The 115,343-nt window shown below is 70.4% G+C and carries 105 protein-coding genes, 1 rRNA gene and 1 riboswitch (1 of these 107 running past the window's edge); of the genes, 77 read left to right on the plus strand and 29 right to left on the minus strand.

Annotation, left to right across the window (positions count from 1 at the left end; all coding sequences use genetic code 11):
* The 7 genes from rrf to AB0259_RS00035 form a co-directional block, all read left to right on the plus strand.
* A 5S ribosomal RNA gene (gene rrf / locus AB0259_RS00005) occupies positions 1-87 on the plus strand; the annotation flags it as partial.
* A gap of 127 nt (positions 88-214) precedes the next feature.
* On the plus strand, positions 215-1,903 hold the full coding sequence (locus AB0259_RS00010; RefSeq protein WP_366221381.1) for an ATP-binding cassette domain-containing protein: 1,689 nt from the start codon (positions 215-217) through the stop codon (positions 1,901-1,903).
* Between the two features lie 48 nt (positions 1,904-1,951).
* Positions 1,952-3,073 carry a GuaB3 family IMP dehydrogenase-related protein gene (locus AB0259_RS00015; protein ID WP_251583230.1) on the plus strand — a complete coding sequence of 374 codons (1,122 nt, stop codon included), beginning with the start codon at positions 1,952-1,954 and terminating at the stop codon, positions 3,071-3,073.
* Complete coding sequence (locus tag AB0259_RS00020) at positions 3,073-3,930, plus strand: SURF1 family cytochrome oxidase biogenesis protein (RefSeq protein ID WP_366221379.1); 858 nt, start codon at positions 3,073-3,075, stop codon at positions 3,928-3,930. The genes AB0259_RS00015 and AB0259_RS00020 overlap by 1 nt, the downstream gene beginning before the upstream one ends.
* A gap of 10 nt (positions 3,931-3,940) precedes the next feature.
* The gene (locus AB0259_RS00025) at positions 3,941-4,459 is read left to right on the plus strand and encodes a DUF3817 domain-containing protein (protein WP_366221374.1); all 519 of its coding nucleotides are present in this window, start codon (positions 3,941-3,943) and stop codon (positions 4,457-4,459) included.
* Complete coding sequence (gene guaA / locus AB0259_RS00030) at positions 4,456-6,036, plus strand: glutamine-hydrolyzing GMP synthase (RefSeq protein WP_251582766.1); 1,581 nt, start codon at positions 4,456-4,458, stop codon at positions 6,034-6,036. The genes AB0259_RS00025 and guaA overlap by 4 nt, the downstream gene beginning before the upstream one ends.
* A gap of 124 nt (positions 6,037-6,160) precedes the next feature.
* Positions 6,161-7,753: a PAS domain-containing sensor histidine kinase gene (locus AB0259_RS00035; protein WP_251582768.1), complete on the plus strand. Its 1,593-nt coding sequence runs from the start codon at positions 6,161-6,163 to the stop codon at positions 7,751-7,753.
* Positions 7,754-7,817: 64 nt separating this feature from the next.
* Here AB0259_RS00035 and AB0259_RS00040 read toward each other — a convergent pair whose 3' ends face one another.
* On the minus strand, positions 7,818-8,726 hold the full coding sequence (locus tag AB0259_RS00040; protein ID WP_366221432.1) for a Bax inhibitor-1/YccA family protein: 909 nt from the start codon (positions 8,724-8,726) through the stop codon (positions 7,818-7,820).
* A gap of 161 nt (positions 8,727-8,887) precedes the next feature.
* Between AB0259_RS00040 and AB0259_RS00045 the strand changes: the two genes are divergently transcribed.
* The 5 genes from AB0259_RS00045 (at position 8,888) to AB0259_RS00065 (ending at position 16,524) form a co-directional block, all read left to right on the plus strand.
* The gene (locus tag AB0259_RS00045; RefSeq protein ID WP_366221371.1) at positions 8,888-9,880 is read left to right on the plus strand and encodes a glycerophosphodiester phosphodiesterase family protein; all 993 of its coding nucleotides are present in this window, start codon (positions 8,888-8,890) and stop codon (positions 9,878-9,880) included.
* Between the two features lie 93 nt (positions 9,881-9,973).
* Entirely contained in the window at positions 9,974-11,245 is a 1,272-nt protein-coding gene (locus AB0259_RS00050) for an MFS transporter (protein WP_366221370.1), read from the plus strand.
* 10 nt (positions 11,246-11,255) lie between these two features.
* A complete protein-coding gene (locus tag AB0259_RS00055) occupies positions 11,256-12,188 on the plus strand; it encodes an ABC transporter ATP-binding protein (protein WP_366221368.1) in 933 nt (310 codons plus the stop codon).
* On the plus strand, positions 12,185-13,258 hold the full coding sequence (locus tag AB0259_RS00060; RefSeq protein ID WP_366221367.1) for an ABC transporter permease: 1,074 nt from the start codon (positions 12,185-12,187) through the stop codon (positions 13,256-13,258). Before AB0259_RS00055 ends, AB0259_RS00060 begins: the two co-directional genes overlap by 4 nt.
* Positions 13,259-13,410: 152 nt before the next feature.
* On the plus strand, positions 13,411-16,524 hold the full coding sequence (locus AB0259_RS00065) for a S8 family serine peptidase (protein WP_366221366.1): 3,114 nt from the start codon (positions 13,411-13,413) through the stop codon (positions 16,522-16,524).
* 91 nt (positions 16,525-16,615) lie between these two features.
* Here AB0259_RS00065 and AB0259_RS00070 read toward each other — a convergent pair whose 3' ends face one another.
* Positions 16,616-16,831 (minus strand): hypothetical protein, encoded by a 216-nt coding sequence (locus AB0259_RS00070; protein ID WP_251582780.1) that lies wholly within the window; start codon positions 16,829-16,831, stop codon positions 16,616-16,618.
* Positions 16,832-17,108: 277 nt separating this feature from the next.
* Between AB0259_RS00070 and AB0259_RS00075 the strand changes: the two genes are divergently transcribed.
* Positions 17,109-17,738: a DUF1684 domain-containing protein gene (locus tag AB0259_RS00075; protein WP_366221365.1), complete on the plus strand. Its 630-nt coding sequence runs from the start codon at positions 17,109-17,111 to the stop codon at positions 17,736-17,738.
* Between the two features lie 101 nt (positions 17,739-17,839).
* The gene (locus tag AB0259_RS00080; protein WP_366221364.1) at positions 17,840-18,838 is read left to right on the plus strand and encodes an aldo/keto reductase; all 999 of its coding nucleotides are present in this window, start codon (positions 17,840-17,842) and stop codon (positions 18,836-18,838) included.
* A gap of 175 nt (positions 18,839-19,013) precedes the next feature.
* On the opposite strand, the gene AB0259_RS00085 is transcribed toward AB0259_RS00080, so the two are convergent.
* Entirely contained in the window at positions 19,014-20,516 is a 1,503-nt protein-coding gene (locus AB0259_RS00085) for a protein kinase (RefSeq protein WP_366221362.1), read from the minus strand.
* Positions 20,517-21,002: 486 nt separating this feature from the next.
* Between AB0259_RS00085 and AB0259_RS00090 the strand changes: the two genes are divergently transcribed.
* From AB0259_RS00090 to ligD, 9 genes are all read left to right on the plus strand, one after another.
* On the plus strand, positions 21,003-22,544 hold the full coding sequence (locus AB0259_RS00090) for a glycosyltransferase family 2 protein (RefSeq protein WP_366221361.1): 1,542 nt from the start codon (positions 21,003-21,005) through the stop codon (positions 22,542-22,544).
* Between the two features lie 71 nt (positions 22,545-22,615).
* Complete coding sequence (locus AB0259_RS00095) at positions 22,616-23,719, plus strand: FUSC family protein (protein WP_366221360.1); 1,104 nt, start codon at positions 22,616-22,618, stop codon at positions 23,717-23,719.
* 42 nt (positions 23,720-23,761) lie between these two features.
* Positions 23,762-24,937 carry a GAF domain-containing SpoIIE family protein phosphatase gene (locus AB0259_RS00100; protein ID WP_366221359.1) on the plus strand — a complete coding sequence of 392 codons (1,176 nt, stop codon included), beginning with the start codon at positions 23,762-23,764 and terminating at the stop codon, positions 24,935-24,937.
* A complete protein-coding gene (locus AB0259_RS00105) occupies positions 24,934-26,931 on the plus strand; it encodes a glycosyltransferase family 2 protein (RefSeq protein ID WP_366221357.1) in 1,998 nt (665 codons plus the stop codon). The genes AB0259_RS00100 and AB0259_RS00105 overlap by 4 nt, the downstream gene beginning before the upstream one ends.
* Positions 26,916-27,248 carry an STAS domain-containing protein gene (locus AB0259_RS00110; RefSeq protein WP_251582798.1) on the plus strand — a complete coding sequence of 111 codons (333 nt, stop codon included), beginning with the start codon at positions 26,916-26,918 and terminating at the stop codon, positions 27,246-27,248. The genes AB0259_RS00105 and AB0259_RS00110 overlap by 16 nt, the downstream gene beginning before the upstream one ends.
* Positions 27,238-27,663 (plus strand): ATP-binding protein, encoded by a 426-nt coding sequence (locus AB0259_RS00115; protein ID WP_251582800.1) that lies wholly within the window; start codon positions 27,238-27,240, stop codon positions 27,661-27,663. The genes AB0259_RS00110 and AB0259_RS00115 overlap by 11 nt, the downstream gene beginning before the upstream one ends.
* A 41-nt stretch (positions 27,664-27,704) precedes the next feature.
* Positions 27,705-30,149 carry a UvrD-helicase domain-containing protein gene (locus AB0259_RS00120; protein ID WP_366221356.1) on the plus strand — a complete coding sequence of 815 codons (2,445 nt, stop codon included), beginning with the start codon at positions 27,705-27,707 and terminating at the stop codon, positions 30,147-30,149.
* A 39-nt stretch (positions 30,150-30,188) separates the two neighbouring features.
* The gene (locus tag AB0259_RS00125; protein ID WP_366221355.1) at positions 30,189-31,265 is read left to right on the plus strand and encodes an SseB family protein; all 1,077 of its coding nucleotides are present in this window, start codon (positions 30,189-30,191) and stop codon (positions 31,263-31,265) included.
* A 43-nt stretch (positions 31,266-31,308) separates the two neighbouring features.
* Complete coding sequence (gene ligD, locus AB0259_RS00130) at positions 31,309-32,322, plus strand: non-homologous end-joining DNA ligase (protein ID WP_366221354.1); 1,014 nt, start codon at positions 31,309-31,311, stop codon at positions 32,320-32,322.
* 3 nt (positions 32,323-32,325) lie between these two features.
* Here ligD and AB0259_RS00135 read toward each other — a convergent pair whose 3' ends face one another.
* The 4 genes from AB0259_RS00135 to AB0259_RS00150 all read right to left on the minus strand — a co-directional run bounded on the left by AB0259_RS00135 (position 32,326) and on the right by AB0259_RS00150 (position 36,604).
* Positions 32,326-33,522, minus strand: a complete 1,197-nt coding sequence (locus AB0259_RS00135) for an AI-2E family transporter (RefSeq protein WP_366221353.1) — start codon at positions 33,520-33,522, stop codon at positions 32,326-32,328.
* 44 nt (positions 33,523-33,566) lie between these two features.
* Positions 33,567-34,607: an ATP-dependent DNA ligase gene (locus AB0259_RS00140; protein ID WP_366221351.1), complete on the minus strand. Its 1,041-nt coding sequence runs from the start codon at positions 34,605-34,607 to the stop codon at positions 33,567-33,569.
* Positions 34,608-34,646: 39 nt separating this feature from the next.
* Positions 34,647-35,873 (minus strand): acyl-CoA dehydrogenase family protein, encoded by a 1,227-nt coding sequence (locus tag AB0259_RS00145; RefSeq protein ID WP_366221350.1) that lies wholly within the window; start codon positions 35,871-35,873, stop codon positions 34,647-34,649.
* A gap of 68 nt (positions 35,874-35,941) precedes the next feature.
* Complete coding sequence (locus AB0259_RS00150) at positions 35,942-36,604, minus strand: TetR/AcrR family transcriptional regulator (RefSeq protein ID WP_251582828.1); 663 nt, start codon at positions 36,602-36,604, stop codon at positions 35,942-35,944.
* Positions 36,605-36,677: 73 nt separating this feature from the next.
* On the opposite strand from AB0259_RS00150, the gene AB0259_RS00155 reads away from it, so the two are divergent.
* Positions 36,678-38,192, plus strand: a complete 1,515-nt coding sequence (locus AB0259_RS00155; RefSeq protein ID WP_366221348.1) for an FAD-dependent oxidoreductase — start codon at positions 36,678-36,680, stop codon at positions 38,190-38,192.
* Between the two features lies 1 nt (position 38,193).
* On the opposite strand, the gene AB0259_RS00160 is transcribed toward AB0259_RS00155, so the two are convergent.
* Complete coding sequence (locus AB0259_RS00160) at positions 38,194-38,694, minus strand: small multidrug efflux protein (RefSeq protein WP_251582832.1); 501 nt, start codon at positions 38,692-38,694, stop codon at positions 38,194-38,196.
* Positions 38,695-38,846: 152 nt separating this feature from the next.
* Here AB0259_RS00160 and AB0259_RS00165 point away from each other — a divergent pair, with 152 nt between their 5' ends.
* The 5 genes from AB0259_RS00165 to sucD all read left to right on the plus strand — a co-directional run bounded on the left by AB0259_RS00165 (position 38,847) and on the right by sucD (position 43,638).
* A complete protein-coding gene (locus AB0259_RS00165) occupies positions 38,847-40,043 on the plus strand; it encodes a histidine kinase (RefSeq protein WP_366221347.1) in 1,197 nt (398 codons plus the stop codon).
* Positions 40,040-40,642 (plus strand): response regulator transcription factor, encoded by a 603-nt coding sequence (locus AB0259_RS00170; protein WP_366221345.1) that lies wholly within the window; start codon positions 40,040-40,042, stop codon positions 40,640-40,642. Before AB0259_RS00165 ends, AB0259_RS00170 begins: the two co-directional genes overlap by 4 nt.
* Positions 40,643-40,645: 3 nt before the next feature.
* The gene (locus AB0259_RS00175) at positions 40,646-41,398 is read left to right on the plus strand and encodes a phosphotransferase (protein WP_366221344.1); all 753 of its coding nucleotides are present in this window, start codon (positions 40,646-40,648) and stop codon (positions 41,396-41,398) included.
* 133 nt (positions 41,399-41,531) lie between these two features.
* Positions 41,532-42,698: an ADP-forming succinate--CoA ligase subunit beta gene (gene sucC, locus AB0259_RS00180; RefSeq protein ID WP_366221343.1), complete on the plus strand. Its 1,167-nt coding sequence runs from the start codon at positions 41,532-41,534 to the stop codon at positions 42,696-42,698.
* Positions 42,699-42,735: 37 nt separating this feature from the next.
* Positions 42,736-43,638, plus strand: coding sequence for a succinate--CoA ligase subunit alpha (gene sucD / locus AB0259_RS00185; RefSeq protein WP_251582840.1), 903 nt, complete (start codon positions 42,736-42,738; stop codon positions 43,636-43,638).
* Between the two features lie 54 nt (positions 43,639-43,692).
* Here sucD and AB0259_RS00190 read toward each other — a convergent pair whose 3' ends face one another.
* Complete coding sequence (locus AB0259_RS00190) at positions 43,693-45,108, minus strand: NCS2 family permease (RefSeq protein ID WP_366221342.1); 1,416 nt, start codon at positions 45,106-45,108, stop codon at positions 43,693-43,695.
* Between the two features lie 100 nt (positions 45,109-45,208).
* Here AB0259_RS00190 and AB0259_RS00195 point away from each other — a divergent pair, with 100 nt between their 5' ends.
* From AB0259_RS00195 to AB0259_RS00295, 21 genes are all read left to right on the plus strand, one after another.
* Positions 45,209-46,534: a DUF6350 family protein gene (locus AB0259_RS00195; protein WP_366221341.1), complete on the plus strand. Its 1,326-nt coding sequence runs from the start codon at positions 45,209-45,211 to the stop codon at positions 46,532-46,534.
* 4 nt (positions 46,535-46,538) lie between these two features.
* Positions 46,539-47,120 (plus strand): phosphoribosylglycinamide formyltransferase, encoded by a 582-nt coding sequence (gene purN, locus AB0259_RS00200; protein ID WP_251582888.1) that lies wholly within the window; start codon positions 46,539-46,541, stop codon positions 47,118-47,120.
* A 37-nt stretch (positions 47,121-47,157) separates the two neighbouring features.
* Entirely contained in the window at positions 47,158-48,765 is a 1,608-nt protein-coding gene (gene purH / locus AB0259_RS00205) for a bifunctional phosphoribosylaminoimidazolecarboxamide formyltransferase/IMP cyclohydrolase (RefSeq protein WP_366221340.1), read from the plus strand.
* Positions 48,766-48,894: 129 nt separating this feature from the next.
* Positions 48,895-50,214: an RDD family protein gene (locus AB0259_RS00210; protein WP_366221339.1), complete on the plus strand. Its 1,320-nt coding sequence runs from the start codon at positions 48,895-48,897 to the stop codon at positions 50,212-50,214.
* Between the two features lie 24 nt (positions 50,215-50,238).
* Complete coding sequence (locus tag AB0259_RS00215) at positions 50,239-54,768, plus strand: FtsK/SpoIIIE domain-containing protein (RefSeq protein WP_366221337.1); 4,530 nt, start codon at positions 50,239-50,241, stop codon at positions 54,766-54,768.
* Between the two features lie 128 nt (positions 54,769-54,896).
* Positions 54,897-55,184, plus strand: coding sequence for a WXG100 family type VII secretion target (locus AB0259_RS00220; RefSeq protein ID WP_251582933.1), 288 nt, complete (start codon positions 54,897-54,899; stop codon positions 55,182-55,184).
* Between the two features lie 83 nt (positions 55,185-55,267).
* Positions 55,268-55,576 (plus strand): hypothetical protein, encoded by a 309-nt coding sequence (locus tag AB0259_RS00225; RefSeq protein WP_251582910.1) that lies wholly within the window; start codon positions 55,268-55,270, stop codon positions 55,574-55,576.
* Positions 55,577-55,578: 2 nt separating this feature from the next.
* A complete protein-coding gene (locus tag AB0259_RS00230) occupies positions 55,579-56,805 on the plus strand; it encodes a hypothetical protein (RefSeq protein WP_251582925.1) in 1,227 nt (408 codons plus the stop codon).
* Positions 56,806-56,833: 28 nt separating this feature from the next.
* Complete coding sequence (locus AB0259_RS00235; protein WP_366221335.1) at positions 56,834-57,451, plus strand: hypothetical protein; 618 nt, start codon at positions 56,834-56,836, stop codon at positions 57,449-57,451.
* 5 nt (positions 57,452-57,456) lie between these two features.
* Positions 57,457-58,062, plus strand: coding sequence for a hypothetical protein (locus tag AB0259_RS00240; RefSeq protein ID WP_366221334.1), 606 nt, complete (start codon positions 57,457-57,459; stop codon positions 58,060-58,062).
* Positions 58,050-58,862, plus strand: a complete 813-nt coding sequence (locus AB0259_RS00245) for a hypothetical protein (RefSeq protein ID WP_366221333.1) — start codon at positions 58,050-58,052, stop codon at positions 58,860-58,862. Before AB0259_RS00240 ends, AB0259_RS00245 begins: the two co-directional genes overlap by 13 nt.
* 128 nt (positions 58,863-58,990) lie before the next feature.
* Entirely contained in the window at positions 58,991-59,278 is a 288-nt protein-coding gene (locus tag AB0259_RS00250) for a WXG100 family type VII secretion target (RefSeq protein ID WP_251582933.1), read from the plus strand.
* Positions 59,279-59,485: 207 nt separating this feature from the next.
* The gene (locus AB0259_RS00255; RefSeq protein WP_251582935.1) at positions 59,486-59,824 is read left to right on the plus strand and encodes a hypothetical protein; all 339 of its coding nucleotides are present in this window, start codon (positions 59,486-59,488) and stop codon (positions 59,822-59,824) included.
* Between the two features lie 15 nt (positions 59,825-59,839).
* Positions 59,840-61,063: a hypothetical protein gene (locus AB0259_RS00260; protein ID WP_366221331.1), complete on the plus strand. Its 1,224-nt coding sequence runs from the start codon at positions 59,840-59,842 to the stop codon at positions 61,061-61,063.
* Positions 61,060-61,731: a hypothetical protein gene (locus AB0259_RS00265; protein ID WP_366221330.1), complete on the plus strand. Its 672-nt coding sequence runs from the start codon at positions 61,060-61,062 to the stop codon at positions 61,729-61,731. Before AB0259_RS00260 ends, AB0259_RS00265 begins: the two co-directional genes overlap by 4 nt.
* A complete protein-coding gene (locus tag AB0259_RS00270; protein WP_366221328.1) occupies positions 61,728-62,540 on the plus strand; it encodes a hypothetical protein in 813 nt (270 codons plus the stop codon). Before AB0259_RS00265 ends, AB0259_RS00270 begins: the two co-directional genes overlap by 4 nt.
* Positions 62,537-63,196: a hypothetical protein gene (locus tag AB0259_RS00275; protein ID WP_366221327.1), complete on the plus strand. Its 660-nt coding sequence runs from the start codon at positions 62,537-62,539 to the stop codon at positions 63,194-63,196. Before AB0259_RS00270 ends, AB0259_RS00275 begins: the two co-directional genes overlap by 4 nt.
* Positions 63,197-63,292: 96 nt before the next feature.
* Positions 63,293-64,801, plus strand: coding sequence for an AlkA N-terminal domain-containing protein (locus tag AB0259_RS00280; RefSeq protein ID WP_251582952.1), 1,509 nt, complete (start codon positions 63,293-63,295; stop codon positions 64,799-64,801).
* Positions 64,798-65,289, plus strand: a complete 492-nt coding sequence (locus tag AB0259_RS00285) for a methylated-DNA--[protein]-cysteine S-methyltransferase (RefSeq protein WP_366221326.1) — start codon at positions 64,798-64,800, stop codon at positions 65,287-65,289. The genes AB0259_RS00280 and AB0259_RS00285 overlap by 4 nt, the downstream gene beginning before the upstream one ends.
* Before the next feature lie 314 nt (positions 65,290-65,603).
* Positions 65,604-67,424 (plus strand): ABC transporter ATP-binding protein, encoded by a 1,821-nt coding sequence (locus AB0259_RS00290; protein ID WP_366221324.1) that lies wholly within the window; start codon positions 65,604-65,606, stop codon positions 67,422-67,424.
* On the plus strand, positions 67,421-69,232 hold the full coding sequence (locus AB0259_RS00295) for an ABC transporter ATP-binding protein (RefSeq protein ID WP_251582958.1): 1,812 nt from the start codon (positions 67,421-67,423) through the stop codon (positions 69,230-69,232). Before AB0259_RS00290 ends, AB0259_RS00295 begins: the two co-directional genes overlap by 4 nt.
* Positions 69,233-69,359: 127 nt before the next feature.
* Here the strand turns inward: AB0259_RS00295 and AB0259_RS00300 are convergent, their stop codons facing one another.
* Entirely contained in the window at positions 69,360-70,265 is a 906-nt protein-coding gene (locus AB0259_RS00300; RefSeq protein ID WP_366221322.1) for a BadF/BadG/BcrA/BcrD ATPase family protein, read from the minus strand.
* Positions 70,262-71,239, minus strand: a complete 978-nt coding sequence (locus AB0259_RS00305; RefSeq protein ID WP_366221320.1) for an acetylxylan esterase — start codon at positions 71,237-71,239, stop codon at positions 70,262-70,264. Before AB0259_RS00305 ends, AB0259_RS00300 begins: the two co-directional genes overlap by 4 nt.
* A 137-nt stretch (positions 71,240-71,376) precedes the next feature.
* On the opposite strand from AB0259_RS00305, the gene AB0259_RS00310 reads away from it, so the two are divergent.
* Complete coding sequence (locus AB0259_RS00310) at positions 71,377-73,593, plus strand: NADP-dependent isocitrate dehydrogenase (protein ID WP_366221318.1); 2,217 nt, start codon at positions 71,377-71,379, stop codon at positions 73,591-73,593.
* Between the two features lie 63 nt (positions 73,594-73,656).
* Here AB0259_RS00310 and AB0259_RS00315 read toward each other — a convergent pair whose 3' ends face one another.
* The 3 genes from AB0259_RS00315 to AB0259_RS00325 all read right to left on the minus strand — a co-directional run bounded on the left by AB0259_RS00315 (position 73,657) and on the right by AB0259_RS00325 (position 76,144).
* Complete coding sequence (locus AB0259_RS00315; RefSeq protein WP_366221316.1) at positions 73,657-74,109, minus strand: GNAT family N-acetyltransferase; 453 nt, start codon at positions 74,107-74,109, stop codon at positions 73,657-73,659.
* Positions 74,110-74,176: 67 nt separating this feature from the next.
* Positions 74,177-75,601: a L,D-transpeptidase family protein gene (locus tag AB0259_RS00320; protein ID WP_366221315.1), complete on the minus strand. Its 1,425-nt coding sequence runs from the start codon at positions 75,599-75,601 to the stop codon at positions 74,177-74,179.
* 111 nt (positions 75,602-75,712) lie between these two features.
* Positions 75,713-76,144 carry a hypothetical protein gene (locus AB0259_RS00325; RefSeq protein ID WP_366221313.1) on the minus strand — a complete coding sequence of 144 codons (432 nt, stop codon included), beginning with the start codon at positions 76,142-76,144 and terminating at the stop codon, positions 75,713-75,715.
* 116 nt (positions 76,145-76,260) lie between these two features.
* On the opposite strand from AB0259_RS00325, the gene AB0259_RS00330 reads away from it, so the two are divergent.
* Complete coding sequence (locus AB0259_RS00330) at positions 76,261-76,884, plus strand: hypothetical protein (RefSeq protein ID WP_366221311.1); 624 nt, start codon at positions 76,261-76,263, stop codon at positions 76,882-76,884.
* On the opposite strand, the gene AB0259_RS00335 is transcribed toward AB0259_RS00330, so the two are convergent.
* On the minus strand, positions 76,875-78,242 hold the full coding sequence (locus tag AB0259_RS00335; RefSeq protein ID WP_366221309.1) for an FAD-linked oxidase C-terminal domain-containing protein: 1,368 nt from the start codon (positions 78,240-78,242) through the stop codon (positions 76,875-76,877). The two genes, AB0259_RS00330 and AB0259_RS00335, sit on opposite strands and share 10 nt — an antisense overlap.
* Positions 78,239-78,637, minus strand: coding sequence for a YrdB family protein (locus AB0259_RS00340; protein ID WP_251582982.1), 399 nt, complete (start codon positions 78,635-78,637; stop codon positions 78,239-78,241). Before AB0259_RS00340 ends, AB0259_RS00335 begins: the two co-directional genes overlap by 4 nt.
* A gap of 105 nt (positions 78,638-78,742) precedes the next feature.
* Here AB0259_RS00340 and AB0259_RS00345 point away from each other — a divergent pair, with 105 nt between their 5' ends.
* The 5 genes from AB0259_RS00345 to AB0259_RS00365 all read left to right on the plus strand — a co-directional run bounded on the left by AB0259_RS00345 (position 78,743) and on the right by AB0259_RS00365 (position 84,094).
* Positions 78,743-79,879, plus strand: a complete 1,137-nt coding sequence (locus AB0259_RS00345; protein WP_366221307.1) for an ROK family transcriptional regulator — start codon at positions 78,743-78,745, stop codon at positions 79,877-79,879.
* Positions 79,880-79,947: 68 nt separating this feature from the next.
* The gene (locus AB0259_RS00350; RefSeq protein ID WP_366221305.1) at positions 79,948-81,210 is read left to right on the plus strand and encodes an extracellular solute-binding protein; all 1,263 of its coding nucleotides are present in this window, start codon (positions 79,948-79,950) and stop codon (positions 81,208-81,210) included.
* Positions 81,211-81,265: 55 nt separating this feature from the next.
* The gene (locus AB0259_RS00355; protein ID WP_366221304.1) at positions 81,266-82,237 is read left to right on the plus strand and encodes a sugar ABC transporter permease; all 972 of its coding nucleotides are present in this window, start codon (positions 81,266-81,268) and stop codon (positions 82,235-82,237) included.
* Complete coding sequence (locus AB0259_RS00360; protein WP_366221302.1) at positions 82,234-83,196, plus strand: carbohydrate ABC transporter permease; 963 nt, start codon at positions 82,234-82,236, stop codon at positions 83,194-83,196. Before AB0259_RS00355 ends, AB0259_RS00360 begins: the two co-directional genes overlap by 4 nt.
* Position 83,197: 1 nt before the next feature.
* Positions 83,198-84,094 carry an ROK family protein gene (locus AB0259_RS00365; RefSeq protein WP_366221300.1) on the plus strand — a complete coding sequence of 299 codons (897 nt, stop codon included), beginning with the start codon at positions 83,198-83,200 and terminating at the stop codon, positions 84,092-84,094.
* A gap of 137 nt (positions 84,095-84,231) precedes the next feature.
* Here the strand turns inward: AB0259_RS00365 and nagA are convergent, their stop codons facing one another.
* Together nagA and AB0259_RS00375 are read right to left on the minus strand one after the other, a co-directional pair.
* Positions 84,232-85,380 carry an N-acetylglucosamine-6-phosphate deacetylase gene (gene nagA / locus AB0259_RS00370; RefSeq protein WP_366221298.1) on the minus strand — a complete coding sequence of 383 codons (1,149 nt, stop codon included), beginning with the start codon at positions 85,378-85,380 and terminating at the stop codon, positions 84,232-84,234.
* Positions 85,368-86,822: a family 20 glycosylhydrolase gene (locus AB0259_RS00375; protein ID WP_366221296.1), complete on the minus strand. Its 1,455-nt coding sequence runs from the start codon at positions 86,820-86,822 to the stop codon at positions 85,368-85,370. Before AB0259_RS00375 ends, nagA begins: the two co-directional genes overlap by 13 nt.
* Positions 86,823-86,914: 92 nt before the next feature.
* Positions 86,915-86,998, plus strand: a riboswitch (ZMP/ZTP riboswitch).
* A 37-nt stretch (positions 86,999-87,035) separates the two neighbouring features.
* On the opposite strand from AB0259_RS00375, the gene glyA reads away from it, so the two are divergent.
* Together glyA and AB0259_RS00385 are read left to right on the plus strand one after the other, a co-directional pair.
* On the plus strand, positions 87,036-88,310 hold the full coding sequence (glyA, locus tag AB0259_RS00380; protein WP_366221294.1) for a serine hydroxymethyltransferase: 1,275 nt from the start codon (positions 87,036-87,038) through the stop codon (positions 88,308-88,310).
* 124 nt (positions 88,311-88,434) lie between these two features.
* Positions 88,435-89,325 (plus strand): bifunctional methylenetetrahydrofolate dehydrogenase/methenyltetrahydrofolate cyclohydrolase, encoded by an 891-nt coding sequence (locus AB0259_RS00385; RefSeq protein ID WP_366221292.1) that lies wholly within the window; start codon positions 88,435-88,437, stop codon positions 89,323-89,325.
* Between the two features lie 141 nt (positions 89,326-89,466).
* On the opposite strand, the gene AB0259_RS00390 is transcribed toward AB0259_RS00385, so the two are convergent.
* The 3 genes from AB0259_RS00390 to AB0259_RS00400 are packed head-to-tail and all read right to left on the minus strand — an operon-like array spanning position 89,467 to position 91,924.
* Entirely contained in the window at positions 89,467-90,201 is a 735-nt protein-coding gene (locus AB0259_RS00390) for an amino acid ABC transporter ATP-binding protein (protein ID WP_251583017.1), read from the minus strand.
* The gene (locus tag AB0259_RS00395; protein WP_366221290.1) at positions 90,198-91,043 is read right to left on the minus strand and encodes an amino acid ABC transporter permease; all 846 of its coding nucleotides are present in this window, start codon (positions 91,041-91,043) and stop codon (positions 90,198-90,200) included. Before AB0259_RS00395 ends, AB0259_RS00390 begins: the two co-directional genes overlap by 4 nt.
* 20 nt (positions 91,044-91,063) lie before the next feature.
* Positions 91,064-91,924 (minus strand): ABC transporter substrate-binding protein, encoded by an 861-nt coding sequence (locus AB0259_RS00400; RefSeq protein WP_251583021.1) that lies wholly within the window; start codon positions 91,922-91,924, stop codon positions 91,064-91,066.
* Positions 91,925-92,093: 169 nt separating this feature from the next.
* On the opposite strand from AB0259_RS00400, the gene AB0259_RS00405 reads away from it, so the two are divergent.
* The 3 genes from AB0259_RS00405 to AB0259_RS00415 are packed head-to-tail and all read left to right on the plus strand — an operon-like array spanning position 92,094 to position 94,167.
* A complete protein-coding gene (locus AB0259_RS00405; RefSeq protein ID WP_366221285.1) occupies positions 92,094-92,894 on the plus strand; it encodes an NAD(P)H-binding protein in 801 nt (266 codons plus the stop codon).
* A gap of 38 nt (positions 92,895-92,932) precedes the next feature.
* Positions 92,933-93,901, plus strand: coding sequence for a squalene cyclase (locus AB0259_RS00410; RefSeq protein ID WP_366221284.1), 969 nt, complete (start codon positions 92,933-92,935; stop codon positions 93,899-93,901).
* 23 nt (positions 93,902-93,924) lie between these two features.
* Positions 93,925-94,167, plus strand: a complete 243-nt coding sequence (locus AB0259_RS00415; RefSeq protein ID WP_251583027.1) for a PLDc N-terminal domain-containing protein — start codon at positions 93,925-93,927, stop codon at positions 94,165-94,167.
* A gap of 13 nt (positions 94,168-94,180) precedes the next feature.
* On the opposite strand, the gene AB0259_RS00420 is transcribed toward AB0259_RS00415, so the two are convergent.
* Positions 94,181-95,839, minus strand: a complete 1,659-nt coding sequence (locus tag AB0259_RS00420) for a thiamine pyrophosphate-binding protein (RefSeq protein WP_366221281.1) — start codon at positions 95,837-95,839, stop codon at positions 94,181-94,183.
* Between the two features lie 169 nt (positions 95,840-96,008).
* Between AB0259_RS00420 and AB0259_RS00425 the strand changes: the two genes are divergently transcribed.
* From AB0259_RS00425 to AB0259_RS00475, 11 genes are all read left to right on the plus strand, one after another.
* A complete protein-coding gene (locus AB0259_RS00425; protein WP_251583031.1) occupies positions 96,009-96,350 on the plus strand; it encodes a DUF6054 family protein in 342 nt (113 codons plus the stop codon).
* A gap of 7 nt (positions 96,351-96,357) precedes the next feature.
* Positions 96,358-97,407, plus strand: coding sequence for a winged helix DNA-binding domain-containing protein (locus tag AB0259_RS00430; protein WP_366221280.1), 1,050 nt, complete (start codon positions 96,358-96,360; stop codon positions 97,405-97,407).
* A gap of 104 nt (positions 97,408-97,511) precedes the next feature.
* Positions 97,512-98,063 carry an RNA polymerase sigma factor gene (locus AB0259_RS00435; protein ID WP_366221278.1) on the plus strand — a complete coding sequence of 184 codons (552 nt, stop codon included), beginning with the start codon at positions 97,512-97,514 and terminating at the stop codon, positions 98,061-98,063.
* The gene (locus AB0259_RS00440; RefSeq protein ID WP_366221277.1) at positions 98,060-98,641 is read left to right on the plus strand and encodes an Asp23/Gls24 family envelope stress response protein; all 582 of its coding nucleotides are present in this window, start codon (positions 98,060-98,062) and stop codon (positions 98,639-98,641) included. The genes AB0259_RS00435 and AB0259_RS00440 overlap by 4 nt, the downstream gene beginning before the upstream one ends.
* 2 nt (positions 98,642-98,643) lie before the next feature.
* Positions 98,644-98,958 (plus strand): hypothetical protein, encoded by a 315-nt coding sequence (locus AB0259_RS00445; RefSeq protein ID WP_251583060.1) that lies wholly within the window; start codon positions 98,644-98,646, stop codon positions 98,956-98,958.
* A gap of 139 nt (positions 98,959-99,097) precedes the next feature.
* Positions 99,098-99,571: an Asp23/Gls24 family envelope stress response protein gene (locus tag AB0259_RS00450; RefSeq protein WP_366221276.1), complete on the plus strand. Its 474-nt coding sequence runs from the start codon at positions 99,098-99,100 to the stop codon at positions 99,569-99,571.
* The gene (locus AB0259_RS00455) at positions 99,568-99,756 is read left to right on the plus strand and encodes a DUF2273 domain-containing protein (RefSeq protein ID WP_366221275.1); all 189 of its coding nucleotides are present in this window, start codon (positions 99,568-99,570) and stop codon (positions 99,754-99,756) included. The genes AB0259_RS00450 and AB0259_RS00455 overlap by 4 nt, the downstream gene beginning before the upstream one ends.
* The gene (locus AB0259_RS00460; RefSeq protein ID WP_366221274.1) at positions 99,756-100,151 is read left to right on the plus strand and encodes a hypothetical protein; all 396 of its coding nucleotides are present in this window, start codon (positions 99,756-99,758) and stop codon (positions 100,149-100,151) included. The genes AB0259_RS00455 and AB0259_RS00460 overlap by 1 nt, the downstream gene beginning before the upstream one ends.
* Positions 100,148-100,732, plus strand: coding sequence for a DUF6286 domain-containing protein (locus AB0259_RS00465; protein ID WP_366221272.1), 585 nt, complete (start codon positions 100,148-100,150; stop codon positions 100,730-100,732). The genes AB0259_RS00460 and AB0259_RS00465 overlap by 4 nt, the downstream gene beginning before the upstream one ends.
* On the plus strand, positions 100,729-101,343 hold the full coding sequence (locus AB0259_RS00470) for a hypothetical protein (RefSeq protein ID WP_366221271.1): 615 nt from the start codon (positions 100,729-100,731) through the stop codon (positions 101,341-101,343). The genes AB0259_RS00465 and AB0259_RS00470 overlap by 4 nt, the downstream gene beginning before the upstream one ends.
* A 58-nt stretch (positions 101,344-101,401) precedes the next feature.
* Positions 101,402-101,578, plus strand: a complete 177-nt coding sequence (locus AB0259_RS00475) for a CsbD family protein (protein WP_018188814.1) — start codon at positions 101,402-101,404, stop codon at positions 101,576-101,578.
* Positions 101,579-101,675: 97 nt separating this feature from the next.
* Here the strand turns inward: AB0259_RS00475 and efeB are convergent, their stop codons facing one another.
* From efeB to AB0259_RS00495, 4 genes are all read right to left on the minus strand, one after another.
* The gene (gene efeB, locus AB0259_RS00480) at positions 101,676-102,971 is read right to left on the minus strand and encodes an iron uptake transporter deferrochelatase/peroxidase subunit (protein WP_366221269.1); all 1,296 of its coding nucleotides are present in this window, start codon (positions 102,969-102,971) and stop codon (positions 101,676-101,678) included.
* Positions 102,968-104,197: an iron uptake system protein EfeO gene (gene efeO, locus AB0259_RS00485; protein WP_366221267.1), complete on the minus strand. Its 1,230-nt coding sequence runs from the start codon at positions 104,195-104,197 to the stop codon at positions 102,968-102,970. Before efeO ends, efeB begins: the two co-directional genes overlap by 4 nt.
* Positions 104,194-105,126, minus strand: coding sequence for an iron uptake transporter permease EfeU (gene efeU / locus AB0259_RS00490; RefSeq protein WP_366221265.1), 933 nt, complete (start codon positions 105,124-105,126; stop codon positions 104,194-104,196). The genes efeO and efeU overlap by 4 nt, the downstream gene beginning before the upstream one ends.
* 150 nt (positions 105,127-105,276) lie before the next feature.
* Positions 105,277-106,710, minus strand: a complete 1,434-nt coding sequence (locus AB0259_RS00495; RefSeq protein ID WP_366221263.1) for a helix-turn-helix domain-containing protein — start codon at positions 106,708-106,710, stop codon at positions 105,277-105,279.
* Between the two features lie 109 nt (positions 106,711-106,819).
* Between AB0259_RS00495 and AB0259_RS00500 the strand changes: the two genes are divergently transcribed.
* Positions 106,820-108,721, plus strand: a complete 1,902-nt coding sequence (locus AB0259_RS00500) for a phosphoenolpyruvate carboxykinase (GTP) (RefSeq protein ID WP_366221261.1) — start codon at positions 106,820-106,822, stop codon at positions 108,719-108,721.
* A gap of 74 nt (positions 108,722-108,795) precedes the next feature.
* On the opposite strand, the gene AB0259_RS00505 is transcribed toward AB0259_RS00500, so the two are convergent.
* Positions 108,796-110,676 (minus strand): ABC transporter ATP-binding protein, encoded by a 1,881-nt coding sequence (locus AB0259_RS00505; RefSeq protein ID WP_366221259.1) that lies wholly within the window; start codon positions 110,674-110,676, stop codon positions 108,796-108,798.
* A 59-nt stretch (positions 110,677-110,735) separates the two neighbouring features.
* On the opposite strand from AB0259_RS00505, the gene AB0259_RS00510 reads away from it, so the two are divergent.
* The 3 genes from AB0259_RS00510 to AB0259_RS00520 are packed head-to-tail and all read left to right on the plus strand — an operon-like array spanning position 110,736 to position 113,373.
* Positions 110,736-111,677 (plus strand): ABC transporter ATP-binding protein, encoded by a 942-nt coding sequence (locus AB0259_RS00510; RefSeq protein WP_251583100.1) that lies wholly within the window; start codon positions 110,736-110,738, stop codon positions 111,675-111,677.
* Positions 111,674-112,555 carry an ABC transporter permease gene (locus tag AB0259_RS00515; protein ID WP_366221257.1) on the plus strand — a complete coding sequence of 294 codons (882 nt, stop codon included), beginning with the start codon at positions 111,674-111,676 and terminating at the stop codon, positions 112,553-112,555. Before AB0259_RS00510 ends, AB0259_RS00515 begins: the two co-directional genes overlap by 4 nt.
* Positions 112,552-113,373 (plus strand): ABC transporter permease, encoded by an 822-nt coding sequence (locus tag AB0259_RS00520; protein ID WP_366221255.1) that lies wholly within the window; start codon positions 112,552-112,554, stop codon positions 113,371-113,373. The genes AB0259_RS00515 and AB0259_RS00520 overlap by 4 nt, the downstream gene beginning before the upstream one ends.
* A gap of 2 nt (positions 113,374-113,375) precedes the next feature.
* Here AB0259_RS00520 and AB0259_RS00525 read toward each other — a convergent pair whose 3' ends face one another.
* Together AB0259_RS00525 and AB0259_RS00530 are read right to left on the minus strand one after the other, a co-directional pair.
* A complete protein-coding gene (locus AB0259_RS00525; protein ID WP_366221254.1) occupies positions 113,376-114,368 on the minus strand; it encodes an NADP-dependent oxidoreductase in 993 nt (330 codons plus the stop codon).
* Positions 114,369-114,493: 125 nt separating this feature from the next.
* Positions 114,494-115,343, minus strand: the 3' portion of a protein-coding gene (locus tag AB0259_RS00530) for an MFS transporter (protein WP_251583109.1). 599 nt of this gene lie beyond the right edge of the window; the window shows 850 of its 1,449 coding nt (coding positions 600-1,449); its start codon lies beyond the right edge, outside the window; the stop codon is at positions 114,494-114,496.

Genomic DNA, 115,343 nt, shown 5'->3' on the forward strand with positions numbered 1-115,343 from the left:
GGTCACATTCCGAACCCGGAAGCTAAGCCTCACAGCGCCGATGGTACTGCAGGGGGGACCCTGTGGGAGAGTAGGACACCGCCGGACTTCTTTCGATCGAAAGCCCCGACCAATGCTGGTCGGGGCTTTCGTGGTTTATGCGCGCGATCGTCGATCGCGGCCCCTCTCCGATAGACTGGTCGGCTCCGCTCTCGGAGCGGAAGGACCGGTCATCGTGGCCCACATCGACGTGCAGAGCGTTTCTTTCACGCTCCCTGACGGGAGCCCCCTTCTCGACGAGGTCGGGTTCCGTGTCCCATCGGGATCGACGACCGCACTCATCGGGCAGAACGGCGCCGGCAAGACGACGCTGCTCCGCATCATTCGCAGCGAGTTGCGCCCGCGCAGCGGGGCGGTCACGATCGACGGGTCGCTCGGCGTGATGGATCAGTTCGTTGGGCACGGTGAGCCTGGCCAGACTGTGCACGACCTCCTCATCAGCGTCGCGCCGCGGCGAATCAGCAGCGCAGCACGAGAGCTCGAGGACGCCGAGAACGCCCTCATCGAGGCGGACGACCTCGATGCTCAGATGCGGTACGCGGCGGCGATCGCGGATTACGCGGATGCCGGCGGATACGAATACGAGACCGTGTGGGACACCTGCACGGTCCAGGCCCTCGGCATCCCCTTCGAACGTGCTCGATACCGGGAGCTGATCACACTGTCCGGCGGTGAGCAGAAGCGGCTCGCCCTCGAAGCGCTGCTGCGCGGGACGGACGACGTCCTGCTGCTCGACGAGCCCGACAACTATCTCGACGTCCCCGGCAAGCGATGGCTCGAGGCGCGACTGCAAGAGACTGCAAAGACCGTGCTGCTCATCTCGCACGATCGGGAGCTGCTGGCACGCGCAGCCGACCGCATCGTGACCCTCGAGGCCGGCGCCGCCGGCAGCACCGCGTGGGTCCATGGCGGCGGGTTCGCGACCTATCACCGAGCGCGCGAAGACCGGATGTCCCGCCTGGACGAGCTCCGCCGACGGTGGGACGAGGAGCACGTGAAGCTGAAGAAGTTCGTCGCCGACATGAAGGCGAAGGCGGCGGCCAGCGACGAGTTCGCGTCACGATACCGCGCCGCGCAGACCCGACTCCGTCGGTTCGAGGAAGCGGGTCCGCCGGAGGAGCGTCCCGCCGAACAGAAGCTCGACCTGCGGTTGCGGGGCGCGCGAACCGGAAAGCGGGCCGTCGTCGCCGACGCACTCGAGCTGACGGGGCTCATGCGGCCCTTCGACCTCGAGGTCTGGTTCGGTGACCGCGTCGCCGTCCTCGGTTCGAACGGCTCGGGCAAGTCGCACTTCCTGCGCCTGCTCGCTGCGGGCGGTTCGGATCCTGACGCGCTTCTCGGTCACGTGACCTCCGCAGGTGCGGCGCTCGAGCACGTCGCGCACGCCGGCGTCGTCACTCTCGGGGCGCGCGTGGTGCCCGGGTGGTTCGCGCAGACCCATCAGCACCCGGAGTTCGCCGGACGCTCACTGCTCGACATCCTGCACCGTGGTGATGACAGGCGTCACGGGATGCCGCGGGATGCCGCCAGTTCGGCGCTCGACCGCTACGGACTCGTCGGCCAGGCCGAGCAGGACTTCGGGAGTCTTTCCGGAGGTCAGCAGGCCCGGTTCCAGATCCTGCTGCTGGAGCTCTCGGGCGCCACCCTGTTGCTGCTCGACGAGCCGACCGACAACCTCGACCTCGTCTCGGCGGAGGCACTCGAGAGGGCACTGGCAGCGTTCTCCGGGACGGTCCTCGCCGTCACGCACGATCGCTGGTTCGCGCGGTCGTTCGACCGATTCCTCGTGTTCGGCGAGGACGGGAACGTCTACGAGTCCGATGACCCCGTGTGGGATGAGCAGCGTGTCGTCCGCACCCGGTGAGCAGGCGGGGCAGTGATCAGGCCCCGACGGTAGGCTGGGACGGTGACCATGGAAATCGAGCTCGGCCGCGCCAAGCGCGCACGCCGGGCGTACGCCTTCGACGACATCGCCGTCGTGCCCTCGCGGCGCACGCGCAACCCGGAGGACGTCTCGACCGCCTGGTCGATCGATGCCTACAGCTTCGGCATCCCCGTCCTCGGCGCGCCGATGGACTCCGTCATGAGCCCGCGCACGGCGATCATGCTCGGCCAGCTGGGCGGCCTCGGGGTCCTCGACCTCGAAGGCCTGTGGACCCGGTACGACGACCCCGAGCCGCTCCTCGCCGAGATCGCCGCGCTCCCCTCCGACGGGGCCACGCGTCGCATGCAGGAGTTGTACTCCGCGCCCATCAAGCCCGAGCTCGTGCGCGATCGGCTCGCGGAGATCCGCGCGGCGGGTGTCACCGTTGCCGGAGCCCTCACGCCGCAGCGCACGCAGGACCTGTACGAGACCGTCGTCGCCGCCGGCGTCGACCTGTTCGTCATCCGCGGCACGACCGTTTCGGCCGAGCACGTGTCGAGCGTTGACGAGCCGCTGAACCTCAAGAAGTTCATCTACGACCTCGATGTCCCCGTCATCGTCGGGGGCGCGGCGACCTACACGGCCGCCCTCCACCTCATGCGCACGGGGGCTGCCGGCGTCCTCGTCGGTTTCGGCGGGGGTGCAGCCTCCACCACCCGTGCCACGCTCGGTCTCCACGCACCGATGGCGACCGCCGTCGCCGACGTCGCCGGCGCCCGCCGCGACTACCTCGACGAGTCGGGCGGCCGCTATGTCCACGTCATCGCCGACGGCGGCGTCGGCACGTCGGGCGACATCGTCAAGGCGCTCGCGATGGGTGCCGACGCCGTCATGCTCGGCGTCGCGCTCGCTCGGGCGACCGACGCCCCCGGGCGAGGCTTCCACTGGGGTCCCGAGGCGCACCACGCCAAGCTGCCGCGCGGCACCCGCGTCGAGGTGGGTCAGGTCTCGCCGCTCGAGGAGATCCTCTACGGTCCCGCGCCTGTCGCGGACGGTACGGCGAACCTCATCGGCGCGCTGCGCAAGTCCATGGCTACCACCGGGTACTCGGATCTCAAGGAGTTCCAGCGCGTCGAGGTCGTCGTCGCGCCCTACGCCTCGTCGCACTGATGACCTCCACCCCCGCCGTCGACGACCTCCCCGACGTCTTCCCGCCGACGCTGCGGGAGGTCATGACGCGCCCCTTCTGGATCGGGATGCTGGGCCTCGCCCTGCTGGTGGCGGGGGTCTTCGCCTGGCTCGGCCAGTGGCAGCTGGGAAACGCGATCGACACCGACCCGCCGCCCGCCGGGATGACGGAAGAGGTGCGCCCGCTGGGTGATGTCGTGGCACCGGGCGCCTATCTCGCCGAACCGCTCGTCGGCCAGCGCGTCGACGTGAGCGGCTCCTTCGTGGCGGGGGACTTCCGTGTCGTCACCTCCCGCTACGACGACGGCACCCCCGGATACTGGGTGGCCGGGCAGTTCCGCGTCGACTCGACGACCACCGGGGTCGACGGCCCGACCTCGCTCGCGGTGGCCGTCGGGTTCACGCCGGATCGGGATGCGGCGGATGCCGCGGCATCCGCGCTGAGCGACGCACCACCCCAGGATGTGACGCTCACCGGTCGCCTCATCTCCGACGAGGGTGCGAAGGAACCGCCCCGCGATGCCGACCCGTTCGAGATCGCCGCCATGTCGCCTGCGGCGCTCCTCTCGCAGTGGAGCGACATCGAGGGCCTCGACGTCTACCGCCCGTACCTCGTCTCCGCCGACCCGTTCGGCGGCCTGCAGCGGATCCACGCACCCGCGCCCACCGAGCTCTCCTCGGTCAACTGGCTCAACATCTTCTACGCCATCGAGTGGGCGGTGTTCGCCGGCTTCGCCTTCTACATGTGGTACCGACTCGCGCGGGACGCGTGGGAGAAGGAAGTCGAGGCCCTCACCGAGGACCCCGACGGCGCAGAGCAGCCCCCGGCGCGCCCGTAGACTGGAAGCCATGCCCGTTCAGCCCAAACTCGCCTCTTTCCCGGCGATCCGCGGCGCCCTGCGGTTCTATCAGATCGCGTCGATCATCACGGGTGTCGGCCTGCTCCTGCTGGTCGCCGAGATGGTCCTGAAGTACACGCCCATCCACGTCGAGCTCTTCGCCGGTGGGTCCGGCGGGCTGCTCTGGTTCGCGACCGCGATCCCGAGCCCCGACTGCCAGTGGTATTCGCTGTTCGTTCCGATGACCAACGAGTGCGACATCGTGTCGACCGGCGACGGCGTCAACATCTCACTGGCGATCCTCGTCGTGCACGGCTGGTTCTACGTCGTGTACCTCTTCGCATGCTTCCGCGTCTGGAGCCTCATGCGCTGGCGCTTCCCGCGTTTCATCGTGCTGGCCCTCGGCGGCATCGTGCCCCTCCTGTCCTTTTTCATGGAGGCGAAGGTCGCTCGCGAGGTCAGGCAGTACCTGGCCGCGCGAGAAGCCGCCGCATCCGCCCCCCTCGAAACCCCCTCGGAGACCCGGTGACAGAGCAGACCGAAACCTCCCAGCGCCCTGTGCTGGTCGTCGACTTCGGCGCCCAGTACGCGCAGCTGATCGCCCGCCGCGTCCGCGAGGCCGGCGTCTACAGCGAGCTGGTGCCGCACACCGCCACCGCCGCGGAGATCGCCGAGAAGAATCCGGTGGGGATCATCCTCTCCGGCGGGCCGTCCTCGGTCTACGAGGAGGGCGCCCCGCAGCTGGACTCCGCCGTCTTCGACCTCGGGGTCCCGACCCTCGGCATCTGCTACGGCTTCCAGGTCATGGCGAAGACCCTCGGCGGCGAGGTCGCGAACACCGGCCTCCGGGAGTACGGCGCAACGGATGCCACGATCGTCACCGAGAACGTCCTGCTCGACGGGCAGCCCGTCGATCAGAACGTCTGGATGAGCCACGGCGACCAGGTCAGCGCCGCTCCCGATGGCTTCGAGGTCCTCGCCCGCACCGCGGCGACCCCTGTCGCGGCCTTCGCGAACGACGCACGCAAGCTGTACGGCGTGCAATGGCACCCCGAGGTGAAGCACTCCGACCACGGCCAGCGCGTGCTGGAGAACTTCCTCCACAAGGCGGCAGGGCTGCCCGCGGACTGGAACAGCGACAACGTCATCGCCGAGCAGGTCGAGAAGATCCGGGCGCAGGTGGGTTCCGGTCGCGTCATCTCCGCGCTCTCCGGCGGGGTCGACTCCGCCGTCTCCACGGCCCTCGTCCACAAGGCGGTCGGTGACCAGCTGACCGCCGTCTTCATCGATCACGGACTGCTCCGCAAGGGCGAGCGCGAGCAGGTCGAGAACGACTATGTCGCGTCGACCGGCGTGCGCCTGATCACCGTGGACGCGCGCGAGACCTTCCTCGACGCCCTCGCCGGTGTCAGTGACCCCGAGCAGAAGCGCAAGATCATCGGCCGCGAGTTCATCCGCGCCTTCGAGAAGGTGCAGTCGGATCTCATCGCCGAGGCAGCGGCCGACGGCGACCCGATCGGGTTCCTCGTGCAGGGGACGCTGTACCCCGACGTCGTCGAGTCCGGCGGTGGTGCCGGCACGGCGAACATCAAGAGCCACCACAACGTCGGAGGACTCCCCGAAGACCTGCAGTTCGAGCTCGTCGAGCCGCTGCGCACCTTGTTCAAAGACGAGGTCCGCGCGATCGGCCGTGAGCTCGGGCTCCCGGAAGCCATCGTCGGACGGCAGCCCTTTCCGGGGCCCGGCCTCGGCATCCGCATCGTGGGTGAGGTCACCGCTGATCGCCTCGAGATCCTGCGTGACGCCGACGCCATCGCCCGCGCGGAGCTGACGAAGGCGGGGCTCGACGGCGAGATCTGGCAGTGCCCCGTCGTGCTCCTCGCTGATGTCCGCTCGGTCGGTGTCCAGGGAGACGGGCGGACCTACGGGCATCCGATCGTCCTCCGACCCGTCTCGAGCGAGGACGCCATGACGGCGGACTGGACCCGTCTGCCGTACGACGTGCTCTCGAAGATCAGCAACCGCATCACGAACGAGGTGCGCGAGGTCAACCGGGTGGTGCTCGACGTCACGTCGAAGCCCCCGGGGACCATCGAATGGGAGTGAGTCACGGGGGACATCCCCGTGACCGGGTGCGGAGCCAGCTCTTGACACAGCGGCTCCGCCGCGTCCAGAGTGAGGCCGGGCCTCTGCCCCTTACTGCACCGCCGTTTGAGGAGGGGGTGAGGCGTTGATCGAGCGTCCGCGTACACAGCCGTACGCGCAGTTCGTGCTGGCCGTCTCGGCCCTGATCGTCGTGCTCATCCTGGGCACGATCGACAGCAGCCGCATCACGCCCCTTCTCCTCACCGGCTTCGGGGTGATCGTCCTCAGCACCGCAGCGATGACGGCGGTCTGGCTCGTTCAGCCGACGCGCCACACCGCGTGGCTGGCCGCCATCCCTCTTGCCCAGATCCTCGCCTGCGTCCCGCTGCGCGACGCCGGCGTGGAGACCCTCCCCGCGGCGGGCCTCCTGGTGATCTTCCCCCTCGGCTGGCTCGCGTTCGCGTTCCCGCCGGCGACGGTCGTCGCCGGCGTCGTCCTGACCGCTCTCGGGCCACTGATACAGGTGATCAGGGACGGTGGATTCCGGGACGCGGCCGACATCGTGTCGGTGATCGCGCTCCCGATCATCGCGGGGCTCATCGCCGCGACCGTCAGCTTCATCGCGCGCGACCTCGCGAGGATGCGAGCGCACACGGATGCCGTGTCGGATGAACTCGACCACGCGCTGCGCCTGTCGGGCCGCGACACCGCCATGCTCCGCGCCACCCTCGACGCCACCGACAACGCCGTCGCGGTCTTCGGTCCCGACGGGCGTCCGATCCTGCTGAACGCCGTCGCCGCCGAGATCAGCGGGCGCTCCGGCATCGAGGAGGTCGATCGCGACGGCTTCCTCTCGGTCATCTGGCGCGCCGATGCATCGATGCCCGCCGAAGCCACCTCGGCCGATTTCGTCGAGCGCGTCCGCTCGGGGGATTTCGCCGCCCCGCGGACCGTCGAGTTCGGCGGTGATCCCCGCCGCGTCCTGCAGGTCATCGTGCGCCCGGTCGTGGCGGGTGGTGAGGAAGTCGGCATCGTCATCGTCGGTCAGGACGTCACCGAGCTCGTGAACGCGGTCGAGGTCCGCGATCGGTTCCTCAGCACCGTCGGTCACGAGTTCCGCACCCCGCTCACGGTGATCCTCGGCCACACCGACATCGCCCTCATGAACGGATCGGCGGAGACGGAACGCTGGGAGGCGGTCGAGCGGTCCGCCGAGCGCTTGTTGCGGCTCGTCGAACGCCTCATCGCCGCCGGTCAGACGACGCGCGATGTGGAGGCGCGTTCCGGGGCCTCGCACGTCGGCCCGGTCGTCAAACACGCGATCTCGGAGGTCGCCGCCCGTGCGCGTGACCGCCGCATCCACATCCAGCTCGGCCCGATGCCGGAGCGCGCGGCGCGCATCGCCGTCCGCGACCTCGCCTCGATCCTGGAGGAGCTGCTGCGCAACGCAGTCGAGTTCACCCCTACGGGCGGTGGCGCTGTCGTCGTCTCCGCCTACGAAGAGGGGCGCGAGATCGTCGTGACGATCGCGGACGAGGGGGTAGGGATGACGGAGCAGGAGCGCGCACACGCGTTCGATCGCTTCTACCGGGCGCCCTACGCGCACGACGCGGCGATCCCCGGGACCGGCATCGGGCTGTCCAACGCCGCATCGCTGGCGGAGGCCTACGGTGCCACTGTCTCCCTCGAGGCTCACGCTCCACGCGGCACGGTCGCCGTCCTCCGCCTGCCGTCCTGACGCTCCGCCGCCACAACGACGAAGGCCGCCCGGTCTCCCGGACGGCCTTCGTGTCGCGTGCGTGTCAGTCGTTGCCGCGCAGGATCGCGATGATGCGCAGGATCTCGACGTAGAGCCAGACGACGGTGACCATGATGCCGAAGGCGCCGATCCAGCCGAACTCACGGGGGGCACCGTTGCGGGCGCCCTGCTGCACGAGGTCGAAGTCCTGCACCAGCGAGTACGACGCCATGAGCACGACCAGCAGGCCGATGATGAGGCCGAGGGGGATGCCGAAGATCTCCTGGCTGTAGAGACCGAAGGTCCCCTGCGTGACGCCCGTCCACATCAGGACGAGGTTGACCAGGCCGAACACCAGGTAGCTGACCATCGCGATCATGAAGATCTTGTTGGCCTTCTTGCTCACGCGGACCTTGCCGCTCGCGAAGAGTGCGAGGGTCACACCGACGACGACGAGGGTCGCGATGGTCGCCTGCAGGACGACACCCGGCCAGATGAACTCGAAGTAGGCGGAGATGCCACCCACGAACAGACCCTCGGCGGCCGCGTACGCCCAGATGAGGGCCGGGCGGACCTTCTTCCGGGACGTGAAGGTGATGACCATGGCCAGGACGAACCCGACCAGCGCGCCGATGATCCACGGCATGATCGTGAGGTCGGCGGGTTCCACCTGGGTGGGCATGAGCGAACCGCCGAGGGTCCAGAACCAGCCCACCAGAGCGGTGACGAGGAGGATGCCGAAGAGGCCGGCCGTCTTGACGACGGTGTCCTCGACCGTCATCCGGCCGGTGTCGGCGGACGAGGCGGTGGGAGCCGCGTACATGCCCTCGAGCTGAGCGCTCGCGGCGAGATCGGCAGCCTGGTGCGAGGCGGCCGAGTAGTTCGTCGGGGCGGCAGGGGGAGTCAGGCCGGGACGGCGCTGATCCTCCTGGAACACCGGATTGTTGAAGGCGAAATTGCCGGACGCTGCCATTGTGTGTCTCACTCCAAAAGTCGACTCACAGCGCTGTGCTGTCGATCCAGCGTATCGGACCGTGTTTCCGCGGGTGCGGGCATCCGCTGTGAGAGGACTATGAGGCCCCTGCCGCGGCTCATCCGGCCGATCGCGTCACGCTCGCTGGGTACCCTGACCCCATGCGCTCGAACCGTCCGCTCGTCATCGGTCACCGCGGAGCGCCGGGACACTTCCCCGAGCACTCTCGTGCGTCCTACGAGTTCGCGCTCGCTGCCGGTGTCGACGCCGTCGAACCCGACGTGGTGTTCACCGCCGACCGCATCGCGGTGATCCGGCACGAGAACGAGATCGGGTCGACCACCGACGTGGCCGACCATCCCGAATTCAGCGAACGTCGCACCACGAAGCTCGTCGACGGCTCCCCTCTGACCGGGTGGTTCACCGAGGATTTCACCTGGGCGGAACTCGCGACGCTGCGGTGTCGTGAACGGCTGCCGGGGCTCCGGCCGGCGAGCGCGGAGCACGACGATGCGCAGCCGATCCTGCGTCTGAGGGACCTTCTCGACCTCGTCGCCACCTCCGAGTCGAGCCGGGCCGGCATCGTCCTCGAAGTGAAGCACGCGACGTACTTCGCGTCCATCGGCTACGACGTGGCCGACCTCCTGACTGCTGAGCTGAAAAGCGCGGGATGGGATGCGGGTGCGCGGCCGCTCGTCGTCGAGTCCTTCGAGCAGCGCATCCTGCAGGATCTGCGGGACCGCGGCATCCGGGCCCGATACGTCTATCTGCTCGAGGCGGAGGGCAGCCCCTTCGACCTGGCCGCCCTCGACGGTGAGAACGCGCTCACCTACGCGGAGCAGCTCCGTCCCGCTGGGCTCGACAGACTCGCACGTGAGGTCGCCGGGATCAGCCTGGACAAGCGGATCGTCCTCGACGATCCGGCGGTCGTGGCAGATGCGCACCGGAGAGGGCTCGAGGTCTACGTCTGGACCTGCCGGCCGGAGAACCTGTTCCTCGACCCGGCGTTCCGCAGCGCGGGCGAGGACGCCGCCTTCGGCGATTGGGCAGGGGAGTGGCGGCGGATCGCGGACACCGGCGTCGACGGCGTCTTCGTCGACCACCCCGACCTCGGCGTGCCCTTCTTCTCCGGGCTCCCAGATGCCCCGCGGTAGAATGGATGCCGGTGCGTCAGCACCCCGTGTAACTACCTGATCCGTGGAGAGTCAAGGCGGCACGACGCCTCGTCTGCACGGAGGTCCTCACACATGCCCCTCACCGACTCGACGCCGGTGCGACCGGCCACGTCCGACAGCCCGATCCGCACCCTCGCGGCCACCGTCGGCATCGGCTACTTCGCGATCGCCCTGATCGCCCGACTGCCGTACGCGATGATCGTGGTCGGCGTCCTCACGATGGTCGTCGACGCCCGGGGATCCCTCGCCGTCGGAGGCCTCACCTCGGCCATGGTGGGTCTGGGGACGATCGCGACGGGCCCGCTCATCGGGGCGGCCGCAGACCGGTACGGTCAGCGACCCGTCCTCCTGCTCGCAACGCTCGTCCAGAGCGCCGTGCTCATCTCCCTCGTCGCGGTCGCGTACGGCGGCACCGCCGACGGCATGCTGCTCGCGGTCTCGGCGCTCGCCGGCGCGACCGCGCCGCAGGTCTCACCCATGTCGCGCGCCCGCCTGGTCGGTGCGATCGATCGGATGCGGCTCGAGGCGGGTGCTCGCGGCCGCCTCCAGGAATCGACGATGGGGTACGAGTCGGCCGTCGACGAGACCGTCTTCGTCTTCGGCCCGGTCCTCGTCGGCGTCATCGCCATCGCCGCGACCCCCGCCGCACCCGTCCTCGCCGCAGCCGGACTGACTCTCGTGTTCGTGACCGCATTCGCGTTGCACCCCACGGCGCGCACGGCCGGTCTCGCCGGCCACGTCGCCGAGCGGGAGCCCGCGCGGGCGGTCGCGCGGCCGGGCATCCTCGTCGCCGCGGCGGGTACGTTCGCGACGGGGCTGTTCTTCGGAGCCATGCTCACCTCGCTCACCGCCTTCGCGGAGGAGAGCGGGTTCCCGGAGCAGACCGGCATCCTCTACGGGATCATGGGCATCGGGTCGGCGCTCCTCGCGCTGGGGGTGGGCCTGCTGCCGCGACGATTCGCCCTGCCCTGGCGCTGGATCGGATTCACCACCGTGGTCCTGGCCGGCGCGATCCTCGCCGTGGGCGCGACGGGGGCGGTGTCGATGGGCTGGGCCCTCGCGCTCGCGGGCTGCGGTATCGGTCCGACGCTCGCGACGATCTACGCCCTCGCTGCCGCGCGGTCGCCTCGCGGCCGGGAGGCCACGGTCATGGCGGTGCTCGGCTCAGCCGTCGTCGTCGGTCAGGCGTTGGCGAGCATGGTGGTCGGTGCGCTCGCCGAGTCCGCCGGTGCCGCCGTGGCGTTGTGGGCGCCGATCGCGGCCGTCGTGCTCCTGCTGACCTTCGGCCTGCTCAACGTCCGGGTCGGTCGACGGGTTCCTCGGGAGGACACCTCGGCCCCCTAAGGTGAGCGGTATGACTGATGCCGGCATCGTCGCCGAGGGGGTGCGACGGTCCTTCGGGGACGTCCACGCTGTCCGCGGCGTCACCTTCCGCGCGCCCGAGGGTGCGGTCACGGGTCTCGTGGGGCCGAACGGCGCAGGCAAGACGACGCTGCTGCTGATGCTCGCCTCTCTCCTGGCGCCCGACGCCGGCACCATCCGGATCGCCGGGATCGACCCCGTGGTCGACCCCGGCGCGGCGCGCGCCAAGCTGGGGTGGATGCCCGACAGTCTCGGAGCGTGGCCGTCGCTGTCCGCCCGCGAGACGATCACGGTCACCGGCCGGCTCTCCGGTCTCGACCGGGCAGCCGCCGCCACGCGGGCATCGGAACTGCTCACCACGGTCGGTCTCGAGACTCTCGGCGACGCCCCCGCGAGGGTGCTCTCACGCGGGCAGAAGCAACGGCTCGGGCTCGCCCGAGCCCTGGTGCACGACCCCCGGGTGCTCCTGCTCGACGAGCCGGCCTCCGGTCTCGACCCGCAGGCCCGCATCGATCTGCGTCTGCTCCTGCGCTCGCTCGCCTCCGAAGGCCGCACCGTGCTCGTCTCGAGTCACATCCTCTCGGAGCTGGAGGAGGTGGTCGACGACGCCGTCTTCATGATGCGGGGCGAGACGGTCAGCTCCGAGCGCGTCGCCGCGGCCGCCGGTCGCGCCAGGACGTGGCGCATACGCCTCGCGGATCGGGATGCGACGTCCGCTGCGCTGCCCGTCGCACAGGCCCTCGGGCTCGACGTCGCGACCCTCCCGATAGACCGACGCGACCTCCTCGTGAGCTTCGCCGGCGATGCGGCGGCGGCCGAGGGGCTCGCAGCGCTCGTGTCCGCCGGCCTTCCGGTCGCGGAGTTCTCGGCGGCCAGCGGCATCCTGGAACACACCTTCCTCGACCTCGAAGGAGGTGCGCGGTGAGCCTCTCGCGCTTGTGGACCATCGCCCGCCTCGACCTGACCCAGCGGGTACGGACGATCTCCTGGTACGTCCTCCTCGGCGTCTTCGCGCTCCTCCTGGTCGGGACGACGGCGCTCGCGTTCCTCTCGTTCTCGGGTCAGGAGGATTCCGGCCCGGGCGTCTACTCGGTCGTCGTCTTCGTGACACTCCTCCTGGTCGTCCTCGTGTCACCGACCCTCAGCGGCAACTCCATCAACGGTGATCGGGATGCCGCGACCCTCGCCCCGTTGCAGGTCACCCAGGCGACGACCCGGGAGATCGTCCTCGGCAAGTTCCTCGCCGCATGGCTCACGGGACTCGCCTTCGCGGTCGTGGCCGTCCCCTTCCTCGTCATCGCGACCTTCGGCGGCGGCATCAACCCCCTCGCCGTCCTCGTCTCCGCCGCCGTACTCGTGGTGGAGGCGGGGGTCGTGGCGGCGCTCGGCACCGCGTTCAGCGGCATCCTCGCCCGGCCGCTCTTCTCCGTCGCGACGACCTATCTCGTGGTGGCTGCGCTGACGATCGGGACCCTCATCGCCTTCGGACTGCTCGGGTCGAGCGTCCGGACGGAGCGGGAGGACCGTTACCAGTCGGCTCAGTACGACGAGACCGGAGCGCCTCTCTGCGAGGACGGGTCCTCGACCTGCGCGAACGACCCCGAGGAGTGGGTCTGCGGCGATTGGGAGTCCACCTTCTCGGAGCAGCCGCGCTTCGACTACTTCTGGTGGATCCTGGCGGCGAACCCCTTCGTCATCCTCGCCGACGCGACGCCGACGACCTTCGATCGCTATGGAAACCCGGACGACCTCTTCGGGTGGACGAAGTACACGGTCCGCCAGGCGCAGACAACCCCCGAGCCCGTCAGCTCCTACAGCGACTGCGTCGTGCAGGACGACGCCCCGAATCCCGAAGAGATCATCGCATCGACCGTGCCGAGCTGGTTCGTGGGGCTCGGTGTTCAAGTCCTCGCCGCAGGCCTCCTGCTGTGGTGGGGCGGCGTCCGGACCCGTACACCGGCCCGCCGGCTTCCCGCGGGAACCCGGGTCGCCTGAGCCGCCGCAGGTGAGGATCCTCTCATCTGCGCATCTTCCTCTTGGGGAACCGTCAGGGGGTGCATAGCCTCCTATCAGCCTCGGCTGCGGCATCCGATCGGGTTCCGCCCAAGCCAGCCGAGCGCTCTTCCCAGAAGGAAAGGCGGTCCCCCTTGCACCGACGCATCCTGGCGGTTGCGGGCGTCCTCGCGCTCTCGCTGCCCACGACCGCGGCTCTCGCCGCCGCGCCGGACGGCGATCCTGCTGCGCGATTCGAGCGCAGCACGTCGACCGGTGCTCTCGACAGCGCCATCTCGGCGGCATCGATCGACCCCGACCGGCAGGTCTCGGTCGTCATCGAGATGGAGGGCGACCCCGTCGCCGTCGTCGAGGCCGAGGAAGGACGTTCGCTCAGCAAGTCCGAACGAACCGGGGTCAAGAAGGACCTGAAGGCGGCACAGGACGCGATCCGCGGCGGCATCACCCAGCGCGGCGGAAAGATCCGCGCGCAGATGCAGTCCGCATACAACGGCATCCAGGCCACGGTGCCGGCCGGGCAGCTCGACGACGTCGCGGCACTCCCGGGCGTCGTCGCAGTCCACCCCGTGGTGACCCACGAGCTCGACAACTCCGTCTCGGTGCCCTTCCTCGGCGTGCCGTCGGTGTGGCAGAGCACCGGGTACACCGGCGAGAACGTCAAGGTCGCGATCATCGACACGGGTATCGACTACACCCACGCCGGCTTCGGCGGCCCCGGAACGGTCGAGGCCTACGAGAAGGCGGCGGCGACATCCGCTCAGCCCGCCGACCCGAAGCTCTTCGGGCCGAACGCTCCGCGCGTCAAGGGCGGCATCGACCTCGTCGGTGACGCGTACGACGCGGGCGGCACCGGCGATGCGCTGATCCCGAAGCCCGATGCGAACCCCCTCGACTGCGAGGGTCACGGATCCCACGTCGCCGGGACGACCGGCGGGTCGGGTGTGACCGCGGACGGCAAGACCTACACCGGGCCGTACGACGAGACGACGCCGTCCGCCGACTTCCGCGTCGGGCCGGGTGTCGCCCCGGAGGCGGACCTGTACGCCGTGCGCGTGTTCGGCTGCGACGGCTCGACGGACGTGACCATCCAGGCCATCGACTGGGCCGTGGACAACGGCATGGACGTCATCAACATGTCGCTCGGCTCCTCCTTCGGTCGCGGTGACGACCCGAGCGCCGTCGCCGCGGCCAACGCCGTCGGCGCGGGCGTCGTCGTCGTGGCGTCGGCCGGCAACTCCGGGCCGAGCCCCTACCTGACCGGCTCGCCGGGCAGCGGTGACGGGGTGATCGCGGTCTCGGCCGTCGACAGCACCGCGTCCTTCCCCGGCGCCAACCTCACGGTCGGGGGCAAGAAGGTCGAAGCGATCAACGCCAACGGCGCCGCCCTCGACGACGTCGGCGAGCTGACCGCCGTACGGCTGACCGACGACCCCGCCACGACCGCCAACGAGGCGCTTGGATGCGCGGCATCCGATTACACCCGCGTCGGCATCACCGAGGGCGGCGGGCAGATCGCCGTCGTCCAGCGCGGCACGTGCGCGCGGGCGGCGAAGCCGATCTTCGGCCAGCAGGCCGGCGCCGCGGCGGTCGTCATGGTGAACTCCACGAACGACCTGCCCCCGTACGAGGGCGTCATCACGGAGAACCCCGATGACGGCACGCCGTTCGAGGTGACCATCCCGTTCTTCGGGGTCCGCCTCTCGGACGGCGCAGCCTTCACGAACGGCGCCCCCGTCACCGTGCAGGCAGCCGAGATCGCCAACCCGGCGTTCCGCGACTACGCCTCGTTCAGCTCGTCGGGTCCGCGCAGCGGCGACAGCTCGATCAGCCCCGACGTCGCGGCGCCTGGCGTGTCCATCTCGTCGGTCGCGGTCGGTACCGGCAGTGACTCGTCGGTGCTCTCGGGAACCTCGATGGCCGCTCCGCACGTCGCCGGCGTGGCCGCGCTGACCGTGCAGGCGCACCCCACCTGGGACACCGAGAGGATCGCCGCGGCGATCGTGTCCACCGCCGATCCGGACGGTCTCGCCGACGTCGACCCGACCCGTGGCGGTGTGGGACTCGTCGACACCGCACAGGCGGTGAACACGACGGTGACCGCCACCGGCGACAGCTTCCGCACCGACAGCGGTCGCGTGCGTGAAGCGGCGCTGAGCTTCGGATTCGACGAGTCGACGAAATCCCTCGGCGGCAAGAAGAAGGTCACGGTCCGCAACGACGGCAAGAAGAGCGTCACCTTCACGGTTTCCACGCAGGCGTCGTCGCAGTCGCTGAAGGCGAAGGTGACGACGGACACGAAGAAGGTGACGGTCCGCCCGGGTCGCACCGCGAGCGTCTGGGTCTCGATCTCGGCTCCCGCGTCGTCGGTACCGGGGTCGCTCAGCGCGGACGACCAGTTCTCGTTCTCCGAGATCTCGGGTGACGTCGTCTTCACCGCGCCCGGGTCGACGCTGCGGGTGCCGTACCTGCTCGTCCCGCGCTCCAACAGCGACGTCACTGCGAAGGGCAAGCTCACCACGCGTGGCCGTGTCGTCGACGCTGAGCACACGCTGGAGCTGCGCAACCGGAAGGGCGCTCTGGATGCCGCGGCCGATGTGTACACCTGGGGGCTGACGGACAAGAAGGATGCCCCCAAGGCCATCGCCGACACCGGGTACGACCTGCGTGCTGCGGGTGTGCAGTCGTTCGCGACCGCGAATGGCGGCAAGCTGGCGGTCTTCGCCGTCAACACGCATTCCCGGTGGTCCAACGCCGCCAGCAACGAGTTCGACGTCGTCATCGACTCGAACCGTGACGGCACGCCGGACTGGGTGGTGTTCTCGTATGACTCCGGCGCCATCAGGACCGGCTCGGTCGACGGTGTCGCCGAGGTGTTCGTGCAGAACGTGAAGACCGGCGCGCTCGCGCCGAGCGGGTACCTCGCGCAGGCTCCCACCGACAGCAGCACCATTCTGCTGCCGGTGAACCTCGCCGATCTGAAGATCACCGGGCCGTTCGACTACACGGTGCAGTCATTCAGCCTCACGACCGACGGCAGCGACGCGTTCACGGGGACGGCGACGTACAACCCGAACGATCCTGCGATCACCAACGGGCAGTACGAGATCGTGCCCAAGGGCGGTGACGCCTCCGTGACCGTCCGGACCGATGCCTCCGCGTACGCATCTCAGGAGCCGCTGGGTGCGATGGTGGTGGTCGTCGACAACGAGTCGGGCGCCGACGAGGCGCTGCTCGTCCCTGTGAAGTAGAACGAGTCAGGGAAGGAGGACCGGGGAAAGAGAACCGGTCAGGCGGAGGGGCGGTGCGTCAGCGGACGCGCCGCCCCTTCGGCATCCGCCGTCAGCGTTCGCAGAGGCGGGGTTCGTCGCCCGTCCCGAAGCGGTAATCGAAGGTCCGGCCGTCAGCCCGGACGATGACGCGGTAGCCGTCGACGACCGCCTGCGTGTAGGACATGCCCGGTGCGGGACAGCCCAGGGATCCGTCGGAGAACTCGACCCGCTCCGACGACACGAGGGTCGGGTCCCCGTCGACGCCGCGACCGGTCAGATCGGCCATGATCGCCGCCCACTTCGCGGGTGGAAGCTCGGCGGGAGAACCGGTCGGGCCGAGTGGTGCGGGACTCGCCGTCCGGAAGGGGGGACGGAGGGACGATGTGCTGTCTCCCGGGGACGCGGGCATGGACGTTCCTTCCGTCGCGCAGGCTGTGAGCGTGAGCGCCGCGAGCAGTGTCGCAGCGACGAGAACGGGGCGTGGTGCGCGCATGAGGCCTCCTGCCTGCGACGTTACGCCGATCGAGGGCCCCGGGGGAGGCCCGGACGCATAGCCTGAAGCCATGAGCGTCACCCCTGGCCGCACCGCCCTGGAGGTCGCCGACTGGCGCCGCCGGGTCTTCGCCCTCTACGCCGCTGTTCGTGCCGACGAGGATCCTCGGGATGCCCATGCGCAGTGGCGAGCGGCGCGCGACGACCTCTTCGCGCGGCATGCCGCCAGTCCGTTGCTGCCCGAGGATCGCGAGGCCTTCGCGGGGTTGCCCGTCGCGCCGTACGACCCGGACTGGCGCTTCGAGGTGCCGCTCCGAGAGGCCGAGCCGGGCGGCTTCGAATTCCCGACGGGAACGGACGGCGTCGTTCCCTTCGAGCGCATCGCGGTCGTCGACCTGCCGGATGTCGGCACCCTCGACGTCTGGCGGCTCACGACCTACGGCGGGGGAGTCTTCATCCCGCTCCGTGACGCGCTCGCCGGCTCGCCCGGAGGGACCTACGGGGGCGGTCGCTACCTGATCGACACGATCAAGGGCGCCGATCTGGGGACGGATGCCGTGGCAGGCACGATAGTGCTCGATCTCAACTTCGCCTACAACCCGTCGTGCGCGTACGACCCCGCGTGGGCATGCCCGCTCGCGCAGCCAGGGAATGTGCTCGCCGTCGAGGTCCCCGTCGGCGAGCGTTACACGGGTGGGTGACTGCGCATGTCCGCAGCAAACGCCGGTGAGGTTCTCCGATACGTTGGGGGAGCCGGCTGCACGCCGCCCCGCCCCCTCCCATGGAAGAACCGGTGACGCCGATGACCGCCTCTGAACTCGCCACTGCATCCATTCGAGGCGCAGTCACCGTGAGCGATGTCGGCTTCGGCGCGGCTCAGCTGGGCAATCTCAACCGCACGACGACGGACGAGGAGTCGACCTCCGCGGTCCGTGCCGCGTTGGCGGCAGGGGTGTCGTATTTCGACACCGCCCCGCACTACGGGCTCGGGCTCTCCGAACGGCGACTGGGACGAGCACTGACGGGCGTCACGCGGGACGACATCGTGCTGTCGACGAAGGTCGGTCGCCTGCTCGTCGACAGCCCTGAGACGGCGGGTCGTCAGGATGACCAGGGCTTCATCGTGCCGGCATCCGTTCGCCGCGAGTGGGACTTCTCGGCCGACGGCGTGAAGCGTTCCATCGAGGAAAGCCTCAACCGTCTGGGCACCGACCGTATCGACATCGTCTATCTGCACGATCCCGATGATCACGAGGACCAGGCCATTCGCGAGGCGCTCCCCGCCCTCATCGACCTGCGCGAGCAGGGCGTGGTGCGCGCGATCGGCGCGGGGATGAACCAGTCGGCCATGCCGGCCCGCTTCATCGACGCGCACGACCTCGACGTCGTGATGCTCGCGGGTCGTCTGACCCTGTTGGACCAGTCGGGACTGGTCGACCTGCTCCCGGTCGCGCTCGAACGCGGCGTCGCCATCGTGGCCGCGGGCGTCTACAACTCCGGGCTCCTCAGCTCGTCGGAGATCCGGGCCGATGCCCACTTCGACTACGCGCCCGCGTCGGCGGGCATCCTCGCCCGCGCGCAGCGACTCGCTGAGATCTGCCGTGGCCACGGCGTCGACCTGCCCGCTGCCGCGGTCCAGTATCCCCTGCGGCATCCCGCTGTCGTCTCCGCCGTCATCGGCATGCGCAGCGTCGCCCACGTGGACAGCAGCATCGAACGGCGGACGGCGGAGATCCCGGACGACTTCTGGGCAGAGCTCGACGCGGAGGGCATCGCTCCGGACCTCGTCCGGGCAGGCTGATTCATCTTCATCGAGCGTCTCGACGCGACGGCGGGAGTCGAACCCGCTGCACATCCGGTATGACCCGGTGCCCGGGACCACCCGGACCGCCGCGATGCGCCCACGCTAACCCGGAGTTCCGACCTTCGGTCGACCGATGACCCGGGATGACGACCTGTGTCATCCTGTGACGCGCTCAGCCCTTGGCGGTCTTGTCCTTTCCGCTCTTGGCCGAGTTGCCGTTGCTGTTGCCCTTGCCGGACTTCTTCTTCTCGCCGGAGACGGCGGAGTTGTCGGGGGCATGCCCCTTGGCGTTCTGATTCGCGTTCGATCGGGCCTTCTGACCGGGGTCGTCATCGCTCGCGGACGTGTCGCCTGCGCTGTCGTCGGATGCGGGTGCCGCGGGTTCCGAGGGTTCCGCTGGAGCATCGACATCGGCAGAGGTGTCCGCGTCAGACGTGCCCTCTGCCGGCTGATCGACCGTCACGACGGCAGGGGCGGGGTCCTCATCGGCGACGAGGTCCGCGGGAGCGGGCGTCGTGGGGCCGGTCAACGTCTCCGCCGGCGCTGGGCCGGTGCCCGGTGCGCCGCCGGCCCACAGCGCCCCCACGAGGATGAGGCCGACGGCGACCACGCTCGCCGCGCCGGTCAGGATCCACACCCGCGCGCGCCGCAGGCGCCGCCCCGAGCGCAACCCCCTGCGCGACCGGACGAGATCGTGCTGCGGGACCGTCATGTCGGTGTCGGTGTCGGCGTCAGGGACGGACGAGATCGGCTCGATCGAGGCGGCGGCGGGGACGTCGAGCGCCTGCGTCTCCTGATCGAGGGTTGCGGCGGCGGGCCGTTCGGGACGGACGATGTCGCGCGGGAGCGACCGCGCGCGTGCTGCCACCTCCGCCGCGGTGGGGCGATCAGCGGGGTCGCGCGCGATCATCGACGAGAGGAGCTCCGACCAATCGGGACCGAGCCACGCCGGGATCTCGGGCGTCTCCACGAGCCGCGCCATGACGCGACCGATTCCCGACGCCTCAGGGAAGGCGCGGTCGCCCGTGATCGTCTCAAGCAGCAGCAGACCGAGCGCGTAGACATCCGCGGCAGGCCCCGCGGGCTCGCCTCGCACCTGCTCGGGAGCGAGGTAGGCGGCCGTACCGATGACCGTGCCCGGGCTCGTGTGCCTCGTGCTGTCGGCCAGGTAGGCGACGCCGAAGTCCGCGAGCTTGGGCCAGTACCGGCGTCCCGGCGTCGTGGCGGCGGCCAGAAGCACGTTCGACGGTTTCACGTCGCGGTGGACGATCCCGGCGCGGTGGACGGTGTCGAGTCCCGCAGCGAGTTCGATCGCGATGCCGGCCGTCTCGGCGGCATCCAACGGTCCGTCGTACAGCGCAACGGCCAGGGACTGCCCCTCGACGAACTCCATGACGAGGTACTCCGGCTGGCCCGGCACGATCTTCGCGTCGAACAGCGTCACGAGCGACGGGTGATTCAGGGAGGCCAGCAGCGACATCTCCGTGCGCGCGCGGGGCGGGATGGCGGGATGCTCCGCTTCGGTACGCATGATCTTGATCGCCACCGTGCGTCCCAGGATGACGTCGTCCGCACGGTAGACCCGCGCCATGCCGCCCTGACCGACGCACGCACCGAGAACGTAACGCCCGTCGAGCATGCCCGCGGTGACCGGTTCGACGGGCGGTTCGGTCACGGCCACTCCTGCGGGATGCTTCGGGCTGCGGCGGGCCCGTCGGGATGTCGCCTGCGGTGCGACAGTCCGACCGTAAGACCTCGAACGAATCAGGTCTGGCGGCTTGACTCCGGTGCTGATTGGTGCATGCGGCGCGCTGAGCGATTACGACCACGCCGCCCCGAGCGCAAGGGGTGCGTTCGGTCAGCGTGGGCGCGGTTACGGTGCCGCCATGCCATCCTTCGCGCCGCTGCGCCCCGCGGCCCAGGCCCCGCCCCGTCTCCGCCGTGCGAGCGGGGACATCTCCAGGGCACGACGGCTGATCCGCGCGTCCCGCCGTCGGCGCGGCGGTCGCGTGGCTCGTGGGTGTGCACCCGACCGTGGCCGAAGACGCGGTGGCCTGGATCTCGGTCACGACGGCCGGGCCGGCGTCTCGTCGGATCTGCGGAAGGTGCAGTCGTCGTCTCGACTCGTGCTGACGGCGAGGGCGTCCGAGCGGCGTCTCTCGTGAGTTTCCGGACGGCACATGCCTCGACGGTGCTCGTGGTCGCCTTGTGGGCCGCCCTCGTCGTCCCGCTCATCACCTGGGCCGCTGCGCTCGGATCACCGCTCGCGATCGCGTTCGCCGCGGCGAGCGCGCTCACGTGGGTTGCGGGCGGGAGGGCCCTTGCGCTGTGGTTGCGTGCCTCGGCGCCGCAGCGGGTTGCGCCGGTCGGACACGGCGCGCAGCCCTACCGCATCGCGCTGCTGGTCTGCGTCTGCGACGACCTGGACACCTCGGCAGTGGTCCACAGCGCCCAGCAGGACATCCCGGTCGATGTCGTGCTGCTCGACGACTCCCGCGACCCGGATAGGGCGGCTCGGGTCGACGCGCTGGCAGCTGCGCGAGGGTGGGTCGTCCTCCGGCGGGCCGAACGATCCGGCTTCAAGGCGGGCAACCTTAACGCGGGGATCGCGGCGTTGCGCGGACGCTACGACGCGTACCTCATCTGCGACAGCGACGTCGTCCTGGAGGCGAGTGTTGCGCGGGTGTGCAGCGCGGCGTTGGCGGACCCGGCAGTGGCCGTCGCGCAGGCCTCGCCGGCGGCATCCCCCGGAAGCAGTCCATTCGCCCGCTATTTCGGTCCGCTGCTCGCCACGCATCTCGGCGTCACACGTCGCGGACGCGGTGCGCACGGGGTGACCGCTTTCCTCGGCCGCGGTGCGCTCGTACGAGCCGCCGCGATTGCCGACGTGGGCGGCTTCCCCGAGGCTGTCGCTGAGGATCTTGCGATGACCGTCCAGCTTCGTCGTCGGGGCTGGCGGATCGTCGACGCCGATGTCGCCTTCGCGGAGGACTACCCGATCGACTATGCGGCGTTCCGTGTGCAGCTGCGGAAGACGGCCGAAGGTGCCGTCGAGTTCCTGCGGCATCCCGGACGGATGCGAGGGCTTCGACTGCGGGAGGCCATCGACCTGTCACTCGAGACGGCGCTCGTTCCGGTGACCGCGCTGGCCGGCGCGGTGATACTGCTCACCGGCGCGGCTCTCGTCGGGCTCGACACGCCTCCGCCGGTGTGGGGGATCTTCGTTTCCGCCGTCGCCGCCGCGATGCCTCTGCTGCCAGAGGCGCTGCGTCGCGCGCGCACCCAGCGCATCGCGGCCGGAGCGGTCTTCGGTCTCGCCGCCGGTCTGCTCTACGCCTCGACGACGTTCGTCGTGCTCGCCGCCGTGATCCGGACGGGCCTCGGACGACGGGCGACCTTCTGGGTGACACCCAAAACACCGTCGCGCCGAGGAGTGAGCACGGTGCTGCGAGATGAGCTCGTGCTCGTCCCGCTTCTCGTCCTGGGCGCCGTCGCTGCCTCCGGTTCGGCCCTGTCGGCCGCGGGGCCGGTCATGCCCGCGGTCGTGGCCGCGGTGTTCGCTTCGGGGATGATCAGCGGCCGGGTGCCCGCCCGCATCGAGGCGCCCCTCGCTCCGCGCCGTCCCCGAGGGCGGGGCGACGCGCGGCGGCGCAGCACCGAGGCCGCAGCCACCCTCGGTCCTCCGCGGACGCTCACGCGATAGACGGATACGACGACGCGCACGCGGGCGCAAGGGGGGCATCGCAGCGGCGCCCGCGCGGTTACGGTGCCCGCATGCCCTCGTCCCTCCCTCGTCGGACCGCGGCCCAGATCGCGCTCCGCGTGCGTCGCGCCGGCGGTGACGTCTTCACGGCGCGACGGCTGATCCTCGCGCTCAAGACTGCCGTCGCGGCGGCGGTCGCCTGGTTCTTCGCGCCGCTCGTCCCGTTCGCCGACGCGGACTACTCCTATTACGCGCCCCTCGGCGTCCTCGTCAGCATGTATCCGACCGTCGCCGACTCGGCGCGAGCCGGCATCCAGTCGCTCATCGGTCTGGCGTGCGGCATCGCGGTGGGCTTCGGCGGTCTTGCGATCGTGGCCTCGGGGGCGCCGGGAGTCGTCGCCGTCGGGGTTGTGGTGCTTGCCGGTGTGGCGGTCGGCGGTATCCGCGCCCTCGGGGTGGGGCGCGACTGGGTCGCTTTGGCGGGGCTGTTCGTGCTGCTGCTGAGCAAGAACGACCCCGACGGGTTCTCGTCGTCCTATCTGGCGACGATGGCGTTCGGCGTCCTGGTGGGTGTCGTCGCGAACTACGTCCTCGTGCCGCCGCTGTACCTCCAATCCGCGCGGGACCGGCTGTCGGAGCTCCGGGCCGCGGTGGTCACGGCCCTCGATCGGGCGGCGGATGCGGTGGCGAAGGGTGAGCCCGACAGAGGCGCCCTGATCGAGGACGGCGAGGCGCTCGCCGAACTGTCCATAGAGGTGTCCGCCGATGTCGACGAGGCGTCGCGTTCCGAGCGGGCGAACATCCGCGCGCGTGGCGTCGGCGGCGTGCACGACGAGAACTCCCATCGATGGTGGGGACTCGAACGAGCGACGTATCTCGCCCGCGACATGCTCGACGTCCTCGGGCAGCAGGACTGTCTCGACGAGCGGCACGGCGACCCGGAGCTGCTCGCCGCGGCGATGAGGTCCGTCGCCGAGCAGCTCGCGACACCCCCGGGCGATGCCGAGACCACGGCGAGGACTGATGCCGCTTGGCGCGCCATCGATGAGTACGCGGCGTCTCTCCCCGCAGCGCACGAGGCCGCCGACGAGCACGATCAGCCGGGATTGTGGCTCGCGGCCACGCTCGGACGCATGACCGACGTCTCGCGGCGGGTCTCGGCCGCGCTGGTCTGAGCGAGGTTGCGATGCACAGGAGACTCATATGAGAGTAGGGGCATGACCATGGTGGAGGGGGACGCGGCCGCGCGCGAGGCGGCGCGACAGCGTGCGCTCGAGGAACTCGACATCCTCGACCAGCCGACGGACGAGCGGGTCGATCGGGTGACCAGGCTTGCCCGCGAGGTGTTCGGTGTGCCGATGGTCAGTGTCACCCTCCTGGACGACGACCGGCAGTGGCGCCTGTCGGAGCAGGGCTTCGGCGGCGAGCGCGAGGCGCCCCGAGAGGGGTCCTTCTGCGGTGCGACCGTCGAGCGCGGATCGCTGCTCGTCGTCGAGGATGCGGCATCCGACGAGTCCTTCCGGACCAGCCCGTTCGTCGTCGGTGATCCCCACCTGCGCTTCTACGCAGGGCAGCCGCTGGAAGCCCCGGGCGGCGAGCACATCGGAACTCTGTGCATCCTCGACACGAAGCCGCGCACACTCACTGAGCCGCAACGCGAGCTGCTGCGCGAGATGGCGCTGTGGGTGCAGTCCGAGATCGCGCGGGAGCACGAGTTCGATCGGGCGGGTGAGGTCCAGCGCGCACTCCTGCCCAAGCGGACCCCCGAGCTGGCAGGATTCACCCTCGCGGCTGACGCCGTCGCGTCGGGCTCGGTGATGGGCGACCTTTACGACTGGTACCTGCACCAGGGCCGTCTGCGCCTCACGCTGGCCGACGTGATGGGCAAGGGGATCGGTGCCGGCCTGATCGCCGCGGGTGTGCGCGCGTCCTTGCGCACGGCGCGCGACCGTCCGCTCGTCAGTGCGGTCGAAGACCTCGACCGCCAGGTCTCGGAGGACCTCGCGGACCTCCACATGTTCGTGACCGCGGTGGTGGCCGACGTCGACGGTGAGACCGGTGACGTCGAGCTCGTCGATGCCGGGCACTCGCTGTCGTTCGTCGTCCGCGCCGACGACACGTGGGAGCCGGTGCGGTCGACGGGGCTGCCGCTGGGTATGGGCATCGATGACTCCCGCGCGTCCGCTCGGCTGCGGCTGGAGCCAGGGGATGCGCTGCTGTGCTGCAGCGACGGTGTCCTCGACATCCTCGACGTCGACGACCCCTTCGGTCAGGTGCTGCGCGCCCTCCGTGAGCGCGGTCCGGCGGGCGCCGTTGCGGAGGGGATCGCCCTGGCTCGGGAGCGGAAAGCGCCGGACGATGTGACCCTGATGATCGTACGGAGGGATGCGTGACCGGACGCTTCCTCGCCATCCGCATCCTGGCGCTGCTCTCGGTCCTGCTCGGACTCAACTACGTCGTCTGGCGGTGGCTGGCCTCCGTCAACTGGGACGCGTGGTGGATCGCCGTGCCACTGGTCGTCGCGGAGACCTACAGTCTCGTCGACACGGTTCTGTTCGCCGCGACCATGTGGCGGGCGAAGGAGCGCCCGCGGCCCAGCTCGCCGCCGCAGGGGACGGTCGACGTCTTCATCACGACCTACAACGAGCCGATAGAGATGGTGATGGCCACGGCCCTCGCCGCGAAGCGCATCACCTACCCGCACCACACCTGGATCCTCGACGACGGCGCGCGCGACGAGCTTGCTCGCGCCGCGGAGGCGGCCGGCATCGGGTACCTCACCCGATCGGCGGATTGGGCGGACAAGCCCCGGCACGCGAAGGCCGGCAACCTGAACAACGCCCTCCTGCAGACCGACGGCGAGTTCCTCCTCATCCTCGATGCGGACCAGGTCCCGGATCCGCTCATCCTCGAGAACACCCTCGGATACTTCGCCGACGATCCGCAGGTCGCCCTCGTGCAGACCCCGCAGTGGTTCGTCAACGTCGGCGAGGCCGACCCGCTCGGAAGTCAGGCGCCCCTGTTCTACGGGCCCATCCAGCAGGGGAAGGACGGCTGGAACGCGGCCTTCTTCTGCGGTTCCAACGCGATCCTCCGACGCGATGCGCTCATGCAGCTCGGCATCGTCGGCTACGTGCGTGACCTCGAGGACTCGGTCTCGACGGCGCTGAAGACCTCCCAGCGGATGCTGCGACGCGCCGCATCCGATCGGTCGCTCACCCCCGACGTCGCCGCCGAGGTCGGCCGCCTGGGCGAGGCGGTGCAGCGGGCGCGCGCCGAGCTCGCGCTCGGTGCTCCCATCGCGGAGATCACCGCGGCGGTGCACGGGGAGATACAGGAGGCATCCGGTCGCCTCGTCGAGACGGATCTCGCCGGCATCCGGGCCGATGTCGCAGAACTGGCCTCCCTCGCCGTGCAGCGCGACGCCGAGCTCGACGCGTTCGTCGTGGACGACCGTGCCCTCGAGTCGCTGTCGGTGCGGGAGCTCTCTCCGCTCGGGACGATCGCCGCCGTCGACGCGCTCGTCGAAGCGGTCCGGGTGGACCGGCCGGGCGAGGCGCAGCCCATCCAGCCGCTCGCGACGATCTCGGTCACGGAGGACATGGCCACGGCGATGCAGCTTCACGCGCTGGGGTGGAAGAGCGTCTACCACCACGAGATCCTCGCGCACGGCCTCGCACCCGAGGATCTGCGCACGATGCTGAAGCAGCGACTGCGGTGGGCGCAGGGCACGATGCAGGTCCTGCTGCGCGACAACCCACTGCGCAAGAAAGGCCTCTCGGTCGGCCAGAGGCTCATGTACTTCGGCACGATGTGGAGCTACCTGAGCGGGTTCGCCGCGGTCATCTACCTCGCCGCGCCCATCATCTACCTGCTGCTGGGGGTCCTGCCCGTGACGGCATGGTCCGTCGACTTCTTCGCGCGCTTCCTGCCCTACTTCATCGTCAACCAGATCCTCTTCGTGGTGGTCGCCAAGGGGATCAAGACGTGGCGCGGTCAGCAGTACTCGCTCGCGCTGTTCCCCGTGTGGATCGCGGCGTGCGTCACGGCGTTCGCCAATGTCGTCCTCGGCAAATCGCTCGACTTCGTCGTCACGCGCAAAGACGGGCGCGCCGCGGGCGGACCTCCCTGGCGCCAGATCTGGCCGCAGCTGACGGCCATGGTGCTGCTCGCCATCGCCGTCGTGGTCGGGATCGGCCGCGTCATCGTCGGCACCGCGGACGGCACCGGCACCCTCGTCAACACACTCTGGGTCGGGTACGACCTCGTCGTGCTCAGCGTCATCATCCAGGCCGCGCGTTATCGGGGGTTCCAGGAGCACGACCCGCCCCTCGCCGCATCCACCCCATCCGCCGATCAGAAGGAGCCCCCGTGGACCTCACCGTGACACCTGCGACCGGATACGCGGTCGTCGCCGTCGCCGGACGACTCACCGCCCCGGGCGTCGCGCGCTTCCGCGCCGCCGTGGATGACGCGATCGCCGCCGCCGGCGCGCGCGTCGTCGTCGACCTCTCCGGCACCGCGTTCATCGACTCGTCGGGGATCGGCGCGCTGATCGGCGGGTTGAAGGCGGCGCGGCTCGCGGACGGGGACCTGCGCATCGCGGCCGTCCCCGAGGCGGTCGCGCGCGTCCTGACCCTCACGAATCTCGACCGCGTCCTGCGGGCGTACCCGGACGCGGAAGCCGCGTTCGATGGGCGCTGAGACGGTCGTCCGCGAGGTGTCCGGGCCCGCCGACCTGTCGCTCGTCGATGCCGTGCACGAGGCGCTCGACGACATGTGGGAAGCGGTGCCCGACGTCTCGGACGAGGATCGGATGCTGTTCGCTCTCGCCGTCAGCGAGATCGCCACGAACGTCGTCGAGCACGCGACCGGCGAGCAGGAGGCGACCGTCTCGATCCGGCTCTCCGTTGCTGCGGACGAACTCGTCGCCGTCATGTCCGACGACGCCGACCCCGCGCTGATCCGGCTCGACCGGGTGAGCATGCCGGACGCGGATGCCGAGTCCGGACGGGGGCTGGCGCTCGCGCTCGCCGCGCTCGACGAGCTGCGCCACGAGGCCGACGACGGCAATGTCTGGGTCCTCCGGCGGGAGAGGCGCTCGCCCGGCGCCGACTGAGCGGGATGGATGTCCGTGGGCGAACGTAGACTCGAAGGGACATGAGCGACTCCATCAAGCCCGTGATCGTCGGCGCCGGAGCGTCCCGTCCCGCCGGCGATTCCCGACCCGACGAAGACCTGCTGGCGGGTCTCAACCCGCCGCAGCGCGAGGCCGTCACCCATCGGGGCTCCGCCCTGCTGATCATCGCCGGCGCGGGTTCGGGCAAGACGAGTGTGCTCACCCGGCGCATCGCCTCGCTGCTGCGTACCCGTGAGGCGTACCCGAGTCAGATCCTCGCCATCACCTTCACGAACAAGGCTGCGGGCGAGATGCGCGAGCGGGTGCGGCAGCTCGTCGGAGAGAGCGCGCAGGGCATGTGGATCTCGACCTTCCACTCGGCCTGCGTGCGCATCCTGCGGCGCGAGGCCGACCAATTCGGCTTCACCAAGAGCTTCACGATCTATGACTCCGGCGACTCGCGGGCTCTCATCAAGCGCCTCGTCAAGGAGCACGAGGGCGACTCGTTCGGGTTCACCCCGGCCGCCGTCCAGGGGCGCATCTCGAAGCTCAAGAACGAACTGGCGGATGCCGAGTCCTACGCCCGCCAGGCGAACATGAGCGATCCCGCCGAACGGGTCTTCGTCGACATCTTCGCCGACTACCAGCGGTCGCTGCAGCGGGCGAACGCGTTCGACTTCGACGACCTCATCGCGCAGACCGTCTACCTGTTTCGTGCGTTCCCGCACGTCGCCGACGTCTATCGCAAGCGGTTCCGCCACATCCTGGTGGACGAGTACCAGGACACCAACCACGCCCAGTACGCGCTCATCCACGAGCTGACCCGGCCCGTCGTCGGCAAGGCCGGTGACGCGTTCTCCAGCGGCGGCATGATGATCTTCGAGCCCGACGAGGCGCCCGAGATCGAGGGTGCATCGCTCACCGTCGTCGGCGACTCCGACCAGTCGATCTACGCCTTCCGCGGCGCAGACATCCGCAACATCAGCGAGTTCGAGCGCGACTTCCCGGGCGCGAAGGTCGTGCTGCTCGAGCAGAACTACCGGTCGACGCAGAACATCCTGTCGGCCGCCAACGCGGTCATCGGCCACAACTTCGACCGCAAGGACAAGAAGCTGTGGACCGACGTCGGCGACGGCGATCCCATCGTCGGCTTCACCGGGTACTCGCAGCACGACGAGGCGCAGTTCGTCGCGGACGAGATCGAGGCCCTGCACCGCAAGGGCGTCGACTACGCGCAGATGGCGGTCTTCTACCGCACCAACTCGCAGTCCCGTGCGCTCGAGGAGATCTTCATCCGCTCGGCCGTGCCCTACAAGATCATGGGCGGCACCAAGTTCTACGAGCGCGCGGAGATCAAGGACGCCCTCGCCTACCTCGTCTCGGTCGCGAACCCCGCCGACGAGATGGCGGTGCGCCGCATCCTGAACAAACCCCGCCGCGGCATCGGCGACGTCACCGAGACCGCGATCGCCCGCTATGCGGCATCGGAGGGGATCACCTTCCGCGACGCGCTCGCGAACTCTTCAGCTCTCGGCGTCGGCGCCAAGGTGCAGAAGGCCATCGCCGAGCTCGACGCCGTGCTGGCCGAGGCGTCCGAGATCATGCTGCCGAGCTCCGGAGAAATCGCGCCGTCCACCTCGGTGACCGAGGGCTTGCGCGTCCTGCTGAACAGGTCGGGGTACTACGACGCGCTCCGCATGTCGAAGGACCCGCAGGACGAGGCGCGCGTCGAGAACCTCGACGAGCTCGTCGCGGTCACGCGGGAGTTCGCCCGCAACAACCCCGACGGCACACTCCTGGACTTCCTCACCGAGGTGACGCTGGTGTCGGATGCCGACGACCTCGACGACGCGAGCGGTTCTGTCTCGCTCATGACGATGCACACCGCGAAGGGCCTCGAGTTCGACGCCGTGTTCGTCACCGGTGTCGAGGAGGACCTCATCCCGCACCGCATCTCGGCGGGGGAGCCGGGCGGACCGCAGGAGGAGCGGCGGCTCTTCTATGTCGCGCTCACCCGCGCCCGCAAACGGCTGCACCTGTCGCTCGCGATGACCCGTGCCCAGTTCGGCGAGGTGTCTGCAGCGATGCCGAGCCGTTTCCTGCAGGAGATCCCGCACGAGCTCATCGACTGGCGACAGTCCCCGGGTGACGTCAACTCCCGCGGTGGCACGCAGTCGCGCGCCCTCAACGGTCGCTCCGGCTCGCGATTCGGCGGCTCGAACCGCTACGGCGACGACCTCGTACCGCTGCCGCCCCGCGAGAAGTCGGACTCGCTCGCGAAGTTCGCGAACCGCATCCCGGCGAAGATCCGCGACAACGGCGACATGGAGCTCTCGGCGGGCGACCGCATCCGTCACGATGACTTCGGCGAGGGAAAGGTCGACATGGTGACCGGCGAGGGAGCGAAGCGCGTCGCACACGTGCGGTTCGACAGCGCCGGTCCGAAGAAGCTCCTCATCAAGGTCGCGCCCATCACCAAGCTGTGAGGCGCGACCCGCGACCTGCATCCCGCGTACCCTGAAGCAATGGCTCTGTTCTCCCGCCGCCCGAAGAAGGACTCCGACCCCCAGGGGGAGGTTCCCGTCGACGCGCAGGCCGACGTCGACGAGGTCCAGCAGGACGTGAGTGCGGCGGTCGCTGCCGAGCAGGCCGATGAGGCGGATGCCGAGCCCGTACCGCACGTGCCCATCTCGGTCTCGACCTACGGGAAGCCGGTTCCGCGACCCGCCCCCGAGCCTCAGCCTCTGCCGAAGACCCCCGAGACGGCGCCCGCTGCGAGCGAGAGCCGTCCGGGCATGCCCGACAACACGCTGCTCGCCGCTGTGCTGTCGGAGGTCCCCGAGGAGGTCGACAACGCCGCGATCCTCTCCGTCATGCGGCAGGCCCTGCAGGGCACCCTGTACCTGCGCATCCTCGGCGACGCCCGCGCGCAAGCGGCCGCCGGCGAGCCGCTGCGACTGGCGATCTCCATCGTGGGTGACAAGAAGTTCCTCCTCGCCTACACCGGTGCGGCCGCGCTGCAGGCCGGTCTCGGCGATGAGGCCCAGAGCACCTCGATCCTGGGCCAGCCCGCACAGCGTGTGCTGCGCAACGTCATCGACGCGGGCTACGACGGCATCGTCTTCGACCACGCAGGACCCGGTCGCCGCATCGTCCTGCCGACGGGCCTCATCCAGCGCAGCCTCGACCAGGGCGACCCGGAGTTCACGATCAAGAACCTGCTCGCCGGACCGCGGACCGCGGACACCGCCCGGGCCGTCGTCGACGCGCTGGTCGCGCGGGGCGCCTGGATCGCGGCAGGACCCAGGCCGGACGGTCAGGGCATGGGCGTCGCCGAGGCGCGCTCGGCCGAGGGCGGGCGCTACCTGCAGGTCTTCTCGCACCCGCTCGAAGTGCTGACGCTGCGTCGTGAGGACCAGCCCATGCCGCTCACGGCGGCGCAGCTGGGTGCCGCGCTCAAGAGCGAGCCCGGCCTCGACGGCTTCCTCATCGATCCCGCGGGACCGTGGATCCGGATCGAACGCTCCGAGCTCGACGTGCTCATCACGATCGCCGACGCGGCCGAGACCGTCGACGCCGCGGCTGACACCGACCAGGACTAGCAAGCCCCTGTCCCCACCCGGAGTCCGCGCCTAGGGTGGGCGCATGGCGTCGGAGCGGATCACCCTGCAGCTGCCCGGAGGCAGGGAGCTCTCGCTCTCCAGCCCGAACCGGATCGTCTTCCCCGAACCGGGGATCACGAAGCACGAGCTGGTCGAGTACGTCCTGGCTGTCGAGGCGCCGTTCCTGCGCGCGAACGGGCACCGCCCGGTCTCGCTGGAGCGGTTCCCCGACACCGTCGACGGCGACAGCTTCTTCTCGAAGAACCCGCCCAAGGGCACGCCCGACTACGTCGATCAGGTGATGTGCACCTACAACAGCGGGCGTCGGCATCCGCAGGTCGTTGTCGGCGAGATCGCCGCGGCCGTGTGGGCGGTGCAGATGAACACGGTCGTCTTCCATCCCTGGGCCTCGCTCGCCGCCGACACGGACAATCCCGTCGAGCTGCGCATCGACCTCGACCCGCAGCCCGGAACGGACTTCTCGGATGCCGCGGCGGTCGCGCCGGTGCTGCGCGAGGTGCTTCGCGAGGCCGGGCTCGAGCCGTGGCTCAAGACGAGCGGCAACCGCGGCATCCACGTCTTCTGTCCCATTGAACCGACGCACGAGTTCCTCGACGTGCGCCATGCGGTGATCGCAGCGGGGCGCGAACTCGAACGGCGGATGCCGGATCGTGTCACGACCAACTGGTGGAAGGAGGAGCGCGGAGAGCGCATCTTCGTCGACTTCAACCAAGCGAACCGCGATCGCACGATGGCGGGGGCGTACAGCCCGCGCGCCCTGCCGGGGGCGACCGTGGCGACACCGATCACGTGGGAGGAGCTCGCCGACGGTGTGGATCCCGCGGCGTTCACCGTGCGGACCGTGCCCGACCGTCTGGCCGCGACCGGTGACCCCTGGGAGGGGTTGCAGGACGCGCCCGGCCGGATCGACACGCTGCTCGAATGGTGGCAGCGCGATCTCGAGGCGGGTCTCGGCGAACTGCCCTTCCCGCCCGAGTTCCCCAAGATGCCGGGGGAGCCGCCGCGCGTGCAGCCGTCCCGCGCGAAGAAGGACTGACGCTCAGCCTGCGGTGCGCGGCGTGCCCGCCGTGACCGTGTCAGCCTTCTCCTCTATGGGCTGCTTCCGTCGCGCCCACCGGGCGGGCGTGTTCGGCCCGTCCCAGACCTGGATGATGCCCCACGCGGCAGCGGTGAGCGGAACCGCGAGGATCGCGCCCACGATGCCGCCGAGCACGGTGCCGATGGTGAGGGCGATGAGGACCGCGAAAGCGTGGAGCTTCATCGATCGGCCCATGAGGAACGGCTGCAGGAAGTTGCCTTCGAGCTGGTTCACCGCCACGACGATGACGACGACCCAGATCGCTGCGACGAGGCCGTTCGTCACGAGGGCGACCAGCGCCGCCAGGATCCCGGCGACCGTCGCTCCGACGATGGGAATGAACGCGAGGACGAACACGAGTGCGCCGAGCGGGAGGGCGAGCGGGATCTGCAGGACCAGGAGACCGATCGTGATGCCGATCGCGTCCACCGCCGCAACGGCCGCCGTTCCCCGGAGGTAGGCGCCGAAGGTCTGCACGGCCTTGTGGCCGACTCGTACGGCGCGCTGGTAGTCCGATCCGCGGAAGGGGCGGATGAGGAACTCCCAGAGCTGCGGGCCGTCCTTCAGGAAGAAGAACAGCGTCACGATCATCAGGACGAGCCCGGTGAGGAAGTTGGCGACCGCGCTGACGCCGGCGAGAGCTCCGGAGCCGAACTGCGCGCTCGTGAGGAAGTCGGTGGCCGTGCCGACCCATTCGTCGATCTGCTTCTGGTCGATGTCGAACGGCAGCGTCTCGGCCCAGGCGAGGACGCTCTGGAATCCGTCCTGCGCTTTGCTCGACAATTCATCGAACTGGTGGCGGACGGCATCGACCACGAGCCAGCCGATTCCTCCGAGAACGACGACGAACGCCAGCAGCGTCAGGATGGTCGCGAACACCGAGGGGATGCCGTGCCGTCGCAGCCACCCCATGAGGGGCGCGGCTGCCGAGGCGATGATCAGTGCCAGGAGCACCGGGATGACCACCACGGTGAGCTGCAGCATCCCGAGGATGAGCGCCGTCGCGATCACGCCGACGATGATCACCTGCAGCGACCGGGTCGCGAGGGTGCCGAAGCCGTCGGACCACATGCTGCCGGGCTTGCCGGCTGAGGTCACCAGCAACGGCTTGTTCTCATCGGGTCGCACCGTGCGGGAGGAGGAGAAGAACAGGCCCATGCAGCGACCCTATCGACCCGCTGTCTCCGGTGAGGGCCCTTGACTCAGCTGAGGACGTCGGCCAGGTCGTACGCGGTCACGGTCTCGAGCTGGTCGAACGTGCACGAGCGGGAGTCGCGGTCGGGACGCCACCGCTGGAACTGCACGGTGTGGCGGAAGCGGTCGCCCTCGAGCTGGTCGTAGGCCACTTCGAGCACCCGCTCGGGTCGCAGACGCACGAATGAGGTGTCCTTCGAGGCGGTCAAGCGGGATCGGTCGGACTGGCCGGTCACCGCGTCACCGGCCTCGTCGCGGACGACCAGCGGTGCGAGCTCGTCGATCAGTTCGAGCCTGCGGGCGTTGCTCCACGCCGCCACGCCACCCACCTGATGCAGGTGCCCGTCGCCGTCATAGAGCCCGACGAGCAGCGAGCCCACTCCCTGACCGCTCTTGTGGATGCGGTAGCCCACCGCGACGACGTCGGCCGTCCGGGCGTGCTTGATCTTGAACATCGTGCGCTTGCCGGGTGCGTAGGGAAGGGCGAGAGGTTTCGCGACGACGCCGTCGAGACCCGCGCCCTCGAACTCGGCGAGCCAGCGTTCGGCGAGCGACGCGTCGGTGGTCGTCCGGGTGAGGTGGATCGGATGCGGCACACCGCCCAGCAGGTCTTCGAGCTGTGCGCGGCGCTCGGAGAACGGTGCGTCCCGCAGGTCGCGGTCGCCGCGGGCGAGCAGGTCGAACGCGACGAACATGGCGGGGGTGGTCTCGCTGAGCATCGCGACGCGGGAGGCGGCGGGGTGGATGCGCTGCGACAGCTGCTCCCACTGCAGTCGCTGCGAACCCCGCTCGCCGTCGGCGACGACGATCTCGCCGTCGAGCAGGCATGGCTGCGGCACGAGACGCGAGACGGCGTCGACCAGCTCGGGGAAGTAGCGCGTCAGCGGCTTCGACCCGCGCGAGCCGATCTCGACCTCGGACCCGTCCCAGCCGATGAGGGCCCGGAACCCGTCCCACTTCGGCTCGTAAAGCAGGCCCCCGGCGGTCTTCGCCGGGTCGGGGATGCCGGGGACGGACTTCGCGAGCATCGGCGCGGGGATCTCGTACATCCCCTCATCCTGCCCGCCCTCCTGGCTGGGGGGAACGGGTCAGGCGAACGCGCTCACGCCGGTGATGTCACGACCCAGCAGGAGCGCCTGCACCGACTCGGTGCCCTCGTACGTGTGGATCGCCTCGATGTCGGCCATGTGCTGCATCACGCCGTTCTCGAGCAGGATGCCGTTGCCGCCCAGCAGGTCCCGAGCGGTCGCGGCGACCCGGCGTGCGGCACGCGTGTTGTGGAACTTCGCGAGGGACGCCTGCGTGGGCCGGAGGCCGCCCGCGGTCTCGAGTTCCGCGAGGCGTCGACAGTAGAGCTGCATCGCCGTGAGGTCTTCCAGCATGTGGGTGAGGCGCTCCTGCACCATCTGGAAGCGGGCGAGCGGCTTGCCGAACTGCACACGCTGCTGGGCGTACTGAAGTGCGATCTCGTAGCAGGCAGTGGCGTGGCCGAGAGCCGACCAGGCGACGCCCGAGCGGGTCGCGTACAGGACCGTCGACGCATCTTTGAAGGTCCGCGTCCCGGGTAGGACCGCGTCGACGGGCACCCGCACGTCATCGAGAGCGATGAGGGCCTGGTGGATGCCGCGCAGCGACGCTTTGCCGGGAATGACGGTGCCGGTGTAGCCGACGCGGTCCTGCTCGACGAGGAAGCAACGGACGGCCCCGTGGTGCTCGTCGCCCTCGGCGTCGACGCGGGCCCAGACGAAGGTGACCCCGCCCGACGCGCCATTGCCGATCCACTTCTTCGCGCCGCGGATCACCCACTCGTCGCCCTCCCGCCGCGCTGTCGTCTCGAGCGACACCGAATCGGATCCGTGATCGGGTTCGGTGAGGGCGAAGGCAGCGGGCACTTCGAAACGCGCGATCGCCGTCAGCCAGCGCTCCTGCTGGGCCTCGCTGCCGAACAGGGTCAGCGTCCGAAGGGCGAGTCCACCCTGCACGGCGAGCACGGTGCCCAGCGATCCGTCGCCGCGCGAGACCTCCATGTTCACGAGCCCCGCGGCCAGTGGCGAGAAGCGCGCGAGCCGAGGGTGGTCGATGCCGTCGTTGAGCAGATCGAGCTCACCGAAGCGCCGGGCGACGTCGAGTGGGTACTCGGCGGTGTCCCAGGCCTCCCGCATCCGGTCGCCGATCTCGTCGACGAAGCGCTGCGCCCGCTGCCAGACCTCACGGTCGGCGGCCGGGATGTCGGCGAAGACGGCGTAGTAGTCCGTGTCGAGACGGCCGAGCACGTCGTACCGGCCGGAGGCGCCACCGGGCAGGGGAGTGGTCATCGCGCCAGGATACGCCCGGTTGAGATTCAGTTCCACTTGAAGTGGAACGGCGTTTCAGTGGCACGGAGTCAGCGCAGAGACCCCAGCCGTCTGGCCACCTCGGCAGGGGGCATCCGTCGGGGGAACGTCGCCACGACGATGTCGTCGCCGGACGGCGGTTCGGGGTCCGGGTGGACGCCGAACCGGCGCAGCAGCTCGTCGTACGCGGACTCGAGGACCGCGGCGGGCACGTGCGTCGAGCCGCGGAGCAAGCGCCGCAGGACGTGGTTGTGCACCGCCGTCACCGCAGCGGCGAACGCCACCGCATCGACGGGGTCGAGCCCGGGGACGGACCGCCGCAGGTAATCGTCGAAGAGCCGCTCGTACCGGAACACGGTGACGATCTCGCGATCGCGGAGCGAGGGGACCTGGCGGACGACGGCGTAGCGACGGCGCGCGACCTCGGGGTCGTCGGCGAAGTGGCGGAACACCTGCACGGACGCCTCGCACACAGCCGCCCACGGATTCTGATGGGGATCAGCGAGATAGGTTCGCAGCTTCTCGAGCAGGACCTCGTGGTCGGCGAAGACGACGTCGTCCTTGCCACCGAACTGGCGGAAGAAGGTCGACCGCGAGACGCCGGCCGACTGGGCGATCTGCTCGACCGAGGTCTGCTCGTAGCCGTGCTCGGCGAACAGGGCGAGCGCGGCGGCCACCACTGTGCTGCCCGTGGGACGGAGGTCGTCGGCCATGGACGGAAGCCTAGTGCGACGGACTTCTGTCAAGGCCTGTGCCCTCGGCGGTGCGACACCGTTGACTCGGCGCATGTCGTCCCTGTGGAAGCAGCATCCGTCCGAGTCCTCCGGCACCCCCTTCGCCCCCGGCAGCCGGCACGAGGTCGTCGTCGTCGGGGCGGGGCTCACCGGTCTCGCGACCGCCTACGAGCTCGCGCAGTCGGGTGTCGACGTCGCCCTCGTCGAGCGCGGCGGGATCGGCGAACTCGCCTCGGGGTCGAACACCGGCAAGGTGTCCTTGCTGCAGGGCACGACGCTGTCGTCGCTGCGTTCCGGGCACCCGGCATCCCTCGTCCGCGCCTACGTCGACGCGAACCGCGACGGTCTTGCGTGGATGACGGGCACCGCCGAGCAGCTCGGAGTGCCGCTCACGTCGCGCACCGCCTACACCTACGCCCAAGGGGACGAGGGACGACGCGCGATCGTGAAGGAGTACGACGCCGCTCGAGAGGCGGGTCTCCCCGTCCGGCTCGCGGACGACGCCGAGCTCCGCGAGGCCGCCGTCCCGATGGTGGCGGCCGTCGCGCTCGACGACCAGCGGGCGATCGATCCGATGCAGATGCTCGCGGCTCTCGCGGACGCGTTGGTCGCGGCGGGCGGCACCCTGCACCTCGGCGTCCACGTCCGCGGGGTCAAGGTCTTCCCGGAGCCGCGGGTGGAGACCGACCTGGGCCCGCTCTTCGCCTCGCAGGTCGTGGTGGCCACCGGCATCCCGATCCTCGATCGCGGTCTGTACTGGGCGAAGGTCAGCGGGATGCGGTCGGCGTGCGTCTCGTTCACCCTCACCGCACCCCTGCCGGACGGCATGTACCTCTCCGCCGACGAACCGACGCGCTCCGTGCGCACGATCCTGCCCGGCGACGGACCGTCGGAGGTCGCGCAGATCGTGGTCGGCGGCGCCGGTCACCCCGTCGGGCGCGCCGATTCGGAGCGGGCGATGCTCGACGAACTGTCGCTGTGGGCGCAGCGGACGCTGCCGGTGGGGGAGGAGACCCATCGGTGGTCGGCGCAGGACTACACCTCGCACAACCGGATCCCGTTCATCGGTGCGATGCCCCGGTCGCTCGGCCGTGTGCGCTTCGCGACCGGCTACGCGAAGTGGGGGCTGACGAACGCGCCCGCCGCGGCACTGCGCATCGTGAGCGAGCTGCGTGGCGAGAGCCTGCGCGAGCGGCCGCGGTGGATGACGCAGATCGGCACGCGTCTGACCATGCCCGCCGACCTCGCTCAGGGCGCGGTCGAGAACGCGAAGGTGGGGCTCGCAGCGGCGAAGGGGTGGGCCGGCGCCGAGGCCGAGGCTGTTCCGGTGCCGCAGCCGGCCGAGGGGGAGGGCGTCGTGGCGCAGCGCGCCGGTCGCCCGGTCGGGATCTCGACCACCGGCGGACAGACCCGTGCGGTGAGCGCGGTGTGCCCGCACCTCGGCGGTGTCCTCGAGTGGAACGACCTCGAGTGCACCTGGGACTGCCCGCTGCACGCCTCGCGGTTCACGGCCGAGGGCGAACGCATCGAAGGCCCCGCATCGCGAGGCCTCCGACGGGTCGACTGACTCAGCCGGCCGCGGCGATCACCCCGGTGATGATCAGGGTGACGAGGGTGGTCCACAGCACGATGGCCGTGCCCTGCCAGAACAGGACGGTGCGGGTCGGGACGCCGGTGCCCTTCAGCGCTGCGGCGGTGAACTGGGTCGGCAGGATGAGGGGCCCGAGGAGGCTCACCCCGGGCGTGCCGTAGCGGTGGTACGCCTTCTGGAACTTCTCGGATCGCGCCGACGCGGGCTTCTCGGCGCCGCCCCCGCGCGTCGTGACGGCGGTGCGCACCCGGGCGGTGACGAGCACGACGATCGCGACGCAGAGGAAGTTGCCGGCGGCGCCGGCGACCGCGGCCGCGACCGGGTGGATGCCGCCGATGATGCCGATCGCGGCTGCGCCCTCGCCCTCGATGAAGGGGACGGCTCCCGCGAGCGCCACGATGAGCGGCTGAACGAGGTCGGGCACCTGCGCAACGAGGTCCTGGAAACCGGCGACGAGGTCGGAGACGGGGTTCGACATGATGTCCTCTCGGATGCGGCGACCGGATCTCGTATCGCCGTGATCCCATCCCATCGAGGAACCCGCGGCGACGGCAGTGCCGCGGCGTCACCTCTCACCGGGAGGTCCGATGACCCGAGGGGTGACATTCGTCATGGTCGTACTGTGGCGGTGTGACGAGCCCCGACCCGACCCCGACGCGCACCGCCGTCTCGCTCGCCCGTGGGGTGACGGCCACCGGGTGGTACATCGCGTCGTCGATGGTGTTCTTCCTCATCGGCGCGCTGATGGTCTGGGGTGTCGTCGTGCTGGTCGCCCGTGGGGGCTGGCGCGACCCCGTCACGCTCCTCCTCTTCGTCGGTCCGTCGATGGTCGTCGTGGTGACGACGACCGTGCTGCTCGCCCGTTACCGCCGCGACGGCGACCTCGATGACCGCGACCGCCCGTCGGCACGTCGCCGGTTCCTCTCGGTGCCGGCGGTCGCGGGGGTTCTCGCCTCGGCAGGTGTCGGCGTCGTCTCGGCATCGGCGTTGCTGGGGGCGGCGCTCGCCGGCACCGTCCTCTGCCTCGTCCGCTGGGGCCCGGGCATCCGGTGGCGGGGCGTCGTCCTCCTCGAGGTCGCCCTCGTCGTGCTGTGGATCGTGGAGTTCAGCCGCCCGATCGGGGCGAGCGACGCGTTCCTCCCCGCCTTCTTCGCACTCAGCCTGCCGGCGATGCAGGCCCTCTCGCTCTGGTCGTGGGACGTCGTCCTGGAACTCGACCGCGCGAGGCGGACCGAGGCGCGCCTGGCCGCCGTGCAGGAACGCCTGCGTCTCGCGGGCGAGCTGCACGACCTGCAGGGTCATCATCTGCAGGTGATCGCGCTGCAGCTCGAGCTGGCCGAGCGGATGATCGGACGCGATCCGGATGCCGCCGCCCACCAGATCGCGCTGGCGCGGGCCTCCGTGGACGAGGCGCGCGAGGGCACCCGCTCGCTCGCGGGACGGTTCCGCGGGGTACCGCTGCCCGACGAGCTCGCCAACGCGGCGGACCTGCTGCGGGCCGCGGGGCTGGAGGTCGCGCTCGACGTCGCGGCGGATGCGGCATCCGCCCCCGCCGACCTTCTGGGGCCGGTCGTCCGCGAATGCACGACCAACGTGCTCAAACACGGTGGCGGCCGCTGGGCACGGCTCGGCCTCGAGCGCGCGGGAGATCTGTGGCGACTCACCGCCGCGAACGACCCCGGGCCGGGTTCGACGATCGGCGCGGGTGCGGGACTCGAGGGCATCACCCATCGAGTCGGCGTGGTCGGCGGAGACGTCGTCACTCACCGGGCGGAGGACCGCTTCGAGCTCGTCGTGACCGTTCCCGCCGCAGGAGGTACCGCATGATCCGTGTGCTCATCGCCGACGACGAGGACATGATCCGCACGGCGCTCGCCGCCCTGCTCGCCCTCGAGGACGACCTCGAGGTGGTCGCGGAGTGCGCCGACGGCGAGAGCGCCGTCGCCCGCGCGCTCGAGCTGCGGCCCGATGTGTGCCTGCTCGATCTCGAGATGCCCGGCATCGACGGCGTCGAGGCGGCGGCCCGCATCCGTCAGCGCATCCCCACCCGGTGCGTCGTCGTCACCCGCCATGCGCGTCCCGGGGTGCTGCGACGCGCACTCGGCGCCGGCGTCGACGGCTTCGTGCCCAAGTCGCGGCCCGCGGGGGACGTCGCCGCGGTGATCCGCGAGGTCGCTGCAGGTCGCCGGTACGTCGACCCCGAGATCGCCGCCGACGCGCTCAGCGATGAGCGCTCGCCGCTGACCGACCGCGAGCTCGACGTGCTGCGCGCCGGTGCCCGCGGCGAGACGATCGCCGACATCGCGGCATCCCTCCACCTGTCGGCCGGCACCGTCCGCAACCACGTGTCATCCATCCTCGGCAAGCTCGGCCTCGCCACCCGTCAGCAGGCCGCGATCACGGCCCGCGAACGCGGCTGGATCTGACGGATGCCGCGCGAGGAACCCCTTGCCGGCGGTAACGCGAGCGGCACCGTCGTCCGCATCGGCGACACCGTGCGGAAGCCGTGGGCCGCGTCGACGTCGAGCGTCGTCGCTTTCGTCCACGCCCTGCGCGCCGCCGGCGTCGATCTGCCCGAGCCCCTCGGGTGCGACGAGTCCGGGCGGCAAGTCCTCGAGTACGTGCCCGGGGAGCTCGCGATCGAGCGCGGTCGGATGGCGGCGAGCGAGCTGCGACGGGTCGGCGCGATGGTGAGGGCGATCCACGATGCGAGTGCGGCGTACACCGCGCCCTCCGATGCGGTGTGGGAGACGGCGATCGCCGCACCCGGGGCGGAGCTCGTCTGCCACAACGATCTGGCGCCGTGGAACCTCGTCATCGGCGACGACCGGTGGGTGTTCATCGACTGGGATGCCGCCGCGCCCAGCACGCGTCTGTGGGACCTCGCCTACGCCACCCAGGCCTTCACGCTCAACGACACCTCGGTCGCCCCGCACGTCGCGGCGACATCCCTCGCGGCGTTCGTCGACGGATACGGCGCCGACGTCGAGCTTCGGCGCGCACTGCCGGAGGCGATGGTGCAGCGCACCGCCGCGATGCACGACCTCCTCCGGAGATCGCACGACATCGGCGTCGAGCCGTGGTCGTCGATGTTCGTGCACGGACACGGCGAGCACTGGCGGCACGTCGAGGTCTACGTCGAGCAGCACCGGCGGGTCTGGACCGCCGCGCTCGAGGGCTGATCACCCCTGCCGATCGAGGGGACCTCGCGCGGGGCACTCAGGCGCAAGTAGTAGGCTCTTCGACCGGGCGATCTCTCGACATCGAGATAGTTCCGCGCCCGTCACCCCCACCGTCGCCCAGCGAAGGATTGCAGTGGACCTTTACGAGTACCAGGCACGAGACCTGTTCGAGAAGTACGAGGTGCCGGTGCTCGCCGGCATCATCGCCGACACCCCTGAGGAGGCGAAGGCGGCTGCCGAGAAGATCGGCGGTGTGGTCGTCGTCAAGGCTCAGGTCAAGACCGGAGGTCGCGGCAAGGCCGGCGGCGTCAAGGTCGCCAAGACGCCCGATGAGGCCTACGCGGCCGCCGAGGCCATCCTCGGGCTCGACATCAAGGGCCACGTCGTCCAGCGCGTCATGGTCGCGCAGGGCGCCGACATCGCGGAGGAGTTCTACTTCTCCGTGCTGCTCGATCGCTCGAACCGCTCGTACCTGAGCCTCTGCTCGGTCGAGGGCGGCATGGAGATCGAGGAGCTCGCCGTCGAGCGCCCCGAGGCGCTCGCGCGCATCGAGGTCGACCCGCTGCAGGGCATCGACAAGGCGAAGGCCGTCGATATCGCGAAGGCCGCGAACTTCCCCGAGGACCTCGTCGAGAAGGTCTCGGACGTGTTCGTCAAGCTCTACGACGTCTACAAGGGCGAGGGTGCCACCCTCGTCGAGGTCAACCCGCTCGTCCGTACGGGCGCCGGCGACATCGTCGCCCTCGACGGCAAGGTGTCGCTCGACGACAACGCCAGCGAGGTGCGTCACCCCGAGCACGAAGAGCTCGAGGACAAGGGTGCCGCCGACCCGCTCGAGGCGAAGGCGAAGGCATCCGGCCTCAACTACGTCAAGCTCGACGGTCAGGTCGGCATCATCGGCAACGGCGCGGGCCTGGTCATGTCGACCCTCGACGTCGTCGCCTACGCCGGTGAGAACCACGGCGGCGTGAAGCCCGCCAACTTCCTCGACATCGGCGGCGGCGCGAACGCCCAGGTCATGGCCTCGGGCCTCGACGTGATCCTCGGTGACGAGCAGGTCAAGAGCGTCTTCGTCAACGTCTTCGGCGGCATCACCTCCTGCGTCGCCGTCGCGGAGGGCATCGTGAAGGCCCTCGAGATCCTCGGTGACGCGGCCACGAAGCCGCTCGTCGTCCGCCTCGACGGCAACCAGGTCGATGAGGGTCGCGCGATCCTCGCCGAGGCGAACCACCCGCTCGTGACGCTCGCCGCCGGTATGGACGAGGGCGCCGACAAGGCCGCCGAGCTGGCGAACGCCTGAGACGCGCCGAGACTACTGAGATACAGGGACCACAGACATGTCTATCTATCTGAACAAGGACTCCAAGGTCATCGTCCAGGGCATCACCGGCGGTGAGGGCACCAAGCACACCGCCCTCATGCTGAAGGCCGGGACGAACGTCGTCGGCGGCGTCAACGCCCGCAAGGCCGGCACGACCGTCACGCACGAGAAGCCGCACGAGGGCGAGGTCGACCTCCCCGTGTTCGGGTCCGTGGCCGAAGCCATCGAGAAGACCGGCGCCGACGTCTCCATCGCGTTCGTGCCGCCGGCCTTCACGAAGGACGCGATGATCGAGGCGATCGACGCCGAGATCCCGCTGCTCGTCGTCATCACCGAGGGTGTGCCCGTCGGCGACACCGCCGAGGCGTGGGCCTACGCGAAGAGCAAGGGCAACAAGACCCGCATCATCGGGCCGAACTGCCCCGGCATCATCACCCCCGGGGAGGCGCTCGTCGGCATCACCCCCGCGAACATCACCGGCAAGGGCCCGATCGGCCTCGTCTCGAAGTCGGGCACGCTGACCTACCAGATGATGTTCGAGCTCCGCGACCTCGGCTTCTCGACCGCCATCGGCATCGGCGGCGACCCGGTCATCGGCACGACGCACATCGACGCCCTCGAGGCGTTCGAGGCCGACCCCGAGACCAAGGCCATCGTCATGATCGGCGAGATCGGCGGCGACGCCGAGGAGCGCGCGGCCGACTACATCAAGGCGAACGTGACGAAGCCGGTCGTCGGCTACGTCGCCGGCTTCACCGCTCCCGAGGGCAAGACCATGGGCCACGCCGGCGCCATCGTCTCGGGCTCGGCGGGCACCGCGCAGGCCAAGAAGGAGGCTCTCGAGGCCGCCGGCGTCAAGGTCGGGAAGACCCCGTCCGAGACCGCCGACCTGATGCGCGCCATCATCGAGTCGCTCTGATCTGACGACGAAGGGGCGGATGCTGCGGCATCCGCCCCTTCGTCGTTCCCGGGGTCAGACCCCGAAGGCCGCCTCGATGGGGCCGCGGGCGAAGTACAGGACGAAGCCGGCGGCGACGATCCAGAGCAGCCAGTGGACCTGCTTCGCCTTGCCCGAGAAGGTGTTCAGCACGACCCAGCTGATGAAGCCGGCGCCGATGCCGTTGGCGATCGAGTAGGTCAGCGGCATGACCGTCGCGGTGAGGAACACCGGCAGCAGGACGTTGAAGTCCGACAGGTCGATGTTCTTGATCTGCGTCAGCATCAGCGCGCCGACGAGGACGAGGGCCGCGGCGGCCACGAAGCCGGGAACGAGGCCCGTCACGGGGGTGACGAACATCGCCAGCAGGAAGAGCACACCGGTGACGACGTTCGCGAGGCCTGTCCGGGCGCCCTCGCCGATGCCCGAGCCGGACTCCACGAAGACGGTCGCCGACGACGACGACGTGCCACCGCCGACGACGGCGCCGACGCCCTCGACGATCAGTGCCGACTTGATGCGCGGGAAGTTGCCTCGCTCGTCGGCCAGCCCCGCCTCACGGGCGAGGCCCGTCATCGTGCCCATCGCGTCGAAGAAGTTCGTGAAGACCAGGGTGAACACGAACATGATGAGGGCGACGAACCCGACGCGGCCCCAGTCGAAGCCGAAGTCGATGGCGCCCACGAGGCTGAGGTTCGGCGCGGCGACGATGCTGCCGGACAGGCCGAAGTCCGCGACCGGCGTGAAGATGTTCACGATCGCGGCGAGGATCGTGCCCGCGACGAGGGCGATGAGGATCGCGCCCTTCACGCGCAGGGCCATGAGGATGCCGCCGATCAGCAGAGTCGCGATGAACAGCAGGGTCGCGGGCGAGGTGATCGAGCCGCCGACGCCGAGCTCGAGCGGCGTTCCCTCGGCGGGGTTGACGAAACCGGCATTGACGAAGCCGATGAAGGCGATGAAGAGGCCGATGCCCACGGTGATCGCGAGCTTCAGCTGCACCGGCACCGCATCGAAGATGAGCTTCCGCAGACCCGTCGCCGCGAGCAGCACGATGATCAGACCGTTGATGACGACGAGCGCCATCGCCTCGCCCCACGACACCTGGCCGACGACCGAGAAGGCGACGAACGCGTTGATGCCGAGACCGGCGGCGAAGGCGAACGGGAGCCGCGTGACGAGACCGAACAGGATCGTCATGACGCCCGCGGTGAGGGCGGTGGAAGCGGCGACGGCGGACGGCTCGAGGGTGAGGCCCTCGACGTCGGGCGTCGACAGAATGGCCGGGTTCAGGATGACGATGTAGGCCATCGTCACGAAGGTCACGAGTCCGCCGCGGATCTCGGTTCCGATCGTGGAGCCTCGTCGGCTGATCTCGAAGTAGCGATCGAGGAACGAAGCGGATGCCGGGGCTGCGGCACCGCGGGACGTGCGGGGGGTGGTGCTGTTCACCCTCCGAGGGTAGTCGGTCACGGACCGCGGGCAGAGGAGCCGTGCGCGCCCGGTGCGGGAGCCGGGCGGGAGGCGTCGCCGCGGGTAGGGTCGGTCTGTTGTGAATCGCCTGCTCGTCTCCCTCCTCGCCGCCGTCGACGCCCTCCTGGCCGTCGCGGTCGGCGTCGGCGTGGTGCTCGCGCCCGTCACCCTCGTCTGGATCTTCGGGGTCGGCGGCGACGCGGACTGGTCCGCTCTCTGGCCCGCTGCCGCGACGATCTGGCAGCTCGGGCACTTCGCGCCGGTCGCGGTCTCGCTCCCGGCCGAGCTCGTCGTCCTCGGCGGCCTGCCTTCGAACGGCGCGCAGTTCACGCTGTCGCTCGCGCCTACTGCTCTGGCACTGTTCACCGCGGTCTCGGCATGGCGATCGGGGTCGCGCGCCGCCCGCGCCGGCGCCTGGGTGACCGGTGTCGTCGGCGGCACCGTCACTGTCGCCGTCGTCTCGGCCGTGATCGCCCTGACCGGGCGCGCCTCGGTCGCATCGGTCGACCTGCTGGCAGCCGTCGCCGGCCCCACACTCGTCTTCGCCGTCCCGGCGCTCGTGGGCGCCGTCGTCCGCGCCTGGAACGACGGCGACGACGGCATCATCGACGCCCTCTCCGAACGCCTTCCCGACGACGTCCAGGAGGCGGTGGATGCGGGCGCCCGCGCCGTCGCGATCTGCGTCGCCGGCATCGTGGCTGTCGGAGCCGTCATCCTCGCCGTCCTCTCCTTCGTCCGAGGGGGCGAGGTCATCGCCTTGACGCAGGCGGCGCAGGCCGACCTGCTGGGGGTCGTCGTCCTCGCACTCGGCAGCATCCTCTACCTGCCGACCCTCGTGATGTGGTTCGCCGGCTTCGCGGTCGGGCCGGGCTTCGCGGTCGGCACCGGCACCGCCGTGTCACCGGCGGCGACGAGCCTGGGGGTGGTCCCCGGCATCCCCGTCTTCGGTGTCATCCCCGATTCGACATCGGGCTGGCTCCTGCTGCTCGGCCTCATCGTGATCGGCTTCGGTGCGCTGGCGGGCGCCTCGACGCGCGGCGCTCTGCTGGTGGGTTCGAAGACGGATGCTGAACCGCTCCGCCCGCGCCTCGTCTCCCTCGCGGTCCTCACCGCCGGGACCGGGGTGGTCGTCGCCGTCCTCTCGTGGGCCGCGCAGGGGTCGATCGGCCCGGGTCGACTCACGCAGGTGGGCCCGGAACCGTGGCTGGTCGCCCTCGTGGCGGCGGCGGAGGTCGCCGTGGGTGCGGCCGTCGTCCTGCTCTCCCCGCGCGGCGAGGACGACCCGTCCCGCCCGCAGCCGCCGCTCGTGCGGGAGGCGCCCGCGCCGGCGCCGAACGTCGAGCCCGCCCGAGCGACCCCGCCCGCCGCCTCGCCTGATGAGTTCCCGACCGCCCCGCTAGACTGATCCGGTGCTCACGGTCGCCGTCCTCATCTCGGGCACGGGATCCAATCTGCGTGCGCTCCTCGACGCCGCGAGCGAGCCGGAGTTCCCGGCCCGGATCATCGTCGTGGGGGCGGACCGGCAGGCCGACGGATTCGCTCACGCCGAGGCGTACGGCATCCCGACCTTCATGGTCCCGTACCAGGAGTTCGACAGCCGCGAGGCCTGGGGCGACGAGCTCCTCGCTCAGCTCGACGTCTGGAGCCCCGATCTCGTCGTGCTGAGCGGGCTCATGCGCCTGCTGCCGGCGGCGGTCGTCGCCGCGTGGGCGCCGCGCCTCATCAACACTCATCCCGCCTATCTGCCCGAGTTCCCCGGAGCGCACGGTGTCCGTGACGCGCTGGCGGCCGGCGTCACGCAGACCGGCGCGAGCGTCATCGTCGTCGATGACGGCGTCGACACCGGCCCGATCCTCGCGCAGGAACGCATTCCCGTGCTTCCCGGTGACACGGAGCACTCCCTCCACGAGCGCATCAAGCCGGTCGAGCGCCGGCTGCTCATCGATGTCGTCCGCCGCATCGCGACGGGCGAGCTCGACCTGACCACCTGAATCGCCCCCGAACGCCCCCGACCCGAGGAGTTCCCGCATGGCCGGACCGCAGATCGATCCCTCCCTCTACCGCGACCGCGACGTCGTGCCGGTGCGCCGGGCGCTCGTCTCGGTGAGCGAGAAGACCGGCCTCCTCGAGCTCGCGCACGCGCTCGTCGCGGCCGACGTCGAGATCGTCTCGACCGGCGGCTCCGCCGCCCTCCTGCGTGAGAACGGCATCGCGGTGAAGGACGTGTCCGAGATCACCGGCTTCCCCGAGTCGCTCGGCGGGCGCGTGAAGACGTTGCATCCGAGCGTCCACGCCGGCCTCCTCGCTGACCTGCGCCTCGAGGACCACGAGGTGCAGCTGAGCGAGCTCGGCATCCTGCCCTTCGAGCTCGTCGTCGTGAACCTCTACCCGTTCGTCGAGACCGTCGCCTCAGGCGCACAGGGCGATGCCGTCGTGGAGCAGATCGACATCGGAGGACCTGCGATGGTCCGCGCGTCCGCGAAGAACTTCGCCAACGTCGCGATCGCCGTCTCGCCGGAGTCCTACCCCGCCATCGTCGACGCGCTCCGTCAGGGCGGCACGACCCTCGCGCAGCGCCGCGAGCTCGCCGCGCGCGCATTCGCGCACACCGCTGCGTACGACCGAGCCGTCGCGACGTGGTTCGCGGAGGAGACGCTCGAGGGCGAGGGCGACCTGCCGCAGCACCTCACCATCAAGGCGGAGCGTCTCGCCACCCTGCGCTACGGCGAGAACTCGCACCAGCGCGCAGCGATCTACACCCGTGTCGGCGGCCACGGCATCGCCCAGGCGACGCAGCTGCAGGGCAAGGAGATGTCGTACAACAACTACGTCGATGCGGATGCCGCCCTCCGGGCCGCGTTCGACCTCGTCAAGCCGGCGGTCGCGATCATCAAGCACGCGAACCCCTGCGGGATCGCGATCGGCGCTCCGCAGGCTCTGGACCCGATCGCCTCGGCGCACCTGCGCGCGCACGAGTGCGACCCCGTGTCGGCCTTCGGTGGCGTCATCGCCGCGAACCGGACGGTGACGCTCAAGATGGCCGAGAACCTGCGCGACATCTTCACCGAGGTGATCGTCGCCCCCGACTTCGAACCCGAGGCCCTCGAGGTCTTCAAGCTGAAGAAGAACCTGCGGGTTCTCCAGCTGCCCGCCGACTGGCGGCAGGAGTCCATGGACGTGCGCCTCGTATCGGGCGGCCTGCTGCTGCAGGACGCCGACCGGTTCCCGAACGAGATCGAGTCGCTCGTCGACTCATGGCAGCTCGTGTCGGGGGAGCGGCCCGCCGACGACCAGCTCGAGAACCTCTCGTTCGCGTGGAAGAGCTGCCGCGCGGTGAAGTCGAACGCGATCGTCCTGGCGAAGAACTCCGCGACGGTCGGGATCGGCATGGGCCAGGTCAACCGCGTGGACTCGTGCCGCCTGGCCGTCGAGCGCGCCGGCGACCGCGCTGCCGGTTCGGTCGCGGCATCCGATGCGTTCTTCCCCTTCGCGGACGGACCGCAGGTCCTGCTGGATGCCGGCATCACGACGATCATCCAGCCCGGCGGGTCCGTGCGAGACCAGGAGGTCATCGATGCCGCGCAGGCCGCAGGCGTCACGATGTACTTCACGGGGGAGCGCCACTTCTTCCACTGAGCGGGACGAGCGGCGAGGGGCGATCAGTCTCCACCGGCGCGCGCGGGGCGGTCAAGGGGGAGTTCTCTCCTCGGCGGCATCCGTGACACCGGCTAGGGTCGTTGCGGGGAATCCGAGGAGGTTCAGGCAGTGATCTGGGAGATCGAGGACGGCCCGCGCGTCATCGAAGGTCTCGACCACAGAGGTCGGCCACGCCCGGAGTACGCCGCGGCACTCGGACTCGTCCCCGCGCCGATCGGGCGGCGGATGCTCGCGACCGTGATCGAGGCGCTGGCGGTGGGTCTCCTGCAGCTGCCGATGCTGATCTTCGCCCTGCCCGCCATCCTGTCCGCCGTGGGACAGCCCGACCCGGTCGCTGCGTTCCTCGCCCGTCCCGGCGTCGGCTGGGTGATCGCCTCGCTGGTCGTCCCGTACGCGGCGACCACGGTCTTCCTCCTCGTGCAGCTCATCCTGCTGGGACGACGTGGTGTGACCCTCGGCAAGGCCTTCGTCGGCATCCGCATGGTCAACGTCAAGACCCTCGAGCGCCCGACGTTCTGGCGGGGTGCCGTCGTCCGGTACCTCATCCAGGTCGCGAGCTTCGCGCTCCCGCTCCTGGGACCCCTCCTCGTGGTCGCCCTGTCGCCGCTGTTCGATTCGCAGAGGCGTCGGCGGGGCTGGCCGGATCGCGCCGCGGCGACCTACCTGGTCGACATCCGCCGGGGACTCAACCCCTACGACGCGAAGCGGATGCGCATCGCGCGGAAGACCGTCGCGACGGACCTCCGCGACGAGAAGACGTCGCTGCCGTCGCTCGCGACGCCGGCCAGCGGACCGGCGACCGATGTCTACATCCCCGTCGCCCGCAAGAGCGGGGGAGTCGTGGGTGCCCCCAAGGACCGGCGTCCGGCGGGCGCGGCCGATGCCGCGGACGACCATCGTGCCGCCCCCATCCAGGGTGCGCCCTTCGCGGTCGAGTCGCCCGCCGAGGCAGCTGCGCCATCACGGGAGCCCGTCGTCGTGGCCGACGCGGCATCCCCCCGCCCGTCGGCGGCGCCGAGTGCGCCCGCTTCCGCGGAGACGCTTCTCCCCGCCGCCCGCGGCGTGTGGTCGCCGCCCGAGCTCATGACGGCGCCGGATCGGTCGGGCTCGCTGCAGCTCGATTCCGGCGATGAACTGACGATCCCGGCGGGCGGGGCCGTCCTCGGTCGTGCCCCGTCGACCACCGGAGCCGACGCCGGCGCCCTCGCGGTGCCGATCGTCGATCCGACGAAGTCGATCTCGAAGACGCACCTCGCCCTCCGCTGGGTCGAGGGCGCGTTGGCGGCCGTCGACCTCGGCTCGACGAACGGGAGCGCGATCATCCGCGACGGCCGCGAGATCGATCTCGCCCCCGGCTCGCCGGCTGAGCTCCGCTCCGGCGACACCCTCCGCTTCGGCGACCGGCACGCGTCGGTCCGCCTCCCCTGATGCCCGGATGACGAGGACCTCGCGATGAGACTGAAACTCACCCTGCAGCGGCGTGACGCCCGCACCCTCGACATCGTGGTCACGGCGGACACGACGGCGACGGTGCAGGACGTCGCGCGGCGGATCGTCGACACGGACCCCGCACGCGAGATGCTCGCCGGACCCGACGACGTGCTGACGCTGGCGGTCGCGCCGCCCACATCGGACGATCACGCGCTCCTCGATCCCTCCCTGCTCATCAGCGATGCCCCCGTGGGGTCGGGCTTCATCGCCTCCGTCGTCAACCTCGGGCCCGACTACGTCGCCAACCGTGGTGGGGGTGGGCCGGCGGCCGCCGTCCTGCAGGTCGTCGGCGGACCGCTCGCCGGCCGCGAGATCCCGTTACCCCGGGGTCACTTCACGATCGGTCGCTCGGCGGCGGCCGACATCGTGCTCGACGAGCCACTCGTCTCGAAGCGCCATGCCCGGATCGAGGTGGGCGCGGGCGGGGTCGAGCTCGTCGACCTGAACTCCGCCAACGGGATCGTCGTCGACGGCGGGATGGTGCCCCGGCTGCACGTCATCCCGGGGCAGCGCTTCACCCTCGGCGACACCGACATCGTGGTGCACCTGGTGCCGGACTTCGCGCCCGTCGAGAAGGATCCGGTCCTCGAGCGCGGCGGGGCACTGCTCTTCAACCGCAGCCCCCGCGTCGAGCCGCGGTACGTGGGCGAGGAACTGCCCGAACCGCGGATGCCGAAGGAACCGGTCACGCGGCTGTTCCCGTGGCCGATGCTGGTCGCACCGATCCTCCTCGGCGTGACGATGTACTTCGTCTTCGACCGCCCGCAGGCTCTCATCGTGGTGGCTATGACGCCGCTGATGCTCCTCGGCAACTTCGTCTCGCAGCGGACGCAGGTCGGCCAACGGTCGAAGAAGGAGGGGGAGGTCTTCGAGCGCTCCTTCGAGGAGCTCGAGGAGACACTGTTCCGCGAGCGGCCGCGCGAACGCGAGGTCCGCAACGCCGAGGTGCCGCCGGTCGCGGTCGTGTTCGAGGAGGCGATGAGCCTCGGGCGGATGCTGTGGACCCGCCGACCCGAGCACTGGAACTTCCTCGCGGTCCGCCTCGGGACGTGCGAGGCCCCCTCGCGTACGAGCATCAAGCGGTCGGACGTTCCGGAGGCACTCCCCGAGTACGTCGAGCGCGTCGATCGGCTTCGCGAGCGGTACCGCATGATCGACGGCGTCCCGGTCCTCGAGTCGCTGCAGAGCGTGGGCGTGATCGGTGTCGCGGGCCCCGAGCGTGAAGCGGCGGACGCCCTCCGCGGCATCTGCACGCAGCTGTTCGGGCTGCACTCGCCGAACGAGCTCGTCGCGGTGGCGCTGACCGAGCCTGAATGGGCGAAGCAGCTCGACTGGCTGACGTGGCTCCCGCACACCTCGAGCGAGCGCAGCCCGTTCCGGGACATGCCGCTGTCGGACTCCGCGTCCACGGGCAACGCGCTGCTGTCGGGTCTGGAGGAGCTCGTCATGCGCCGGTCGCGCGCGTCGAGTGCGCCGCGGCTCCCGTACGACGACGACTGGGACCCGATGCGTTTCGGGACCGATGTGCGACGCGCGGCCGAGGATGCGACGTTCCCCGGCCAGACCGCCGTCGTGGTCATCGTCACCGCGGATGCGCCCGTGGACCGGGCACGCCTCACGCAGGTCCTCGAGCGGGGCGCAGACGTCGGCGTCTACGGACTGTTCGTCGCGCCCGTCGTCGAAGCACTCCCCGCTGTCTGCCGGAGCTTCGTCGATGTCTCACGCGGGCTCGACGACGCCCACGTCGGGGTGGTCCGCAGCGGCGAGGACTACACGCCTGCGCAGGTCGAGGGAGTCTCGAACGAGCTCATGACCGTGTTCGCCAAGCGGCTCGCCCCGGTCGTCGACTCGAGCACCGTGATCGAGGACTCCTCCGACATCCCGAACTCGGTCATGTTCCTGTCCCTCGTCGGGAGTGAGACCGCGTCCGACCCCGGCTTCGCCATCGAACGCTGGCGCGAGAACAACACCATCATCGACCGATCGGGTGCGACGCTCCCGCGTCTGAAGAAGGCCGGCAATCTGCGCGCGATCGTCGGCCAGGGGGCGGCGGACGCGATGACGCTGGACCTGCGCACCCAGGGTCCGCACGCCCTCGTCGGCGGCACCACCGGTGCCGGCAAGTCCGAGTTCCTGCAGGCGTGGGTGCTCGGGATGGCGGCGGCCCACAGCCCCGACCGCGTCACCTTCCTGTTCGTCGACTACAAGGGCGGCTCCGCCTTCGCCGACTGCGTGGAGCTGCCGCACTGCGTAGGCCTGGTCACCGACCTCAGCCCGCATCTCGTGCGGCGCGCGCTCACCAGCCTCCGGGCGGAGCTGCACTACCGCGAGCACCTGTTCAACCGCAAGAAGGCCAAGGACCTGCTCGAGCTCGAGAAGCGCCGCGACCCCGACACGCCGCCCGCTCTGGTCCTCGTCATCGACGAGTTCGCCGCGCTGGCCGGCGAGGTTCCCGAGTTCGTGGACGGCGTCGTCGACATCGCCCAGCGAGGGCGTTCGCTCGGCATCCACCTCATCATGGCCACCCAACGACCCGCCGGCGTGATCAAGGACAACCTCCGGGCGAACACGAACCTCCGTGTCGCGCTGCGCATGGCGGACGAGTCGGACTCGAAGGACGTGGTGGACGATCCGGTCGCGGCATCCTTCCCGCCCTCGATCCCGGGCCGGGGGATCGCGAAGACGGGCCCCGGCCGCCTCATCCCGTTCCAATCGGCCTACGCGGGCGGCTGGAGCAGCGACGAGGTGGTGGCGGCCGACATCTCGATCGCGGAGCTGCGATTCGGTTCGATCCGCAAGTGGGAGCTCGACGACGCCGCCGAGAGCGATGCGCACGACGCCGATCCCGGCCCCAACGACCAGAAGCGTGTCGTCTCGACCCTCATCGCGGCGGCCGAGCAGGCACGGATCCCCGCGCCGCGCCGCCCGTGGCTCGACGATCTCCCCCTCACGGTGGACATCCGCGAGCTCGCCGGCGGCAAGCGGGGGGCGATCCTGCTCGGCAAGGCCGACATCCCCGAGCGTCAGCTGCAGGAGCCGGTCTACTTCGAGCCGGACCGCGACGGGTCGCTGCTCGTCTACGGCACGAGCGGATCGGGCAAGTCGACCGTCCTGCGCACGATCGCGATCGCGGCCGCGATGGGACGGCGGACCGAGAACGTCGAGGTGTACGGCCTCGACTTCGGGTCGGGCTCGCTCAAAAGCTTGGAAGCACTGCCTCACGTCGGCTCCGTCATCCCGGGTGACGACAGTGAGCGCGTGCAGCGGATCATGCGTTCCCTGGGCTCCGTGCTCGATGAGCGCGGCAAGAAGTTCAGCGCAGCGAACGCGTCGAGCATCGAAGAGTATCGCGAGATCACCGGTCGTGACGAGGCGCGGATCATCCTCCTCCTCGACGGTCTGCCGCAGTTCCGCGCGGACTGGGAGTCGACCACGGCGAGGATGCCGTTCTACCAGGCGTTCATGCGCATCCTGGGCGAAGGTCGCCCGCTCGGCGTGCACGCGGTCGCCACAGCGGACCGGTCCGGTTCCGTCCCCACCGCGGTGAGTTCGAACGTGTCGCGTCGCGTCGTGCTCCGCCTCTCCGATGCGAATGCGTACGCCCTGCTGAATGCGCCCAAGGACGTGCTCGACGAACGCTCGGCTCCTGGCCGCGCCATCGTGGACGGGCTCGAGACGCAGATCGCGGTTCTCGGAGGTACGCCGAACGTCGCCGAACAGACGAAGCTGCTCGAGCAGCTCGCCGCCGAGCTGCGATCCCGCGGGGCGCGGGACGTGCCCGAGATCGGTTCGCTGCCGACGCGGTTGGACGCCGCCGAGATGCCGGATCGCCTCGGCGAGTTCCCCGTCATCGGTGTCGCCGAGGACACCCTCACCCCGCGCGAGTTCGACCCGGTGGGCACGTTCGTGGTGGCGGGGCCGCCGCAATCCGGAAAGACGACGACGATGAAGGCGCTCGTCCTGTCGATGACGCGTCTGGACCCGTCGGTGAAGTTGTTCCACTTCGGCGGCCGCCGATCGCAGCTCAAGGAGTTCGCACCCTGGATGCGCAGCGCCACGACACCGGACGATGCCAAGGAGCTCGCCACCGAGCTCGCGGAGCTCGTCGTGGACGAGTCGCTCACGCAGCGGCTGATGATCGTCATCGAGGACCTGCCGCAGTTCGCCGACTCGCCGGCAGAGCGGCCGCTGAAGGCGCTCCTGCAGGCTGTCAACCGCAGCGACCACCTGCTGATCGGCGACGCCGACGTCAACCAGGTGACGAGCGGCTTCGGTCTCATCGGTGACTTCAAGGGCGGTCGCAAGGGCATCATCCTCAAGCCCGACGCGTTCGACGGGGACTCGATCTTCAAGGTGCCGTTCCCGAAGATCAAGCGCTCCGACTTCCCGGCCGGACGCGGAATGTTCGTCCAGGCGGGTCGTGCGGTCGTGGTGCAGATGCCGTTCGTCGAGACGGCGTCGCTGCCTGCGGGCGAGCCGGCCCGCGCCTGATCTGACGGGATGGCGGGTGGGGTTGTCAAGAGGGGAGTCCTCCCCATTGGCCTATCCGTTGGGCTTTGGTTGACTCTTCTCGTCGGCCCGGTCGGGTCGGTTTCCGGATTCTTGTGGAGGTGTGGACGATGGCCGATTTCGGTGCGTCTTATGCGGAGATGGAGCAGGTGGCGTCGTCGCTGTCGCAGGCTCGTGATGACATCCAGGGTCAGCTGGACTCGCTGAAGTCCCAGGTGGACAACCTGCTGGGTGAGGACTTCAAGACGCAGCACGCGTCGGGCAAGTTCGGTGAGGGGTACGGGGAGCTGACGACCGGTCTGAAGAACGCGGTCGACGGTATCAACGACATGTCCGAGGCTCTGCTCGGCATGATGCGCGCGATCCAGGACCTCGACCAGCAGCTCGCCGGCGGCTGAATCCGCTCTTCTGACACGTGGGGAGCCGATCGCTCCCCACGTGTCGTCGTTCTCCTTCCGCCGTCCCGATAGGAATGACCGTCATGTCCGTGAAGATCTCGTATGACGAGCTCGGTGCTCTCTACACGAACCTCCTGGCGACGCAGACCGAGTTCGAGTCCGCCTCGCAGCGCCGCAGCGACCTCAGCAGCGACATCGGCACGCCCTATGGGCGAGGTGAGCTCCGTGAGAGGACGGAGAACTTCGAATCGCGATGGGATGACCGTCGCAACAAGCTCAACGAGGGACTCAAAGCCGTGACCGAGCAGGCCAAGGCCGTGCTGGAGGGCTTCGGCGACTTCGACACCGAGATGGCTGCGGAGATGGCCGCTCAGATGCAGGAGGTGGACTGACCGTGGCGACGCATGACTCCCCGAAGGGCCGGCCGGTCGAGATCGTCTCGGGAAACGGCGACGACGTCCGCGACCGCGGGCAGCAGATCATCAACCTCGGCGCGGCGATGGGTGACGCCGAATCACTCCTGACGCGTCTGGTCGACGACGGTGCCGAGATGGAGGGGCAGGCTGTCGACAAGCTCCGCGAGGTGAGCGGGGAGGTGAACGTCGAGCTCCGCAAGGCAGCAGAGCTGTACCAGGCGGTCGGCCCGTACGTCCGCTCCTACGGCTCCACGCTCGCGTCGGTGAAGTCGCGCATGAACACGATCGTTCCCGACGCGGATTCCCACTGGCTCAGCTATCAGCACGCGCTGTCGGAGTGGCAGAGCGCGCGCATGGCGCCGGTGCCGGAGACGAGCGGCGACGATGACGGCGACGCGCAGGCGGCCCAGACCGCTCACGAGGACGCCGTCTCGACTGCCGAGGGCGACAAGGATGCCGCGTACGCACTGTGGAAGGACGCGGCGGACGACTTCGACCACCAGTACGACCTCTGGGAGACGGCGTTCGATGAGGCGGTCGCCGGTATCCGCTCGTCGACCGCCGACGCGATCGAGGACGACTGGCGCGACAACCTCGACGGCTTCGTCGACTTCGCGCTCGACGTCCTCGCCGTCGCAGGCATCGTCCTGGCCGTCCTGGCGATGGTCGTGGGCGGCCCGATCGTGGGCCTCCTGGCGCTCGCGGTGGGTGTCCTGACCCTTGCCGGCACCCTGTGGCAGTACAGCCGCGGAGATGCGAACGGATGGGACGTCGCCCTCGCGGTCCTGGGCGTGATCCCCTTCGGTGCGATCGGGGAGTTCGCCAGCGGCGGCTTCGGCGCGGGCATGAGGGCCTGGGCGGGCTTCCCCCGCGGCGGCCTCTCGCTCGGCGACGACTTCACGCGATGGGGTCTCAACCTCACGGCGCGCAACCCTGCGCAGTGGGTGTCGGACATGCGCGGCCTCGCACCCGAGGCTGGGTACGTGGCCAACTCCTTCGACGACATCATCAGCACCGCGGTGTCGGGCCAGGACCCGTTCATGTGGGAGGTCATCGGCGAGCTGGGCACGATGCCGCAGCAGTTCGTCTATGCGATGGGTTCTGCCGGCACCAACCTGAACAACTGGGCCACGATCGCGGGTGGGATCCAGGGCAGCTGGGAGTTCGGCACCGGCCTCGACCGAATCGTCTACCCCACGTGGTGAGCCGACGGACTGTGGAAGGCTGGTGCTCATGAACTCTCTGCGGGCGGAACTGGGGGCCACGCTGCCCGGGGTTCCCGAGTTCCGGATGGCTCTGCCCGAAGGCTGGACGATGCTGGACACCTCGGCCGCGACGGAGTCCGAGCTGTTGGCGAACGCGAAGACGAAGCTGCGCGAGGCGCACCGGCCCGACGTGTACGCCTCGCTCGAGGCGCATGTCACGGGAGCGGTGAAGGCGGCGAGGAACCGCGGAGCGTTCTTCATGATCATCCCCGGCGAGAACGCTCCGCAATGGTCCACCGTGCCGGTCAGCATCCTCGGTTCCCTCACCGAGGGCGCGCCCGGATCGTCGCTCGATGTGATGGTGGCTGACGCGGTCGAACGCCGCGGTGCGCGCGCGCTCGAGGGCAGCAAGCAGTTCCTGCGGTGGGTCGACCGGAGGAGCGTGGAGCTCTCGGGCGAGAAGGTGGGCGCGTACACCGTCGTCTACCTGACGCCTGTCCCCGGCTCGCGTCGATCGAAGGCTCTGCAGCTGACGGCGACCCTCCTCCATCCCACGGATGTCGACCCGGAGGCCGACGAGGCGATGAGCCGGTGGCTCACCCTCCTCGACGCGCAGGTGCTGACCTTCGCCTGGACCGGACGATGAGCCGGGTGGCGTTCGACTACGACGAGGCCACGGCGATCCCCCTGCCGGGGCCGGGGCTGGCCTCCGACGTCGCCGAGGAGTGGGCTGACGGAGCCGCTGCACGCATGGCCGCGCTCAACGATCTCGACGACACTTCCACCCGGACGCTCGCCCGCGCGCTGGCTCGCGCGCAGCGCTCGGCGGCGAGCGATCCGTCGACCAATCTCCTGCTACGGGAGCCGGCGACCGGGGCCTGGGTGCCGTTGCGTCTCACGCTCGCCGACGGCGAGCCGGATGCCGTCGCCCAGCGGAGCTTCCTGTGGCCGGCGTCGATCCTGGCGCCCCGCATCCGCGTCGCCCGAAGCCGCAGTCTCGGAACGGGGTGCTCGTCGACAGTGCTCGTGGACGACCGCGTCGCACAGGTGCGGTGGCTGTTCGCGACAACCGGGAAGTCGTTCTTCGCGACGCTGGGACCGGTGGCTCCCGCACTGCTGGCCATGGTCGCCGCACGGGTCGAGATCCTCCTGGACACCGTTCAGATCGGCGGCGCTCCCTGGGCGCCCTCGGACCACTTCGACCCCGACGCCCTCTCGCGGTCCGGTGTCGAACCGGAGTCGTTGTGGCGGATCTGACTCCTCCTCCGGCGACGGCGTACGCTCGGGCGGCCCGTACGTGGGAGCCGCTGGACTGGTGGAAGCTCGAGGCGCGTGCGCTGCACCACCTGCCCGCTCTCCGGCGCGCTCTCGCGGTCTTCGCCCCGCCGGCGGCGTGGAAGGACCTCGCCAAGAACGCCGCACCCGCATGGGGATGCCTCCTCACGCTCTCGCACATCGCGAGCTTCGTCCTGCCCGTGATCGCAGCGTTCTTGCTGGTTCCGTGGATAGGTGATCGCGAGGGGACCGCTCCGGTGGGCACAGCCGGAATCCTGGCCGGCGTGGCCGCCGTCATCGGGGGCAACGGTCTGCTGACCGAGATCCGGGAATCCCTCGGCAACGATCCCTCCATCCACCGACTCCTGGGCGCGCTGCACCTCGTGCCCTCGGCCGCGGCGACGGCTGTCGCCGGACTGGCGATCGCCGACGGCGCTGCGGCGGCGCCTCTCGGGATCGCCGGCCTCATCGCCGATGTCGTCGTCGGCATCCTCCACTTCGTCCTCTTCCGCGGCCCGGCGCATACCGGCAGTGACCGCTGGCGACGCAACCTCCTGAGGCTGGAACAGGCGGTCGAGGGCATGTCGCCGCAGGAGCGCGCGCGGGTGTACGCCGATGTGCAGGGAGCTCTGGAAGTCCTGGCGGAGCGCGGACTCATCAGCACCGCCGAGTGGGAGCGGGCCCGCGAGGTGCGCATCGGACTCCTGGGCATTTCGATGGCGCCGCGGGAAGACATCACCCCCGGCGGCGGCAAGGGCGCGGACTCCGCCTCGAGCGCCTGATCTGACGGGATGGCGGGTGGGGTTGTCAAGAGGGGAGTCCTCCCCATTGGCCTATCCGTTGGGCTTTGGTTGACTCTTCTCGTCGGCCCGGTCGGGTCGGTTTCCGGATTCTTGTGGAGGTGTGGACGATGGCCGATTTCGGTGCGTCTTATGCGGAGATGGAGCAGGTGGCGTCGTCGCTGTCGCAGGCTCGTGATGACATCCAGGGTCAGCTGGACTCGCTGAAGTCCCAGGTGGACAACCTGCTGGGTGAGGACTTCAAGACGCAGCACGCGTCGGGCAAGTTCGGTGAGGGGTACGGGGAGCTGACGACCGGTCTGAAGAACGCGGTCGACGGTATCAACGACATGTCCGAGGCTCTGCTCGGCATGATGCGCGCGATCCAGGACCTCGACCAGCAGCTCGCCGGCGGCTGAACCGCATCCTTTCTTCCGACGAGTGGGCGCCGATCCGGCGTCCACTCGTCGTCGTTCGTGCGGACATCGGACAGATGCCGCGATGACCGGCCCGGACCCGGTTGTCAAGTGGGGAGTCCTCTCCATCGACCGATCCGCGGGGGCCGGATAGCGTGACACCTGGCATCGACACGGAGCGTCTCCGGGCGCGACAGGGGAGGGATGAAGATGACGGATGCGGTCTGGATCAACTTCTCGACGCTGCAGCGGACGAGTGAACGACTGCGGAACATCGTCGGCGAGCTCGAGGACGCCGGGGACCTGGCCGAAGAGCTCGCCTCTGCCGTCGGCCGGCCCTACGGGAAGAACGCCCTCGCGAACAAGGTCGGCGACTTCGAATCCCGGTGGGATGACCGGCGCCGAGACCTGATCCGCGACGTCACGAAGATCCAGGAGCACGTCCAGGGTGTGCTCGACGGCTTCTCGGAGTGGGACGCGGAGACCGCATCCCAGATGGACATCGACGCGTCCGGCACGACCGACGCGACCCGGCCGAGTGCCGCCTGAGACGGAGGGACGACAGTGGAACACTCACCGGCGGGCCGCTCGATCGAGAACCTCGAGGGCGACCCGGAGACCATCACGCGGCGCGGACGTCGCATCGAATCCATCGGCGGGCAGATGATCGCGAGCGCGAACGTCCTCGAGCAGCTGGTCGGCGAGGGTGATGACCAACGCGGTGAGGCGATCGAGAAGATCCGCGAGATCGTCGGCGACACGCACACCGAGCTCCGCCGTGCCGGCACCATGTATCAGCCGACGGGACCCGTGCTCGTGCGTTACGGCTCCGCGGTCGCGGACGCCAAGCCCCGCATCCGCACCGCTGTCGACGCCTGCGAGGACGCCTGGGCGCGGTACTCCGCAGCACCCGGCCAGCGGTTCGAGCGGTTCATGCCGTCGCCCGTCGAGGAGGTCGCGGAGCAGCAGGCCGAGGACGACGAGCAGAAGCGTCAGCTGTACGACGAGTTCCTCCTGCAGGCCCGCACCTTCGATGCCGAGGTCGACACCTGGGAGGACGCGTTCGACGCTGCCGTCGACGGGATCGGCGACATCCTCGACGGCGCCATCAGGGACAGCTTCTGGGACAACGTCGACGGGGCCGTCGAGGTCGTCCTCCAGGTGCTCACGGTCGTCTCGATCATCGTCGCGATCGCCGGGATCATCATCGGTGGTCCGCTCTTCGCCCTCATCGGTGCCGTCATCGGGGTGGCGACGCTGCTGCTGACCGCGTACCAGGTGCTCCGCGGCGATGCGGGCATGGAGAAACTCGTCATCGCCATCATCGGCGTGATCCCGATCGGCAAGATCGGGCTCCTCTTCCGGGGCAGACCCGGCCTCCTCTCGTTCGGCGCGGAGATGGTCACCGCCTTCCGTCCCTCCTCCTGGTCGGCCGCCGCGGGTCAGCTCGGCAACATCGGGACCGTGTACCGCCTGGCCGGGGGAGGATGGCTCGGCATCCGCTCCGGTCTCGCCGGCGCGTTCCGGCTCCAGAACCCGACGGGCATCGGCGACATCATGACCCGCTTCATGTTCGGCAAGAACACCACCCAGCTCACCGAACTGGCCGAGTCGGTCGCCGGAGGGGCGAACGGGTGGTGCAACTCCACGGTCTTCGCCGCGGGATGGGAGATGGCGTACACCACCGTCCGCGGTGCGCGTCGAGCGGTCGACAACATCGCCGGCTGGACCGGCAACCCCGACCGCAGGATCAGTTCGCAGTACCCGTGGGTGGGAGCCTTCCTGTGACCGACACGTTGAGCCCCGTCGTCGGTGACGACGAGCGGATGCCGGAGGGCTGGGGTGCCGGTTCCTGGCGGATCACCGGTCACAGCGAGGTGCCCGGATGGCTTCTCATCCCGGCCGACCCCGGCAACCGCGACGAGTGGGTCGCCGGCCGCGCGGACGAGATCCGCGCGGCGTGGGGGGAGCACTGGGACGACCGGTGGCACGAGACCGTCCCGGCGCTGCTGAGCGCGGGGCTCGACGCACGGCCCGCGGAGGCCGCGCTCGCCTTCCAGATCTGGCCGGTCCCTGCGCCGCTTCTCGCTCAGGTCAGCGTGTTCTTCGGCGAACGGCCTGCCGTGCTCCCCGAGGAACTGGCGGCCGGCGACCGCTACGTCGCAGACGGTCTCGGTGCGGGCGTCGCGCTCGTGCGGACCGTGGACGACCCGGTGACGGGGGCGACCCTCGTCGGATGGGAGCTCTCCTTCTTCGGTGAGGAGACTCTCGTGGTCGTGCGGTTCGAACCCACGGTCGCGGAGCTGTTCGGGATGCTGGTCGGCCAGTTCCACGCCTTCGTGCACACCCTCGAATTCCTCGACCCCGAGGGGCTGCCGGTCGTGGCATCCGTTCCGGCCGACCTCCCGGCGGCCCGCACAGACGAGGACTGGGCCGAGGGGGCGAGTGCACCGTGACCTTCCTGCACGAGAACGCGCGTGAGTGGGCGACGGACCACTCCGCGGCGGCCGATGTGAGGTTCGGGCGCCTCGAGACGATGGCGTTCCAGCGGCATCCCGAGATCTACGGCGCCTTCGGCGCGGACGGCGCGGCGACGGCGTCACGGACGCAGCGACCGGCGCCGACAGCGGGCAGGCGGGCGCTGTTCTGGGTGACGGTGGTGCTCGCGATCGTCGGGGCGCTGGCTCCGATCGCGGCGATCGCGGTCATCAGCGGCGACCGGTTCGACTTCTTCCGCATCGACGCCGAGACCTCGGTCCCCGTCGCATCCGTCTTCTACGGCATCACGGTGGTCGCGCAGATCGCGGTCCTGGTGTTCTGGGTCGTGCGCGGAGCGCGCTGGGACGGTGTGATCGCCGCCGTCGTCCTGATCGCCGTGATCTTCTCGGGCTTCGGATTGGTCGCGGTGCCCAACATCTCGGCGGTGGACGGCTTCACGCAATGGCAGCCCTGGTACCCCGCCGTCGTCGTCGCGTTCGCCGTGTCGCTCATCGCCACCGTCGCGGTCTTCGTGCGCTTCCGGGTGCGCGACGAGCCCGTCGATGTCGCAGACGAGCCCGTCGAAGCCGCGGATCCGCGCGCCGTGCGCGCGGCCGTCGATCGTCTGCCGGCGACGGAGCGGGATGCGATCCGCGCCGACCGTGACGACGCCCTCGAGATCCTCCATTCGCGGGGACTGGTCGACGAGACCACGCTGGAGCGCGCGCTCGCCCAGGAGCTCGGCACGCTGTATCTGCTGGATGACACGACCGGAGGTGCCCGATGACCGGCCAGGACGGACTGCAGGCGCGATCGGAGCGGGTGAGCCTGCGTTCGCTGCTCGGCGCGTCGGCCGACCCGGGCTTCACGCTCGCCCTCCCGACAGGGTGGGTGCGGCGGGAGGCGAACGAGGCGGAGCGAGAGGCGCTCGACGATCAGGTGAGGACGCGGCTGCGCGACGCGCACCGCCCGGACCTCTACGCGACCATCCGGCCCCTCCTCTCCGACGCCTTCGCCCGGATGGCCGACGCATCGGTCCTCGCGTTCTTCGCGCCCGCCGCAGGGGACGACGACGCGCTGGCGATTCCTGCGTCGCTGGTGGCCTCGGTACGCACGCCCACGAGTCCGGGGGACACACTCGACCCGCTCGTGCAGGCGCTCATCCGACAGGAGGGGGCGACGCCGCTGCTCGGGGACAAGCGCTTCCTCCGCCTCGAGCGCGAGACGCGTCAGGAGTTCCAGGACGCGTCCGTGCGGGTCACGCAGATCGTCTACCTCACGCCGATCCCCGGGACCGGGCGTCGTCGCGGCCTGCAGTTGACGGGTGCGGTCATCCGCCCCGACGACGCGCCCGCCGATGATCGTCCCAACGTGATGATGAAGACGCTGCTGGACCTGTGCGTCTCGTCGCTCACCTGGCAGCTGGAGCCGGCCGCGGTCTGAGCCCGTCCGACCCTGCGGGGAGGCGGCGCGGACGCGGCCCACCGCCGTGTCCGATTTCCGCGAGCCGGTGTCTGCGGAGCATGTCAGGCTGGGGTCATGACGATCGCGCCGATGACCTTCGACGAGCGTTACCGCGCCATCGACGCGAGGGACGTGCGCTTCGACGGGCAGTTCGTGACCGCGGTCCACTCGACCGGGATCTACTGCCGGCCGAGCTGCCCCGCCCGCACGCCGAAGGCCGCGAACGTCAGCTTCTTCCCGACGAGTGCTGCCGCGCACGAGGCCGGCTTCCGGGCGTGCAAGCGCTGCCTCCCCGAGGCGACGCCCGGCTCGCCGCAGTGGAACCTCCGCGGCGACGCCGCGGGGCGCGCCATGCGGCTGATCGCCGACGGTGTCGTCGACCGCGAGGGCGTGCCGGGTCTCGCGCGGCGCCTCGGCTACTCGGAGCGGCACCTCACACGCCTCCTCGCGAGCGAGCTGGGTGCCGGACCTCTCGCCCTCGCGCGAGCCCATCGCGCACACACCGCCCGGACCCTGCTCGTGGACACCGACCTGCCGATGGCCGATGTCGCATTCGCGGCGGGCTTCGGCAGCATCCGCCAGTTCAACGACACGATGACGGAGGTCTTCGCCCTGTCGCCGTCCGAGTTGCGCGCACGCCGACGGAGCGCGTCGTCGACCGCGGGCGGACGCATCGACCTCGTCCTGCCCGTGCGCGAGCCGTTCGACGCCGTGGGCCTTTTCGGGTGGATGCGCGCGCACGCGATCCCGGGTGTCGAGGTCGGTGAGGCGGAGGCGTTCTCGCGCACCATCCGGCTCGACGGCGGGCCGGCCTGGTTCGAGGTGCGACAGGACGGCGCGGGACGGATGCGGCTGCGCGCCGAGCTCGCCTCGCTCCGCGATCTCGCCCCTCTGATCTCCCGCGTCCGCCGATTGTTCGACCTCGACGCGGACCCGGTCGCGGTCGACTCCGCTCTGGCCGAGCACGCCGAGCTGCGACCGTTGGTCGCGCGCGTCCCCGGTGTCCGGCTGCCGGCCGCGATCGACGCCGACGAGATGCTCATCCGCGCGATGATCGGACAGCAGATCAGCGTGGCGTCGGCACGCACCATGATGGGACGCCTCGCGGCCGCCCTCGGCGAGTCCATCGAGACGCCGCGGGGGCCGGCGCTGCTGTTCCCGACCCCCGAGGTCGTCGCCGAACGCGGCGTCGAAGTCCTCCGGGGGCCGGGGGCGCGGATCCGTGCGATCGTCCACGCCGCGGGAGCCCTCGCGGACGGGGCGCTCCGGTTGGGACCGGGGGACGACACCCTCGAGCAGCGCGCCGCCCTGCTCGCCCTCCCCGGGGTGGGGCCATGGACCGCGGACTACGTCCGGATGCGGGTGCTCGGCGACCCGGACGTGCTGCTCCCCGGCGACGTCGCCGCGCGCGCGGGAGCAGCGGCCGCCGGCGTCCCCTCGGACGCGGCCGGGCTCACGGCGTGGGCGACGCGGACGGCGCCCTGGCGCAGCTACCTCATGGCTCACCTTTGGTACGCCGCCCCGGTCACGCAGGCCTGGCGTGCCGCAGACATCGACCCCTCATCCCGGAAGGCCGCGTCATGACCGCGATCCTGCAGACCCTCGACACCCCCGACGGGCCGTTCACGATCCTCGAGGAGGACGGGCGTGTCCTCGCTTCGGGATGGACGGACGACCCGGAGCGCATCCTCGGTCGTCTCCGCTCGGACCGGGTGCCGCCGGATGTGGCATCCGGGCGCGCAGCGTCGGCGGAGCATGTCACGGCCTACTACGAGGGCGACCTGCATGCCATCGACGCCGTCCCCGTCGCGCAGTACGGCACGGCGATGCAGTCGTCGGGGTGGGAAGCTCTGCGCCGCATCCCCGCCGGTCGTCCGCTGACCTACAGCGAGTTCGCGGTGCACCTCGGATCGCCTAGCGCAGTCCGAGCCGCGGCATCCATCTGCGCGCGCAACGCGGCGGCGCTGTTCGTGCCGTGCCACCGCGTCCTGCGCACCGGGGGAGCGCTCGGCGGATTCGCGTGGGGACTGGACGTGAAGAGGAGCCTGCTGCAGCGCGAGGCGGCGGAATGATCGATCGATCCGAGTAAGCGCTTGCTTACAGCGAATTGACAGGGATATCCTGGAGGGCTCCCGCACGCCGCGGGGGCCCTGTCCGGCCCCATCAAGGAGGAAGCCATGTCCACGGAGATCGTCTACACGAAGTCCGCCGCCTTCCTCGTCGCCGGACGCCCTGTCCGTCGGGGATGACGACCGAGGTCTGACCTCGCGCGGAAGCTTCCCGCGCCCCTCATCGTTCTCCCTCGACGGGTCACCGCGCCCCTGATCGTCCGCGCCCCTGTGCGCTCCTCGCCGCTTCGGCATCCGCTCCTCACCTGTGCAGGATCATGACCTCCTCGACGCATCCCCGCTTGTCCACCGCCCGCTCCCTCGCCCGCCTGATCCCCTTCGCGAAGCCCGTGCTGCCGCGTCTGGGACTCGGTGCCCTCAGCGCGCTCATCGCGAGCCTGCTGGGTCTGACCATCCCGCTCGTCCTCGAACAGATCGTCGGCACGAACGGCCCCATCGCCTCCGGTGACCCGTGGCTCATCGCCCTCGGCGGCGGCGCCGTGCTGCTGCTCGGCCTGCTCGAGGCCCTCATGGTGTGGGCGCGTCGGTGGTTCGTCCTCTCACCCGCGACCGCCGTCGAGTACGAGCTGCGCACCGACTTCTACGCGCGGTTGCAGCGACTGCCGGTCGCCTTCCACGACCGCTGGCAATCGGGCCAGCTGCTCAGCCGGATGATGCAGGACATCGGCCTCATCCGACGCTGGATGGCATTCGGTGTCGTCCTGCTCGTCGTGAACATGATCACGATCGTCGTCGGCTCGGCGATCCTGTTCAGCTGGCACTGGCTGCTGGGGACGATCTTCGTCGTGGTCTCCGCGCCGCTGTGGGTCGCAGGCTACGTCTTCGAGAATCGCTACGGCATCCTCTCCCGCCAGAGCCAGGACCAGGCGGGCGACCTGGCCACCGCCGTCGAGGAGTCGGTCCACGGCATCCGCGTCCTCAAGGCCTTCGGCCGTGGCAGTCACGCCCTGCGCAAGTTCACCCGGCAGGCCGAGACGCTCCGTCAGACCGAGATCAGCAAGGCGAAGGCGGTCGGCTGGATCTGGTTCTGGCTCGTGCTGCTGCCCGACATCGCCTTCGCGCTGTGCCTGGGCGCGGGCATCTACCTGGTCTCGACCGGGCAGATCGACACCGCCGCGCTCATCGCGTTCTTCGCGATGGCGACCATTCTGCGCTGGCCCGTCGAGTCGATCGGCTTCCTGTTCTCCTTCCTCGTCGATGCCCGCACCGCGACCGACCGCATCTTCGAGGTCTTCGACGAGCAGAACACGATCGTCGATCCGGAGAACCCGGCGACGATCAGCGAACCCCGAGGGGAGCTGGTCTTCGAGGGGGCGCGCTTCCGGTATCAGGATGCGGCGGCCACCGAGCGCGACCTGCTCGACGGCATCGACCTGTCGCTGCAGCCGGGGGAGACCATGGCGCTCGTCGGTCTGACCGGGTCGGGGAAGACGACACTCACCACGCTGCCGGGACGTCTGTACGACGTCACCGGCGGGCGCGTCCTGCTCGACGGCGTCGACGTGCGCGATCTGTCGCTCACGGAACTGCGCCGTCACGTCGGCATGGCCTTCGAGGATGCGACGCTGTTCTCGCAGACCGTCCGCGAGAACGTGCTGCTCGGCCGTGAGGACCTCGATCCGCGCAGCGCCGAGGGCGAGCGCGTCCTGCGCGAGGCCCTGCAGGTCGCGCAGGCGGCATTCGTCGACGACCTGCCCGACGGTGTCGACACCGTCATCGGCGAGGAGGGGCTCAGCCTCTCAGGTGGCCAGCGTCAGCGTCTCGCGCTCGCTCGCGCGGTCGCCGCGCGGCCCGCCGTGCTGGTGCTCGACGATCCGCTGTCGGCGCTCGACGTCGACACCGAGGCGCTCGTCGAGGACGCATTGCGTGTCGTCCTCGCCGAGACCACGGCACTCGTCGTCGCTCACCGGCCCTCCACCGTCACGCTCGCCGACCGCGTCGCACTCCTCGAGGAGGGGCGCATCACCGCCGTCGGCACGCACTCCGAGCTCCTGCGCACCAGCGAGCACTACCGGCACGTCATCTCGAGTCTCGAGGACGAGCAGGAACGTCAGCACGAGAGGGAGGTGTCCCTGTGAGCACCGTCACGGGCACCAGCGGCGAAGACCGCTCCGATTACACCCGCGAGGAGAGTCGGCAGATCCGGCGCCGCTCGCTGCGACTGCTCGGGTCGCTGGTCACACCGCTGAAGATGCAGCTCGTCCTCGCGGGGATCGTGCTCGTCGTCTCGACGGTCCTGCGTGTCGCGGGTCCCGCGCTGGTCGGCTGGGGCATCGCCAACGCCCTGCCCGCCGTCCAGAAGGAAGCCGACTGGATGCCGACGATCGCCGTCGTGGCGGTCTTCCTCGTCTCGGCGGTCGGCGGTGCCGCGCTCATCGGCTGGTACGCCGTCGTGGTGGCCCGGCTGACGCAGGCGGTGATGCTCGACCTCCGCAAGCGGATCTTCCTGCACACGCAGAAGCTCAGCCTCGAGTTCCACGAGTCGTACACGTCGGGGCGCATCATCTCGCGGCAGACGAGCGACCTCGACACGATCCGCGAGCTCCTCGACGGCGGACTCAACGAGCTCGTCTCGGGCCTGCTCTACGGCGGTTTCACCCTCGTCGCACTGATCCTGCTCGACTGGCAGTCCGGCCTCCTGCTCGCGTTCATGGGCATCCCGCTGTTCTTCCTCATGCGGTGGTTCTATCTGCGCTCGCAGGTCGTCTACCGCGAGTCCCGCGTCGTGAGCGCGAAGGTGATCGTCAAGTTCGTCGAGACGATGACCGGTATCCGTGCCGTCAAGGCGTTCCGCAAGGAGCCGGCCAACGACGGCGAGTTCGGTGGTCTCGCGAGCGACTACCGCGACATCAACATGCGCTCGATCCGCCTGTTCGGGACCTTCGAGCCCGCGATGATGGCGCTCGCGTCGTTCGCGCTGGCCGCGGTCGTCCTGTGGGGCGGTCTCCGCGTCGTCAGCGGCGCGCTGGAGCTCGGCTTCCTGCTGTCGGCCGTCCTGTACGTGCGCAACTTCTTCGCGCCCATGCAGGAGGTCGCGTTCTTCCTGAACTCCTACCAGTCGGCCACGGCCGCGCTGGAGAAGGTGTCGGGCGTGCTGGAAGAGGACCCGACGGTCCCCGACCCGACGAAGCCGGTCGACCTCCGTCAGGCGACGGGCCATCTGCGCTTCGAGGACGTGACGTTCGGATACTCGGAGTCCAAGACGATCCTGCCGCACTTCCAGCTCGACATCCCGGCGGGCCAGACGATCGCCCTCGTGGGCACCACCGGTGCCGGCAAGTCCACGCTCGCCAAGCTCGTCGCGCGGTTCTACGACCCCACGAAGGGTGCCGTGACCCTCGATGGCGTCGATCTGCGGGAGCTGCACCCCAAGGATCTGCGTCGCGCGATCGTGATGGTGACGCAGGAGGCCTACCTGTTCAGCGGGACGGTCGCCGACAACATCGCCCTCGGCAAACCTGACGCGACGATGGACGAGATCCGCGCCGCGGCGCGCGCCGTCGGTGCGGACGGCTTCATCGAGAAGCTGCCTGACGGCTACGACACCGACGTGAACAAGCGCGGCGGGCGCGTCTCGGCCGGTCAGCGTCAGCTGATCTCGTTCGCGCGCGCCTTCCTGGCCGACCCCGCGGTGCTGATCCTCGACGAGGCGACGGCGTCGCTCGACATCCCGAGCGAGCGGCAGATCCAGGAGGCCCTCAGCACCCTGCTCGCCGATCGGACGGCGATCATCATCGCGCACCGTCTGTCGACGGTGGCGATCGCCGACCGGGTGCTCGTCATGGAGCACGGCCGCATCATCGAGGACGACACCCCCGATGCCCTCATCGCGGGCACGGGCAAGTTCGCCCAGCTGCACCGCGCATGGCGGGAGTCGCTCGTCTGACCGCCGACGACGTGACGGATGCCGGGGCCTTCGGGTCCCGGCATCCGTCGTTCCGGCGCGAGCCGTCGCGGGACTCGATGAAAGCGTGGGGGGCCATCCGGACAGCGTGCCTGGCGGGCGGCGTGGGTCAGCGCGGTGAGGAGCGGTGCAGGGCGGGACTGAGCGGATGCGTCGCAGACAGGTCGGCGAGGGCGAGAGCGCCGTCGATCCCGGCGCCGCGCGGAGGCACCAGGGTGAGAGCGCGGTCGTCGGCGAGTGCGACGGTGAACGCCTCGCGCAGCGTCGACGACGCGAACACGCCGCCGATCGCGCACACCGGCAGTACTCCGGCCTCGTCCCGCACGCGGTCCGCTCCGGTGCGGACGCTGTGCGCGAGTTCACGCGCCGCGCGTTCGGAGATGTCCCGTGCGACGGCGTCTCCGGCGTCGGCGGCTTCCGCCACGGCCCGGGCGAACGAGGCGACGATCCGCACGCGATCGGGGTCGGCCTGCAGCAGCATGTAGGCCTGCGTCAGGTCCGGCCAGCGTCCCTGCACGACGTCGGTGAGCGTCGTCACCGGGCCGCGGCCGTCGACGGCGCGCATGACGGCGTCCAACGCCGCGCGGCCGAGCCAGTAGCCGCTGCCGGCATCGCCCATGATCCAGCCCCACCCGTCGACACGCGCGGTGCGGGTCGGGCCCACGGCGAGCGTGACGACTCCCGTCCCCGCGGCGACGACCACCCCGGACCCCTCGCCGAGAGCCCCGAGGAACGACGTCGTGGAGTCGTGCGCGAGGATGACGGTGGACACACCGGTCCCGTCGAGCAGATCGAGCAGCGCGTCGGCGTCGGCGTTGTCGTCGGTCAGCCCCGACACTCCTGCCGCGACGACGTCGACGGCCTGGACGGCGACACTCGCGCGGACGACCTCGGCGAGTTGGGGGAGGAGCGCCCTGCCGGTCTGAATGCCGGGGAACGTCAGATCAGCGATGCCGTCGCCGGAGCGCACCTTGATGCCGCTCTGACCGGCATCGATCGCGAGGACGCGGCTCACCGGCCGCCGACCCGCGCCGCGAGGAACTCCGCCTGTCGCAGCCACTGATGAGCCTGCCCGCCCTCGTGCTCGTTGAAGGGGAACACCTCGATCTGCTTGTCGGTACCCGCCCAGGCGTTGAAGGCGGCGAAGACGGTCGACGGCGGGCAGATCGGGTCGAGCAGGGCGACGGAGAAGAGGGATGCCGCATCCGCCCGGGCCGCGAAGCTCACGCCGTCGAAGTACGACAGCGTCTCGAACACGCGCTCCTCGGCGCCGCGGTGCACGGCGAGGTATCGCGCGATCTCCTCGTAGGGGTCGCGTCCGGTCATGCCGACGGCGCGCTCGAAGTGGCAGAGGAACGGCACGTCGGGCATGGCGGCCACAAGGCCGTCGCTGAGGGCTGCGGCGGCGATCGCGATCCCGCCGCCCTGGCTGCCGCCGGTCACGGCGACCTGCGCGGCATCCACCGCGGGCAGCGACCGGACCGCGTCGACCGCGCGCACCGCGTCGGTGAACACACGCCGGTAGTAGTAGGTCTCGGGGTCGTCGATACCGCGCGTCATGAAGCCGGGGAAGGCGGGTCCCGATCCGTGCGGATCGGGGGTCGCGCCGCCCGAGCCCCAGGCGCTGCCCTGGCCGCGGGTGTCCATGAAGAAGTGCGCGTACCCGGATGCCGCCCACCCGAGCCGCTCCACGGGAAGACCGCGACCGCCGCCGTACCCGTTGAACTCGACGACGGCGGGGAGGACGCCTTCACGGTGGGTCGGGAGCAGCAGCCAGCCTTTCACCGGGTCGCCGGCGAAGCCGGGGAAGGTGATGTCGAACGCCTCGATGCCGCGCAGGGGCGTTGACACGGGCGTGACGACGGGTGCGCCGCCTGCGTCGCGGGCGCCCGCGACGGTCGTCGACCAGAAGTCGTCGAAGTCGGCAGGGACGCGGACCTCCGGGCGGTAGTCGCGAAGGTCGGGCAGGGCGAGATCGAAGCGCGGCACGCGCTCACCCTAGCGGTCCTCGGCCCGACGCCGCAGGGTGGTGGTCAGCCTCGCAAAGATATCTCGACATCGAGAGAAACGGAGGTGGTGCGATACGCTGAGACCGATCCGCGACGCCCTTTTCTTGGAGACGACACGTGCCCGATTCCACCATCATCTACACCTACACCGACGAGGCGCCGGCGCTGGCGACGGCGTCCTTCCTGCCGATCGTCGAAGCGTTCGCAGGCAAGGCGGGCGTCGGCATCGAGACGCGCGACATCTCGCTCGCCGGCCGCATCCTGGCGGCCTTCCCGCAGAACCTGACGCCCGAGCAGCAGGTGGGCGACGCGCTGGCCGAGCTCGGCGGTCTCGCGACCCTCCCCGAGGCGAACATCATCAAGCTGCCGAACATCTCGGCATCCATTCCGCAGCTCAAGGCGGCCATCGCCGAGCTCCAGGCCGCGGGCTGCGACATCCCGGACTATCCGGACGAGCCGAAGGACGTCGCCGAGAAGGACGTCCGCGCCCGCTACGACCGCATCAAGGGGTCCGCGGTGAACCCGGTCCTCCGTGAGGGCAACAGCGACCGCCGTGCGCCGCTGTCGGTCAAGAACTACGCGCGCAAGCACCCGCACCGCAACAAGGCGTTCGCGGACGGCTCGAAGACCCGCGTCGCCACGCTCGGTCACGACGACTTCAAATCCAATGAGACCTCGACGGTCATCGAGAACGACGACGTCCTGACCATCCGCTTCACGGGCGAGGACGGCACCGTGACCGAGCTGAAGTCGGGCCTGAAGGTCCTGCCCGGCGAGGTCGTCGACGCGACGTTCCTCTCGGCGAAGGCCCTCGACGCCTTCCTCGCCGACACGATCGCGCAGGCTGCGGCCGACGACGTGCTCTACTCCGTGCACCTGAAGGCCACGATGATGAAGGTCAGCGACCCGATCATCTTCGGCCACGTCGTGCGCGCGTTCTTCGCCGACGTCTTCTCCCGCTTCGGCGACCAGCTCGCCGCGGCCGGTCTCACCCCAAACGACGGCCTCGGCGCGATCCTCGCCGGTCTCGGCGGCGTCGAGGGCGGCGACGAGATCCGCTCCGCGTTCGAGGCGGCCATCGCGAACGGCCCGCGCCTGTCGTACGTCAACTCCGACAAGGGCATCACGAACCTGCACGTCCCCTCCGACGTGATCGTGGACGCCTCGATGCCGGCTCTCATCCGCAACGGCGGCAAGCTGTGGGGTGCCGACGGCGGCGAGGACGACACGATCGCCGTCATCCCCGACTCGTCCTACGCGGGGGTCTACCAGGCCACGATCGACGACGTCATCGCCCACGGCCCGCTCGACCCCGCCACGATCGGCTCGGTGCCGAACGTCGGCCTCATGGCGCAGGCCGCCGAGGAGTACGGCTCGCACGACAAGACGTTCGAGATCGCCGCGGCCGGCACGGTCGAGGTGGTGAACTCGGCGGGGGAGACCCTCCTCTCGCACGACGTGCAGCCGGGCGACATCTGGCGTGCCACGCAGACCAAGGACATCGCGATCCGCGACTGGGTGAAGCTCGCCGTCACGCGCGCCCGTGCGACGGCTGTGCCGGCCGTCTTCTGGCTCGACGAGGACCGCGCCCACGACGCGAACCTCATCGCGAAGGTGAAGACCTACCTCGCCGACCACGACACGGACGGCCTCACGATCGAGATCCTCGCTCCGGCCGACGCGACGCGCTACTCGCTCGAGCGCATCCGCCGCGGCGAGGACACCATCTCGGTCACCGGCAACGTGCTGCGCGACTATCTCACGGACCTGTTCCCGATCCTCGAGGTCGGCACGAGCGCCAAGATGCTCTCGATCGTCCCGCTGCTCGCCGGTGGCGGACTGTTCGAGACCGGCGCGGGCGGTTCGGCCCCCAAGCACGTGCAGCAGCTCGTCGCGGAGAACTACCTCCGCTGGGACTCGCTGGGCGAGTTCTTCGCTCTCGCCGCCTCGTTCGAACACCTCGCCGACTACACCGGCAACCCCCACGCCAAGGTCTTGGCCGACACGCTGGATGCAGCGACTGGGACCTTCCTCGAGGAGGACAAGTCGCCCGGTCGTGCCCTCGGCACGATCGACAACCGCGGCAGCCACTTCTACCTCGCCACCTACTGGGCGCAGGAACTGGCCGGCCAGAGCGTCGACCCGGAGCTGGCGGCCGCGTTCGCGCCCGTCGCCGAGGCGCTGCGTGCGAACGAGGAGGCCATCGTCGCCGAGCTGGTCGCCGTGCAGGGTTCGCCCGCCGAGATCGGTGGCTACTACCGCCCCGACCCCGCTCTGGTCGAGAAGGTCATGCGCCCGTCGGCGACGCTGAACGGCATCATCGACGGACTCTGATCCGCGCAGACGGATGCCCCGGCCGCATGAGCGGGCCGGGGCATCCGTGCGTTCGGGGGAGCGTCAGACCCGGATCTGTGCGACGACCTCGCCGTACTCGGTCTCGTCGACGGGGGTGAAACCGACGCGACGGAAGAATGCGTCCGGGCCGCCCTCGCCGGCCTCGTAGATGACGTTGACGTGGTCGAACCCTCGCGCGCGTGCCTCGGTCGTGAGCTGTTCGACCGCGTAGCGTCCGACACCGCGACCCTGATCGTCGGCATCCACGTTGATCCGCCACAGCACCGAGCGGAAGTGATCATGCGGGGCGTCGGCGTCGAAGCCGGCGCTGACGAAGCCGACCACCTCGTCACCGTCGAGGATCACGCGCTGCCACGAGGTGGCAGGGTCGACGACGGTCGCGGCGATCGCATAGCTCTCGGGGGCGATGAAGCGTTCTTGGCCCGGCTTGAGCGAGAGGGTGTTCACGGCGACGATCGTCGACGCCGACAGTTCTTCCACGCGGAGGTCAGCCATGAGCACAGGCTAACGGTGATCCGTGCCCGTCGCACTTGGACGACGGATGCCGGGTGTCAGATGACGTTCAGGAGTGGATCCAGACGTCGCCGCCGTTCGGCATCCAGTCGTACAGCTGCTTGGCGAGGGCGGGCGGCATGTTCACGCAGCCGGCGCTCATCTGGTTGCCGAAGTTGTTGTGCCAGTAGGCGCCGTGGAAGGCCTGGTTGCCGTTGAAGTACATCACCCACGGGACGTCGGGCTGCGTGTACTTCGTCCCGGTGTCGCGCGAGGTTCCGGTCATGTCCTGCAGCGGCGTGCGCCACCCGATGGAGTACCGACCGGTGAAGGTCACAGCGCCGTCGCGACCGCTCGAGATGAGCCAGGTGTCGACGACCTTGCCGTTCTCCTTGAGATACAGCCGCTGCTCGCTGAGGTCGACCTCCGCCAGGCGCACCGTGCTGACCGTCTCGCGCGGTGTCACGTCGACCGGGAGGGCGTACGACGCGTCGCCCGTGGCGAGCTGATCGGCGAAGTCGCGCGCGACACCGGAGGTGTCGCCGAGGACGCGGCCGTCCTGCCCTTCGACGATCGTCTTCAGGACCTCGCCGGCCTCGCTCGTCAGGACCTCGGCCGTCGCCGGATCCTGGTTGACGACCTCCGGCAGCTTGTCGACGGCGAGCTGGATCGCTGCCGCATCCGCGGTCATCGTGAAGGCACCGGAGGCGTCCGGCTGGACGGTCATCCAGGACGCCAGCTCGGATGCGGGGATCGGGACGGCGCGGTCGTCACCGGCGTAGAAACCGGCCTCGGCGATCATCCCGTTGAGGCTCTCGACTGCCGCCTCCGCGGCCGCGGTCGTGACGGTGGCCGGCACCGCTTCCGGCGTCGCCGGCACGGTCACCGTCGATTCGCCGGCGACGAGGGCCGACGCGAGGGCGGAGCTGACAGCGTCGAGCGAGATGCCCGAGCCGTCGACGGCCGGGGTGCTCACGTAGGCGCCGTCCTGGAACGTCACGGTCGCGGGGGTCGGGTCGACGTACGCCTCGGGCAGAGCGGCGCGCAGCGTCGTCGCGGCGCGCTCGGTGTTCAGACCGACCGTCGGTTCGCCGTATTCGGCGAACCAGGAGGTCACGTTCCACAGGGGGCTGCCCGCGAAGGCTTCGTCAGCCAGAGCGGATGCGTCGACGGTGGCGCCCAGGTCAGCGGCGGACACCGTGGGCCCGCCCTCGCCGAGACTGACCTGGATGGAGGAGAGGCGCGAGGAGATCGAATCCGCGGCCATGCCGGTGGTCTGGCCTCCGACGGGCACGCCGGCGGCGGTCGTCCCCGGCGCGATCAGGATGAGCGAGCACACCGTCGTGGCCGTCACGACCGCCGCGACGGGCAGCCCGATCTTCAGCCAGAGGCGGCGCGGACGTGGTGCCGGCTCGGCCGGTGCCCAGCGGATGTCGAGGTGCTCGCCCGAAGCGGGCGCGTCGCCGGCGTCCTGGCGTGTGATGGTCTCCGACATCGGTCTCCCCCGAGCTGCGGCCCGGCGTTCCGGACGCCACGGGGATGCGGGGTCTCGTCGTCAGGCGAATGTCGCTTCAGGAAATGGTACGTGACGAGGGCGTATCGCCGGTCATCCGCTGCACAGATCGTGATACTCGGCGACGCCCGTCCGGATGCGGTCGGCGGCGTCGGCTAGACCCATGGCGCCCGAGATGTCTCCCTCTGCGGCCGCCTCCGTCGCGTCGGCGAGGACGTCGAAACCAGCCCTCAGATCGGCGGCGACCTCCTCGACGCGGACGTTGTCGAGCGTGGCGGCGACCTCCTCGAGGTGGTCCCGCACGTCAGCGGTCGCTGCCGCGGTGGTGGACGGATCGGCGGCATCCGCCTCCGCGAAGGCCGCCATCGCCGCGTCGACCGCATCGGCGAGGACCGCGCACGCGGCGGTCACAGTCTGCCCGTCGGCGACCTCATCGGGCTGCGCGGAACACGCGGCGCCGAGCGCGGCGATGACCCCGGCGAGGCCCAGGGACACGGTCACGCGGAGACGGCGGGATGCGGGCACGGCGGACCTCCTCGGGGCTCGGTACCGTTCGAGACTGCCACGCTCGTCCTGAGGAACGTTGGAGAGGGTCTGTCCGCCGGATGACACCACCGCAGCCCCACCCGTATGGTGAGGCCATGCAGCGCACAACGGTGTGGTCGTGGCTCATCGGCGGTCTCCTCCTCGTGATCCACAGCGTCCTCGCGGTCCTGGCGGCGCTCGCCGTGAGCGCAGGGGACCCGGTGTCGGTGCCGATCGAGCTCCTGGCCGCCCTCCTGGTGGCGGCGACCTGCGCGGTCTATGCGTTCGGGCTGCGGCCGGAGGAGAGCGTCGTGGCACGTCGGCCCGCCGGTGTGGCGGTCCTCCTGGTCCTGGCCGCCTTCGTGGTCGCGCACGCCGTGTGGTGGGCCGGTCCCACCGGTTACGCGGCCGGTGCCGGCGCCGGGCCCACTGCGGCGCTCGGCGACGTCGTGAGCTTCGTCCTGGCGATCGGGGGCGCCGTCGCGATCCAGCGGGTCGGCGTCATCCCTCGGCCGTGGAGCCGGATCCCCCTCGCCGCGCTCGTGCTCGGACTCCTGCTCGCGGTGATGTTCGCCGTCGTCCCGGTCGTCGCGCCCGGTTCGGGCGGTCCGGTCGGAGTCCTGCCCGCGACCATTCCCGGCGTCGTGGGGATCGTCTCCATGGTGCTCGCGGTGACGACGCGACCGGCGTCGCCCCGGGTCACGACGGCGCCGGCGGGGGCCGCCGTCCGTCAGGGCTGAGCCGCGAACACCTTCCCCGGGTTGAGGATGCCGGCCGGGTCGAACACGCCCTTGATACCGCGCTGCAGCGACCACTGATCGGGGCCGAGCTCGTCGGCCAGCCAGCGGCTCTTGAGCACACCGATGCCGTGCTCGCCGGTGAGCGTTCCGCCGAGGGCGATCGCCGCCCGGAAGAGCGCATCGGCGGCGCTCCACACGCGGTCGGGGACCTCGTCGCCGTCGAAGATGAAATTGGGGTGCAGGTTGCCGTCGCCGGCATGGCAGACGGTGGGGATCGTCAGCCCGAACTCCGCCTCGATGCGCGCGATCTCGTCGAACATCGCAGGAAGAGCGCTGCGAGGGACCGAGACATCCTCGATGAGCGCGGTGCCCAGGCTCTCCATCGCCGGATGCATCGCCCGCCGCACCGCCCACAGCTGCGCGGCCTCGGCGTCGTCGGCGGCCAGCCGCACGGACCCGCCCGCCCCCGTCAGGATTTCGGCGACATCGGCCTGCTCCGCGGCGGCGGCGACTCCATCGGTCTGCACGGTGAGCTGGGTCGCGCCCGGTGTGGGGCTCGGCAGTCCGAGCAGTGCGTGCGCGGCCGCCAGGCTCACGGCATCCATGAGCTCCATGATCGACGGCTGCACCCCGGCGGCGGTGACCGCGGCAGCCCCGGCGGCGGCTGCGCGAACGTCGGCGAACTGCGCCGTGAGCGTCCGCGTCGACCCCGGCACCAGGCGCCGGAGCTTGAGGGTCGCGCCGACCACGACGCCGAGCGTCCCCTCCGAGCCGATCATGAGGGCGGTCAGGTCGTAGCCGGTCACGCCCTTGACGCTGCGGTGGCCGGTGCTGATCAGTCGTCCGTCGGCGAGGACGACGTCGAGGGCGAGCACGGCGTCCCGGACGACGCCGTACTTCGCGCACAGGAGACCGCCCGCACCGGTGGCGATGTTGCCGCCGACGGTGGAGATCTCCCGGCTGGCGGGGTCGGGCGCCCACCACAGTCCATGCGGGGCGAGCGCGCGGCCGAGGTCCGCGTTGAGGATGCCGGGCTCGACGACCGCGAGCAGGTCGTCGGGGCGCACCTCGAGGATCCGGTCCATGCCGCGCACCGAGAGCGAGATCTCACCCGTGCCGGTGTTCGCCCCGCCGGCGAGGCCGGTGCCGGCGCCGCGGGTGACGACGGGGGTGCCCGTGGCGGACGCGATCCGCATGGTGGTCTGCACATCTGAGACGGATGCCGCCCGCACGACGGCGAGCGGTCGCCCCGCAGCGCGGTGTCCCGATTTGTCGGCACGGACCGCTTCGAGGGCGGCCTCGTCCGTGTCGACGCGCTCGCCGAGCGCATCGCGGAGGTGAGCGACGACGTCGCTCACGACAGGCGTCGGCGACCCGCCAGCACGCCGACCACGACGGCGACGACCGCGAAGCCGAGGCCGATCCACGTCTGTCCGGCGCTCCACCAGGCGATCGTCGCGGAGAGGTAGATGAGCAGTTCCACGAGTCCGCGCACGAAGGGGTGGACCCGGACGACCGCGCGAGGCGACGCGAACAGGCCCCAGACCACGAGTGTGGCGAGGGGCGTCGCGATGCCGAGGATGACGTTCCACGGAGCGTCCCACGCCGTGAATCCCCAGATCGCGAGCGTCACGACGGCGAACATCGCGCAGAGGAAGCTGAGCAGGTCGAGCGCCGACAGCCGCACCGGGGCGGTCTCGGCGGTGGCGGGCTCCGCGGGTCGTTCGGGACGGACGTGGGGGAGCTCGGACATGCCTCGATCCTACGCGGGACGGGAAGTGTAACGAGTTTGTTAAGAGTGCTTGCAAACGCAAGGGAACGCTTGTGCCGCTCCTATTCGTAAGGTCTACTAACAAACATGTCGACCCCGACGAGACCCGCTCCCGCGACCCGCAGCCGCCGCACCGCGGGCAAGATCCTCCCCGAGCACGCCCGTGCTCACAACCGGGCGCTCGTGCTGCAGTCCTTGTTCTCGCAGGGGGCCATGAGTCGTGCTGATCTCGCCCGCGAGACAGGGCTCACCCGTGTCACCATCTCCGACCTCGTCGGCGGTCTCATCGACGACGGCTACGTGGTGGAGCAGGGGGTGCGCGAAGCCTCCGGACCCGGCAAGCCCGCGATCCTCGTCGACATCGACCGCGGCGGTCACCGCATCGCCGGACTCGACCTCTCGGGGAGCGAGAGCTTCGTCGGCGCCGTCCTCACCCTCGACGGTGAGATCGTCGCGCGCCACAGCGTCCCCGTCCCCACCGATCGTCGCGACGTCTTCGACGCGATCGCGGAGCTCGCGCGAGCCGTCATCGCCGACGCGCACGCGCCGGTCCTCGGCCTCGGCGTCGGAACCCCCGGGGTCGTGGACGATCGGGGCGTCGTCCTCGCGGCGCCCGGATTCGGGTGGACCGAGGTCGATCTGGCCGGGCGTCTCGAGGCCGAGCTCGACCTCCCCGTGCTCGTCGCGAACGACGCGAACGCGGCCGTCCTCGCTGAGCACACCTTCGGGGGCGCCGGCGATGACGTCATCCTCATCCGTGTCGGTCGAGGTGTCGGTGCGGGACTGCTCACCGGCGGCGAGCCCCTCGCCGGCGCTCGCTTCGCCGCGGGTGAGATCGGCCACGTCACCGTCGGGACCGACGGTGGTCCCGCCTGCGCCTGCGGGAAGATCGGATGCCTCGAAGCGTGGCTCGCCGTCCCCGCTCTGACCGAGCGCCTCGCCGCCGCCGCCGACCCGCAGGGCGTGCTCCGCGACGCCGGCGAGCGTCTCGGCATCGCCCTCGCGCCCATCGTCGGCGCCCTCGACCTGTCGGAGATCACCCTCTCCGGCCCCGCCGACCTGCTCGGTGGCACCCTCGCCGAGGCTGCCGCCGAGACGGTACGCACCCGGACCCTCGCCACGTTCCACGACGGGCTCCAGGTGCGCATGTCGGCCCACAGCGAGGACATCGTCCTCCGCGGTGCGGCCGTCATGGTCCTGTCCGGCCGCCTCGGCGTGTCCTGACCCCGCACCACCCGCCCTCCGCGGCGACCCGCCCGGGCCGCCGCATCCCACACAGTGAAGGAACCGCTATGAAGAAGACCCTCGGGGCACTGTCGCTCCTCGGCGCGTCAGCCCTCGTCCTGTCCGGCTGCGCCGGATCCGCCACACCTGCCGCCGGCAGCGCCGAGACCGGTGACCTGACCGTCTGGCTCGTCGGCACCGACACGCCCCAGGACGCCCGCGACTACCTCAAGAAGACCTTCGAGGAGCAGAACGACGGGTGGACCCTCACGATCGAGGAGAAGACCTGGGCCGACACCGCCGAGGGGTATGTCGCGGCCCTGTCGTCCAACGACGCGCCCGACATCGTCGAGGTCGGCAACACGCAGGCGCCCGGCTTCATCTCGCAGGGCCTGTTCGCCGACCTCTCCGGCATCCAGGACGACCTCGGCGGCGACGACATGCTGCAGAGCTTCGTCGACCTCGGCTCGGAGGACGGCACGCTCTACGCCGCGCCCTACTACGCCGGGTCGCGCGTCGTGTTCTACTCGCCGTCGACCTACTCGGGCGAGGTCCCCGCCACCCTCGAGGACTACGTCAAGGACGGTGTCGCGGCCACCACCGCCACGAAGTCCGGCATCTACGCGCCGGGCAAGGACTGGTACAACGCACTGCCCTATGTCTGGGCGAACGGTGGCGAGATCGCCACGCTCGAGGGCGACAAGTGGGTCGGCGGCTTCTCCAGCGAGGGCGGCGTTGCCGGTCTGACGATGCTGCAGGACGTCTACGAGAACGCGACGATCGCTCCCGCCGACGCCGACGAGGCCGACCCTCAGGTCCCCTTCTGCGCCGACGAGGTCGGGTTCCTCTCCGCTCCCGCGTGGGTGAAGTGGTCGATTCTCGCAGCGGCAGACGCCGAAGCACCCGGATGCCCGGACGGTGCCGGCAAGGACCTCGCCGCCTTCGCGCTGCCCGGCATGACCGCTGGTGAGGTCGCGCCCGTGTTCGCCGGTGGGTCGAACGTGGCGATCGCCGCGAAGTCGGACGCGCAGGAGAAGGCGCAGGCGGCGCTCGAGATCATCCTCTCCGAGGGCTACCAGAAGATCCTCGCCGAGAACGGGCTCATCCCGGCGCGCACAGCGTTCGCGCAGTACCTGCCCGACGATGAGATCACCGCCGAGGCGGCGAAGGCCGCAGCATCCTCCAAGGCGGTTCCGGCCAGCCCGAAGTGGGCCGAGGTCGAGTCCGCCGGCATCATCAAGGACGCGCTCGTGAAGATTGCCCAGGGTGGCGACGTCACGCAGGTCGCGACCGAGCTCGACGGCCAGATCGAGTCGATCCTCAACTCCTGACCCTCAGGCGCAGGGGGCGGCGACGCCCCCTGCGCCCCGTCTTCGGAGGATGCCGATGACCGACACCCTGACCCGGCCCGCACCCGCGCGGGCCCCTCGCGACCCTCTCGCCGTCGCCGCGCGCGATCGGGCGCGTCGCCGGAAGGACGGTGCGGCGGCGCTGACGCTGCTCGGCCCCTCCCTCGTGATCCTCGCCGTGATGGTCGGCTATCCGGCCGTCCTCATGGTCGTCCAGTCGTTCACCGACTACTCGATCCGCAACAAGGTGCAGGGCACTCTGCCGGACGTGGTCGGGTTCGCGAACTACCTCGAGGTGTTCACGGCCTCGGACTTCCCGGCCGTCCTCGTGCGCAGCCTCGGGCTCATGCTCGTGATGACGGTGCTCATCGTGGGCTTGGGTGCGCTCGTCGCCGTCCTGATGACCCGTCTGGCCCGGGGGTGGCGGCTCCTCGTCTCGATCGGGCTGCTCCTGGCCTGGGCGATGCCGCCCCTGGCGGCGACCACGGTCTGGGGGTGGATCTTCGACGCCCAGTACGGACTCGTGAACTGGCTGTTCAACACCGTCACCGGCTCCTCGGACTTCACGAACCATTCGTGGCTGCTCGATCCGTGGTCGTTCTTCGTCGTGCTGACGATCATCGTCGTCTGGCAGGGCGTGCCCTTCGCCGCCTTCACGCTCTACGCCGCGCTCGGACAGGTGCCCGGCGAGGTGCTCGAAGCGGCCTCGCTCGACGGGGCGACCGGTTTCCAGCGGTTCCGTCTGGTCGTCTACCCGTACCTCCGCAACGTCGTCACCGTCGTCGTCGTCCTCCAGGTCATCTGGAACCTGCGCATCTTCACTCAGGTGTACACGCTGCAGCAGCGCGGCGGTCTCGTGTCCGAGACGAACGTCCTCGGCACCTACATCTTCCGGCAGGGGGTGGGGGAGTTCGGCGTCACGAGCGCGATCGGCGTGCTGACCGTCATCCTCCTGCTCGCCCTGTCCTGGGGCTACGTCCGCACGACCCTTAAGGAGGAGGAGCTGTGAGCACGCAGATCACGCCTGCCGCTCAGCTGGCGACCGTCGGCGTCGACGAGGTCGCCGGGCCCGTCGGTCACGCGAAGACGCCCGTCCCGGGATCGCTCGCCGTCCGTCGTCGGCGGCGCTCGCCGCTCGGGCGTCTGCTCCTGAACCTCGCCGCCCTGGTCGTGTTCGTCTGCTCGGTATTCCCGGTCTACTGGATGCTGAACATGTCGTTCACGAGCGGCGAGTCGATCATCAGCCGCACCCCGAGCTTCCTTCCGCTGGACTTCACGCTCCGCAATTACGAGACGGCGTGGAACCGTCCGGCGGCGCCGGGGCAGACCGACTTCGTCCACGGACTGCTCAGTTCGGCGGGGGTGACCGTCGGGGTGCTCATCGTCACGCTGCTCGTCGCGTTCCTCGCCTCGATCGCGGTCGCGCGCATCCGCTTCCGGGGTCGGCGATCGTTCATCGTCGCGGTCCTCATCGTGCAGATGATCCCCGGCGAGGCGATGATGTTCACGATCTACGGGATGATCGACGACTGGCGACTCATGAACACCCTCGTCGGTCTCGGCATCGTCTACGTCGCGGCCGTCGTCCCCTTCACGATCTGGACCCTCCGCGGATTCGTCGGCGGCGTGCCGGTCGACCTCGAGGAAGCGGCCATGATCGACGGCTGCACGCGGTCGCAGGCGTTCTGGAAGGTGACCTTCCCTCTGCTGGCGCCCGGACTCGTCGCCACCGGCGTCTTCGCCTTCATCCAGTCGTGGAACGAGTTCACGATGGCGCTCCTCCTGCTGCGCGGACAGAACCTGACCCTGCCGCCGTGGCTGCTGTCGTTCCAGTCCGCGACCGAGGCGACGAACTGGGGTGCGGTGATGGCGGCATCCACCCTCATCTCGATCCCGGTCGTGGTCTTCTTCCTCATCGTTCAGGGCCGGATGTCGGGCGGGCTCGTCTCCGGCGCCGTGAAGGGCTGACGTGCGCATCGGAGTGGATGTCGGTGGCACGAAGACCCTCGCCGTCGCCGTGGACGACACCGGTCGCGTCGTCGCCGAGGAGCGACGGCCGACGGGCTGGGGCGGCCGCGCGGTCGTCGACGGGATCGTCGCGGTCGTCGCAGCGGTCTCGCACGGCGTCCGACCGGACGCGCTCGGCGTCGGCCTGCCGGGACAGGTCTCAGCCGGAGGAGTCGTCCGCCACGCGCTCAACCTCGGTATCGACACCCTGGATCTCGCGGAGGCGGTGAGCGCCGGGGTCGGGGTCCGTCCCCTCGTCGAGAACGACGTGCGCGCGGGCGCCGTGGGCGCGGCATCCCTTCTTCCGGGAGCGGGGTCGATCGCCTACCTGAACCTCGGTACCGGCATCGCCGCCGGCATCGTCCGGGACGGGATGCCGTGGCGCGGCGCCCGCGGTGCCGCCGGAGAGATCGGTCACATCAGCGTGGACCCCGCCGGCGCCGCCTGCACCTGCGGGCAGCGCGGATGCATCGAGGCGCTCGCGGGCGGCGCGGCGGTCGCCGCCCGATGGGCGAGACCCGCCACCCTGCCTGTGGCCGACGTGTTCGACGCCGCGGACGCGGGCGATCCGCTCGCCGCCGCCCTGCGCGCGGACGTCGTGCGCGGCGTCGCCGCGGCCGTCCACCTGCTCGTGCTGACCGCCGACGTGGACCTCGTCGTGCTGGGCGGCGGGGTGTCGCACCTCGGCGAGCGGCTGCGTGAGCCGGTGCGTGCGGCCCTGGCGGCAGCGGCATCCGAGTCGGCCTTCCTCGGCTCGCTGGAGCTGGCCGATCGCGTGGTGCCGACGCCCCGGGGAGCGCCGGTCGGCGCGCTGGGTGCGGCGCTGCTGGCGGGTGCGACTGCGGTGACCGGGGTCTGAGACGGGCCGGGCGTTCCGGATTCGGTCTCTGCGGGCCCCTCACCGTCGAAACGGCCCGTGGTCGTCTGACCCGGGACGACGGCGCGTCCCCCGGGGGCGGAGGGCGCGCCGCGCCGCACCATGGGGCGGATGCCGCGTCAGACCGTCCCGGTGAACACCTGTCGCACCTGCAGATCGGCGTCGAGCAGCACCGCGTCGGCCACGGCGCCGACGGCGAGCGAGCCGAGCTCCGGCCGGCCGATCGTGCGCGCGGGCGTGGAGGTCAGGGCCCGGACCGCAGCCGGAAGCGCGACGCCCGCCGCGACGGCGGTGCGCAGGGCCGCATCCTGCGTGAGCGTCGACCCGGCGATCGTGCCGTCTGCCAGGCGCGCCACGCCGGCCTCCACCGTGACGGCGAGGGACCCGAGACGGTAGGTCCCGTCGGCCGCGCCTGCGGCGGCCATCGCGTCGGTCACGAGGGCAACGCGGCCGGGCGCCGCGGCGAAGAGGATGCGGATGACGTCGCGGTGCACGTGGACACCGTCCGCGATGACCTCGACCGTGACCCGCGGGTCGCCGGTCGCCGCTCCCACCGGGCCGGGGGCGCGATGGTGCAGGCCGGGCATCGCGTTGAACGCGTGCGTGAGCAGGGTGGCGCCGGCGTCGAACGCCTCGCGGGTGAGATCGGCATCGGCGGAGGTGTGTCCCACGGCGACGACCACCCCGGCGCGCGTCATGCGCGTGATCGCCTCGATCGCACCGGGCAGTTCGGGCGCGAGCGTGACCTGCACGAGCGCCCCTCGGGCGGCGGCGATCAGGGCGTCCACGGCGTCGGGCGTCGGGGCGATCAGGAGGTCGGGGTCGTGGGCGCCGTGGTGCCCCCGGTCGAGGAAGGGGCCCTCCAGATGCGCGCCGAGGATCGAGGCATCCGCTTGCGTCAGGTCGGCGATGATGCCGAGGCGTGCCTGCAGATCCGTCAGGGACCCGGCGACGAGGGAGATGACCGCGCGCGTCGTGCCGTGGGCGAGGTGCAGGGCGCGCGCTGCGCGGATCGCGTCCGCTCCCTCTTCGTGTGCCCGTCCGCCGCCGCCGTGCCCGTGCAGATCGATGAAGCCGGGCGTCAGCAGGGCGCCCTCGCCGGCGACCTCCTGGGCGTCGACGATCTCGTCCGCAGGGAGCGCGCGCCACTCGTCACCCGCGCCGGACGCCGTGACGCGACCCCTCTCGGAGCGGATCCACGCGCCCGGGGTCTCGGTGCCCCCGTCGACGAGCCGTGCCGAGTGGATGATGCGGCTCACGCCGTCCACGGCACCTCCCCGAGGGCGGGGAAGCGGATGCCGAGGGTCGTCCACAGCGGACCGAGGCCGCCGACGCGGCCACGGAACGACTCCCACGACCGCTCAGCCCCGCTCGCGGGCGACCAGGCGATCTCGGCCGCGGCGGCGATGCGAGGGAAGGCGAGGGCGTCGATGTCCTCGAGGGTCGCGACGGTCTCGGTCCACAGCGGCGCCTCGACACCCAGGATGGCCTCCTCGCCGATTCCCTCGACGACGCCAGTCGGCTCCCAGCCGTAGGCCCGGGCGAGGCTGGTCGGGCCGTTGGCCCAGGTGAGTCCGAGGGGGGAGTCCGCGGTCGGCTTCATGTCGAGGTAGACCGCGTCCGCGGGCGAGAGGACGAGCCGGCCGCCGCGCTCGGCGAAGGCGCGCGCATGGCGGGCGGCGGCATCCGTCGGCGAGACGAAGCCCCAGAACTGGCCGATCGTGCCGGGGGCGAGGTCCGCCGCGGCGCCGGCCTCGTGCCAGGCGACGGGGGTCTTCCCGAGGGCGGTGATGACGGCGCTCGTCTGCGCGACGAAGCGCGCGAAGTCCTCGGGGTCGGTGCCCAGCGACTCGTCCCCGCCGAAGTGCAGCCACGGGCCGGGGGTGAGTTCCGCGAGTTCGGTGAAGACGTCGCGCACGAAGGCGTCCGTCGCCTCGTCGCCGATGCGGAGGGATGAGAACCCCACGCCGATCCCGGTGTAGGGCTCGCCGGCGACGGGGACCGAGCCCTCCGTGATGACCTCGACGACCGGCGCCGCGGCGATCTCGGGATACGCCAGCCCCACCGCGTGCGTGTGGCCGGGCATGTCGAACTCGGGCACGACCGTCATGTGGCGGGAGGCGGCGTAGGCGACGATCTGTTGGTACTCGTCCTGCGCGTAGAAGCCGCCCGCCGCGCCGTCGACGGCCGTGGCCGATGCCTTCGCGGTGAGCTCGGGGCGCGAGCGCAGCTCGAGGCGCCAGCCCTGGTCGTCCGACAGGTGCAGGTGCAGGACGTTGAGCTTGAGGGATGCCGCCCGGTCGATGTACGTCCGCACTGTGGCGACGTCGTGGAAGTGGCGCGCGACGTCGAGCATCACGCCGCGATACGCGAATCGCGGGGCGTCGGAGATGCGCAGCGACGGCACGACCCATGCGTCGCCGTCGCGGTGGACGAGCTGGCCGAGCGTCTGCACCCCGTAGAAGAGGCCCGCGGCATCCGCTCCCGCGATCCGGATGCCGGTGGCCGACACCTCGAGTCGGTACGACTCGGCCGGGCCCGCGCCGTCGACCGTCAGTGCGATGCCGCCGCCCGTGCCGAGGTCGACGCCGGTGCGGGTCCGGACGAGCGCGCGCAGGTGCTCGGCGGCATCCGGATCACCCGTCACGGTTGCGCCGTCCAGCGCGAAGGGCGCGTCGCCGGTGCGGGCGACGTCTGCGGGAAAGGGCACGAGGGGGAGGGGGAGCAACCGCCACCACCGTTCTGTAAGGCATCCTAACAAAACCGATCGGGCCAGCCTATCAGCGGCGGCATCCGTTATGCTCGCAGTGTCGCGACTGGCGTTGAGGTGGGCTACCACCGGGGAGCGATTGACACGGCATTCGACCGCGCGCCTGGGCCGATGCGAGATAACCCATCCCGAAAGCCGTCGTCAGGAGATCGCATGACCGATTCGCTGTTCAACGCCCCGCTGTCCGAGGTCGATCCCGAGATCGCCGATGTGCTCGAGCGCGAGCTCGACCGTCAGCGCGGGTTTCTCGAGATGATCGCCTCCGAGAACTTCGTTCCCGTCTCGGTGCTGCAGTCGCAGGGCTCCGTCCTCACCAACAAGTACGCCGAGGGCTACCCCGGCCGCCGGTACTACGGCGGCTGCGAGGTCGTCGACGTCGCCGAAGAGCTCGCCATCGAGCGCGCCAAGTCGCTGTTCGGCGCCGAGTTCGCCAACGTTCAGCCCCACTCCGGCGCATCCGCCAACGCCGCCGTCCTGCACGCCATCGCCCGTCCCGGCGACACGCTGCTCGGCCTGTCACTCGACCACGGCGGTCACCTGACGCACGGCATGAAGATCAACTTCTCGGGCCGCCTGTACAACATCGTCGCCTACGGGGTCGACGCCGAGACCTCGCTCGTCGACATGGACGAGGTCCGCCGCCTCGCCGTCGAGCACAAGCCGAAGGTCATCATCGCGGGCTGGTCGGCCTACCCGCGCCAGCTCGACTTCGCCGCCTTCCGCGCGATCGCCGACGAGGTCGGCGCGCTCCTCTGGGTCGACATGGCGCACTTCGCCGGTCTCGTCGCGGCGGGCCTGCACCCCTCTCCCGTGCCGCACGCGCACGTCGTCAGCTCGACGGTGCACAAGACGATCGGCGGCCCCCGTTCGGGCTTCATCCTCACCAACGACGCCGACATCGCGAAGAAGATCAATTCGGCGGTCTTCCCGGGTCAGCAGGGCGGCCCGCTCATGCACGTGATCGCCGCCAAGGCGACCGCGTTCAAGCTCGCGGCATCCGATGACTTCAAGGAGCGCCAGCAGCGCACCGTCTCGGGCGCGGCCATCCTCGCCGACCGGCTCTCGCAGCAGGACGTGAAGGACGCCGGCATCTCGGTCCGCTCCGGCGGCACCGACGTGCACCTCGTCCTGGTCGACCTGCGCGACGCGGCGATCGACGGCAAGCAGGCCGAGGACCTGCTGCACGAGATCCGGATCACGGTCAACCGCAACGCGGTGCCGAACGACCCGCGCCCCCCGATGGTGACCTCGGGCCTGCGCATCGGCACCCCCGCGCTCGCGACCCGCGGCTTCGGCGACGCCGAGTTCACCGAGGTGGCCGACGTCATCGCACTCGCGCTGCAGCCCGGCGCCGACCTCGAGGCGCTCCGCGCGCGCGTCGCGACCCTCGCCGACGCGTTCCCGCTGTACCCCGGCCTCCAGCAGTGAGCCGCGGCATCCGCCCCCTCTTCCGATCGCGAGACTGCGCTCACGCCCCGAGACAGCGGTCTTGGACCGCAGTCTCGAGCTCCCCGTGCAGTCTCGCGGTCGAGGGGCGACGACAGGAGACATCGTGACCGCACAGATCCTCGACGGCAAGGCGGCGTCGGCCGCGATCAAGACCGAGCTCGCGGAGCGGGTGGCCGCCCTCAAGAAGCGCGGCGTGACGCCCGGCATTGCCACCGTGCTCGTGGGGGCCGACCCGGCATCCCAGCTCTACGTCGGTATGAAGCACCGGCAGTCCGAGGCGATCGGGATGAACTCGATCCAGCGCGAGCTGCCCGCCGATGCGACGCAGGAGCAGGTCGAGGCGCTGATCGACGAGCTCAACGCCGACCCGGCGTGCCACGGCTACATCGTCCAGCTGCCGTTGCCGAAGCACCTCGACACCGATCGCATCCTCGAGCGGATCGACCCGGAGAAGGATGCCGACGGCCTCCACCCGACGAACCTCGGTCGCCTGGTGCTCAACGTCAACACGCCGATCACGTCGCCGCTGCCGTGCACGCCGCGCGGCGTCATCGAGCTGCTCATCCGCAACGGCTACGACCTGAACGGCACGCACGTCGTCGTCGTCGGCCGCGGCGTCACGATCGGCCGCTCGATCGGTCTGCTGCTCACGCGCCGCGAGTACAACGCGACCGTGACGCTCACCCACACCGGGACGACCGACCTCGGCGCGCACCTGCGCGAGGCCGACGTCATCGTCGCCGCGGCGGGGGTGAAGCACATCGTCACCGCCGAGCACGTCAAGCCCGGCGCCGCGGTGCTCGACGTGGGCGTCACCCGCGAGGACGACCCCGAGACCGGCAAGAGCCGCGTCTACGGCGACGTTCATCCCGACGTCGCGCAGGTCGCGGGCTGGCTCTCGCCGAACCCCGGCGGCGTCGGTCCCATGACCGTCGCCCTGCTGATGACGAACGTCGTCGAGGTCGCCGAGCGCGCCGCGGGTCTGCGCGACTGACGCGCCGCCCGTTCACGGATGCGACAGATCGTCCGCGACACGCCGGTGAGGCGCACGCGGATGCCGGGTGTCGCCCGGCATCCGTTGCATCCGTGAACGGACGACCGAGAGCCGCCGCGCGCCGGCGCTCGGGCGCCGGCGTCAGGCGGTGAAGCGGGCGAGGAAGGCGCGGGTGCGCTCCTCGCGCGGATGCCGCAGCACCTCCGACGGCGGGCCCTGCTCGACGATCGTGCCGGCGTCGAGGAACACGACCCGGTCGGCGACGTCGCGCGCGAACGCCATCTCGTGCGTGGCCATCAGGATGGTCGCGCCCTCGGACGCCAGGTCGCGGACGAGTTCCAGTACCTCGCCGACCAGCTCCGGATCGAGGGCGGACGTGATCTCGTCCAGCAGCAGCACCTCGGGGTCGGTCGCGATGGCACGTGCGATGGCGACACGCTGCTGCTGACCGCCCGAGAGGCGGTCGGGGTGATCCTTCGCCTTGTCGGCGAGCCCGACCCGGGCCAGCAGGTCGACCGCGCGGGCTTCGGCCTCGCGGCGCGGCATCCGGTGGACCACGCGGGACGCGAGCGTCACGTTGTCGAGCACGGACAGGTGCGGGAAGAGGTTGAAGCTCTGGAACACCGCGCCCAGCCGCGCACGGATGCGGTTGCCGTCGACGCGGGGATCGGAGATGTCCTCGTCGCCGAGGAAGATCTGTCCGTCGTCGATCGGCTCGAGCAGTCCCAGGCAGCGCAGCAGGGTCGATTTGCCCGAGCCGCTCGCGCCGATGAGCGCGACGACCTCGTGCGCGGCGAGCGAGACGTCGACCCCGCGCAGCACCTCCCGGTCCCCGAAGGACTTGTGGATGCCGGTGGCCCGCAGCACGTCGCTCACAGCACCGATCCCGTCTGCTCGCGCTCGCGGAGCCGCGCCGTGTACCAGTCCGTGAGGCGGATGGTGGGGATCGCGAGCAGGATGAAGAGGATGCCGGCGACGACGTACGGCGTGAAGTTGTACGTCGTGGCCGTCACCGAGCGAGCGGCGGCGATCGCGTCGATGCCCGCGATGATGGAGATGAGCCCGACGTCCTTCTGCATCGAGATGAAGTCGTTCATGAGCGCCGGGGTCATCTTCCGCAGGGCCTGCGGCAGGACGACGCGTCGGAGCGTCTGGACGTGGCTGAGCCCGAGTGCGCGGGCCGCGAGACGCTGCGACGGATGGACGGACTCGATGCCCGCGCGGATGACCTCCGCGACGTACGACGAGTAGGTCAGCGTCACGGCGAGCACGCCGAGGAAGAGCTCGTCGATCCGTTCGCCGACGATCGTCGGCAGCCCGAACCCGACGAGGTAGAGCACGATGATGAACGGCAGCCCGCGGAAGAGATCCGTGTAGCCCGCGGCCAGCATCCGCACGGGGAAGAAGACCGGGCCCCGCAGCGTCCGCAGCAGGGCGACGAGCAGTGCGACACCGCCGACGGTGAAGACCGCGATCCCGAGCACGGTGAGGTTGACGAGGAAGCCGTCCCACACCTTCGGCAGCGCCTGCAGGGCGATGGCCGGGTCGAAGAAGCTCTGCTGGACCTTCGACCAGCCCTCGGTGTTGATCACCGTCGCCCATACCACGACGGCGAAGACGAGGGTCGACGCGATCGCGATCAGGACGGATCGCCGCTCGCGGCCGCGCCGGTAGGCGCGACGGTCGAGCTCGAGCTCGCTCGGGATGCGGGTGGTCACGGATCGACGCTAGCGCGCCCTCACTGGAGCTCGGTGACGCCCTCGGTCAGACCCGAGAGCCATTTCTCCTCGAGGTCGGCGAGGGTGCCGTCCTCGCGGAGCTCGTCGACGGCGGCACTGACGGCCGGGGTCAGCGGCGAGTCCTTCGCGAGCAGCAGGCCCCACTGGTCCTCGATGCCCGACTGGGGCAGCTCGCCGACGAAGAACGAGTTCTCGATGTAGAAGTTCACGGCGACGTAGGCGGTCGGGGTGTCGAGGACGACGGCGTCGACCTGTCCTGCGCTCAGAGCCGCGGTGGCGTCCTCGTTGGAGTTGTAGAGCTTCGGCTCGAGCCCGAGGTCGAGCGCGTCGAGGGTGAGAGCGCTCGTCGAGTTCGCCATGGCACCGATCGTGATGTCCTTCAGGCCCGCCAGGTCGGTGACGCCGTCGGCCTTACCGCCCTTGAGAGCGATGAGGGACTGGCTCGCGGCGTAGTAGGGCGACGAGAAATCGACGCCCTGCTTGCGCTCGTCGGTGATCGTGTACTGCTGCACGTTGAAGTCGAAGCTCTTCGGCCCCGGGGCGATCGCCGCGTCGAAGCTGGTCCGGACCCACTCGACGTCGTCCTTCGCGAATCCGAGCTTGTCGGCGACGGCGTAGGCCACTGCGGCCTCGAAGCCCTCGCCGGACTCCGGGTCGTCGTCGATGACGTAGGGCTCGTAGGCGGTCTCGCCGGTCGCGATCGTGAGCTTGCCGGGGGTGACGTAGTCGTCGGGGGAGGGGCCGGCATCCGAGGACGACGACACGCTCGGTGCGGCGCTGGTCGCGCAGCCTCCGAGGAGCAGGGCGAGGGCGGCGGCGGACGCGGCGAGTGCGGTGCGCAGGGCGGGACGACGGGACATGAGGGCCTCCGGAGGCGCCGAGCAGGCTCGGTGAAGGGGTTCGGGTGGCGCTCCGCGCGCGATCGGGCGGGTGCCGACCCTCATTCTCGCGCGAGGAGGGATGCCGCAGGCCATGCGGCGTCGCTTTGTTACACGCCCGTCATCGTCGTTCGCTTGAGAGGATGACGGGATGACTCCCTCTCGCACGCTCGTGGTCGGTTCCGGTCGGATCGGCACTCGGGTCGCAGCGGCGCTGCGCGGTGCCGGCGGTGAGGTCTGGACGCTGCGGCGGTCCCCGGCATCCGAGCCCGACGATCACCGCATCGCGGCGGATCTCTCCCAGCCGCTGGCCCGCCCGCTTCCCGCCGTGGACGCGGTCGTCGTCACACTGCCGCCGGGGGAGGATGCTGCGTTCCTGGCGGACGCGGCGGCGCACCTCGCGGCCGCGCTGCCCGGGGTGCCCGCGCGGACGGTGTGGGTATCGTCGACGCGCGTGTTCGAGGGGTACGGCGATGAGCGACCGCTGACGGAAGCCGATGAGCCGCGTCCCGCGAGCGCGCGTGCGCAGCAGCTGGTCGACGGCGAGGTGCGCGCAGTCGAGTTGCTGGAGTCCGTCATCCTGCGACCGGCCGGCATCTACGGGCCCGGCCGTGACCGCCTCATCCGACAGGTGCGGGCCGGCACTCCGGTCGACCATGCGCGTCGGACCAACCGCATCCACGAGACCGACGTCGCGCGAGCGATTCTCGCGCTCCTCGACGCAGCCGTTCCGCCCCGCGTGCTGCACGGCTCCGACGAACGACCCGCCACGCTCGGCGAGGTCGTGACCTTCCTCGCCGGGCGTCTCGGGGTGCCGGTGCCGCCGCGCGGCGAGCCGGGCGATCGGCGCGGCACGGTGCTGGACGGTGCGCTGCTGCGGTCGGTCGTCGGCTCGCTCGAGTACCCGACGTTCGAGGAGGGCTACGGCGAGATGCTCGCGGGGTCGGCCTGATCCTGGTGCGTGTCGGCGGCGCGCGGCAGGATGACCGCATGAGCGTCGAACCCCGGATCCTGGACTGGCTGCGCGACTCCGACCCGTCGCTGCGATGGCAGGTCGAGCGCGACCTCGCGGGTGAGCCCGCGGACGTGTGGCGGGCGACGCGCGCGCGCGTGGCGACCGAGGGGTTCGGTGCGGCGCTGCTCGCGCAGCAGGGCCAGGACGGGCAGTGGGAGGGCGGCGCGTACTTCCCCGTCGGCTTCTTCGGCAGCCCGGAATCCGAGATGCCCGGGCAGCCGTGGACGGCGACGACATGGACGCTGAAGGACCTGCGCGAGTGGGGCGTCCCGGCATCCGCTCTCGGGGACACCGCCGAGAGGCTCGACCGCAACAGCCGGTGGGAGTACGACGACCTGCCCTACTGGGGCGGCGAGGTCGACGTCTGCATCAACGCGTTCACCCTCGGAACCGGGGCGTGGCTGGGGGCCGACGTCTCCCGGCTGGCGAGGTGGTTCCCCGAGCATCAGCTCGCCGACGGCGGATGGAACTGCGAGGCCGAGGAGGGCGACTCCGTGCGCTCCTCGTTCCACTCCACGCTCAACGCTGTTCGGGGCATGCTCGCGTACGAGCGGTTCACAGGGGACACCACCCTCCGTGAGAGCCGCCTGCGCGGGCAGGAGTACCTGCTCGAACGCCGCCTCGCGTACCGCCTGTCGACGGGCGAACTCGTCGGTCCGTTCGTCACCGAGTTCGTCTATCCCAACCGGCACCGCTACAGCGCGCTCGCCGCCCTCGACCATTTCCGTGACGCGTCGCTGAACGACGACGTCGTGCCCGACGAGCGGCTCGCCGACGCCGTCGAGATTGTCCGCGCAGCGCAACAGCCGGACGGCACGTGGCACCAGGGACGCGTGCTCGAGGGACGGCGCTGGTTCGACCTCGACGCTCCCGAGGGGCAACCGTCGCGATGGCTCACGTTCCTCGCCCTCCGCGTCCTCCAGTGGTGGGATGCTGCGCGGTGACCGGATCGCGTAGGTTCGGGGACGTGATCGTCAACCCGCTGCTGCCGAGCCTGTACGACGTGGTCTGGTCGCTCGTTGCGCTGATCGTGATCGGGCTCGCCGTCGTCGCACTCGTGTCGCTCGCCCGCTCCGCGCGCGGCCTCACATCGGTGCAGGCGCTCGCCTGGGCGATCGTGATCCTGTTCGTCCCGGTCCTCGGCCCCGTCGCGTGGCTCGCGGTCGGGCGGCGCGCCGGCCTCGCAGGCCGGAACGAATCCCGCCTCTGACGGTCCGCGCCCCTCAGCGGCGCAGGTTCACCTGCAGGATCTCCTCCTGGTACGGGGCGCGCACGGCGCCGGAGATGCGCAGGTCGAGCAGCAGGAACGGACGGTCCTCCGCCGGGCGGTCTCGCCACCGCGCGAGCGCGTCGAGGTCGTCGAGCGTGCGCACGACGACGCCCTCCGCGCCGACGGCGCGGGCCAGACCGGCGAAGTCGACCTCGGGGATCTCCATCGGACCGCGCGCGAGCCCCATGACGCCGTAGAGATGCACCTCGGCTCCGTACGCTCCGTCATTCCACACGATCGCCAGTCCCCGCCCGCGCGCGACCCGCACGGCGGACTCGAGATCGGCGATCGCCATGAGCCCACCCCCGTCGCCGGTCGTGAGGACGATCGTGGACTCCGGCCGGGCCATCGCCGCCCCGGGGACCGAGGGGAAACCGAGGCCGATGGATTGGTACGCCGTGCCGACCATCATCATCCGGTCGGGTGAGGCGACCGGCCAGAACATGTTCGCCCATCCGATGAAGTGTCCGCCGTCCGACACCACGACGCGGTCCTCGGGCAGCAGCTGCGCGATCGCCGCCGCGGCGCTGCGCGGATCGAGCCGCCCGTCCGGAGCGAGCCCGTCGCCCTCCTCCCGCCCCCGCAGCGCAGCGACGTCCACCCGGTCGCGCCAGCGTGACGCGGTGCGGCCGAGCCGTTCGAGCTCGTCGGCGATCGCACGGGCGGCGAGCGCGGCATCCGCCCGCAGGTACCGACCGACTTGCGGGTGCGTCGCCGCGGGTGCCACGTCGACCTGCACGATCATCGTGTCGGGGGCGAAGAGGCTGCCGAAGCGCATCGTGAACTGGTTGAGCGACGCACCGAAGACGACCGCGACATCGGCCTCGCGGATCGTCGCCATGGCCGCCTCGGCGCCGAAGCCGCCGGTGACCCCGAGGTCGAACTCGGCGCGCGGGAAGATTCCCCGGCCGAGAGCGGTCGATGCCGTGAGCGCGCCGGCCGCGTCGGCGAGACCCCCGAGCTCGTCGCCGGCCCCCGCGGCCCATGCACCCCGCCCGGCGAGCAGCAGCGGACGTTCGGCCCCGGTCAGTACGCGGGCGATCGCGCGGACGGTCGCCTCGGCGTGTGCCCCGGTGGGGGCGAGGGGCGCCGGCAGCACGGGATCAGGCGTCGCCGGAATCCCGCCGGCGTCCCGGCCGCCGACGTCGTACGGGATCGCGAGGACGACCGGCACGCGGAACGAGAGCGCGTGCTCGATCGCGATGACCGTGGTGGCCGCAGCATCCGTGCGCCCCACCGTGTACGTGCGCACGCCCACAGCCGACGCCAGCGAGAGCTGGTCGACGTCCCACGGTCGGGGGCCCGACGTCGGTTCGTCGCCGACGACGAGGACGAGCGGCACACGCGCCTGCGCGGCCTCCGCGAGCGCGGTGAGGGTGTTCGTGAAGCCCGCGCCGTACGTCGCCGTCGCGGCGGCCAGTCCGCCCCCGGCGCGGTGATGGGCGTCGGCGGCGACGACCCCGCCGGCCTCGTGACGGACGGCGGTGAACGTGACGTCCTCGCGACGCTCGAGCGCGTCGAGGACGAGGGCGTTGCCGTTGCCCATCACGCCGAAGACGTGGTCGATGTGGGCGGCGAGCGCGGAGGCGACGTGGGCGGCGACGGTGGGCATGGGAGCTCCTGGAGACGATGACGACGGATGCCGTATGTGTCTCGCTCCCGCGGCGTCGCGGGTGGCTGCGTGCCCCTTTTCCGAGCACCAGGGCCTGTCTCGGCACTGGACGGCACTCAGTGTAGTCACGACGCGTGCGCCACGCACGCCAGCGTGTCACACTGCGGACATGCTGCAGACGATGACGATCAGCCTCGCTCCCTTCGACGCGGCACGCATCGTCCTCGACCACGTGCAGTCGTCGGGGATGACGGTCGAGTGCGTCGGACAGCATGCGACGGCGACCGAGGCGGGTCATCAGATGGCGCTGCTGATCTTCGAGAAGTACTACATGCGCACCAGCAGTCGCGCGTCGCTGACCGTCGCGATCGAGAACCTCGCGGGTCCGACGACCGCGGTCTTCCGCGGCTCCGGGGGAGGAGAGGGCGCGCTCTTCCGCTTCGACTGGGGCGCGAGCGCCGACTTCGCATCGACCGTGGTCGACGCCCTCGAACCGTACGAGACGGTCTGACGAGCGGATGCCGGGGCCCACGGACATCGCAGAGGTGCGGGCGCGCCGCCTCCGGTCGCACCTGCTCGCGTCTCCGGCCGCCCACGTCGGCGACGTGGTGCGGCATCTGCACGCGGTGCAGGCGCAGGACCTCGGCGCAGGGCGCTGGGCTCTCGGCATCCGGACCGCAGGCGATCTCACCGTCGGTGATGTCGACCGTGCGTTCGACGACGGCGAGATCGTCCGCGCCTGGACCCAGCGCGGCACCCTGCACATCGTCGCGCCGTCGTCGGTTCCCGGCATCCTCGCCGTCACCGGCGAGCGGCAGCTGCGAGCGCTCGGTGCGGACGCCGCTCTCGTCGAGAAGGCCGAGCGGGTCTTCCGAGCCGCGGTGGCCGTCGAGGGCCGAGTGACGCGAGCGGAGTTCGCGGCCGCGCTCGAGCGCGAAGGCCTCTCGGGGTCTGCGAGGCAGGCGAACGGCATCCTGCTCGCCCTGTCCTTCCGCGGTGTGCTGGCACTCGGGCCCGTCGTCCCGCGCGAGGACGGTGTCACCCGCGAGCAGTACCTCGTGCTGCTCCCCGTCGGTGGCGCCGTGGGGGAGGACCCGGCCGTCGACCTCCTCCTCTCCTATCTGCGCGGGCACGGGCCGGCGTCGTCGACCGACTTCGCCTGGTGGGCCGGGATCCCTGCCGGAGCAGCCCGCGCCGCCGTCGAGCGCGCCGGTCACCGGGTGGCCGCCGTCGGCGGCGGCCTCCTCGCCGCGCCGGATGACACCCCCGGGTCGCGCTTCGCAGCGGGTTCGGAGACCCTGGCCCTTCCCGCGTTCGACGAGTACACGCTGTCCTACGCCGATCGCTCCATCGCTCTGGGCGCGGGAGACCGGGTGAGCGTCGGTCCGACGGCGAACGGCATGATGCGCGCCGTCCTCCTGCGCGAGGGCGTCGCCATCGGCACGTGGCGGCTCTCGCTGGCGAAGGGGTCCACCGGGGAGGCGGAGGCGGTGCTGTTCCCCGGCGAGTCGCGCCGCGGCGTCGACACCGCTCTCGCCCGGGCCCAGGGATTCTTCGCCTTCGTGTAGCGAGTCGTGAACGGATGCGCAAGAAGTTCTTGCGGTGATACGCGCCCGGTTAGTTTCTCCTCACGCGGCCCTCTCGAAGAGGCCGCATCCGGAGGGAGCGCGTCATGGTCTCTCCGCTGCACGACGTCCCCGACCGCATCCTCGTCCAACGTGCGGTCGACGGAGACACCGCTGCGTTCGGTGAGATCCTGCGACGGCACGCGTCGCTGGTGCGTGCGTACGTCTACCGCATCGTGAAGTCCGTGGCCGACACCGATGACGTCGTCCAGGACGCCTTCGTGACGGCCTGGAAGCAGCTCCCCACTCTCCGCGACCCGTCCGCCGTGAAGTCGTGGCTGATGCGGATCGCCGGGCGCGAGGCGCTCGCCCTCGCGACCCGCAGGTCGCGAGAGGATGCTCTCGACGAGGCGACCTTGCCCCCGTCGTCACAGGCGCAGCCGGAGCGCGCAGCCATCCAGAACGATCGACTCGCTGCGCTGTCCCGCGCGCTGGATCGACTCAAGGAGGATCAACGGCGATGCTGGTTGCTCCGTGAAGTGGCGGAGCTCAGCTACGCCGAGATCGCAGAAGAGATGAACATGACCGACAGCACCGTCCGAGGACTGCTCGCACGTGCGCGGGCGAGCATCGCGATCGAGATGGAGGGGTGGCGATGAGCGACGACGACCCCTCGACCCTCGACTGCGGTCGCACCATCGACGAGCTCAGCAGCTACGTCGAAGCCGGCCGCACGCCGCGTGATCCGCACATCGAGTCCTGCCCGGACTGCCTCAACGCCGTCGAAGCGCTCGAGCGCGTGGGACAGCTCTCGCGCGACCTCGTCGCCGACGATGCCGAACGGATGCCGCGGCCGCCCGAGAGCTGGTTCGAAGGCATCCTCTCCGTCATCCACTCCGAGCTGCGGGCCGGCCGGAGCTTCCCGATCCACCACCCGGACCCGCGCGTGACGATCACCGTGACCGAGGGTGCCGTGCGCTCCCTCGTGCGTTCACGTGCGGACTCCCTCGACGGGATCTACCTCGGGCGCACGGAGATCATCGGGGATGCCGAGACGCCAGGCGCACCCGTCCGGATCGACCTGACCGCGTCCGTGGCGTGGGGGCGGTCGATCCCCGAGCTGACCGCTTCGCTCCGCGAACTCGTCTACCGCGTGCTCGCCGAGCACACCGAGCTCAACGTCACCGCTGTCAACGTCGCCGTCGAGGAGCTCCACGGCACAGAAGGGGAGGAGTGAGCATGTCCGAGCCGCTCGCCGACCAGCCCGACCTCGTCGCCCGCGTCCGTGCGGTCGACGGCGTGACCGATGTCTACTCGCCGCGATCTGCGGTCGGCCGCATTCCGGGCCTCATCGCCGCCGCGGCAGGCAGAGCCGACGACCGGATGGCGGAGGTCGCGGTGACGGTCCGCGACGGGGTGCCGCTGGTCGCCGCACGCATCGCGACCGCGTCTCAGGACAGCACCCCCGACGCCGCCCGTCGGGTCGCGGACGCGCTCCTGGCGAACACTCCCGACGACGCCCGCATCAGCATCCAGATCGCCCGTATCCACTGACCTCGGAACCCGTTCGAAGATTCTCCGAACTTTTTTGTGACGAATCGGGACGCCCGGCCCTCTTATGTACGAGGCCGACGACAGCGGCCCACGACGCACCGCGAGGGCGTCACCCGATCGTTTGAGAAAGAGGAGAATCATGGCCACCGAGACCACCAAGACCACCGCTCCCGTCACCCCGGGTGCCGGTCGTGTGGACCGCACGACGCCCGCGCTCGACGAAACCTCGTCCGCCACGAACGGCACCACGGTCATCGCCGACGGCGTCGTCGCCAAGGTCGCCGGCATCGCCGCCCGTGAGATCCCCGGAGTCCACGCCCTCGGCGGCGGCGGAGCCCGTGCGATCGGCGCGATCCGCAACGCCATCAACGCGACCGACCTCGGTCAGGGCGTGAAGGTGGAGGTCGGCGAGACGCAGGCGGCCGTCGACCTCACCATCGTCGTGGAGTACCCGACGCCGGTCCACCAGGTCGCCGCTCAGGTCCGCGACGCGGTCGCCGGCGCCATCACCCGCCTCGTCGGACTCGAGGTCGTCGAGGTCAACGTGACCGTCGACGACGTCCACATCCCGGGTGACGAGGACGAGGAGCACGAGGAGTCCCGCGTCTCATGAGTGCCACGATGAAGGGCGCCGTCCTGGGCGCCGTACTCGCTGTCGCCGCTCTCGTTTTCGGGTTCTGGGGCTTCCTGCTCGTGGGCCTGTTCATGGCGATCGGCGCTGTGATCGGACGCGTCGCGTCCGGCCAGCTCGATCTGCGGGCCGTGACGGACGCCTTCACGGGACGGCGTACGTCCTGATGCGCATCGACACCGACGGAACCGCGGTCGGCGGGTCCTCGCGACCCGCTGCCGCGGAGCCCGGCGTCGCCGGCCGTACAGATGTCGCCGAGCGTGTGCTCGTCGGCATCGCGCGGGCGGTGTCCGCCGATGTCATCGGCGTCCCGCGGGGCAAGGTTTCCGTGGGTGTCGCCGATCGACGGGACGGCATGGCTCTGAAGGTCTCGAGTCCGCTGCCGGTCCCCGACCTCGATGACGTCGACGCGGTGCGCAGCACCGTCCCCGTCCTCGAGCGCGCCGCGCAGATGCAGGAGCAGCTGCGCGACCGACTGACCCACCTCCTCGGGCGTGACATCGCCCGGGTGGACATCACCGTGACAGGTGCCCTGACACCGGAAAGGAAGCGTGTGCGATGACCACTCCTGTGCTGCGTCGCGTCGTACGCCGCGAGACCCACTCGCCGCGCAGCGTCGCCTTCGCACTCGTCGTCCTGCTGGCCGTCCTGGCGTCCCTGTACGTCGCGGTCGAACTGATCCTCGCGCTCGCCGCGCTGCCGCCCCTCCTGGTCCGGCCCATGGTGGCGCTGGAATGGGTCGCCGCCGTGCCGACCGACGTCCCCGTCGCTGCCGCCGTGGCAGGCGGACTGGTCGTCGCCGCGCTGGGTGTGTGGCTGCTCGTCCTCGCTCTCGCACCGGGACGACTGTCCAAGCACGAAGTGGATGCCGGGGGCCGTGCCGCGGTCATCGACAACGGTGTGCTCGCGTCCTCGCTCGCCAAGCGGGTGAGCGACGAGACCGGCCTCGCCCGCGACCGCGTGACGGTCGGCGTGGCCCACCGCAGCATCGACGTCACCGTCCGGCCGGGAGCCGGCATCCCGATCGACAAGGGCCACCTGGAGTCGGTCACCGCAGCGGAGATCGCCGCGGTGAAGCTCGCCCGTCCCGTCCGCACCCGCGTTCGCATCGAACGCTCCGACGAAGAGGAGAAGTCGGCATGAACGACACCAATCGTGCGCTGAACCGCACCCTGCTCTTCCTCGTCGGGCTCGTGCTCCTCATCGCCGGGGGTGCTGCGGCCACCGCCGCCGCGATTCCCGCAGTCGGCGAGGTCTGGACATCGTCCGGCTCCACCGTGGCCGATGCGTTGCGCTCGTCGGGCGACGCGACCGCGATCGGCGGGACGACCCTCAGCTGGGCGGTCATCGGCGCGACCGCAGTCGCCGTGCTCGTCGCGGTGATTTTGATCGCCGCGATGACCACCCTCATCAGCCGCCGCTCGAAGACGGTGCTCCGCTCGAGCGGGGCGCAGAACCCGCTCGGCCGGGTGACGGTCACCGAGTCGTTCGCCGCCGACGCGGTGACGAACTCGCTGAGCCGGCAGGACGACGTGGTGGCTGCGTCGGTCACGGCGCACACGGTCAAGGACGAACCCGTCCTCCACGTGAGCGTCACCGCGCGTCAGGGCGCCGACCCCCGCCGCATCGTCGACCACGTCGACCGTCTCGTCGATGGCCTCGCCGCCGTCACGGGCACTGACACCCCCGCCTTCGTCTCCGTTCACGGCGGTCTGCGCAGCAGGCTCGCCTCGGACGCACCTCGGGTCAGCTGACCCATCCACACCTCGAACCAGGCACCGGTTCACCCACCCACACAGAAAGGAGACCCTCATGGGACTCGACGACAAGATCAAGAACGCGGCTCAGGACATCGCCGGCAAGGCGAAGGAAGCCATCGGCAAGGCCACTGACAACGACAAGCTCGTTGCGGAGGGCAAGGCCGACCAGACGAAGGCCGACGCCAAGAAGGCCGGAGAGAACGTGAAGGACGCCTTCAAGAAGGACTGACCTTCACCAGCCTCGCGCGATTCGGGCAGCGCGAGTCTGCGGGGAGCACGTGGGGGTGTGCTCCTCGCCCTACCGTGTGCGGAGCTGTTCTCCTTGATCAGGCGAACAGCTCCGCACCGGCGTATGACCCCGCGCCCACGCCGCGGGGGATCGCCCAGACCCCCGATGCGACGTGACGCACGTACTCGTTCATGAGATCCGTCGACAGTGCCCGCTGCAGTGCGATGAACTGCTCCGGGGAGCGCTGGTACGACAGGAAGAAGAGCCCCGCGTCCAACCGGCCGAGGTCGGTGTCGCCGTCGACGTAGTTGTAGCCTCGCCGCAGGATCCGGACGCCGCCGTTCATATCCGGATGCGCAAGGCGCACGTGGGATGTCGCGTCGATGGCGGGGGAGCCGGCGGCATCCCGCTTTCTGAAGTCGGGCGCCGTCGTCTCGGTGCCGCCGGAGAGCGGGGCCCCCTCGGACTTGTCGCGCCCGATGATCCGCTGCTGCTCCGAGAGGCGCACGCGGTCCCACGTCTCGATGAGCATCGCGATCTTCCGCGCCACGAGATACGACCCACCGGCGAGCCAGGCGGGTTCGTCCTGGTCTCCGACCCAGACGTGCTCGGCGAGAGCCTCCGTGTCGTCCGCGAGGATGTTCGCGGTGCCGTCCTTGAACCCGAAGAGGTTCCGCGGTGTCGTCTGCGCAGCGGTCGTCTTCGACGTCTTGCCGAACCCCAGCTGCGACCAACGCAGGCGGGCGCGGCCGAACGCGATGCGACTGAGGTTCCGGACCGCGTGGACGGCGACCTGCGGATCGTCGGCGCACGCCTGGACACACAGGTCGCCGTTCGACCGCGCCGGGTCCAGGTCGTCGCCGAGGAACGCGGGCAGCTTCGCGAGCCCCGTCGGGCGCAGCGACGCGAGGCCGTACCGGTCGGTCCCGTCCGCGGCCTCGAAGAGGGTGGGGCCGAATCCGAAGGTGATGGTGAGAGCGGATGCGGGCAGCCCCAGCGCCTCGCCGGTGTCATCGGGCGGCGCCTCGGGGGATCCGCCGACTGCCCCGGTCGCGCTGACCTCGAGTCCCTGCGTCATCCGGGCCGCCGCGTAGCTCCAGTCCTGCAGCAGGGACTGCAGGTCGGCTCGATCTGCGCCTTCCATCATGTCGAAGGACGCGAAGTGCAGGTGATCCTGCACGGGGGTCGTGATGCCGGCCTGATGCTCCCCGAAGAAGGGGTGGACAGGACCTCCGGCTGCGCCGGCGCGCGCGATCGAGTTCGCGGCCCACGCTCCGCCGCCGGCGCCCAGGGCGAGGCCCGCAGCGCCGACGCCCGCGGCGAGGCCGAACAGCCCTCGGCGGCTGAGTCCGGGGCGCACCGCGTCTTCGGACCCCGTCTCCTCTGCGGTCACTGCAGGACGGTGGCGGTCAGCCGCGACAGCGGTTCGGCGAGCGCGTTGAGAAGGTCCGTCAGCGTGCGCTTGTCGTCGTCGGTCAGTGTGCGATAGGCGACGAACCCCTTCGTCAGGGAGCCGTGTTCGGCCAGAGCCGCCTCGAGGTCGTCGTAGCGGCCGGTGATCTCCGTCGCGAGCGCTGCGCCGTCCGAGCCGGTGGCGGCAGTGAGCTCCTCGACGAGCGAGAAGGCCATCTTCGAGCCCTCGACGTTGGCCGCGAAGTCCGACAGGTCGGTGCCCGACCACCAGTCCTCCTCACCCGTGATCTTGCCGGTCGCGACCTCGTCCAAGAGGGCGATGGCTCCGTTGGAGATCCCCGCCACACCCTGTGCGTCGAGCGCCTGCTGGAACGCGTCGGAGTGCACGTAGTCGTTCAGCTCGGCCACGTCGGCGATGAGCTGGTCGCCGAATGCAGCGCGCTGCGCGTCCGTCGAGGGGGCCCAGTCCTGCCAGGCGGGGGTCTCGCCGTCGGCGTTCAGCGCGTCCTTCTCCGGCACCCAGAGGTCCTTCTCGATGCGGTGGAAGCCGGTCCAGTCGAGGCCCTCCGCGACGGCGTCGACCTCGCGGTAATCGATCCGGGGGTCGAGGTCTCCGAGCGATTCCGCGACGGGCTCGATGCGCTCGTAGTACGCGCGGACCGCCGGGAACTGCGCGCGGGCCTCACCATCCTCGCCGGACTCGTAGGCGGTCACGAAGGTGTCGACGGCCGGCACGAGCTGCTCGACCTGGTCCTTGACGAAGGCCGCATAGAGGTCGACGGCCTTCGTCTTCTGCTCGGCGTCGTCGCCGGTGGCCGCGATCGCATCGCCGGTGACCGTGAAGTCCGCCCGGCCGATGCCCTCGCCGACCATCCCCGGCTTGCAGAGGGTCTTGTACTCACCCGGCTGGGCGACCACCGTGAGCGTCCGCTCCGCCCCCGGAGCGATGTTCTCCACCTCGCCGATGATCCGCAGGCCGTCCTCGGCGAGCAGGTAGAACTCGGTCACCTGCGAGCTCTTGTTCGAGACGGTGAACGTCAGCGTGCCGCTGGTCGCCGTCGTCGTCGAGATGTCGCACGACGAGTCGGTGGAGGTGACGGTGAGCGCGTCAGCGCTCGCGACCTCGGTTTTGGCCACGCATCCCGACAGGACGACGGCGGCGAGGGCGGCGAGGGCGACGGCGGGTGCGCGGCGGGTGCGGGTCATGATGCTCCTTGAGGTGCGGGGATGAGGGGGCGGGCGGATGCCGCTGCCTCCGGACGACGGCGGCCTCCGACGCCGCGGACGAAGAACGAGCCGACGACGGCCAGGTACAGCGCCCAGGCGATCACCTGCAGCCAGGTCATCTCGGGCATGAAGCCGACGGTCGCCTGCAGGATCGCGGCGAGGGTGCCTCCGGGGGCGACCTGAGCGCTCAGGTCAAACGCCCAGCCGAAGGGGAACCCGGCCCATCCGACGCCGACCGCGCCGGTCGCGGGGTCGATCGTCGCCGAGGCGCCGAAGGGACCGGGGAGGGCGCCCGCCTCCTGCAGGTCGTGGAACGCGTAGGCGAGCACCCCGGCGGCGACGACCACGAGGAAGCCGCCCGTCCAGGCGAAGAAGCGGCGGAGGTTCAGGCGTACCATCCCGCGGGCGAGCAGCCAGCCGAGCAGAGCGGCGACGGCGAGGCCGAGGAGCGCGCCGAGGAGGGCGGACGGTGCATCGCCGAAGGACTGCACCATCGACCACAGCAGGAGCGTCGTCTCGATGCCTTCGCGGGCGACCGACACGAACCCGATCGCGACGATGCCCCAGAAACCGCTCGTGGCCAGGGCTCGGTCGACACCGCCCTCGAGATGTGCCTTCATCGTCCGCGCGGTGCGCAGCATCCAGAAGATCATCCAGGTGACCATCGCGACGGCCACGAGCGACAGGCCGCCCCCGATGAGCTCCTGAGCTTCGAAGGTGAGCGCGTACGCGCCGAAGGTGAGGACGGCGCCGATGGCGAGGGCGAGCGCGACCGCCAGCCCGACACCCGCCCAGAGGCGGGGGAGGACGTCGCGACGGCCGATCCGGGTGAGGTAGGCGACGAGGATGCCGACGACGAGGGCGGCTTCGAGGCCTTCGCGGAGGCCCATGAGGAAGGTGGCGAGCACGGGTTCTCTTCGGGTGTACGGAAGTGAGGCCGGTGCCCGCTGCCCCGTCGCAGCCCTCCGCAGAGCCGCCCGGAGGCGGATGCGACTTAGGTTAGGCGAACCTCACCGCGTGAGCGTACACCCGAGATGCTCGGCCCTCCAAGACGGCGCTCACGCGTGACGGTCGAGGAACGCGTAGACCTCGCCGTCGTCCACCCCGGGGAACATCCCGCGCGGAAGCGGGGAGAACATCTGCATGTGCACGCGGGCACTCGGCCACGCCTTGCCCTGCCACCGCCCCGTGAGCTCCGCGTCGGGACGACGGCAGCAGGCCTCGTCGGGGCAGGTCGACGTGGCGCGCTTCTGTGTCTCACGCCCACGGAACCACCGGGCGTCGTCGAAGGGCACGCCCACCGTGATCGAGAACTCGCCTTCGGTCGTCGTCCCTGTCTGGCTCGAGCACCAGAACGTGCCGCCGGGGGTGTCGGTGTACTGGTAATGCTCGGTCGTGCGGTTCTGCTCGGCGAACGCCGACCGCGCGGCGAACTTCCGGCAGACGACCTGGCCCTCCACCGAGCCGGTCACATCCATCGGCAGGGGGAGTCCGTCGTTCTCGTAGACGCGGTTGATTGCTCCCGCCCCGTCCACACGCAGGAAGTGGAGCGGGATGTCGAGGTGCTGCGTCAGGAGGTTCGTCAGCCGCATCCCCGCCGCCTCGTGGGTGACGCCGAAGGCGTCGCGGAAGTCCTCGACGGCGAGATTGCGATCCTTCTTCGCCTGGGACAGGAAGGCGACCGACGCCGTCTCGGGCATGAGGCAGCAGGCGGCGTAGTAGTTGATCTCCAGTCGTTGCTGCAGGAAATCGGCGTAGTCGGTGGGCGGGGCGTGGCCGAGCAGCCGGTGGGCCATGGCCTGCAGGGCCATCGACCGCAGGCCGTGTCCGCCGGGAATGGATGCCGGGGGCAGATAGATCCGGCCGTTCTCCAGATCCGTGACCGATCGTGCCGAGTGCGGGAGGTCGTTCGCGTAGATCAGCTCGAAACCGAGCTGCTCGGCCATGATGCTCACCGTCCGGTGCGTGAGGGCCCCGGTCGTGTGCCCGGCCGCCTTGAGCTTCTTCTCGGCCAGCTTCTCGATGTCGGGGAGGTAGTTGTTCTGCTCCCGCATCCGCAGTCGCAGTTCGGTGTTGGCGCGGCGCGCCTCTTCGGGGGTCGCGATCGACTCCCGCTCGCGGCGCTCGAGCTCGCGGTGCAGCGCCAGGATCCCCTCGATCGTCTCGTCGGACATGGTCTTGGTGACCTTGACCGGGGGCACGCCCAGGCGGCGGAAGACCGGGCTCTGCTGTGCCCGCTCCAGCTCCAGCTCGAGGGCGGCGCGACGATTGGGCGGTTCATTCGACAGCAGATCGGTGACATCGGTGCCCGTCGCGGTCGCGATGGCCTGCAGCACCGACAGTTTCGGCTCGCGCTTGCCGTTCTCAATGAGACTCAGCTGGCTGCCCGCGATGCCGACGATCGCGCCGAGCTCGTCGAGCGTGTAGCCGTGCGCCTGTCGATGGTGGCGGATGCGGTGACCGAGCGTCGAGAGCTGGATGGGGGTCGCCATGATCTTGATTTTAGCGAAAGAATCGCAGATTTTTACCTCCCGAATCTCGGAAAGTAGCGCTCGGGGCGCGCACAGTGGGATCACGACCACCCCGACCGAGGAGCGCCGAATGGCCATCGCAGACCTGTTCACCCGCCCCACCCGCACCGCCTCCGCGCCCGCAGCGCCCGCAGCGACGGCGGCCCCCACCGGCATCCGTCCCACCGTCACCGGCCAGGGGATGGCGGCGCTGGAGGCGTGGGTCGACGAGATCGCCGCTCTCACCCAGCCCGCCCGCATCCACTGGGTCGACGGTTCCGCGGCCGAGAACGACGCGCTCCTGCGTCAGCAGGTGGACGAGGGCAAGCTCATCAAGTTGAACCCGGAGTGGCGGCCCGGTTCCTACCTCGCCCGCTCGCACCCGAGCGATGTGGCCCGCACCGAGGCTCGCACCTTCATCGCGTCGGAGCGCGAAGAGGATGCCGGGCCCACCAACAACTGGATCGCCCCCGACGAGATCCGCGCCACCATCACCCCCCTGTTCGAGGGCAGCATGCGCGGTCGCACCATGTTCGTCGTGCCGTTCTCGATGGGCGCCGTGGGCGGTCCCCTGTCGCACATCGGCGTGCAGGTCACCGACAGCGCCTACGCCGTCACCTCGATCGGCATCATGACGCGTGTCGGCGTCGAGGTGCTGCAGCAGATCGCCGACGGCAAGCCCTGGGTCAAGACGGTGCACTCGGTGGGCGCTCCGCTGGCTCCGGGCCAGGAGGACGTCCCGTGGCCCTGCAACGACGAGAAGTACATCGTCCACTTCCCCGAGACGCTCGAGGTGTGGTCGTTCGGCTCGGGCTACGGCGGCAATGCGATCCTCGCCAAGAAGTGCTTCGCCTTGCGCATCGCCTCCGTCATCGGACGCGACGAGGGCTGGCTCGCCGAGCACATGCTGCTCATCCGCGTCATCGACCCGGCAGGCAAGGCGTACCACGTCGCCGCCGCGTTCCCCTCGGCCTGCGGCAAGACCAACCTCGCCATGCTGCGCCCGACGATCCCGGGCTGGCGCGTCGAGACGCTCGGTGACGACATCGCGTGGCTCCGTCCGGGGGAGGACGGCCGCCTGTGGGCCATCAACCCGGAGGCGGGCTTCTTCGGCGTCGCCCCCGGCACCGGTGAATCGACCAACGTGACGGCGGTCGACACGCTCTGGGGGAACACCATCTTCACGAACGTCGCGCTCCGTCCCGATGGGGACGTGTGGTGGGAGGGGCTGACCGACGAGGCGCCCGCCGAGCTCACCGACTGGGAGGGCAAGCCGTGGACCCCGGCATCCGGTCGTCCCGCCGCCCACCCGAACTCCCGCTTCACAGTGAGCGCGGGGCAGTGCCCGCAGATCGCCGACGACTGGGATGCGCCCGAAGGCGTGCCGCTCGACGCGATCCTCTTCGGCGGCCGTCGCGCGACCAACGTCCCGCTCGTGGTCGAGGCGACCGACTGGACCCACGGCGTCTTCATGGGCTCGAACATCTCGTCCGAGCGCACGGCCGCCGCCGAGGGACTCGTCGGCGAGCTGCGGCGCGACCCCTTCGCGATGCTGCCCTTCTGCGGCTACAACATGGCGGACTACTTCGCTCACTGGCTCAAGGTCGGTCAGAAGCTGCGCTTCGACCGGGCGCCGCGGATCTTCCAGGTCAACTGGTTCCGCAAGGGATCGGACGGGCGCTTCCTGTGGCCCGGCTTCGGCGACAACGCCCGTGTCATCGACTGGATCATCCGTCGCATCGACGGGTCCGTCGGTGCCGTCGACAGCCCGGTGGGGCGTCTGCCGCGCACCGAGGACCTGAATCTCGCCGGTATCGAGGTTCCGCAGGAGGATCTCGACGAGCTGTTCGCGGTGGACCCGGCATCCTGGCTCGCCGAGGCGGACCTCACCGAGGAGTTCTACCGCACGTTCGGCGGCACGGTGCCCGCTGCGCTCTACGCCGAGCTCGCCGCGCTGCGCTACCGTCTGCACCGCACGCAGCAAGAGGTCTGACCCGCCTCGCACCGTCCGGACGTCGCAGATGGTCGCCTTCCCTCCCGGGGGGCGTCCATCTGCGACGTCTCGCGTCAGACCAGGAGCTGGCGGGCGGCGAGGTCGCGGTAGAGCGGCACGTCGCGGATGAGCTCCTCGTGGGTGCCCTGGCCCACGACACGGCCGTGGTCGAGGACCACGATGAGATCGCTGTCCACGACCGTCGACAGCCGATGCGCGATGACGACGAGGGTGCGTCCGGCCGCGACGGCGTCGATCGCCTCGCGCATGCGCTGCTCGTTGAGGCCGTCGAGCGATGAGGTGGACTCGTCGAGCAGGAGGATCGGCGGCGCGGCGAGAAGGGCGCGGGCGATCGCGAGGCGCTGGCGTTCGCCGCCGGACAGCATGACGCCCGCCTCGCCGACCGGGGCCCGCAGCCGGAGGGGGGACCGCTCGAGGACGTCCGTCAGGTTGACGGCGGCGAGCACCCGCTCGCAGTCCTCGTCCGACGCGTCCGGTGATGCGAGCCGGAGGTTGTCGGCGATCGTGCCGGCAAGGGTCGGGGCATCCTGCTCGACGTAGCCGAGCCGGGCGCGCAGCGACAGCCGGTCGAGGGCGCGGGCGTCGACACCGTCGATGAGCACGGCGCCGGTGGTCGGATCGTAGAACCGCTCGATGAGGGCGAGGGTGGTCGACTTGCCGGCGCCCGACGGGCCGACCAGCGCAACGCGCGATCCGCGCGGCACGTGGAACGAGACCCCGCGCAGGACCGTGGCCTCGGGCGCGGGCTCGAACTCGGACTCCTCGGGGAGCGGCGCGCGGGCGTCGGCGAGGGCCTTCAGCGCCTCGTCCTGCGCGCTCCGCCGGGCGCGCACCACCGCGTCGGGGTAGGAGAAGTGCACGTCGCGGAACTCGATCGCGGCAGCGGCGTCGGTCTCCGACGCGACGGCGGATGCGGCGATCTCCGCATCCGCCGCGGTCTCGTCCGGCAGGTCCAGGACCTCCTGGATGCGGCCGAGGGCGCCCAGGGCCTGATTGACCGACGTGATCGCGCCGAAGAACGAGGCGAGGGGCTGCACGAGGAAGAAGAGGAACATCACGAAGACGACGAGCTGGGCGATCTCGATCGCGCCCGACGCGACGCGGAACCCGCCGACACCCAGGACGACGAGCAGCGACACCTGCAGTGCGATGCCGGCGACGGGGACGACGACCGCCGACGCCTTCGCGACACTCACGCCGGCGTCGTACGCCTCGCTCGCGGTCGCCGAGATGCTCTCCTGCTCGCGGGCTTCGGCACCCGACGCGCGGATGGTGCGGATCGAGCCGATCGCCCGCTCCACCCCCGAGGCGAGCTCGCCGACCTTCTCCTGCTGCACGGACGTCGCCCGACGGATGCGGCCGCTCAGGACGCCGACCACCGCGGCCGACGCTCCGATGACGACGACGATGAGCAGCAGGAGCACGGGATCGATCACGAGCATCGCGATGATCGCGCCCACGAAGATGAGGGCGTTGCCGATGGAATCCGCGAAACCCTGCGTGAGGACGGCGTAGAGCAGGGTCGTGTCGGTCCCGACGCGCGAGACCAGATCGCCGGTGCGCCGGGCGTCGTACTCCTGGACCGGCAGGTGGAGGAGCTTCGCGATGAGGCGTCGGCGGCTCGAATACACGACGGCGGTGCCGGTGCGCTGCAGCAGGTAGTGCTGGAACCCGCCGATCAGCGAGGAGAGGACGACGAGACCCACGAGGACCCAGACCAGGATGCCGAGGGCATCACCGGCCTGCACCCGTCCGATGACATCGCCCACCAGCAGCGGCTGGACGAGCGTGGCGACCGCTTCGAGGACGCTCAGGACGGCGACGACGACGAGGACGCCCCTGTGCTCAAGGAGGAAGGGGAGGAGCTGACGAAGGCTGGCGCGGGGCCCGTCGTCCTTCGAGGGACGACGCAGACCGCGGCGAGGCGTGGACATCCCTCTATCTTCTCCTGCGACGGCTGAGCGGTGTCCGATCTCGTCGGTAGGGTGGTCCGGTGCCAGAACCCGTGATCCGCGCCGACCAGCTCGTGAAGGCCTACAAGAGCAAGGGCAAGCCCGACTTCCTCGCCGTCGACGGTCTCTCCTTCGAGGTCGCCCCGGGTGAGTCGTTCGGCCTGCTCGGTCCCAACGGTGCGGGCAAGTCGACGACGATGAAGATGATCGGCGCCGTGTCCACGCGCACGAGCGGCGATCTCTCCATCCTCGGTCTCGACCCGGACCGCTACGGACCGGAGATCCGCTCGCGACTCGGTGTCGTGCCGCAGCAGGACAACCTCGACGGAGAGCTGAACGCCCGCGAGAACCTCTACATCTACGGGCGGTACTTCGGTCTGCCGGGCAAGGTGTGCGCGCAGAAGGCCGACGAGCTGCTCGCCTTCGCGCAGCTCGAGGACAAGGCGAAGAACAAGGTCGATCAGCTCTCGGGCGGCATGAAGCGCCGCCTGACCATCGCCCGCGGGCTCATCAACGACCCGCGCATCCTCCTCCTCGACGAGCCGACGACGGGCCTCGACCCGCAGGCGCGGCACGTCCTCTGGGACCGACTGTTCCGCCTCAAGGAGCGCGGCACGACACTCGTCCTCACGACGCACTACATGGACGAGGCGGAGCAGCTGTGCGACCGCCTCATCGTCGTCGACAAGGGGCGCATCATGGCCGAGGGGAGCCCCGCCTCCCTCATCCGGGAGCACTCCAGCCGGGAGGTGCTCGAGGTGCGCTTCGGCTCGGATCGCAACGAGCACGTCGCCGCCCAGCTCCAGGGCATCGGCGACCGCGTCGAGGTGCTGCCCGACCGCATCCTTGTCTACGCGCACGACGGCGAGGCCGCGCTCGAGCGTGTCACGGCGTCGGGCCTGCAGCCGATGACGAGCCTCGTCCGCCGCTCCAGTCTCGAGGACGTCTTCCTCCGCCTCACCGGACGGTCGCTGATCGAATGAGTGACACGACGCAAGCGGCGCAGCCGACGCTCGACGAGCTGCGCGCCGAGGCGCTGGAACGGGGCCGCAAGCCTCGGCGCCGGGGCAGCTGGTACGTCACCGAGCACATGGTGCGTGCGATGCGCGCGTACGGGTGGACGATCGTCGTCGGCGCGCTCGGGCAGCCGGTCCTCTACCTGCTCGGCCTCGCGGCGGGACTCGCCGCTTTGATCCAGGCGCCGATCACGGACCGCGGTGTGCAGGTCGATTACCTCGTCTTCGTCGCGCCGGCCCTTCTCGTGACCGCCGCGATCTCGGTCGCGTCCGAGGAGATGACCTACCCGGTCATGGCGGGCTTCAAATGGCGCCGCTACTTCTTCGGCTTCAACGCCTCCGCCCTCTCGAGCCCCCAGATCGCGAACGGCGTCATCGTCGGCGCCGCGGCGCGGATGCTCTTCGCCGTCGCGGCCTACTACCTGTTCATCTGGCTCCTCGGCGCCCTCGGTATCGGATGGACGACCGTGCCGAACCCTGAGGCGGGGTGGCTCGCGATCCCGGCTGGCCTGCTCGCGGGGCTCGCCTTCGGCATCCCGCTCATGGCGTACGCCGGATCGATCGAGGACGACAAGGGGCAGTTCGCCCTCGTGCAGCGGTTCGTCTTCATGCCGATGTTCCTGTTCTCGGGCACGTTCTATCCGCTCGAGACGCTGCCCGTGTGGCTGCAGTGGATCGGGTGGATCTCGCCGCTGTGGCACGGCGCCGAACTCGGCCGGCTCGCCACCTACGGCGCCGCGGTCCCGCCGCTCATGATCGCGGTCCACCTCGCGTATCTGGTGATCTTCGCCGGGGTCGGATACCTCTGGGGCCGGAAGGTCTTCATCGAGAGGCTCGCGAAGTGAGCGCCGTCGTCGCCGACACCACCGCCCGCCGCGGGGGAGTGCGGGCCCTGTGGGCGGGGAACCCCGGCGCGGTCGTGCAGCGCGGGCTCATCGCCGCCCGCTCGTCGAGCTGGGTCGTCGTCCTCTCGGGCTTCTTCGAGCCGGTCTTCTACCTGCTGTCGATGGGTCTCGGCCTCGGCGCGCTCATCGGCACCGTCCAGACCTCGCAGGGCGTCGACGTCCCCTACGAGGCGTTCATCGCGCCGGCGCTGCTCGCGGTCTCGGCCATGAACGGCGCGATCTACGACTCGACCTGGAACGTCTTCTTCAAGCTCAACTACGGCAAGCTCTACGAGGGGATGCTCGCGACCTCGCTCGGTCCGCTCGATGTGGCCCTCGGCGAGATCCTCTATGCGCTCCTGCGCGGCCTGCTCTACGCGACCGGCTTCATGATCGTCATGCAGATCCTCGGGCTGAACCTCGCCTGGACGGCGATTCTCGCCATCCCCGCGGTGCTCCTCATCGCGTTCGGCTTCGCGAGCCTCGGCATGGCGATCACGAGCTACATGAAGACCTTCCAGCACATGGACTGGATCAACTTCGTCCTTCTGCCGATGTTCCTGTTCTCCGCCACGTTCTACCCGATCACCGTCTACCCCGAGTGGGTGCAGTCGATCGTCATGGCGCTGCCGCTGTGGCACGGCGTCGAGCTCATCCGCGGCCTGACCCTCGGCATCCTGTCGGTCGACATGCTGTGGCACGTCCTGTACTACGTCGTGATGATCGCGGTCGGGCTGGTCTTCACGACGAAGCGTCTGCGAGCCCTGTTCCTTGACTGAGATCAGCGGCTGGACTCCATGACCTCGCGCGCCTTGCGGATGCGGCGGGGGTTCACGGGGTGCGTGGCGAGCACGACCTTGCCGCGGGAATGCAGTTTCTGCAGGTCGTCGTACGCCTCGGCGACGTCGGCGAGCGGATAGAAGCCCGAGACGAGGACGTTCACGGCTCGCTTCTCGGCGAGACCGACGACCTTGCGCAGCTGGTCGGTGCCATGGGCGACGGCGTCCGGCTGGTCCGAGAGGAGGGCGACCTCGCGTTCGCGGCGGTCCGCGCTCGAGCGGAATTTGCCGGCCGGTACCCCCAGCGCCTCCGCGATGTCGTGTCCGTCCTGTCCGAAGTTGTCGATGTACGCGCTCACGCCGTCGGGGGCGAGGGCTCGGATGCGCTCGACGATGCCGTCGCCGTAGCGCACCGGCTTGACACCGAGCTGGCGCAGGTAATCGAAGTTGCGGTCGCCGCACGTGCCGATGACGCGGGCGCCGCGGTGCAGGGCGATCTGCGCTTCCACGCTGCCGACGCCGCCCGCGGCGGCGGAGATGACCACGGTGTCGCCCGCCTCGACCTTGAGTTCGTCGAGGATGTCGAGAGCAGTCGTCCCGGCGAGGTAAAGGCCGCCCGCCGTCTCGAACGTGATGTTCTTGGGCTTCCGTACCAGGCGGTCGACGGAGACAGTCACGTGGCTCGCCTGCGCACCTGCGCGAAGATGACCGACGACGTCGCTGCCGACAGGGAAGCCCGTCGTGTCGGGTCCGGCCGCGATCACCGTGCCGGCGAAGCAGCTGCCCGAGCGGCGGGGGAAGGGGTCGTCCCACTCCTTCTCGGCCCCCGAGCGGACGAAGCCGTCGATGTGGTTGAGGCCCATCGTCATCACCTCGACGGTCACCTCGCCCGGGCCGGGCTCCGGAAGAGGCCGGGTGACGAGGTGCAGAACCTCGGGTCCGCCGGTCTCGTCGTACTCGACGACCGATGCTTCTGAGACCTTCTTGATGGCCATCGTCCACTCCTCACGTGCCTGTGGGGCCGACGATAGCCCTGCGGCCGCGGGCAGCGGAGCTCTTGACAGACGGATGCCGCGACCCTCCCGATGGGGTGGGCCGCGGCATCCGTCGGATCACGAGGTCAGCGTGCGCCGAGCTCCACGTGGCCGATGTTCGTCTCGTACTCGACGTCCTTGGTCTCCTTCGACAGCCAGAGGGCGATGAAGGTCAGGACGGCCGACCCCGAGAGGTAGACGCCGACGAGCCACGGCGATCCGCCGGCGGCGGCCCACAGTGCGGTCGCGACGATCGGGGCGAGCGCCGCGCCGAGGATCGACGACACGTTGTACGAGATCGCCGAGCCGGTGTAGCGGACGTTGGTCGGGAAGAGCTCGGGGAGGAGCGCGCCCATCGGTCCGAAGGTCGCCCCCATGAGCATGAAGCCGAAGATGAGGAACGCCTGCACGAGCGCGCCGCTGAACTTGGGGTCGAGCTGGGGGAGGAGGAACACGTTGAAGAGCAGGCCGAAGACGGCGATCGCCCCCGTGATCCACAGCAGCAGCCGGCGACGGCCGAGGGTGTCGGCGACGGGTCCCGAGAGCAGGGTGAACACGCCGAAGAACACGACGCCGATGATCTGCATGATGACGAAGTCGGTGTACCCGAATCCGAGCCCGGGCACGTAGGTGGCCGCGTCGAACGCGGTCCCCGTCGCCTCGGCCGCCGCGGCGGCTCCCTCGGTGGTGGCCTTCGTCCCGTAGGCGAGGGTGAAGCTCGTCATCAGGTAGAAGAGCACGTAGGTCGCCAGCATGATGAACGTGCCGAGGATGAGCTGCTTCCAGTGCCGACGGACGACCTCGCCGAGCGGGAACTTGCGGATCGCGCCGGTCTTCTCAGCCTTCGCGAACGTCTCGGACTCGACGAGCTTGAGGCGGACGTACAGGCCGACGATGACCATGACCGCCGAGAACAGGAAGGGCACGCGCCAGCCC

The organism is Microbacterium sp. NPDC080005, assembly GCF_040702445.1.
Taxonomy (GTDB): Bacteria; Actinomycetota; Actinomycetes; order Actinomycetales; family Microbacteriaceae; genus Microbacterium; species Microbacterium oleivorans_D.

Coding starts and splice junctions, on each gene's coding strand:
- AB0259_RS00015 (WP_251583230.1), top strand. CDS start 1,952: ATGGAAATCGAGCTCGGCCGCGCCAAGCGCGCACGCCGGGCGTACGCC.
- AB0259_RS00020 (WP_366221379.1), top strand. CDS start 3,073: ATGACCTCCACCCCCGCCGTCGACGACCTCCCCGACGTCTTCCCGCCG.
- AB0259_RS00025 (WP_366221374.1), top strand. CDS start 3,941: ATGCCCGTTCAGCCCAAACTCGCCTCTTTCCCGGCGATCCGCGGCGCC.
- AB0259_RS00040 (WP_366221432.1), bottom strand. CDS start 8,726: ATGGCAGCGTCCGGCAATTTCGCCTTCAACAATCCGGTGTTCCAGGAG.
- AB0259_RS00045 (WP_366221371.1), top strand. CDS start 8,888: ATGCGCTCGAACCGTCCGCTCGTCATCGGTCACCGCGGAGCGCCGGGA.
- AB0259_RS00050 (WP_366221370.1), top strand. CDS start 9,974: ATGCCCCTCACCGACTCGACGCCGGTGCGACCGGCCACGTCCGACAGC.
- AB0259_RS00055 (WP_366221368.1), top strand. CDS start 11,256: ATGACTGATGCCGGCATCGTCGCCGAGGGGGTGCGACGGTCCTTCGGG.
- AB0259_RS00070 (WP_251582780.1), bottom strand. CDS start 16,831: ATGGCCGATCTGACCGGTCGCGGCGTCGACGGGGACCCGACCCTCGTG.
- AB0259_RS00075 (WP_366221365.1), top strand. CDS start 17,109: ATGAGCGTCACCCCTGGCCGCACCGCCCTGGAGGTCGCCGACTGGCGC.
- AB0259_RS00080 (WP_366221364.1), top strand. CDS start 17,840: ATGACCGCCTCTGAACTCGCCACTGCATCCATTCGAGGCGCAGTCACC.
- AB0259_RS00095 (WP_366221360.1), top strand. CDS start 22,616: ATGCCCTCGTCCCTCCCTCGTCGGACCGCGGCCCAGATCGCGCTCCGC.
- AB0259_RS00100 (WP_366221359.1), top strand. CDS start 23,762: ATGACCATGGTGGAGGGGGACGCGGCCGCGCGCGAGGCGGCGCGACAG.
- AB0259_RS00115 (WP_251582800.1), top strand. CDS start 27,238: ATGGGCGCTGAGACGGTCGTCCGCGAGGTGTCCGGGCCCGCCGACCTG.
- AB0259_RS00120 (WP_366221356.1), top strand. CDS start 27,705: ATGAGCGACTCCATCAAGCCCGTGATCGTCGGCGCCGGAGCGTCCCGT.
- AB0259_RS00125 (WP_366221355.1), top strand. CDS start 30,189: ATGGCTCTGTTCTCCCGCCGCCCGAAGAAGGACTCCGACCCCCAGGGG.
- ligD (WP_366221354.1), top strand. CDS start 31,309: ATGGCGTCGGAGCGGATCACCCTGCAGCTGCCCGGAGGCAGGGAGCTC.
- AB0259_RS00135 (WP_366221353.1), bottom strand. CDS start 33,522: ATGGGCCTGTTCTTCTCCTCCTCCCGCACGGTGCGACCCGATGAGAAC.
- AB0259_RS00140 (WP_366221351.1), bottom strand. CDS start 34,607: ATGTACGAGATCCCCGCGCCGATGCTCGCGAAGTCCGTCCCCGGCATC.
- AB0259_RS00145 (WP_366221350.1), bottom strand. CDS start 35,873: ATGACCACTCCCCTGCCCGGTGGCGCCTCCGGCCGGTACGACGTGCTC.
- AB0259_RS00150 (WP_251582828.1), bottom strand. CDS start 36,604: ATGGCCGACGACCTCCGTCCCACGGGCAGCACAGTGGTGGCCGCCGCG.
- AB0259_RS00155 (WP_366221348.1), top strand. CDS start 36,678: ATGTCGTCCCTGTGGAAGCAGCATCCGTCCGAGTCCTCCGGCACCCCC.
- AB0259_RS00160 (WP_251582832.1), bottom strand. CDS start 38,694: ATGTCGAACCCCGTCTCCGACCTCGTCGCCGGTTTCCAGGACCTCGTT.
- AB0259_RS00170 (WP_366221345.1), top strand. CDS start 40,040: ATGATCCGTGTGCTCATCGCCGACGACGAGGACATGATCCGCACGGCG.
- AB0259_RS00175 (WP_366221344.1), top strand. CDS start 40,646: ATGCCGCGCGAGGAACCCCTTGCCGGCGGTAACGCGAGCGGCACCGTC.
- sucD (WP_251582840.1), top strand. CDS start 42,736: ATGTCTATCTATCTGAACAAGGACTCCAAGGTCATCGTCCAGGGCATC.
- purH (WP_366221340.1), top strand. CDS start 47,158: ATGGCCGGACCGCAGATCGATCCCTCCCTCTACCGCGACCGCGACGTC.
- AB0259_RS00215 (WP_366221337.1), top strand. CDS start 50,239: ATGAGACTGAAACTCACCCTGCAGCGGCGTGACGCCCGCACCCTCGAC.
- AB0259_RS00220 (WP_251582933.1), top strand. CDS start 54,897: ATGGCCGATTTCGGTGCGTCTTATGCGGAGATGGAGCAGGTGGCGTCG.
- AB0259_RS00225 (WP_251582910.1), top strand. CDS start 55,268: ATGTCCGTGAAGATCTCGTATGACGAGCTCGGTGCTCTCTACACGAAC.
- AB0259_RS00235 (WP_366221335.1), top strand. CDS start 56,834: ATGAACTCTCTGCGGGCGGAACTGGGGGCCACGCTGCCCGGGGTTCCC.
- AB0259_RS00250 (WP_251582933.1), top strand. CDS start 58,991: ATGGCCGATTTCGGTGCGTCTTATGCGGAGATGGAGCAGGTGGCGTCG.
- AB0259_RS00255 (WP_251582935.1), top strand. CDS start 59,486: ATGACGGATGCGGTCTGGATCAACTTCTCGACGCTGCAGCGGACGAGT.
- AB0259_RS00275 (WP_366221327.1), top strand. CDS start 62,537: ATGACCGGCCAGGACGGACTGCAGGCGCGATCGGAGCGGGTGAGCCTG.
- AB0259_RS00280 (WP_251582952.1), top strand. CDS start 63,293: ATGACGATCGCGCCGATGACCTTCGACGAGCGTTACCGCGCCATCGAC.
- AB0259_RS00285 (WP_366221326.1), top strand. CDS start 64,798: ATGACCGCGATCCTGCAGACCCTCGACACCCCCGACGGGCCGTTCACG.
- AB0259_RS00290 (WP_366221324.1), top strand. CDS start 65,604: ATGACCTCCTCGACGCATCCCCGCTTGTCCACCGCCCGCTCCCTCGCC.
- AB0259_RS00315 (WP_366221316.1), bottom strand. CDS start 74,109: ATGGCTGACCTCCGCGTGGAAGAACTGTCGGCGTCGACGATCGTCGCC.
- AB0259_RS00320 (WP_366221315.1), bottom strand. CDS start 75,601: ATGTCGGAGACCATCACACGCCAGGACGCCGGCGACGCGCCCGCTTCG.
- AB0259_RS00330 (WP_366221311.1), top strand. CDS start 76,261: ATGCAGCGCACAACGGTGTGGTCGTGGCTCATCGGCGGTCTCCTCCTC.
- AB0259_RS00340 (WP_251582982.1), bottom strand. CDS start 78,637: ATGTCCGAGCTCCCCCACGTCCGTCCCGAACGACCCGCGGAGCCCGCC.
- AB0259_RS00345 (WP_366221307.1), top strand. CDS start 78,743: ATGTCGACCCCGACGAGACCCGCTCCCGCGACCCGCAGCCGCCGCACC.
- AB0259_RS00350 (WP_366221305.1), top strand. CDS start 79,948: ATGAAGAAGACCCTCGGGGCACTGTCGCTCCTCGGCGCGTCAGCCCTC.
- AB0259_RS00355 (WP_366221304.1), top strand. CDS start 81,266: ATGACCGACACCCTGACCCGGCCCGCACCCGCGCGGGCCCCTCGCGAC.
- glyA (WP_366221294.1), top strand. CDS start 87,036: ATGACCGATTCGCTGTTCAACGCCCCGCTGTCCGAGGTCGATCCCGAG.
- AB0259_RS00400 (WP_251583021.1), bottom strand. CDS start 91,924: ATGTCCCGTCGTCCCGCCCTGCGCACCGCACTCGCCGCGTCCGCCGCC.
- AB0259_RS00405 (WP_366221285.1), top strand. CDS start 92,094: ATGACTCCCTCTCGCACGCTCGTGGTCGGTTCCGGTCGGATCGGCACT.
- AB0259_RS00410 (WP_366221284.1), top strand. CDS start 92,933: ATGAGCGTCGAACCCCGGATCCTGGACTGGCTGCGCGACTCCGACCCG.
- AB0259_RS00420 (WP_366221281.1), bottom strand. CDS start 95,839: ATGCCCACCGTCGCCGCCCACGTCGCCTCCGCGCTCGCCGCCCACATC.
- AB0259_RS00425 (WP_251583031.1), top strand. CDS start 96,009: ATGCTGCAGACGATGACGATCAGCCTCGCTCCCTTCGACGCGGCACGC.
- AB0259_RS00430 (WP_366221280.1), top strand. CDS start 96,358: ATGCCGGGGCCCACGGACATCGCAGAGGTGCGGGCGCGCCGCCTCCGG.
- AB0259_RS00435 (WP_366221278.1), top strand. CDS start 97,512: ATGGTCTCTCCGCTGCACGACGTCCCCGACCGCATCCTCGTCCAACGT.
- AB0259_RS00440 (WP_366221277.1), top strand. CDS start 98,060: ATGAGCGACGACGACCCCTCGACCCTCGACTGCGGTCGCACCATCGAC.
- AB0259_RS00445 (WP_251583060.1), top strand. CDS start 98,644: ATGTCCGAGCCGCTCGCCGACCAGCCCGACCTCGTCGCCCGCGTCCGT.
- AB0259_RS00450 (WP_366221276.1), top strand. CDS start 99,098: ATGGCCACCGAGACCACCAAGACCACCGCTCCCGTCACCCCGGGTGCC.
- AB0259_RS00455 (WP_366221275.1), top strand. CDS start 99,568: ATGAGTGCCACGATGAAGGGCGCCGTCCTGGGCGCCGTACTCGCTGTC.
- AB0259_RS00460 (WP_366221274.1), top strand. CDS start 99,756: ATGCGCATCGACACCGACGGAACCGCGGTCGGCGGGTCCTCGCGACCC.
- AB0259_RS00465 (WP_366221272.1), top strand. CDS start 100,148: ATGACCACTCCTGTGCTGCGTCGCGTCGTACGCCGCGAGACCCACTCG.
- AB0259_RS00470 (WP_366221271.1), top strand. CDS start 100,729: ATGAACGACACCAATCGTGCGCTGAACCGCACCCTGCTCTTCCTCGTC.
- AB0259_RS00475 (WP_018188814.1), top strand. CDS start 101,402: ATGGGACTCGACGACAAGATCAAGAACGCGGCTCAGGACATCGCCGGC.
- efeO (WP_366221267.1), bottom strand. CDS start 104,197: ATGACCCGCACCCGCCGCGCACCCGCCGTCGCCCTCGCCGCCCTCGCC.
- AB0259_RS00495 (WP_366221263.1), bottom strand. CDS start 106,710: ATGGCGACCCCCATCCAGCTCTCGACGCTCGGTCACCGCATCCGCCAC.
- AB0259_RS00500 (WP_366221261.1), top strand. CDS start 106,820: ATGGCCATCGCAGACCTGTTCACCCGCCCCACCCGCACCGCCTCCGCG.
- AB0259_RS00505 (WP_366221259.1), bottom strand. CDS start 110,676: ATGTCCACGCCTCGCCGCGGTCTGCGTCGTCCCTCGAAGGACGACGGG.
- AB0259_RS00515 (WP_366221257.1), top strand. CDS start 111,674: ATGAGTGACACGACGCAAGCGGCGCAGCCGACGCTCGACGAGCTGCGC.
- AB0259_RS00525 (WP_366221254.1), bottom strand. CDS start 114,368: ATGGCCATCAAGAAGGTCTCAGAAGCATCGGTCGTCGAGTACGACGAG.